The 115343-nt window shown below is 40.1% G+C and carries 118 protein-coding genes, 1 tRNA gene and 1 other annotated feature (1 of these 120 running past the window's edge); of the genes, 72 read left to right on the top strand and 47 right to left on the bottom strand.

The annotated features are described in order from the left end of the window. Together PL8927_RS05650 and PL8927_RS05645 are read right to left on the bottom strand one after the other, a co-directional pair. On the bottom strand, positions 1-204 hold the start of the coding sequence (locus tag PL8927_RS05650) for a metal ABC transporter permease (RefSeq protein WP_083618475.1). The gene continues 636 nt to the left of window position 1, outside the view; the window shows 204 of its 840 coding nt (coding positions 1-204); the start codon lies at positions 202-204; the stop codon falls past the left edge of the window. A gap of 108 nt (positions 205-312) precedes the next feature. After that, positions 313-1077 carry a metal ABC transporter ATP-binding protein gene (locus PL8927_RS05645; RefSeq protein ID WP_083618821.1) on the bottom strand — a complete coding sequence of 255 codons (765 nt, stop codon included), beginning with the start codon at positions 1075-1077 and terminating at the stop codon, positions 313-315. Positions 1078-1228: 151 nt separating this feature from the next. Here PL8927_RS05645 and PL8927_RS05640 point away from each other — a divergent pair, with 151 nt between their 5' ends. Next, positions 1229-2218, top strand: a complete 990-nt coding sequence (locus tag PL8927_RS05640) for a metal ABC transporter substrate-binding protein (RefSeq protein WP_083618473.1) — start codon at positions 1229-1231, stop codon at positions 2216-2218. Positions 2219-2382: 164 nt separating this feature from the next. Here PL8927_RS05640 and PL8927_RS05635 read toward each other — a convergent pair whose 3' ends face one another. The 3 genes from PL8927_RS05635 to PL8927_RS05625 form a co-directional block, all read right to left on the bottom strand. Continuing rightward, positions 2383-4326: a CHASE2 domain-containing protein gene (locus PL8927_RS05635; protein ID WP_231505921.1), complete on the bottom strand. Its 1944-nt coding sequence runs from the start codon at positions 4324-4326 to the stop codon at positions 2383-2385. Between the two features lie 31 nt (positions 4327-4357). Beyond that, complete coding sequence (locus PL8927_RS05630) at positions 4358-5143, bottom strand: DUF928 domain-containing protein (RefSeq protein WP_083618468.1); 786 nt, start codon at positions 5141-5143, stop codon at positions 4358-4360. 130 nt (positions 5144-5273) lie between these two features. Next, complete coding sequence (locus tag PL8927_RS05625; protein ID WP_083618466.1) at positions 5274-7826, bottom strand: CHAT domain-containing protein; 2553 nt, start codon at positions 7824-7826, stop codon at positions 5274-5276. Positions 7827-8385: 559 nt separating this feature from the next. Here PL8927_RS05625 and PL8927_RS05620 point away from each other — a divergent pair. Together PL8927_RS05620 and PL8927_RS05615 are read left to right on the top strand one after the other, a co-directional pair. After that, positions 8386-9372, top strand: a complete 987-nt coding sequence (locus tag PL8927_RS05620; RefSeq protein WP_083618462.1) for an NAD-dependent epimerase — start codon at positions 8386-8388, stop codon at positions 9370-9372. Positions 9373-9638: 266 nt separating this feature from the next. Further along, positions 9639-10760 (top strand): site-2 protease family protein, encoded by a 1122-nt coding sequence (locus tag PL8927_RS05615; protein ID WP_083618460.1) that lies wholly within the window; start codon positions 9639-9641, stop codon positions 10758-10760. Between the two features lie 57 nt (positions 10761-10817). On the opposite strand, the gene PL8927_RS05610 is transcribed toward PL8927_RS05615, so the two are convergent. From PL8927_RS05610 to PL8927_RS05595, 4 genes are all read right to left on the bottom strand, one after another. Next, positions 10818-11384, bottom strand: a complete 567-nt coding sequence (locus PL8927_RS05610) for a hypothetical protein (RefSeq protein WP_083618457.1) — start codon at positions 11382-11384, stop codon at positions 10818-10820. Between the two features lie 134 nt (positions 11385-11518). Continuing rightward, complete coding sequence (locus tag PL8927_RS05605; protein WP_083618455.1) at positions 11519-12136, bottom strand: L,D-transpeptidase; 618 nt, start codon at positions 12134-12136, stop codon at positions 11519-11521. Between the two features lie 387 nt (positions 12137-12523). Then, a complete protein-coding gene (locus PL8927_RS05600; RefSeq protein WP_083618453.1) occupies positions 12524-12904 on the bottom strand; it encodes a DUF5615 family PIN-like protein in 381 nt (126 codons plus the stop codon). Next, on the bottom strand, positions 12904-13233 hold the full coding sequence (locus PL8927_RS05595; RefSeq protein ID WP_083618452.1) for a DUF433 domain-containing protein: 330 nt from the start codon (positions 13231-13233) through the stop codon (positions 12904-12906). The genes PL8927_RS05600 and PL8927_RS05595 overlap by 1 nt, the downstream gene beginning before the upstream one ends. 234 nt (positions 13234-13467) lie before the next feature. Between PL8927_RS05595 and PL8927_RS05590 the strand changes: the two genes are divergently transcribed. Next, positions 13468-13821 carry a hypothetical protein gene (locus PL8927_RS05590; RefSeq protein ID WP_231505920.1) on the top strand — a complete coding sequence of 118 codons (354 nt, stop codon included), beginning with the start codon at positions 13468-13470 and terminating at the stop codon, positions 13819-13821. 97 nt (positions 13822-13918) lie between these two features. On the opposite strand, the gene PL8927_RS05585 is transcribed toward PL8927_RS05590, so the two are convergent. Then, complete coding sequence (locus PL8927_RS05585) at positions 13919-15028, bottom strand: tetratricopeptide repeat protein (RefSeq protein ID WP_156093104.1); 1110 nt, start codon at positions 15026-15028, stop codon at positions 13919-13921. Between the two features lie 299 nt (positions 15029-15327). Between PL8927_RS05585 and PL8927_RS05580 the strand changes: the two genes are divergently transcribed. From PL8927_RS05580 to PL8927_RS05565, 4 genes are read left to right on the top strand one after another with little or no spacing between them, the layout of a single operon-like run. Beyond that, positions 15328-15711, top strand: coding sequence for a nuclear transport factor 2 family protein (locus PL8927_RS05580; RefSeq protein WP_083618450.1), 384 nt, complete (start codon positions 15328-15330; stop codon positions 15709-15711). Between the two features lie 7 nt (positions 15712-15718). After that, positions 15719-16555 (top strand): 16S rRNA (adenine(1518)-N(6)/adenine(1519)-N(6))-dimethyltransferase RsmA, encoded by an 837-nt coding sequence (rsmA, locus tag PL8927_RS05575; protein ID WP_083618448.1) that lies wholly within the window; start codon positions 15719-15721, stop codon positions 16553-16555. Between the two features lie 55 nt (positions 16556-16610). Next, the gene (gene ispE, locus PL8927_RS05570; RefSeq protein ID WP_083618446.1) at positions 16611-17558 is read left to right on the top strand and encodes a 4-(cytidine 5'-diphospho)-2-C-methyl-D-erythritol kinase; all 948 of its coding nucleotides are present in this window, start codon (positions 16611-16613) and stop codon (positions 17556-17558) included. A gap of 3 nt (positions 17559-17561) precedes the next feature. Continuing rightward, positions 17562-17897, top strand: a complete 336-nt coding sequence (locus PL8927_RS05565; RefSeq protein ID WP_083618443.1) for a DUF3082 domain-containing protein — start codon at positions 17562-17564, stop codon at positions 17895-17897. A 53-nt stretch (positions 17898-17950) separates the two neighbouring features. Here PL8927_RS05565 and PL8927_RS05560 read toward each other — a convergent pair whose 3' ends face one another. From PL8927_RS05560 to PL8927_RS05545, 4 genes are all read right to left on the bottom strand, one after another. Then, entirely contained in the window at positions 17951-18424 is a 474-nt protein-coding gene (locus tag PL8927_RS05560) for a hypothetical protein (RefSeq protein ID WP_083618440.1), read from the bottom strand. Between the two features lie 234 nt (positions 18425-18658). Continuing rightward, on the bottom strand, positions 18659-20398 hold the full coding sequence (locus tag PL8927_RS05555) for a SulP family inorganic anion transporter (protein ID WP_083618438.1): 1740 nt from the start codon (positions 20396-20398) through the stop codon (positions 18659-18661). A gap of 10 nt (positions 20399-20408) precedes the next feature. Continuing rightward, complete coding sequence (locus tag PL8927_RS05550) at positions 20409-20948, bottom strand: rhodanese-like domain-containing protein (protein ID WP_083618818.1); 540 nt, start codon at positions 20946-20948, stop codon at positions 20409-20411. 209 nt (positions 20949-21157) lie between these two features. After that, complete coding sequence (locus PL8927_RS05545; RefSeq protein ID WP_083618436.1) at positions 21158-21847, bottom strand: MBL fold metallo-hydrolase; 690 nt, start codon at positions 21845-21847, stop codon at positions 21158-21160. Between the two features lie 247 nt (positions 21848-22094). On the opposite strand from PL8927_RS05545, the gene PL8927_RS05540 reads away from it, so the two are divergent. The 14 genes from PL8927_RS05540 (at position 22095) to PL8927_RS05475 (ending at position 35281) form a co-directional block, all read left to right on the top strand. Next, positions 22095-22400, top strand: a complete 306-nt coding sequence (locus PL8927_RS05540) for a hypothetical protein (RefSeq protein WP_083618434.1) — start codon at positions 22095-22097, stop codon at positions 22398-22400. Between the two features lie 230 nt (positions 22401-22630). Continuing rightward, on the top strand, positions 22631-23164 hold the full coding sequence (petC, locus tag PL8927_RS05535) for a cytochrome b6-f complex iron-sulfur subunit (protein WP_083618432.1): 534 nt from the start codon (positions 22631-22633) through the stop codon (positions 23162-23164). 24 nt (positions 23165-23188) lie between these two features. Next, a complete protein-coding gene (locus PL8927_RS05530) occupies positions 23189-23611 on the top strand; it encodes a beta-lactamase hydrolase domain-containing protein (protein WP_083618429.1) in 423 nt (140 codons plus the stop codon). Positions 23612-23802: 191 nt separating this feature from the next. Continuing rightward, positions 23803-24255: a rhodanese-like domain-containing protein gene (locus PL8927_RS05525; RefSeq protein WP_083618817.1), complete on the top strand. Its 453-nt coding sequence runs from the start codon at positions 23803-23805 to the stop codon at positions 24253-24255. A 62-nt stretch (positions 24256-24317) separates the two neighbouring features. Further along, positions 24318-25634: an NAD(P)/FAD-dependent oxidoreductase gene (locus PL8927_RS05520; RefSeq protein ID WP_156093103.1), complete on the top strand. Its 1317-nt coding sequence runs from the start codon at positions 24318-24320 to the stop codon at positions 25632-25634. A gap of 468 nt (positions 25635-26102) precedes the next feature. Next, positions 26103-26810: a 4Fe-4S dicluster domain-containing protein gene (locus tag PL8927_RS05515; RefSeq protein WP_083618427.1), complete on the top strand. Its 708-nt coding sequence runs from the start codon at positions 26103-26105 to the stop codon at positions 26808-26810. Between the two features lie 11 nt (positions 26811-26821). Beyond that, entirely contained in the window at positions 26822-27634 is an 813-nt protein-coding gene (locus PL8927_RS05510; protein ID WP_083618425.1) for a DUF2202 domain-containing protein, read from the top strand. An 83-nt stretch (positions 27635-27717) separates the two neighbouring features. Next, complete coding sequence (locus PL8927_RS05505) at positions 27718-28764, top strand: CoB--CoM heterodisulfide reductase iron-sulfur subunit B family protein (protein ID WP_083618423.1); 1047 nt, start codon at positions 27718-27720, stop codon at positions 28762-28764. Positions 28765-28926: 162 nt separating this feature from the next. Next, a complete protein-coding gene (locus tag PL8927_RS05500; RefSeq protein ID WP_083618421.1) occupies positions 28927-29997 on the top strand; it encodes an FAD-dependent oxidoreductase in 1071 nt (356 codons plus the stop codon). 14 nt (positions 29998-30011) lie between these two features. Further along, positions 30012-30617 carry a 4Fe-4S dicluster domain-containing protein gene (locus PL8927_RS05495; RefSeq protein WP_083618419.1) on the top strand — a complete coding sequence of 202 codons (606 nt, stop codon included), beginning with the start codon at positions 30012-30014 and terminating at the stop codon, positions 30615-30617. Continuing rightward, the gene (locus tag PL8927_RS05490; RefSeq protein WP_083618417.1) at positions 30614-31483 is read left to right on the top strand and encodes a CoB--CoM heterodisulfide reductase iron-sulfur subunit B family protein; all 870 of its coding nucleotides are present in this window, start codon (positions 30614-30616) and stop codon (positions 31481-31483) included. The genes PL8927_RS05495 and PL8927_RS05490 overlap by 4 nt, the downstream gene beginning before the upstream one ends. 58 nt (positions 31484-31541) lie before the next feature. After that, positions 31542-31832, top strand: coding sequence for a DUF4405 domain-containing protein (locus PL8927_RS05485; RefSeq protein WP_083618415.1), 291 nt, complete (start codon positions 31542-31544; stop codon positions 31830-31832). A gap of 7 nt (positions 31833-31839) precedes the next feature. Beyond that, a complete protein-coding gene (locus PL8927_RS05480) occupies positions 31840-32394 on the top strand; it encodes a ferritin-like domain-containing protein (RefSeq protein WP_156093102.1) in 555 nt (184 codons plus the stop codon). A 187-nt stretch (positions 32395-32581) separates the two neighbouring features. Beyond that, on the top strand, positions 32582-35281 hold the full coding sequence (locus PL8927_RS05475; protein WP_083618413.1) for a cyclic nucleotide-binding domain-containing protein: 2700 nt from the start codon (positions 32582-32584) through the stop codon (positions 35279-35281). 91 nt (positions 35282-35372) lie between these two features. Here the strand turns inward: PL8927_RS05475 and PL8927_RS05470 are convergent, their stop codons facing one another. Both PL8927_RS05470 and PL8927_RS05465 read right to left on the bottom strand, forming a co-directional pair. Then, entirely contained in the window at positions 35373-36221 is an 849-nt protein-coding gene (locus PL8927_RS05470; RefSeq protein ID WP_083618410.1) for a DUF4114 domain-containing protein, read from the bottom strand. Between the two features lie 383 nt (positions 36222-36604). Continuing rightward, a complete protein-coding gene (locus PL8927_RS05465) occupies positions 36605-37699 on the bottom strand; it encodes an NAD(P)H-dependent flavin oxidoreductase (RefSeq protein ID WP_083618409.1) in 1095 nt (364 codons plus the stop codon). A gap of 280 nt (positions 37700-37979) precedes the next feature. Here PL8927_RS05465 and PL8927_RS05460 point away from each other — a divergent pair, with 280 nt between their 5' ends. From PL8927_RS05460 to PL8927_RS05425, 8 genes are all read left to right on the top strand, one after another. Then, a complete protein-coding gene (locus PL8927_RS05460) occupies positions 37980-39023 on the top strand; it encodes a heterodisulfide reductase-related iron-sulfur binding cluster (protein ID WP_083618407.1) in 1044 nt (347 codons plus the stop codon). A gap of 131 nt (positions 39024-39154) precedes the next feature. Next, complete coding sequence (locus tag PL8927_RS05455) at positions 39155-39361, top strand: YgaP family membrane protein (RefSeq protein WP_083618406.1); 207 nt, start codon at positions 39155-39157, stop codon at positions 39359-39361. A gap of 94 nt (positions 39362-39455) precedes the next feature. Further along, positions 39456-39878: a NifB/NifX family molybdenum-iron cluster-binding protein gene (locus PL8927_RS05450; RefSeq protein ID WP_083618404.1), complete on the top strand. Its 423-nt coding sequence runs from the start codon at positions 39456-39458 to the stop codon at positions 39876-39878. A 58-nt stretch (positions 39879-39936) separates the two neighbouring features. Beyond that, complete coding sequence (locus PL8927_RS05445) at positions 39937-40317, top strand: rhodanese-like domain-containing protein (protein WP_083618403.1); 381 nt, start codon at positions 39937-39939, stop codon at positions 40315-40317. 57 nt (positions 40318-40374) lie between these two features. Beyond that, a complete protein-coding gene (locus tag PL8927_RS05440) occupies positions 40375-40830 on the top strand; it encodes a DUF2214 family protein (protein WP_083618401.1) in 456 nt (151 codons plus the stop codon). Positions 40831-40839: 9 nt separating this feature from the next. Continuing rightward, a complete protein-coding gene (locus PL8927_RS05435) occupies positions 40840-41520 on the top strand; it encodes a class I SAM-dependent methyltransferase (RefSeq protein WP_083618399.1) in 681 nt (226 codons plus the stop codon). A gap of 26 nt (positions 41521-41546) precedes the next feature. Beyond that, a complete protein-coding gene (locus PL8927_RS05430) occupies positions 41547-42554 on the top strand; it encodes an NAD(P)/FAD-dependent oxidoreductase (protein ID WP_083618397.1) in 1008 nt (335 codons plus the stop codon). A 41-nt stretch (positions 42555-42595) separates the two neighbouring features. After that, the gene (locus tag PL8927_RS05425) at positions 42596-43294 is read left to right on the top strand and encodes an aldehyde oxygenase (deformylating) (RefSeq protein WP_083618395.1); all 699 of its coding nucleotides are present in this window, start codon (positions 42596-42598) and stop codon (positions 43292-43294) included. 154 nt (positions 43295-43448) lie between these two features. On the opposite strand, the gene PL8927_RS05420 is transcribed toward PL8927_RS05425, so the two are convergent. Then, complete coding sequence (locus PL8927_RS05420) at positions 43449-44882, bottom strand: polysaccharide deacetylase family protein (RefSeq protein ID WP_231505919.1); 1434 nt, start codon at positions 44880-44882, stop codon at positions 43449-43451. A gap of 231 nt (positions 44883-45113) precedes the next feature. Between PL8927_RS05420 and PL8927_RS05415 the strand changes: the two genes are divergently transcribed. The 11 genes from PL8927_RS05415 (at position 45114) to ffh (ending at position 56219) form a co-directional block, all read left to right on the top strand. Continuing rightward, positions 45114-45695, top strand: a complete 582-nt coding sequence (locus PL8927_RS05415; protein ID WP_083618391.1) for a Uma2 family endonuclease — start codon at positions 45114-45116, stop codon at positions 45693-45695. A gap of 60 nt (positions 45696-45755) precedes the next feature. Beyond that, positions 45756-46220, top strand: a complete 465-nt coding sequence (locus tag PL8927_RS05410; protein ID WP_083618389.1) for a DUF29 domain-containing protein — start codon at positions 45756-45758, stop codon at positions 46218-46220. A gap of 289 nt (positions 46221-46509) precedes the next feature. Beyond that, positions 46510-47856 (top strand): DUF3482 domain-containing protein, encoded by a 1347-nt coding sequence (locus tag PL8927_RS05405; protein ID WP_083618387.1) that lies wholly within the window; start codon positions 46510-46512, stop codon positions 47854-47856. A 123-nt stretch (positions 47857-47979) separates the two neighbouring features. Beyond that, positions 47980-48216, top strand: a complete 237-nt coding sequence (locus tag PL8927_RS05400) for a type II toxin-antitoxin system Phd/YefM family antitoxin (protein WP_156093101.1) — start codon at positions 47980-47982, stop codon at positions 48214-48216. Further along, positions 48176-48373: a PIN domain-containing protein gene (locus PL8927_RS28960; protein ID WP_331281797.1), complete on the top strand. Its 198-nt coding sequence runs from the start codon at positions 48176-48178 to the stop codon at positions 48371-48373. Before PL8927_RS05400 ends, PL8927_RS28960 begins: the two co-directional genes overlap by 41 nt. 38 nt (positions 48374-48411) lie before the next feature. After that, on the top strand, positions 48412-49026 hold the full coding sequence (locus PL8927_RS05390; protein ID WP_083618384.1) for a Uma2 family endonuclease: 615 nt from the start codon (positions 48412-48414) through the stop codon (positions 49024-49026). Between the two features lie 154 nt (positions 49027-49180). Next, positions 49181-51217, top strand: a complete 2037-nt coding sequence (bchE, locus tag PL8927_RS05385) for a magnesium-protoporphyrin IX monomethyl ester anaerobic oxidative cyclase (RefSeq protein ID WP_083618382.1) — start codon at positions 49181-49183, stop codon at positions 51215-51217. 192 nt (positions 51218-51409) lie between these two features. Beyond that, positions 51410-52258 carry an acyl-CoA desaturase gene (locus PL8927_RS05380; protein ID WP_083618380.1) on the top strand — a complete coding sequence of 283 codons (849 nt, stop codon included), beginning with the start codon at positions 51410-51412 and terminating at the stop codon, positions 52256-52258. Positions 52259-52577: 319 nt separating this feature from the next. After that, the gene (locus PL8927_RS05375; protein ID WP_083618378.1) at positions 52578-53753 is read left to right on the top strand and encodes a pentapeptide repeat-containing protein; all 1176 of its coding nucleotides are present in this window, start codon (positions 52578-52580) and stop codon (positions 53751-53753) included. A gap of 93 nt (positions 53754-53846) precedes the next feature. Further along, the gene (locus PL8927_RS05370; protein WP_083618376.1) at positions 53847-54638 is read left to right on the top strand and encodes a pentapeptide repeat-containing protein; all 792 of its coding nucleotides are present in this window, start codon (positions 53847-53849) and stop codon (positions 54636-54638) included. Between the two features lie 129 nt (positions 54639-54767). Continuing rightward, on the top strand, positions 54768-56219 hold the full coding sequence (gene ffh, locus PL8927_RS05365) for a signal recognition particle protein (RefSeq protein WP_083618374.1): 1452 nt from the start codon (positions 54768-54770) through the stop codon (positions 56217-56219). A gap of 148 nt (positions 56220-56367) precedes the next feature. Here ffh and PL8927_RS05360 read toward each other — a convergent pair whose 3' ends face one another. The 6 genes from PL8927_RS05360 to PL8927_RS05335 form a co-directional block, all read right to left on the bottom strand. Continuing rightward, on the bottom strand, positions 56368-56673 hold the full coding sequence (locus tag PL8927_RS05360) for a type II toxin-antitoxin system RelE/ParE family toxin (protein WP_083618373.1): 306 nt from the start codon (positions 56671-56673) through the stop codon (positions 56368-56370). Beyond that, on the bottom strand, positions 56657-56944 hold the full coding sequence (locus PL8927_RS05355) for a type II toxin-antitoxin system Phd/YefM family antitoxin (protein ID WP_083618370.1): 288 nt from the start codon (positions 56942-56944) through the stop codon (positions 56657-56659). The genes PL8927_RS05360 and PL8927_RS05355 overlap by 17 nt, the downstream gene beginning before the upstream one ends. A gap of 198 nt (positions 56945-57142) precedes the next feature. After that, positions 57143-58198 carry a hypothetical protein gene (locus tag PL8927_RS05350; RefSeq protein ID WP_083618368.1) on the bottom strand — a complete coding sequence of 352 codons (1056 nt, stop codon included), beginning with the start codon at positions 58196-58198 and terminating at the stop codon, positions 57143-57145. Between the two features lie 129 nt (positions 58199-58327). Then, complete coding sequence (locus tag PL8927_RS05345) at positions 58328-59026, bottom strand: haloacid dehalogenase type II (protein ID WP_083618367.1); 699 nt, start codon at positions 59024-59026, stop codon at positions 58328-58330. Between the two features lie 187 nt (positions 59027-59213). Next, a complete protein-coding gene (locus PL8927_RS05340) occupies positions 59214-60512 on the bottom strand; it encodes a TldD/PmbA family protein (protein WP_083618364.1) in 1299 nt (432 codons plus the stop codon). A 66-nt stretch (positions 60513-60578) separates the two neighbouring features. Next, complete coding sequence (locus tag PL8927_RS05335) at positions 60579-61304, bottom strand: lysophospholipid acyltransferase family protein (protein WP_083618362.1); 726 nt, start codon at positions 61302-61304, stop codon at positions 60579-60581. A 117-nt stretch (positions 61305-61421) separates the two neighbouring features. Between PL8927_RS05335 and metG the strand changes: the two genes are divergently transcribed. The 3 genes from metG (at position 61422) to lptC (ending at position 65098) form a co-directional block, all read left to right on the top strand. Then, positions 61422-63023, top strand: coding sequence for a methionine--tRNA ligase (gene metG / locus PL8927_RS05330; RefSeq protein ID WP_083618361.1), 1602 nt, complete (start codon positions 61422-61424; stop codon positions 63021-63023). A gap of 122 nt (positions 63024-63145) precedes the next feature. Further along, on the top strand, positions 63146-63760 hold the full coding sequence (locus tag PL8927_RS05325; protein ID WP_083618359.1) for a LabA-like NYN domain-containing protein: 615 nt from the start codon (positions 63146-63148) through the stop codon (positions 63758-63760). A gap of 210 nt (positions 63761-63970) precedes the next feature. After that, on the top strand, positions 63971-65098 hold the full coding sequence (gene lptC, locus PL8927_RS05320) for an LPS export ABC transporter periplasmic protein LptC (protein ID WP_083618357.1): 1128 nt from the start codon (positions 63971-63973) through the stop codon (positions 65096-65098). A gap of 8 nt (positions 65099-65106) precedes the next feature. Here lptC and PL8927_RS05315 read toward each other — a convergent pair whose 3' ends face one another. Then, positions 65107-66306 carry an aminotransferase class V-fold PLP-dependent enzyme gene (locus PL8927_RS05315; protein ID WP_083618355.1) on the bottom strand — a complete coding sequence of 400 codons (1200 nt, stop codon included), beginning with the start codon at positions 66304-66306 and terminating at the stop codon, positions 65107-65109. Between the two features lie 97 nt (positions 66307-66403). Here PL8927_RS05315 and PL8927_RS05310 point away from each other — a divergent pair, with 97 nt between their 5' ends. The 12 genes from PL8927_RS05310 to PL8927_RS05255 all read left to right on the top strand — a co-directional run bounded on the left by PL8927_RS05310 (position 66404) and on the right by PL8927_RS05255 (position 83660). Further along, entirely contained in the window at positions 66404-67948 is a 1545-nt protein-coding gene (locus PL8927_RS05310) for a TM0106 family RecB-like putative nuclease (RefSeq protein WP_083618812.1), read from the top strand. 47 nt (positions 67949-67995) lie between these two features. After that, positions 67996-68469, top strand: coding sequence for a YidH family protein (locus PL8927_RS05305; RefSeq protein ID WP_083618354.1), 474 nt, complete (start codon positions 67996-67998; stop codon positions 68467-68469). A gap of 47 nt (positions 68470-68516) precedes the next feature. Continuing rightward, the gene (locus tag PL8927_RS05300; protein ID WP_083618352.1) at positions 68517-69647 is read left to right on the top strand and encodes an esterase-like activity of phytase family protein; all 1131 of its coding nucleotides are present in this window, start codon (positions 68517-68519) and stop codon (positions 69645-69647) included. Between the two features lie 803 nt (positions 69648-70450). Further along, positions 70451-71434 carry a GNAT family N-acetyltransferase gene (locus PL8927_RS05295; protein WP_083618351.1) on the top strand — a complete coding sequence of 328 codons (984 nt, stop codon included), beginning with the start codon at positions 70451-70453 and terminating at the stop codon, positions 71432-71434. Positions 71435-71513: 79 nt separating this feature from the next. After that, positions 71514-72767: an FtsX-like permease family protein gene (locus tag PL8927_RS05290; RefSeq protein WP_083618349.1), complete on the top strand. Its 1254-nt coding sequence runs from the start codon at positions 71514-71516 to the stop codon at positions 72765-72767. A gap of 218 nt (positions 72768-72985) precedes the next feature. After that, positions 72986-73741, top strand: coding sequence for an ABC transporter ATP-binding protein (locus PL8927_RS05285; RefSeq protein WP_083618347.1), 756 nt, complete (start codon positions 72986-72988; stop codon positions 73739-73741). A gap of 214 nt (positions 73742-73955) precedes the next feature. After that, positions 73956-74375, top strand: coding sequence for a hypothetical protein (locus PL8927_RS05280; protein ID WP_083618345.1), 420 nt, complete (start codon positions 73956-73958; stop codon positions 74373-74375). A 78-nt stretch (positions 74376-74453) separates the two neighbouring features. Beyond that, positions 74454-76478: a molecular chaperone DnaK gene (dnaK, locus tag PL8927_RS05275; RefSeq protein ID WP_083618344.1), complete on the top strand. Its 2025-nt coding sequence runs from the start codon at positions 74454-74456 to the stop codon at positions 76476-76478. Positions 76479-76659: 181 nt separating this feature from the next. Next, positions 76660-77652 carry a DnaJ C-terminal domain-containing protein gene (locus tag PL8927_RS05270; RefSeq protein ID WP_083618342.1) on the top strand — a complete coding sequence of 331 codons (993 nt, stop codon included), beginning with the start codon at positions 76660-76662 and terminating at the stop codon, positions 77650-77652. 501 nt (positions 77653-78153) lie between these two features. Then, positions 78154-81693 (top strand): tetratricopeptide repeat protein, encoded by a 3540-nt coding sequence (locus tag PL8927_RS05265; protein WP_083618340.1) that lies wholly within the window; start codon positions 78154-78156, stop codon positions 81691-81693. 52 nt (positions 81694-81745) lie between these two features. Further along, positions 81746-82189 (top strand): hypothetical protein, encoded by a 444-nt coding sequence (locus PL8927_RS05260; RefSeq protein WP_083618338.1) that lies wholly within the window; start codon positions 81746-81748, stop codon positions 82187-82189. A 1-nt stretch (position 82190) separates the two neighbouring features. After that, positions 82191-83660, top strand: a complete 1470-nt coding sequence (locus PL8927_RS05255; RefSeq protein WP_083618336.1) for a hypothetical protein — start codon at positions 82191-82193, stop codon at positions 83658-83660. An 88-nt stretch (positions 83661-83748) separates the two neighbouring features. On the opposite strand, the gene PL8927_RS05250 is transcribed toward PL8927_RS05255, so the two are convergent. The 4 genes from PL8927_RS05250 to PL8927_RS05235 form a co-directional block, all read right to left on the bottom strand. Then, positions 83749-85128 carry a four-carbon acid sugar kinase family protein gene (locus PL8927_RS05250; RefSeq protein WP_083618334.1) on the bottom strand — a complete coding sequence of 460 codons (1380 nt, stop codon included), beginning with the start codon at positions 85126-85128 and terminating at the stop codon, positions 83749-83751. Positions 85129-85196: 68 nt separating this feature from the next. Continuing rightward, positions 85197-85856 carry a hypothetical protein gene (locus PL8927_RS05245; RefSeq protein ID WP_083618332.1) on the bottom strand — a complete coding sequence of 220 codons (660 nt, stop codon included), beginning with the start codon at positions 85854-85856 and terminating at the stop codon, positions 85197-85199. Positions 85857-85976: 120 nt separating this feature from the next. After that, positions 85977-86657: an SLATT domain-containing protein gene (locus PL8927_RS05240; protein ID WP_231505918.1), complete on the bottom strand. Its 681-nt coding sequence runs from the start codon at positions 86655-86657 to the stop codon at positions 85977-85979. Between the two features lie 89 nt (positions 86658-86746). Then, complete coding sequence (locus PL8927_RS05235) at positions 86747-88162, bottom strand: GAF domain-containing sensor histidine kinase (RefSeq protein WP_083618330.1); 1416 nt, start codon at positions 88160-88162, stop codon at positions 86747-86749. A gap of 190 nt (positions 88163-88352) precedes the next feature. Here PL8927_RS05235 and PL8927_RS05230 point away from each other — a divergent pair, with 190 nt between their 5' ends. Further along, positions 88353-88679, top strand: a complete 327-nt coding sequence (locus PL8927_RS05230; protein WP_083618329.1) for a DUF3155 domain-containing protein — start codon at positions 88353-88355, stop codon at positions 88677-88679. Between the two features lie 332 nt (positions 88680-89011). Here the strand turns inward: PL8927_RS05230 and PL8927_RS05225 are convergent, their stop codons facing one another. From PL8927_RS05225 to PL8927_RS05205, 5 genes are all read right to left on the bottom strand, one after another. Further along, on the bottom strand, positions 89012-89545 hold the full coding sequence (locus tag PL8927_RS05225) for a cofactor assembly of complex C subunit B (RefSeq protein WP_083618327.1): 534 nt from the start codon (positions 89543-89545) through the stop codon (positions 89012-89014). A 47-nt stretch (positions 89546-89592) separates the two neighbouring features. Then, on the bottom strand, positions 89593-89946 hold the full coding sequence (locus tag PL8927_RS05220; RefSeq protein WP_083618325.1) for a PadR family transcriptional regulator: 354 nt from the start codon (positions 89944-89946) through the stop codon (positions 89593-89595). Positions 89947-90132: 186 nt separating this feature from the next. After that, positions 90133-91239 (bottom strand): leucine-rich repeat domain-containing protein, encoded by a 1107-nt coding sequence (locus PL8927_RS05215; RefSeq protein WP_083618323.1) that lies wholly within the window; start codon positions 91237-91239, stop codon positions 90133-90135. An 89-nt stretch (positions 91240-91328) separates the two neighbouring features. After that, a complete protein-coding gene (locus PL8927_RS05210; RefSeq protein WP_083618320.1) occupies positions 91329-92006 on the bottom strand; it encodes an ATP-dependent Zn protease in 678 nt (225 codons plus the stop codon). Continuing rightward, the gene (locus PL8927_RS05205; RefSeq protein WP_083618318.1) at positions 92006-92869 is read right to left on the bottom strand and encodes a M15 family metallopeptidase; all 864 of its coding nucleotides are present in this window, start codon (positions 92867-92869) and stop codon (positions 92006-92008) included. Before PL8927_RS05205 ends, PL8927_RS05210 begins: the two co-directional genes overlap by 1 nt. A 103-nt stretch (positions 92870-92972) precedes the next feature. Between PL8927_RS05205 and PL8927_RS05200 the strand changes: the two genes are divergently transcribed. Continuing rightward, a complete protein-coding gene (locus PL8927_RS05200; protein ID WP_083618316.1) occupies positions 92973-93917 on the top strand; it encodes an AEC family transporter in 945 nt (314 codons plus the stop codon). A 140-nt stretch (positions 93918-94057) separates the two neighbouring features. After that, the gene (locus tag PL8927_RS05195; RefSeq protein ID WP_083618315.1) at positions 94058-94654 is read left to right on the top strand and encodes a hypothetical protein; all 597 of its coding nucleotides are present in this window, start codon (positions 94058-94060) and stop codon (positions 94652-94654) included. An 87-nt stretch (positions 94655-94741) separates the two neighbouring features. Here the strand turns inward: PL8927_RS05195 and PL8927_RS05190 are convergent, their stop codons facing one another. Then, complete coding sequence (locus PL8927_RS05190) at positions 94742-95407, bottom strand: class I SAM-dependent methyltransferase (RefSeq protein WP_083618808.1); 666 nt, start codon at positions 95405-95407, stop codon at positions 94742-94744. Positions 95408-95877: 470 nt separating this feature from the next. On the opposite strand from PL8927_RS05190, the gene PL8927_RS05185 reads away from it, so the two are divergent. From PL8927_RS05185 to trxB, 3 genes are all read left to right on the top strand, one after another. Beyond that, positions 95878-96123: a type II toxin-antitoxin system RelN family antitoxin gene (locus PL8927_RS05185; RefSeq protein ID WP_083618806.1), complete on the top strand. Its 246-nt coding sequence runs from the start codon at positions 95878-95880 to the stop codon at positions 96121-96123. Then, positions 96113-96472, top strand: a complete 360-nt coding sequence (locus PL8927_RS05180) for a type II toxin-antitoxin system RelE/ParE family toxin (RefSeq protein ID WP_083618313.1) — start codon at positions 96113-96115, stop codon at positions 96470-96472. The genes PL8927_RS05185 and PL8927_RS05180 overlap by 11 nt, the downstream gene beginning before the upstream one ends. A 92-nt stretch (positions 96473-96564) precedes the next feature. After that, a complete protein-coding gene (gene trxB, locus PL8927_RS05175) occupies positions 96565-97932 on the top strand; it encodes a thioredoxin-disulfide reductase (RefSeq protein WP_083618311.1) in 1368 nt (455 codons plus the stop codon). Positions 97933-98193: 261 nt separating this feature from the next. Here the strand turns inward: trxB and PL8927_RS05170 are convergent, their stop codons facing one another. The 3 genes from PL8927_RS05170 to PL8927_RS05160 all read right to left on the bottom strand — a co-directional run bounded on the left by PL8927_RS05170 (position 98194) and on the right by PL8927_RS05160 (position 100932). Further along, positions 98194-98778: a PepSY domain-containing protein gene (locus PL8927_RS05170; RefSeq protein WP_083618309.1), complete on the bottom strand. Its 585-nt coding sequence runs from the start codon at positions 98776-98778 to the stop codon at positions 98194-98196. 176 nt (positions 98779-98954) lie between these two features. Continuing rightward, entirely contained in the window at positions 98955-100289 is a 1335-nt protein-coding gene (locus tag PL8927_RS05165) for a sensor histidine kinase (protein ID WP_083618307.1), read from the bottom strand. Then, the gene (locus tag PL8927_RS05160) at positions 100252-100932 is read right to left on the bottom strand and encodes a response regulator transcription factor (protein WP_083618305.1); all 681 of its coding nucleotides are present in this window, start codon (positions 100930-100932) and stop codon (positions 100252-100254) included. The genes PL8927_RS05165 and PL8927_RS05160 overlap by 38 nt, the downstream gene beginning before the upstream one ends. Before the next feature lie 341 nt (positions 100933-101273). On the opposite strand from PL8927_RS05160, the gene PL8927_RS05155 reads away from it, so the two are divergent. After that, a complete protein-coding gene (locus PL8927_RS05155; protein ID WP_083618303.1) occupies positions 101274-101897 on the top strand; it encodes a 4Fe-4S single cluster domain-containing protein in 624 nt (207 codons plus the stop codon). 141 nt (positions 101898-102038) lie between these two features. On the opposite strand, the gene PL8927_RS05150 is transcribed toward PL8927_RS05155, so the two are convergent. The 7 genes from PL8927_RS05150 to PL8927_RS05125 form a co-directional block, all read right to left on the bottom strand. After that, the gene (locus PL8927_RS05150) at positions 102039-102674 is read right to left on the bottom strand and encodes a hypothetical protein (protein ID WP_083618301.1); all 636 of its coding nucleotides are present in this window, start codon (positions 102672-102674) and stop codon (positions 102039-102041) included. Positions 102675-102892: 218 nt separating this feature from the next. Next, the gene (locus PL8927_RS28805; RefSeq protein WP_269322005.1) at positions 102893-103024 is read right to left on the bottom strand and encodes a hypothetical protein; all 132 of its coding nucleotides are present in this window, start codon (positions 103022-103024) and stop codon (positions 102893-102895) included. 180 nt (positions 103025-103204) lie between these two features. Next, on the bottom strand, positions 103205-103654 hold the full coding sequence (locus PL8927_RS05145) for a PIN domain-containing protein (protein WP_083618299.1): 450 nt from the start codon (positions 103652-103654) through the stop codon (positions 103205-103207). Beyond that, positions 103654-103953 carry a hypothetical protein gene (locus PL8927_RS05140; RefSeq protein WP_083618296.1) on the bottom strand — a complete coding sequence of 100 codons (300 nt, stop codon included), beginning with the start codon at positions 103951-103953 and terminating at the stop codon, positions 103654-103656. Before PL8927_RS05140 ends, PL8927_RS05145 begins: the two co-directional genes overlap by 1 nt. A gap of 172 nt (positions 103954-104125) precedes the next feature. Continuing rightward, the gene (cobA, locus tag PL8927_RS05135) at positions 104126-104881 is read right to left on the bottom strand and encodes a uroporphyrinogen-III C-methyltransferase (protein ID WP_083618293.1); all 756 of its coding nucleotides are present in this window, start codon (positions 104879-104881) and stop codon (positions 104126-104128) included. Between the two features lie 97 nt (positions 104882-104978). Next, positions 104979-105440 (bottom strand): type IV pilin-like G/H family protein, encoded by a 462-nt coding sequence (locus PL8927_RS05130; RefSeq protein WP_197047324.1) that lies wholly within the window; start codon positions 105438-105440, stop codon positions 104979-104981. Between the two features lie 93 nt (positions 105441-105533). Further along, positions 105534-106040 carry a type IV pilin-like G/H family protein gene (locus tag PL8927_RS05125; RefSeq protein WP_083618288.1) on the bottom strand — a complete coding sequence of 169 codons (507 nt, stop codon included), beginning with the start codon at positions 106038-106040 and terminating at the stop codon, positions 105534-105536. Between the two features lie 182 nt (positions 106041-106222). Between PL8927_RS05125 and PL8927_RS05120 the strand changes: the two genes are divergently transcribed. Further along, a complete protein-coding gene (locus tag PL8927_RS05120) occupies positions 106223-107110 on the top strand; it encodes a LysR family transcriptional regulator (protein WP_083618286.1) in 888 nt (295 codons plus the stop codon). 45 nt (positions 107111-107155) lie between these two features. Here the strand turns inward: PL8927_RS05120 and PL8927_RS05115 are convergent, their stop codons facing one another. The 3 genes from PL8927_RS05115 to PL8927_RS05105 all read right to left on the bottom strand — a co-directional run bounded on the left by PL8927_RS05115 (position 107156) and on the right by PL8927_RS05105 (position 110704). Then, complete coding sequence (locus PL8927_RS05115) at positions 107156-108871, bottom strand: EamA family transporter (RefSeq protein ID WP_083618284.1); 1716 nt, start codon at positions 108869-108871, stop codon at positions 107156-107158. Positions 108872-109256: 385 nt separating this feature from the next. After that, positions 109257-109436 carry a transposase gene (locus tag PL8927_RS29085; protein ID WP_407947374.1) on the bottom strand — a complete coding sequence of 60 codons (180 nt, stop codon included), beginning with the start codon at positions 109434-109436 and terminating at the stop codon, positions 109257-109259. Continuing rightward, positions 109433-110704, bottom strand: a complete 1272-nt coding sequence (locus tag PL8927_RS05105; protein WP_231505917.1) for an inorganic phosphate transporter — start codon at positions 110702-110704, stop codon at positions 109433-109435. The genes PL8927_RS29085 and PL8927_RS05105 overlap by 4 nt, the downstream gene beginning before the upstream one ends. Positions 110705-110837: 133 nt before the next feature. Between PL8927_RS05105 and rplS the strand changes: the two genes are divergently transcribed. The 8 genes from rplS (at position 110838) to rplL (ending at position 115181) form a co-directional block, all read left to right on the top strand. Then, complete coding sequence (gene rplS, locus PL8927_RS05100) at positions 110838-111224, top strand: 50S ribosomal protein L19 (protein ID WP_083618283.1); 387 nt, start codon at positions 110838-110840, stop codon at positions 111222-111224. 114 nt (positions 111225-111338) lie between these two features. Further along, positions 111339-111411 (top strand) — tRNA-Trp (locus PL8927_RS05095). Between the two features lie 180 nt (positions 111412-111591). Further along, the gene (gene secE / locus PL8927_RS05090; protein ID WP_083618282.1) at positions 111592-111822 is read left to right on the top strand and encodes a preprotein translocase subunit SecE; all 231 of its coding nucleotides are present in this window, start codon (positions 111592-111594) and stop codon (positions 111820-111822) included. Continuing rightward, entirely contained in the window at positions 111819-112493 is a 675-nt protein-coding gene (gene nusG / locus PL8927_RS05085) for a transcription termination/antitermination protein NusG (RefSeq protein ID WP_083618281.1), read from the top strand. The genes secE and nusG overlap by 4 nt, the downstream gene beginning before the upstream one ends. A 3-nt stretch (positions 112494-112496) precedes the next feature. Continuing rightward, the gene (rplK, locus tag PL8927_RS05080; protein ID WP_083618280.1) at positions 112497-112922 is read left to right on the top strand and encodes a 50S ribosomal protein L11; all 426 of its coding nucleotides are present in this window, start codon (positions 112497-112499) and stop codon (positions 112920-112922) included. Positions 112923-113111: 189 nt separating this feature from the next. After that, positions 113112-113828, top strand: coding sequence for a 50S ribosomal protein L1 (gene rplA, locus PL8927_RS05075; protein ID WP_083618279.1), 717 nt, complete (start codon positions 113112-113114; stop codon positions 113826-113828). A 56-nt stretch (positions 113829-113884) separates the two neighbouring features. Beyond that, positions 113885-114073: a sequence feature (ribosomal protein L10 leader region), on the top strand. Positions 114074-114177: 104 nt separating this feature from the next. Continuing rightward, on the top strand, positions 114178-114726 hold the full coding sequence (gene rplJ, locus PL8927_RS05070; protein WP_083618278.1) for a 50S ribosomal protein L10: 549 nt from the start codon (positions 114178-114180) through the stop codon (positions 114724-114726). Positions 114727-114791: 65 nt separating this feature from the next. After that, a complete protein-coding gene (gene rplL, locus PL8927_RS05065; RefSeq protein ID WP_083618277.1) occupies positions 114792-115181 on the top strand; it encodes a 50S ribosomal protein L7/L12 in 390 nt (129 codons plus the stop codon). Positions 115182-115343: the final 162 nt, after the last annotated feature.

Below are 115343 nucleotides of genomic sequence, written 5' to 3'. Positions count from 1 at the left end.
CCCGACAAAAATATTAGCGTTAAGGATGAAAGCGATCGCTAATCCCGGTAAAACCGAATGACTAATAGCATCTCCTAATAATGCTAATCGCTGCACCATTAAATAACTACCGACAACCGCACAAATAATTCCGACTAAAATAGCAATCATCAGCGATCGCTGCATGAAACTATATTGTAAAGGTTCAATTAACAGATTGATCATGTGATTTTAATTCAAAAAATTGTAGGGTGCGTAAGCACAGCGCACGCACCAAATTTAGAAGTGTCAAACACTCTCTATGCGTAGCACTATAAAACCGGGAAAAATAATTTAAGCCACTTTTTCCGCAAAGAAAAATACCCTACCCCCATAGGCTTGTTGTAAATAATCTTCTTTTAAAACCTGTTGACGATTTCCCGTCGCAATCACTTCTTGATTCAGTAAAATTAAATCATCAAAATTAACAATAGATTCCCCTAAATCATGATTAATCACAATCACAATTTTTCCTGATGTGGCTAACTCTCGAAATAAACTAAAAATCACCGCTTCTGTTTTTTGATCAATGCCAACAAAAGGTTCATCAAAGCAAAAAATCTCTGCTTCCTGTGCCAAAGATCTCGCTAAAAAAACACGCTGTTGCTGACCCCCCGACAGTTGACCAATGGGGCGATTTTTATACTCAACCATTCCCACCCGTTCTAACGCCTGAGTTGCAATGCGACGACTGACCCCGGAAAAGGGACGCAACCACCCGGTTTTCCGCACTCTCCCCATGATCACGACGTCCCAAACCGTTGCCGGATAGTCCCAGTCAATTTGCGATCGCTGCGGAACATAGGCCACCCGTTGCCGTTGCTGACTCAGGGGTTTGTTGTTATATACCACCGAACCTGTTTCTAGGTTAACTAACCCCAACATCGCCTTCATCAGGGTACTTTTTCCGGCTCCATTCGGGCCAATAATGCCCGTTAGCCGTCCCGGTTGGATGTCCAAACAAATATCTCGCAACGCTTCCACCCCTCGATAATTGACGCTAAGGTGATGGATAGTGAGATCCGCGTTGACAGGATGGGGGAATTTCAGGGTGTTCATAGCGGTTTGCTCCATTTTATCCGTAGTTTATGGCGTTTGTTCCCCGATTGACTTCCTGAGTTAGGAGGAATTTTAGGGGTAACTTTAGGAGGATTATTTTTATAGTGTACTGCAAAAATGAGATAATTATGAAATAATTAATGAAAAAATTATGAAAAATCCTAGCCTAATGATAACAAAAATTGCTCGAAACCCTCTTTCTATAAGATTTTTAGGTATTCTTCTGGGGGTAATCTTAAGCGGATTAAGTAGTTGTACTCAATTAACAACGGAGAATTCTGTTAACGGGGATCAACCGAAAGTAGTATCAACCAGTACGATTATTGCCGATTTAACAGAACAAATTGCCGGGGATGAAATTGACCATCAAGGGATCTTACAACCGGGTGCAGATCCTCATGTTTATGAACCTGTTCCTCAAGATAGTATTGCCTTGGAAAAAGCGGATTTAATTCTTTATAATGGTTATAATTTAGAACCGGGATTAATTAAGTTAATTAAAGCCGCAGGAACTCAAGGAAAAAAAGTGGCGGTGGGGGAAGTGGTTAAACCCTTAGATTTTCAATATCAAGGACAAAAGCAACCTGATCCTCATGTTTGGGGAACGGCTAAAAATGCAATTTTAATGACAAATAAAATTAGAGATGAGTTAATTGCTTTATCTCCTGAAGATCAGGCTATTTTTACAAAAAATGCGGCTAAATTGACTGAGGATTTAACTCAATTAGATGCTTGGATTCAACAACAAATTGCAACTATTCCTCCAAATCATCGCAAATTAGTCACAACCCATGATGCGTTTCAATATTATGCTCAAGACTATGGATTAGAGGTAATTGGAACCTTAATTGGGATGAGTACGGAGGAACAACCAAGTGCAAAAACCGTTAAAACCTTAGCAAATTCAATTCAAAAAGCGGGAGTTCCTGCTATTTTTGCTGAAACAACGATTAACCCTCAATTAATTACAACGGTTGCGGAAGAATCGGGGGTAAAATTAGCCCCGGAGCAATTATATTCTGATTCGATTGGTTCTCCAGGGAGTGCGGGAGAAACCTATATTAAAATGTTGGTTAAAAATACAAAAACTATTGTGGAAGCGTTAGGAGGAAAATACACGCCTTTTCAGCTAAATCAATAGGAAATAGGGAACAGGGAACAGGGAACAGTGAAATAGTTTCAGGATTTAGAAGTGTCCTAACTGTAATGCGTAGCGCTATATACTGAAATTCTTGCTACTATTGCCTATTGCCTATTGCCTATTGCCTATTCCCTGTTCCCTGTTCCCTGTTCCCTGTTCCCTATTTAATCATTAATAGCTTGATAAATATTAATTAATTGTTGACGACCATATAATTGAACACGACCGACATAACGAGTGGGAAATTTATCGTTAATTTGTTTATGGGTTTCTTCATTAATTAAGATGCGGCAAAGTCCTTCACTATAAAATGATTTATCATAACTTTCTAAACGAGCAGCAATATTAACACTATCACCTAATGTTGTATATTCCATGCGTTGAGAACTGCCTAAACTTCCGGTGACGACAATTCCAGTCGCAATCCCAATTCGCATTGAAATCATCGGTTGATTTTGTTGTTGCCATTGTTGATTTAGCGATCGCAATTTTTCCCCCATTGCTAAAGCACAGGAAACCGCCGCCGTTGCATCTTTAGCAATTTCTTGAGGAGAATTTCTAGGAATAGGAACCCCAAAAACTGCCATCACTGCATCCCCCATAAATTTATCTACAACACCATCATGTTCAAACACAATATTCGCCATTGCATTCATATATTCATTTAACCAAGTCATTAACGTAGAGGGTTCCATCCGTTCAGCAATACTACTAAATCCTTTAATATCAGTAAATAAGACAGTGGCGATCATTTTCTGCCCCATGATTTGACCTTTTTGTAACAAATCCTCTCGATTTTGCCAAATCGTTTCCGCGATTTTGGGGTTAACATAGCGTTGAAATAAAGTCATCACCATTTTCCGATCTTGACGTTCAACATTGGCAATATAAGCTGTTACAACCATCCCGGAACTCACTAATGCTAATAAGGGTGAAACTAAGGGCAACCACCATCCACTTAAAAAAGCACCATAGGAAATTATAATTAAACTACCACTGGCTAAGATTAACAAATAAACTGTCCAACGGGTTCCCCCATAAACCCATCCTAAACTACTGCCTACGGTTGACCAGACAAAAACCCAAAACCATTCCATCCGATCTGACCAAACATAAATTAATGTGCGTTCATCCAAGGCACTACTAATAATTTGACTAGCAATATTTGCATGAATAATCACCCCTGGAGTCCGATCATTAATACTAAATAAATTACTGGTATAGGGGGTAAAAAATAAATCATTTAAACTTTGAGCAAAAGGGCCAATTAATACAATTTTATCTTTAAAAAAATCGGGGGGAGTTTCATTGCTTAAAACTTGTGTCATCGAAATTTTTAGAAAATCATTCTGGGAACCTCGGTAATTTAATAAAATTTGATAGCCATTATCATCAGCACGAACATAACCTCCATCATTTTCAGTAAAGCGAGTGAATTCAGCTTTTCCTAATTTTACTTGCTGATTCGCTGTCATTTCAGGGGTAATTCCTTGAGCTTCTAAATAAATTAAAGCAACTTTCACCCCTAAATTCAGAACAGTAGGATGGTCTGGGGGTTTAATTGATAATAATGCCCGGCGAATTTTACCATCCGCGTCTAAAACTAAATCCGCCGCCCCCACTTGATCTTGATCTTTTAAGATCGGAGGCGGTTCAATAGAAGCCCGATTTTGATCTTCAACAACTTTTTCTACACCGATTAAATTGGGAGTGGTTTTAAACACCTTGAGTAAGTCTTGATGTCCTGGTTGTACAGGTAAATTTCGATAAATATCTAACCCGATCGCCATCGGTTTTTGGGCTTTGATTTTTTCAATTAATTTTGCTAAAATAGCATCAGGAATCGGCCATTGTCCGAGCTTTTTTAAATCCGGTTCGTCAATGGTAACAATTACAATTCGGGGATCGGGAGATTCAAGGGGTCGCCACCGAATAAATTGATCTAAAGTTGCCCAATCTAAAAGTTGTAAAAAACCTGTACTTTGCAGAGCAATGACTGAAACCGTTAGCACAGGACTTAACCATAAATAACGCAATGCCTTCAGCCATTGCTCAGAAAAGCGCCCGATAGAAGTATGAAGTCTGAAGACCGTTTGTTTTTGTTTCATAACTCCATACTTCATTCAATTTCAACCTTAATTAATTCTCAAGGGCATTCACAAACGGTTGATTGGCAATAGCATCTAAACCAACGGATTCCAAAAGTTGTTTCCATTGTTCAGTTAAAGTACCATCCATCGGTTGAGTTTGGCGCAATTGAGCTAAGGTTGTTAAACTTTCAAACCAAATCCCATTTTCAGCATAAATTTTAGCTTGTTCTAAGGGTTCAGCTTGTTGCAGTTGGGCTTTTAAGGTGGCATCAGGTTCTGTTCGTTTGACTTCCCCGGTCACAAACACAACTTTAGGCTCCTCGGTGTTTTCAGCGTTACAAATCACCCCAAATGACCAACGATAGGTTTGACCAATTTTTAACGGAGGGGTATCTTTGGGCAGTTTAATACTGACGATACCCGCTTGATTAGGAATTGCTAAACGAGTTTGGTAGATGTCGTTGTTGTTTTCATCTTTGAGGCTAAAAGCTGCCTCAGTTGCGGGAATTTGGGGAACGTAGAAAAAGAATGTGGGGGTAGCCGCCACCGTCAATCCTTTGATGGCCATTTCTTTTTGAGTGGCAAAAGCGGGGACTAAGGCCATTAAGGGGGGAGTTGTACCCTGAGTAACGCTAGGACATTGACCGCGAGACCCTCCTCCGGCGGTGCGAGCGGGCATTCCTTCCCCTGGAGGGGGTTCAAAAGCCATACTGATTTGAATTCCCTCGGAACTGGCAGGTTGAGCCAGAACAGACAGTTGAGGTACAAAGGCCCCTCCCACAACGGTCAGGAGAGACAGGCTAATCCAGTGCTGGTGCAAACGTTTACGAATCATAAAAGTATGAGTCTCCAAAGAATACCAAAAAATTATGGAATCAGAATCAACACGACTCGCGTGTGACCAATCTGTCAGATTTGATGCACTAATACTTTAATTTTATTAACCCTAGCTGAGAGTTACAAATTTATTGCCAATTTCCCACCAAAACAAAGGGGGCCCAGTAATAGGGATCTTGATATTCAGGCTGTTGTAATAGCTTCAACTGGGCTTGACGTAAGGCTTCGGCTTTACTGACTTGTTTCTGGGTTAATTCTTGATAAAATTCTGCCATTAGGGAAGCGGTGGAGGTATCGTTAACCTGCCATAAGGTGGCCAAGGTACTCCGCGCACCTGAACGCACGGCGACACCCGCTAACCCCAAGGCGGCTCGTTGATCTCCGGTTGCGGTTTCACAAGCACTTAAGACTAATAATTCAACGGGGTTTTGTTCACCGCGTTGGCGACTGCGGAGAAAATAATCTAAATCTTTAACATTAATGCGGCTATCCCACGTTAATAAAAATGTATCTTCCGCTTTTGAACTAAATTGTCCGTGAGTGGCTAAATGCACAATCGGAAAGGCGGTTTCTTGAATTTGTTGTTGAACAGCCTCACGGGTAAATTGTTGATTGAATAAAACTTTTGTCGGAATTTTTGCCTGGATTTGTTGAATTTCTGAAGCCACCCCAGGTAAGGCAGAAAATCCTTGGCGGGCTTCACTTAATCCGACGGTTAATGTTTGCAATTGATTCCGGTTTAAAGAACGAGAAGCCAGCAGTTGTAAACCGGGAGTTAGGGCTAGATTATAGTCTTTGATCAGATAGTTCGTGCCATCATAGAGAGCCGCCATCGGCACATTTCGCAGGGAACCATCTAATACAAAAACCAAGGTTTTAATCGAATTATTTTTGAGTTCCTGTTCGGCCGGACGGATTAGCCAGTCGTAAACCTGTTGAGATAATTGTAACCGATCTTTGGTCGAAAAAATCGGTTGAAAGGATTGTCTTAATTGACGAATTGTGGTTTCAACTTGTTCTTGGGAGATTGTGGTAAAATAGTGTTGTAAGGGTTGCCCTGGAAGGGAGAGAATAACTTCTAAGCGATTGGCTAGAATAATCGGATAAATTACGGCAGCTTGGGAATCAATTTGATCAATTTGTTGGCGTTTAATTTCTTGATCTAAACAGGCTTCTTGGAAAAAGTTATCCAGTTCAGCGACTTGCAAGGATTCGATTAGTTCACGGGCTTTTGTGAGGTTTTCTGGACTGGGAGATTGTAAAATTAAATCGACTAATTCTCGATAGACAGGTTCAACACTTTCTCGGAAGGAAAACTGCACATCTTGGTTAATAGCAACTAAGTCTTTTCTTAAGGATTTGAGGGTATTAACAGCTTCTGTATAGGCTGCGATCGCTTCGTCTTTTCGATTTTGTTGTTTCAGGAGTCTTCCCAGTTGCCATTGCCATTGATAGGCAATATCAGAGGCATTAATTGATTGAGCAATCAATAACGCTTTTTCGGTTAAATTTATAGCTTCTAAGGGTTGTTGATTTTGTTCGTAAAATTTGCCTAAACTTCCTAAAACATAAGATTCTGAACGCAGATCTTTCAGGTTTTGAGCATTTTTAATTGCTGTATTAAAAAGAGTAATAATTTCAGGATTATTAGTAGTTAAACCTGAAATCTCTTGAGCTTTAATTAAATAATTTGTAAAATTAACAATTCCATAAACTAAACTACGACTGACAGGAACTTCCGAGAGATAAGACTCAATTTCTGTGGCTATAGCTTCAGCTTCCTGACTTCGTTTTGAGTTAATGAGTAAACTATATTGATTAATTAAAGCTTGCAGTTTTTCTAAAGAATTAGTAGCTGTTTTCGCTGAATTTTGATAATAGCCTAAAGCAATATCTAAATTATTTTGAGTGCGATTTGTATTAGCCAAACTTAAATAGATTTGACTTAGAATTTGAGAATAATTTGAGGTTGTTGCTAATTCTAAACTTTGCTGTAAAACCGTTTGAGAGGTGGTTAAATCTCCCACTTGTCTTAAGGCATTTCCTAAACTTAATAAAGCTGTTGCTTTGGTTAAAGAATCCGGTTGAGATTTTAAAACTTCATTGACTTCTGTTAAAGTATTTAAAGATTGTCGATAGAGTCCTAACGTTTGTAACGCCGTTGCTTGGTTAATTTGATTCGTAATTTTTCCTAACAAATTTCCCGCTTCCGAATAGAGTTTATACGCTTCTCTCCAAGTTTTAATGGCTTGTTCAGGTTGTCCTTTCGTGAGTTCTAACTGACCTTGAATCTCTAAAATTTGAGCCAGAATCAAGGGTTTTTTAGAAAAGGATAACTCGTTAATTAATCCTAAACTTTCCTGTAAGATTTTTTCCGCTTGTTCCCATTGTCCTAATTGTTGTAAAACTAAAGAGAGGTTACTCAATGCGATCGCTTGATTAACACTATCTCCCTGTTGAGAAAACCCTAAAATAGCCTGTTGTAAAACTTCCGTCGCTTGAGCATATTGTCCTTGAGTATAATATTGTTTTCCTTGTTGAAAAAAGATGGCGGGATCAGTTATATTATTCTGAACAATAATTTCCTCGGTCAGAGGTTGAAAGTTGAGAGAAATTAAAGTAAAATTATTGAATAATAAAAGGGGTAAAATCCCTAAATTTATCAAAGCTTTATTTAACATTTTTGACCTTCCTAAATTGGAAAAGAGTTAGCTAGTGCGTGGGCTAAAAACCGCTATAAATATTGAATACCCCCCTTCTTTCTTCGTGTCTTAGCGTCTTTGTGGTTTTACCTTACCCGATAAAAACTGCGATAATAAAATGTCAGGTGGTGCGTGCGCTGCGCTTACGCACCCTACTTTATTTAATTAGACAATCTGCTTTTACCAACCGATAAAGTTGATTTTGATATATAGTACAACAATTCATGGATTGTAACAGGATCGGTTTCTGTTTTCCTTGTAATTCAGTTAAAACTTATTTTAGGGTTGCTGGCAAAATTCTATCTAAGATAATAATTAAAATAATAAAAGAATATGCTATGACATTAGTACAGTGGTCAGACTTGTCGAACCTAGATGCAATGATTCTAGCAATTCCCCATCAAACTTACCAAGACCTTTGCTTAAAACAACTTTTGGGGTATTTAGGAAACAAAGGTATCATAAGGGATGTCAAGTCTGTCCTTAACCCAAATTTAATTCCGTCTCATATTCAATACTAAAGTTTATAGGGGAAAAAATGGCTAATTTATTAGTAACAGGTGCGGCTGGGTTTATTGGATTTCATCTGTGTCAACGATTATTAGACCGAGGAGATACGATTATCGGAATTGATAATCTCAATGATTATTATGATGTCTCCCTCAAACAAGCGCGTTTAGACGAGTTAAATAACCGAGAAGGATTTATATTTAAACGCCTTGATTTTGCCGACCGAGAGGGAATGAATCAGTTATTTACAGAGGGAAATTTTGAACGAGTGGCTCATCTTGGCGCTCAAGCTGGGGTGCGCTATTCTTTAAAAAATCCCTATGCTTATCTTGATAGTAACCTAGTCGGTTTTCTGAATATTTTAGAAGGGTGTCGTCATGCCCAAATTCAACATTTAGTTTATGCTTCTTCCAGTTCGGTTTATGGTGCTAATAAGAAAATACCGTTTTCCGTGGAAGATAATGTAGACTATCCTGTCAGCTTATATGCAGCGACAAAAAAAGCTAATGAATTAATCGCCCATAGCTATAGCCATTTATACAATATTCCCTCAACGGGATTGCGATTTTTTACGGTTTATGGCCCTTGGGGTCGTCCAGATATGGCGCTGTTTATTTTTACCAAAGCCATTCTCGAAGACCAACCCATTGATGTGTTTAATTATGGCAAAATGCAACGAGATTTTACCTATATTGATGATATTGTTGAAGGCGTAATTCGTACCTTAGATAGAATTCCTCAATCGGGTGAAAATCCTCATACAACAGCCCCCTATAAAGTGTATAATATTGGCAATAATCAACCCCTTGAATTGTTGCATTTAATTGAAGTCTTAGAAGCCACATTAGGCAAAAAAGCGATTAAAAATTTTATGCCCATTCAACCGGGAGATGTCCCAATAACTTATGCGGATGTAGATGCTTTAATTCAAGATGTAGACTTTCAACCCAATACTTCAATTGAAGTCGGAGTTAAACGGTTTGTAGAGTGGTATCGTTCTTATTATCAAGTTTAGAAGCAATTAGCCCCAGAAACCGGGTTTCTCCACCTCTAATCTTGATTTCATCCCCTAAATCAGGGTCAGAAACCCGGTTTCTTAAACAATACCTTAGTGACAAGCGTGTCTTTGTGGTTGTTGATTTCCAAAGCGGAAAACCGTACCAAATAGTCTAGTATTTACAACCTGGGGCGGATTGCTCAGTTTATTTACAATTCGTTACGATAGGGTTATGCAAGACCAGAAGTTGTATTGGCTTCTGGATAAATTGAGAGGTCGCCAACATGAATGGCTCTATTCGCGTCGGTAATTTATTTGGAATCCCATTTTATATTAACGTTTCCTGGTTTATTGTTCTGGCATTAATGACGTTAAGTTATGGGGGAAGTTTGGCGGCCCAATTTCCACAATTGGGTTTAGGACTACCCTTTTTATTGGGTTTAATTGCCGCGTTATTCTTATTTGCTTCTGTTTTAGCCCATGAATTAGGCCATAGTTTTGTCGCCATCAAACAAGGAATTAACGTTAAATCCATTACCTTATTTTTGTTTGGTGGATTAGCCAGTTTAGACCAAGAAGCAAAAACACCTGCTGGAGCTTTTTGGATTGCCATTGCTGGGCCGTTAGTCAGTTTATTACTGTTTTTAGGGTTCAGTTTAATGGGCTCTTATTTAACCTTAGCAGCCCCATTAACCGCTTTAATTAATCTCTTAGCTTATGTCAATTTAGCCTTAGCAGTATTTAATTTGATTCCCGGTTTACCCCTCGATGGCGGGAATGTTCTTAAGGCTCTAATTTGGAAAATTACGGGTAATCAATATAAAGGCATTGTATTTGCTAGTCGGGTTGGTCAAGGATTAGGCTGGATTGGTATTTTATTAGGATTTCTACCTGTGTTTATATCCGGTGGCTATCCCAATTTCTGGACAATTTTAATCGGCTGGTTTCTGTTAAGTAATGCCGGAGTTTTAGCTAAGGATGCTACAATCCGTAATCAATTATCCGAATTCACCGCAGAGGATGCTCTAGTCGATGAGAATTCGATTGTTTCTCAAGATATTTCCTTACGAACCTTTGTCAACGATTATATTATTGGAAAAACGGCAAACCGTCAATTTTTAGTCACCAATGAAGTTGGCGAATTAGTCGGTCAAATTAGCGGAGATAACCTCAAACCGATTCCCACCTCTCAATGGCCGTTAATTTCAGTACAAACGGTGATGCAACCTGTGGAATTTTCAACAACTATTGATGCTCAACAACCCCTATTAGAGGTGGTGAATTTATTAGAACAACAACAATTAACTGAAGTCCCCGTTGTTCGCAATGGCGTGTTAGTTGGATTCATTGAAAAAGCATCGATTCGTCGCTTGTTAGAAAAACGTTTGCAAGCTAATCCAGCTTAAACATTCACCCATTTTTCCGTTGTAGGGGCGAGGTTTCCTCGCCCTTTAAATGGGTTTCTAAAGTAACCAAGTGCTATTGGAAAAATCCTCACCTGAAACGGGTTGAGATGGGGAAGAATAGGGACGACGGATTAATTGAGATTTGGCTTTTTCAAGGGGTTTAGATTGGGGAGGTTGGGCTAGGGGTTGGGCTGGCGGTTGTAATGCCGCTTTTAACGATTCATTTTCTTGTTTGAGGGTTTTTAATTCTTCAATTAACTTAGAATTAGCCTCAGATAACTGTAATGCAGCTTCTTGAGCTTGTTTAAATTTCCCTTTTAAATCCGCTTCTTGAATTTCTGTTTTCATCCGATCAATAAATTGATTTTTATCCTCTAATTCAGCTTGTAATTGTAAAAGTTTTTCTTGAAGGGATCGTTCTTGATTTTGAGCCGTTTCTAAAGCCATTTTTAACTCAATAATTTTATCCTCTAAGTCCAGTTTTGCACTATCAACAGATTCATGAGCAGACGAAGCAGAAGATTGAACCCCAATCACACTTTCATCCGGTACAATTTCCACTTCAGCCGTTGAACTTTTTTCAGCTTCCTGCCGTACCATATCGGAAAGACGTTTCCGCGCCATCATTCCTCCCCTTGAGTGAGCATTGATTCCCAAATCATAACGCTAATCGGCCCTGGAGATACAATCAAAAAAAAGGAATCAGAAGAGTTTTGACTCTCCTTGATTCCTGAAAATCTCGATCATCCTAAAGTAGATTAAGGTTCAACAATAACGGGAGTTCCCACTTCCACCTGTTCAAATAAAGCCACAACATCCTCATTCCGCATCCGTACACAGCCATGAGAGGCAGCTTGTCCAATAGAATTGATCGTCGGGGTGCCATGAAACCCAATCACATCTTTTCCATCTGTCCAAAAGCCAATCCAACGCAATCCTAACGCACTATTCGGCCCTGGAGAACGGACTTCTCCCGTCCAGGGATCTTGCCAAACGGGATTTTCAATCTTTTGCATGATTTTAAAACTCCCCGTTGGGGTTTCCCATCCTTCTTTACCAACCGCAACGGGATAACTGGCCACGACTTGTTCTCCTTGATACAGATAAACCCGACGTTGATTTAACCGTAGAATTAGACGTCTTGGTTGTTCTAAGGAGGGCAAAAACAAGCCAGGATCATCCAAGGGGGGAACAACCGGGTTAAGGTTTTGAGTGGGAAGGATAGGAACAACCGTAGAAGACGCAGAACTGACTGTTTCCGATGAAATAGGCGTTTGTGCCTTCAAGGGTTGTCCTAATAAGAATAAAGTGGCTAGGCTAATACCAGCAGCGATAAAAGATTGAGATAAAAATTGAGTGCTGACTCTGGCGGTCATATTGAACTCCTCACTTAGAAATATTTAAAGATAGTCGGGAACAGGAGCAAAAGAAAGGTGTGGAGAACAGACAGTCAACAGTTGTAGGGGCAAGATTTCCCCACCCGTAACAATTAACCATCTATATCCTAAGTTTAGGCAATTTTTATAATGTACCCTAAAAAATAGGACTAGGCAAACCTGAAACAGTTCCAAAAGTTTCGCAACAATCAAGAAACCGGGTTTCTCAACCTCCCCTTTTAATTTTATTTCTTATACTGGGATCAAAAATCCGGTATCTGAATGATTCAATGATCAGAAACCGGGTTTCTGCTTAGAGATTGTTGGTGAAAACCAGATATCTTGAAGAAACCCGGTTTCTCAAGTCTTATGTTTTAGGGAAATCTACTATTCCACTCCTAAAACATAACTATGGGGCAAATGAATAATTTGGTCTTGATATTCACCTTCAAAAGATACCTCTGCTAAGAAAATCAACTCATCAACATTCTGGCCTATAGTTAACTTAACATTGAGAAGAAAAATGCCTGGTATATGACGACCTTCGTTGATGTGATCTATCAAGTGGACAGGCATAGATTTACGGTTATTCGTCACTAATATAAAATTATACTCCTCGCACCAAAGTAAAATTTCTGGATCTAAAGTACCTCTAGGGGGACAGTGGGGTTCACCCACCGCCCAAACGATTAAATCAGACTCAATTTTACTTAATCCCACTTTGTAGCTCAGATCTACATTTTCATCCAGCAAATATTTTAAAGGCATTATGCTTTCTCAACAAGATCTCTTTCGGCTCTTAGTTTTCTCAAGCGAATAGCAGAAGGGGATGGGTTAAGTTCTTGTGCTTTAAGTTGCTGATGACTCCACTCCAACCAATCAGCAATGTAGTTACTAACGGCCTCTTTATTGTGTAGATAATAAAGGATAGTTGCATAAACTTGTTCCAAGTTAAGAGATGGATAAGTTTGAGCAATTTGTTCGGGAGTACGAGCGCGATGAATAAAATCATAGAGGATGGTTTCAATGCCGATTCGCGTCCCTTTGACCCGAATATCATCGGGTCGCTGAAAGTCAAAATAGTCTTCCAGTTGCATCGGTGAATACTCCTATTTTAAAGGGGTCGAAATTGACTGACTAATATTATATCATGTCAAAAGCAGAACAGCTATCAATGATTTGCAAATAGTAACGAAGGAGGAAAAATTACCGCTCGTCAAATCGAACAAATTAGAGCGATCGCCGAACAATACGACATAGGAACCTGCTTGCAATGTGCGGCTGCAATTAAATCATATTTAGTAATAACATCACAGAAAAAAAAAGGTAGTATGATTAGTTTTTCTGACCTTTTACCCGAAATCAAAAAAAGACCGACACTCTATTTAAGTCGGTACTCAATCTTTGATTTTCAATCCTTCTATTACGGCTACGATTTTGCCAGCAATCAACTCGGATTACCAAAATCGGAAAAAGACCAAGAATTTGAACAGTTTTTATCAGGGTTAAGAGAGAGATATAAAATAGAAACTACCCAATCCTGGGCAAATCTCATCCTCTTTCATTCTGTAGATGAAAGAGATGCACTGGATCGGCTGTTTGACTTGTGGGAAAAATTCCAGAAGTGCGATCACGCCAGTGTAGCGGAGCAAGATCACAACCCAATTACATCAGTAGTTAGTTGAAAAATTTGATATGACCTTGTGCGATCGCACTCTCCTAAAAACAGCTTGATTCAAAAACTCGGTTTTTAATGGAAATGCGATCGCCAATACCATCAATTTACTTTTTCTTGGGTTGCAATTGCTGTAAAGCAGCTTGGGTTTTCTTGACGCCTTCAGTATTGCCTTGTTGCTGATAAAGTTCTAAGGCTTTTTGGAAAGAAGCGATCGCTTGTTGCTCCCGATTTCCTCGCCCTTTAAGAGCCAGTCCCATATTAAAATGGGCAGAGGCATTATCGGGGTTATTTTCAATCACCCGACGATAACTAATAATCGCCCCAACATAATCTTCTTGGGTCAGTTGCAGTTCACCTAGGGCTGCATTCGCCTCCATTAGAGTTGGTTTTAAAGCTAAAGCCCGTTGATAGGCTTGACTAGCAGCATCAAAGTTCTCTTCCGCCTTAAAAATTTCAGCGATTTGGAATTGAACATCTCCATCACGGGGTGCGAGTTGGGCGGCACGTTCAAAGGCGGTTATACTCCCATTGCGATCGCCATATTTCATTAAAGCCGCCCCTAATTTAATCTGAATACTTGCCTCATTGGGAGCGATCATCGCTGCTTGTTGTAGCACTTCTAAAGCTTTCATCACATTTTCCTGCTTTAGAAATGCCATTCCCATAGAAGAATAAGCTTGCCAATTGCGCGGATCAAGGGTGAGAATCGTTTGATAAGCTCGAATTGCCCCGGCATAGTCTCCTTTGCGGAATAGGGTTGCTGCTAATCCTTGATGGGCTTGAATATTATCTCGTTTGAGCATAGTAGCCCGACGATAGGCATCCGCAGCCCCATCATACTGTTGTAAATTGGCTAAACTAAACCCTAAACCATACTGAAAATCAGCATTATTGGGGTCAAGGATTAAGGCATTTTGATAATATTGAGCCGCAACTTGGAAATTACCGCGTAAGGCTTCTAAATAGGCAATTCCAGAATAAATCTTAGCGTTTCTCGGATCTAAAGAAACCGCTTGGGTATAGGTTTTAATCGCATTTTCCAGATCTCCAGCATCCACCAACTTTCGACCCTGTTCTAACAAATCATTAAGCTGTTTGTTAGCTTGGGGGTTGGCTTGAGCTACAATTTCCGTAGCTTGAGCAATTTGTGGTGTGGTCATGGCAATTACGGCCATTAATACACGACTAACTAATAATTGAGTTCGATTTGACACGGCCTATATTGTGTGAGAAGTTGAGCGAGTCTGTCACATTTTGGTGTTGACGGTTGGCGGTTGACGATTTACTGTTGATGGCCAACTGTTAACCGTTAACCAACACCGGGTGCTGGAAATGATCCTGACATAATTCGGGCCATTTGTGAAGAGATCCGCTTATTCCTGTGTTTTTGACCCTACCTCAGCGTTATAGCAGGGAACAGGGAACAGGGAACAGGGAACACCGGAGGAAAAGACAGGTGTACGGTCTAGCTTTCAGCATCACTCTTTGTCCTAATAGGTCTGGCGACTGCTATATGACAGATGAAGAAATCGTATTAACTATCAATAAAGCGTTTTATCGAGCCTTTGAAAAACAGGATATAGAGGCTATGAGTGCAGTTTGGTCAAAGGGAACCGCTTCTATTTGCATTCACCCTGGACGGAAAGCTGTTAAGGGATGGGTGGCGATTCAAGCGTCCTGGGAGCTAATTTTTAAAGCGACTCAATATTTGGAAATTGAAACCGAGATTATATCAACTGAAATTAATGGAGATATCGCTTATGTTGTTTTAATAGAAAATGTCATGCAAATTGTCGGTCGCCGTCGCTTACAAGCAACCTCAATGGCAACGAATATTTATACTCGGATGGCGAATCAATGGTATTTAATTCATCATCACGGTAGTCCCATTATTTAATTCATCTATGCGATCGCCCCAACCTCGAAAACAATTCGCCCAACATTGGTTACGCAGCGAAAAAGCTTTAAGTAAAATTGTTAAATCTGCATTGTTAACTCCGTCGGATTGTTTGTTAGAAATTGGCCCCGGAACCGGAATTTTAACCACGCAATTGCTATCGGTGGCTAAATCTGTTGTTGCGGTTGAAATTGATACGGATTTATGCAAAAACCTGGTTAAAAGATTTGGTGATCGGGATAATTTCCTATTATTACAAGGCGATATTCTCACCTTAGATATTGACGGTCAATTAGAGGATTTTCCCAATTTCCAAAATCCGAATAAAGTCGTTGCCAATATTCCCTATAATATTACTGGGCCGATTGTTGAACAATTATTAGGAACTATTGCTGAACCTAACCCTAACCCCTTTGAATTAATTGTCCTGTTAGTCCAAAAAGAAGTCGCCCAACGCATCACCGCCCATGCGGGGTCTAAAACCTTTGGGGCGTTATCAGTTCGCGTCCAATATCTCGCCGACTGCGACTATATCTGTGATGTTGCAGCTAAAGCCTTTTATCCCCCGCCTAAAGTCGATTCTGCGGTGATTCGTTTGCGTCCCCGTGCCATTGCCCATCCTGCCTCAAACCCCCCCTATTTGGAAACGTTACTCAAATTAGGATTCTCCAGTAAACGCAAAATGTTAAGAAATAACTTACAAAGTGTGGTTAGTCGAGATCAATTAACCCAATTACTGGAACAATTAGAGATTAATCCCCAAGTTCGCGCCGAAGACCTCAGCGTTGAACAATGGGTCAATTTAACGAATCTTCTGGAAGCAACGGATTTAGTCACAGATTAAAAGAGTCTGTGTATTTCTTGTTTCCTGTCTTTTGTCTCCTGACTTCTGAATAAAAATGCGTTCCTATTCTTTAATTGCTCCGGCAAAAATTAACCTCTACTTAGAAATTATAGGCGATCGCCCCGATGGATATCACGAATTGGCGATGGTACTGCAAAGTATTAGTTTAGCCGATCAAATTGAGATTCAATCGATTGGAATTGATACCATTAGTGTCCGGTGTGCTCATGCAGAAGTTCCCAATGATCAAACCAATTTAGCTTATCGCGCAGCCGCGTTATTAGCCCAACAATTCCCCGATGCTATGGCACAATTTGGGGGTGTGGAAATTAATATCAAAAAAAATATTCCCATCGCCGCCGGGTTAGCCGGAGGTTCAACGGATGCAGCGGCGGTTTTAGTCGGTTTAGATTTAATCTGGCAATTAGGCTTAACTCAAAGTGAATTAGAAGAATTAGCTGCCCAAATTGGTTCCGATGTTCCCTTTTGTCTACAAGGAGGAACTGCCTTAGCAACGGGACGGGGTGAACAACTTTCTCCCCTAACAAATTTAGATCATTTGTATGTAGTTTTAGCCAAATATCGGAACTTGGGAATTTCGACGATTTGGGCTTATAAAAGCTATCGTCAACAGTTTAGCGATACCTACATTTCAGAAGCCAAAGATTTACAAACTCGTCAACACCGAGTCCATTCTGGGCCGATGGTTTCTGCGATTATGCACCGAGATAGTACAGAAATTGGTAAATTATTGCATAATGATTTGGAGAAAGTAGCCTTACCCGAATATCCCCAAGTCTTACAACTGCGAGAGGCTTTTGAGTCTCAAAATGTTCTGGGAACGATGATGTCCGGTTCGGGGCCAACGGTGTTCGCCTTAACCGCATCTGAAGCCGAAGCCTTACGGGTTTTAGAAGCTGTAAAAACCCAAATGGCAAGCCCGGAATTAGAGTTTTGGACAGCAAAATTTGTCTCTACTGGTATTCGTTTAATACAATCATAAACTATGACTGAACCGACTCCTAAAACGCCTCAAACTTCCTCTCAAACGGATTCCATTAAGTTATTCCGTTGTATTACCAATGGGTTAATGTATGGGGGAATTGCCTTTATTTTTTATAAAATGACCCAGAGCATGGCTGAAAAATTTGCCAACAAACCCATACAATCGGAGAATTTTACCGTTATCCAAATGTCAACAACAGTCCGTACCCTTGTTGTGGGTGTATTTACCATGGGAACGGTTTTGTTTAGTTTTCTCTCGGTGGGATTAATAATATTAGCAATATACGTTAGTATTCAACGGTTAATGAAACTCAACGCTCCCTCATCCGATGGATAGAAAATACACAATATTAACCTCGTTTCTAGGTTCTAATTAGAAATATTGATATCTTAAAAATAGTAAATCATTAAAGGCTTTTCAGGAATAAATCGGGATTGAAAGGGTTCTTTTTTCCCGAATCCTTTAAAGTTAGAAATATTTAGAGGAATTTCTAAGGGCTTGAGATCGGTTACTTCCCAAAAAATAGCCGAATCTAGGACATCATTGGCAGCCGTTGCTGGACGATATTTCATACCTTGAGGATGGCGACCTCGGCGCGAGTCTACATGACCAATATATAATGCTTGCCATGTTACTTTAGGAATAAAGGAACGATTTTCTTGCAGTGACGCATAAATAAAAACCTTCACAACTCGATCATTGCGATCTTGGTCAAGTTTACGAAAAATCTCAAATTCTTGAGTACCAAACGCTACTTTTCCTTCCTGTTCACACACATCTTGAGCCGAAAGCAAATGAATTTCTGGTACAGGAGCAAGAATTGAAAAATTACGGGTCGCCAATTTTACGGTAGAATCGTTCATCAGAATCCTGAGCAATATAGGATAATTAAATTATCTCATCTTTAGGCAGGAAAAAACAGGGAACCGGAAGTAGAAATAGTAACTTCTGGGTTTTTAGAGGTTTTAAAAAATAGAATAAAAAACAAAAAATAGCAATTTGTGAAATTTTTTGGGGGTTGAGGAGTGGATGAATCCGTCAGTTATTGTTGAAAAATGCGATCGCAAACGCCTTGCAGTTTCTTCACCTTGGAAGCCTCAAATGTTCATGGAGTGTTTAAGTGAAACCCGTTGAGATAATTCTTTCATGGCTTGGTCTGTACTTAAGAAAATGTGATCGCGTCCTAATTTATCCACAAACCCGACTTTTTCTAATTGATCAAAAACAGGGCCTTTGACTTCACAGAGATAAAATTCAATCCCCATGCCGTTTAAATCCTCAATTAGACGTTGTAGCGTTTCTAAAGCACTACCATCAATTAAGTTAATTCCACTACAAACTAATAATAAATGTTCAACTTCTTTCTGTTTAGTAACTACTTTTAATAAACAGTTTTCTAAATATCGGGTATTGACAAAGTATAAGCTTTCATCGACTCTCACTGCCACAATATGAGAGCAAGTTGTCACCGGATAGCGTAAAATATTGCGGAAGTGTTCTGTATTTCCCACTCGTCCCACAATGGCAATATGGGGTTTACTGGTACGAGCTAAATGTAATAGCAGAGAAATCAACACCCCAATAATAATTCCTTGTTGTGCACTGCTGAACAGAACAGCAACAAACGTACCGCACCAAGTAATTGCATCCAGCTTATTATATTGCCATAACCGTTTTAGGGTGGAAAAGTCGAGGAGATTGCCAACGGCTACTAAAATAATCGCGGCTAAACTGGTTTGAGGTAAATAATAGAATAACGGAGTGAAAAGCACAACTGTTAACATCAGAAATAACGCTGTAATTACTGATGCTAATCCTGTGTTTGCACCTGCTGAAAAGTTAACAACAGAACGACTTAATCCCCCAGTTATGGGATAGCCTCCGGTGAATGCGGCGGTTATATTCGAGGCTCCCAGGGCAATTAATTCTTGATTAGCTTCAACTTTTTTTCGTTTTTTACTCGCTAAAAATTGACCCACAGAAAAGGCTTCCATGAAGCCGACTAAACTAATGGCTAAGGCAGAAGTTCCTAATAATTGAATACTGTTTAAATCAAAATTAGGTAGGGTAAAAGGGGGAAATCCTTTCGGGATGTCTCCGACCACTTTCACCCCAAATAATTGATCTAAATGAAATAATCCCACGACTAGGGAACTACCAATTACCAATATTAATGGCCCACTTTTGGTAAGGGTAATAATCAAAGATTCCTGAATCTTTTTAGATTGGAGATATTCTCCTAAACCCAGATTAAAATATAATAATATTCCTAAACTGATAATTCCTAATGCCAAGGTTATCCCGTTGAGATGAGGACTTTCTTTAAAAATAGCGATAACGGTACTTACAAAAGATTCGGTTTGAGGAATTTTAATTCCTAAAAGATGCTTAACTTGGCTAAATCCAATCAGAATCGCCGCCGCACTAATAAACCCAGAAATCACCGCTTGACTGAGGAAATTTGCTACAAATCCTAACCGGAAAATCCCGATCAACAGTTCAATAATTCCTACCATTAAGGCTAAGGTTAACGCATATCCCCAATATTCCGGTGTGTTTTCTGAAGCCATCGCACTAACAGCCGTTGCCACCATCAAAGAATCGACCGCTACCGGAGCTACAGACAGCATGGAAGCGGTTCCTAAACAGGCATAAACAATCTGAGGAAAAATACTGGCATAGAGTCCCACTTCAGGGGGTAAACCTGCCAGCATTGCATAGGCCATTCCTTGGGGAATTAACAAACTAGCGACAATAATTCCGGCGGTTAAATCTCCAGCTAAATCTTCTCGTTTGTAATTGAATCCCCAGTTTAAAATTGGAAAATATTGCCTCATTGTTCCCCAGTTAAACACGCTGATTATAGGGTAATTTTGCTAATAATTGTGCCATAGCGCAAGTATTAGTAATCCCTGCAAACAGTAATCCTGCTCCCACAAATCCACTTAAAAATAGGAAATTGGGAGAAATAAATGCTCCGAGTAAGGTTCCAATTAAGACTAATGAGCCAGCAACCATTTGTACCTGGCGCATAATACTAATAGGAGCATTTTTATTAACAATTGTGGGATATCCCGCTTGTTTCCAAGCATTTAATCCGCCTTGTAGGTGCATAACTTCTTCAAACCCAGCCGCTAATAATTTTTGAGCCGCTTGACCACTGCGGTTGCTGCTTTGACAATAAAGAACAAAGGGTTTTGAGCCGTTAATGGGTAAATTAACAGGGTCAAAGGTAGATAAGGGACTTAAAATTGACCCTGGAATATTTTCTCCGGCGTGTTCAGAAGGTTCTCGAACATCAATCAATGTAATTTGGTCTTGCTCCAGCCATTGTTTTAAAGTTTGGGCATCAATAGCTTTCAATCGATCTGTGAGAGAGTTAATCATCTTTTCATAGATTGTAATGGAATCGGAAATAATCAATATTAATGTTTTTGATCATCACCTCCTGACCGGGGAGATCTAAGCCAGTTTGAAACCGAGTTTTAAACAGGAGAACAGCAGCGATCAAACTAATATTGACTGCTGCTATTTTGGGGAATCCTTTCTGACTTAAGATGGTTCATTTAAAATTTTGCTTCACCCCGACCGTAGCTTTAGGCTTTATTTCCACAAAGTTGATTAGCGGGAACCGCTTCGGCAATTTTTTTAGGATTGGGTAAATTGAGATTACTCATCATTTCAATAAAGCTATCTCGATTATACCCGACAAAACGGGGATTAAATTGTTTTTCTTCTACAATTGTCGAAACCGTTCGTCCTTTATAGTCATGACCGGGATAGACTGCGGTTTGATCGGCAAGGGTAAATAATTTTTGAGTAATATGATCGTAGAGTAATCCAGCATTTCCACTTTGGAAATCCGTGCGTCCACAACCTCGAATTAATAAAGAATCCCCAGTTAATACCCGATCGCCATTGACTAAATAAGCGACATGACTATCCGTATGTCCCAAGGTTGTGATGGCTTGAATTTTAACCGTCCCGATCTCTAAGATTTCTCCATCTTTAATAAACCGATCCGCACAATTGGCGGTGGCGTTTTCAGGAACGACCCCCAGACATCCGGTTAGTTGTCGTAGTTTCCCGGTTCCAGTGACGTGATCCGCGTGAATATGGGTTTCCAAACAATAACGCAAGGTCAGTCCTAATTCTTGCAACAAGGTGGAGTCTCGTTCCACTTGCTCTAACACAGGATCGACTAAAACCGCCTCTTGGGTGGCTTCATCGGCAATCAGATAGGTATAGGTACTGGTTTCCGGGTCGAAAAGTTGGCGAAAGAGCATGATTTTTCAATCCTTTAGCGATAGGGATCAACGATAAAACTATACTACCATATAGTTTTATAAAAATAAATAATTATAAAAAAATCGTAAAATACCTTGACAATCATATAACTAAATGGCAATATATAAATACCTGCTTATTTATTTTTCAACTTCTAGGACTTACATACGGCTTCAGCCGAGAAAGTACGTCCAGAAATTCATCTTTCGCAGGTTTCAGCACTTATAAATATGGAGAATTCATCCCATGACAACAACTGTCACCCTACCTCCAGAGGGTGTGTGGTCACGCTTTTGTAATTGGATTACCACTACAGAGAATCATCTGTATCTGGGGGGAGTTGGGATCTTAATGATGCTGCTCTTCCAGTATGCTTTCTTGAACAATGCTCATTCCTGGAATTTTGTTTTAGCCACAGATCTTGTGGTGGGAATTGGGTTTGCGGTTTTAGGTCTGAACACAATCGGATTCAACCTGAATGGGTTTCACTTCAATGGTTCTGGGGATAACAGAGGTCGCGTGATCGATACCTGGGATGATGAACCGTACTAACCTTGGCCTTGAAGTGATCTATAGAACCGAATACCCATAAGTTTCCTTCGGATTTAGCCGTCGGGTCTATGGAGTCCATTGCTTTCGTCGCAGCCGCGATTGATGGCTAAATTTTAATTGCTTCTAACGGCGTTTTATTCTCTTTTGAATTCTGGCTTTTTCCTATTTTAGAAAGTCTGTTTTTCTCTTGTAAATAAACTATAATGGGAGTAGTCTCTAACTTAAATACGATGGAAAATACCCTTCCTCTCGATAATCCGTCTTTGTCTCGTCGTCAACTGCTGAATTTTCTGACAGGTGCTGCTGTAGCTGCAACGGCTGGAAGTGCCCTTTATCCCGTTTCTAAATATTTTATCGGCCCCGATGAAAGCGGAGAAGGTGGAGCAATTTTAGCGAAGGATATCTTGGGAAATCCGATTCCTGCCAGCCAAATTTTAGCAGAAGTCCCTGGAAGCCGTGCTTTAGTTGCTGGGTTAGCAGGAGAACCAACTTATTTAACTGTGCTAGAAAATAGCAGCTTAAATCCGATCGGAATCGTCGATAATTGCACCCATTTAGGTTGTACCTTTCCTTGGAATCCGGTTGATCAAGAATTTCAATGTCCTTGCCATGGTTCTCGCTATAGTGCCGATGGTTCGGTATTGCGAGGGCCAGCACCTTTGCCTTTGAAATTAGTTCATGTTGCTATTAAAGAGAATCGGATTTGGCTTTCTCCTTGGACAGAATTAGATCCCCGTACAGAAGCAAAACCTTGGTGGGTTTAACAACAATAACAACGGTCTAAAATTATGTTTCAAAGTGTGACGGAATCCCTAGCAATTGGGAATTTGTCTTCTCCAGAAGAACTGCAAGAAATTGCTCAAAAAGGGTACAGTACCGTGATTGATTTATGTACTCCAACCGAGGACAAACAATTGAATGCGGAGGAGGTTCAAAAATTGGGATTCAATTATATTAGTATTCCGGTTTCTCCCCAAAACCTCAACCCAGAAGTGTTGAAAACCTTTAGTGAAAAGGTAAATACAGCATCTCAACCTATTTATATCCGTTGTGCATCAGGTTTACGCGCCGGAGTGTTCACCTTGCTAATCTTAGCTGATCAGCTAAATTGGACTGAAGAGGAATATTTACAACGTCACCAAGAGTTGGGATTAGAACACAAACCGAACTGTCCAATTAAAGCCTTTTCGGAAGAAAATTTCGCGGGTTGAAAATCTTAATCAACCTAGAAATAGAGGCAATTTATAAGCAACATTTTGTGGCAGCTTATCACAAATTGCCTCTAAAATGCTTAATTTTTGAGGATTTAAGCGATCTGCTGAACCGATTATTTTGATCAAAATCCGGTGATATGCAGTTGAGTCCAAATTGATATTTTACGTTGGATACTTTAGGCAAAACGATGCGAAAATTTTTATTATTATTTTTGCTAATTTGGCTGTTAATTTCTCCAGTATTACTTTTCAACCCTCTGCCAGCATTAGCAGCAAATTCTAATCCGGTGATTACTGAATTTCTGCAAGGGATTCCGCCCGGATATTACGCCCTGATGAAAATTGAGGATCTCCAAAGTCTAATGCAAGAGGATAATCCGGTCTTAATTGATGTTCGAGAACCATCGGAATATGCTTTGGGTCATATTCCCAGTGCCATCAATATTCCCTTAAGATCATTAACCCAAAATCTCGATCAGATTCCTCAAGATCGTCCTGTGATTCTTTATTGTACAACGGGTTATCGGACGGCAATGGGAGTCATGGCTTTAGAACTATTAGGATATGAGAATGTCCGGGGATTTCCGCCTAGTATTAAAGGATGGAAAGCCGCAGGACAACCCTTAGAAATAGGGCTTTAATTCAGGTCGGATAGACAATCCTTTAATCCAAAAACAATCCTTCTTACACAACAACACTAGACATGATCACTTCAACTGTAGAATCGGCTCAAACCTCGAATCCAATCACAACTCCAACTGTTACTCAAACAGTACATCATCAAATTGTGATTATCGGAGGAGGTGCAGCCGGAATTACTACGGCTTCTCTGTTATTTCATAATAATCATTCTCTCGATATTGCCATTGTTGAACCTTCCGATCAACACTATTATCAACCAGGTTGGACATTAACCGGGGGCGGTGTATTTAAAATTCAAGATACCCTGAGAAATCAACGGGATGTTATTCCTTACGGTGCTACTTGGATCAAAGATAAAGTGATTCACTTAGACCCGGATCACAATCGAGTTCTGACTCAAACAGGTATCCAAATTGAATATGATTATTTAATTGTTTGTCCGGGAATTCAGATTGATTGGCATCTGATCGAAGGACTCAAAGAATCTTTAGGAAAAGATGGCGTTACCACGAATTATTCTCCCCGTTATGCACCCTATACTTGGGAACTAATTCGCAATTTTCAAGGGGGAAATGCTTTATTTACCTTTCCGAATACCCCGATTAAATGTGGCGGTGCGCCTCAAAAAGTGATGTATATGGCGGATGATATTTTCCGCAGTAAATGGGGAGTCCGTCAACGGACAAACGTTATGTTTCTTTCCTCTTTAAATAAGCTGTTTACTGTGCCTGAATATTCTAATCTTTTAGATAATATTGTTCAGGAAAGAAATATTAAAGTTCAGTTTCGGCATAATTTAAAAGCAATTAAAGCGGAAACAAAGACAGCAATTTTTGAGATTTTAGATGACAAGTCCAACGTCATTGATCAAGTCAGCTATCCCTATGACATGATCCATGTTGCACCGCCTCAAAGTGCTCCAGACTTTATTAAACGCAGTCCTTTAGCTGTCCCTAATAATCCCTATGGTTGGGTGGATGTTGATAGTTATACCCTCCAACATAAGCGATATCCTAATATTTTTAGTTTAGGAGATGCCTCATCTCTACCCACCTCTAAAACCTCCGCCGCCATTCGCAAACAAGCCCCCATTGCCGCTAAAAATCTACTTTGTTTAATCGCATCAAAACCTTTATTGAGTCAATATGACGGTTATACTTGTTGCCCGTTAATTACAGGTTATAACCGAACGATTATGGCAGAATTTAATGGTTATAATGCTAAACCCTTATCCAGTTTCCCTCTAAATCCGCTCAAGGAACGATCAATTATGTGGACAATGAAAGTCACCGCTTTACCCTGGATTTATTGGAATCGAATGCTCAAAGGAGAACGATTTGAGGGGGAGTATATTAAATTTATGCAGTGGAAACCTTAACTTTTCCCGCAAGGGTATGTAAACCTAAGCATACACACCCTTGATTTTAATCCTCTAGATTGATCAACACGACAAATCATCCCTAAATCAGGGATAATTTGTCGTCGAAATTTTTTAAGAAAATTAGATCTAATAACGATTTTTTTTAGATAACAACCCTTGACAAAATAACGAAATTCTCATAAAATTTAATAGTCAGGTCTCAAAACCGAATTCAGTTGTCACTGATTGATCTGATTCGTCTTAAGAAGTGTTCTATTCCTAAAATTCTGGTGTAGGAGCAGGTTGATCTTAGTCCCTGGTTATGCCATATCTGATTGATATTGATAAATCTACTCCTACCTTCCTTCACTTCTGAATTAAGTACATTTACTGATTGACTTTTTGGCTTATTTATATAACCATATAATTATATAAATACAGAACCAAATTAAATAAACTCGGTACTAAAATTGGAGGGGTTGACCAATGGGCAAGTTAGTTGACGAGCTCAAACGAGATATTCAATATCAGCATGGGATGAATGCCTGCCTGAACTGTGGTATTTGTACTGCGGTTTGTCCAGCAGCAGAGTTTTATGATTACTCTCCCAGAGAGGTGATGAACATTTGCCAAACCGAAGATGAAGATTGGCTTGTGGAGTTACTTAAATCCGATAAAATCTGGTTTTGCGGACAATGTTTTTCCTGTAAACCCAGATGTCCCAGAGGTAACAGCACCGCCGACGTAATTCTCGCCTTGCGTCGTCTTTCCGTTCGTCATGGTTACTTTGCTGAGTCAGAAAAAGGCAGACAGCAATTGTTTGCCAAGCGAGTATTTGGGGAAAATATGCTCAAACGAGGTTATACCTTAGTAGCAGAAAATATTACCCCTGAACATTTCCCCGAACTCGGAGAAAACTGGGAATACTATTACGAACATAAAGAGGAAATGCGGGAATGGTGGGGTGTTCCAATGGACTTGGAAAATAGTGCAGGTTCCCATCGAGTCATTCCCGAAAAAGACATGGATGAATTGCGGGCAATTTATCAAGCAACAGGGGCAATTGAGTTAATGGATGCTGTAGAAAAAGGCATGGAAAAGAAACTCGGTAGCAAAAAAGAAGTTGAAAAGTATTGGGAAAATTGGGTAGAAACTGCTGATAGCAGAAACTACGAAATGGATGAAAATAAATAAGGATAAAGATCATGCAGATAGTTAATGATTTTAGTAGTGTAAATAGCAGTCTGGATGCCACCGAGACAGAAGGACTTATCTATATGCGCGAAGAAGAAAAACTAGCGCATGATGTCTATATTACCCTGTATGAACAGTGGGGATTGTCTATTTTTAATAACATCGCTAATAGCGAAGATCGTCATGAAAATAAGATAGAAACCCTGCTCAATAACTATCAGATTGAAGATCCAGTTGGTGATAACCCCATCGGTGTTTTTGTCAATCCAGATTTACAACAATTGTACAATAATCTGATAGCGCAAGGGAGTCAATCCCTAACGGAAGCCTTGAAGGTTGGAGTGTTGATTGAGGAGACTGATATTGCAGATTTACAAGAACGAATTGCCCAAACAGATAACGCCGACATTCAACAGGTGTACGAACAGCTTTTGAGTGGATCGAATAGTCATCTGAGTGCATTTACTTCAAACTTGACTGGCGAAACCGTTAATACTAACTCCTCTAATGATTTAACGAATCAGATTCAGGAAACAACAATAAATGACCCTCTAACTGGGGGAGGAAGTTATCAAAACTTAGCTAGTAATAGCGGGGGTACTAACTCAGGATATACCGCCAATTTTATCTTAGGTTCGTCGAGTCAAATTAACAGCACTGGGTTATCAGCAGTTGAGCAGAGTTATCTGAATATTGATAATAGTTTTACTGCTGATATAGGAGGTATCAGTAACTTATCTACAAACGACTTGCTGACGAACTTTTCTTCCACTCAAGATCCGATGGCTGCTCTTGCTCTAATGCGGACAATAGCCACAATATGAGAGGGGTAATTTTCGGGGTTAATTCCTGAATTAGCAGCAATCACAAATTCCAAATTGACATCAATAAATAAGGAAAAAACACAATGAAAGTAGCCAGAGAAAATATAGTTTGGGAAAAACACCAAAAGCACGTTCCCACCGTAGACGAACCCGGTGGTAAATTATGGGGATGCTTCCGCAGTTGTTTTCTGCAAAGTGCCGCTCCTTATACCGAAGGCATTGCTTATAAAATCTTAAAAAATGATTTAGGGATGGACTTGCGGGAATCACCTGGACATACTTCTTGTGGGGCAATTGGCTATCACGGAGATGTCACAAACATCGAAACCCAAATGGTAGTAGCCGCGCGAAATTTTTCCGTAGCTCATCATGAATTAGGGGTTGATAATCTGTTTTCATTTTGTGTGACTTCCTTTGCGAATTACACCGAAATGATTAAACTCTGGGAAGAAGAACCAGAATTGCGAGAATACACCGAAAAAACATTAAAAGAAACCACAGGTCGTGAGTTTTGGGTTCCCCATGTTTCCGGTGGCAGACCTTCTGTAGTTCATGCTTCCGATGTTTTCTATGCTAACCGATATAAATTAGCAGAAAAAGCTAAATATAGCCTCAAGGGAATTAAAGCCGTTGATCATATTGGATGCCACTATGGAAAAATCTTTCCAGGTGAGGCGATGGGTGGAACAGAATTTCCCCAAGTTTTAGTCGGGTTACTAGAAGCTTTTGGTGCGGAAATTGTTGATTATCCAGAACGTCGGCATTGCTGCGGTATGGGTTTCCGTCAATGTGCGTTTCCAGAAAACCGAGACTATACCGCCAGCAGCGTTTATAAGAAAATGAAAAGTCTTAAAGAAGCGCACCCTGATTGTAATTTAATTCTGACTAATTGTCCCGGTTGTACGGTGTTTTTAGATGCCGAACAAGGAACGATTAAAGAAGTTTTAGAAGAAGAGTTTAATGTCAGCGTTCTGGACTACGCACAATTGACCGGGTTAATGTTAGGCTATGACCCGTTTAAAGATTGCGGACTGAATGCTAAGGCGGTTGAAGTTGAGCCGTTGCTAGATAAAATCGGCATTCCCTACGATCAATCTAAAACGGCTGAACAACGCAGAAAACCGTTTTAGATTCCCCCTAACCCTGCTTAAAAAGGGGAAGAAGATCCCCCCTAACCCCCCTTAAAAAGGGGGGAAAAGACACTCAAAGTTCCCTTAAAAAGGGGGATTTAGGGGGATCTCTTAAGACTCAGGTATAACGTTTGAAAAGTAAAAATATTACAGGATAAAGAAATGAACAAAAAAGTAGTTGTAATTGGTGGTGGGCCTGCGGGACTGGCGGGAGCCGGAAAACTTCAAGACTTTGGTTATGATGTCGTTTTAATTGAGAAACAAGCGGAAATTGGCGGACATTTAAACAAGTGGTATAAAGTCTTTCCTGACTTTACCGATGCTTCAGAAATTACCGCCAATCTTAAAGCAGGTTTAGGGAATACCCGAATTTTAAATAATACTACAGTAACTGAAATTCAAGGTTCTGCCCCTAATTTTCAAGTGACGACATCGACCGGAGAAAAAATTGAGGCGGCGGCAATTTTAGTTTCCACTGGATATAAGCATTTTGATGCAACTTTGAAAGAAGAATACGGCTACGGAATTTATGATAATTGCATCAATTCAGTAGAACTCGATGCCATGCTGAAGGCAAAAACGGTGAAAACCAAAGATGGGAAACTGCCGAAAAAAGTGGCAATGATTCACTGTGTTGGTTCTCGTGATGAGAAGGTGAATAATAATTACTGTTCCCGCGTCTGCTGTACCAATGCTATTAAAGTCGCCATCGAGGTAAAAGAACAAAATCCCGATTGTGAAATTTACTGTCTTTATATGGATATTCGGGTATTTGGTCGCGGTTATGAGGAACTATACCGAACTTCTCAAGAACAGTTTGGAGTGCAGTTTCTTCGAGGACGACTTTCTGAAGCGAGCGAGAAAAAAGATGGCAGTTTATTATTGCGGTTAGAAGATACTTTAACCGCAAAACCGATGCGATTAACTGTTGATTTGTTAGTTTTAATGGTGGGAATGGAAGGGAATCCAGAATTAGCAGAAATTGCGGGTTTAAGCTTGGGTTGCGATCGCTTTTATGCCACTGCTCATCTGCAATATTCTAACAATCATTCTGCTCGATCCGGTATTTTTCTCGCCGGGGCAGCAACGGGGCCAAAAGCGATTATGGAATCGATTACCGATGGTCGATCTGCTGCGGCAGAAATTGCCAGTTTTGTAGCCAGTCATTCCGCTAATTTGGAATCAAATCTCAATGGACAATCTGTAACAGAAATGGCAGCATCCCTGAAGTAAATGAGGTAAAAACAATGGCAACAAAATCAACAAAATCAACAAAATCGAAAAAATTTGTATTTGGTCTGAAAGTTGATCGTCAACTCGATGGCGATAAAATGAACTCCGATTTTATTAAGAAAGTTCTGGCTGAAGGTGGAAATGGTGCGGCGATCGCAGCCTGTATGCAGTGTGGTACTTGTAGCGGTGGCTGTACCAATATTGACCTGATGGATATGTCCCCCCGAACTCTGATTTTAATGGTGCAAAGAGGGGAATGGGAAAAGGTACTTAAAAGCAATGCTTTATGGATGTGTAGTTCTTGCTATATCTGTACTTCTCGATGTCCCCGTGGGGTGCGTCCTTCTGATGTGATTGAAGCGGTAAAAGCACTCGCAATTCGTCAAGGAATTGAAAATGATGCGACTCGTTTTAATGAAATATTTGTCGAGTTAGTTCAGAAACGAGGCATTCTTTTTGAACCTGAATTAATGCAGAAATATGGCGGTTTACCAGCCATGATCGAACAAGCAGAATTGGGAATTAAATTAACCCTAAAAGGGAAAATGTCGCCATTTCCTGAAAAAGTAAAAGACCCTAAAAAATTTAGTGAAGCATTAGAAAAGGCAAAAAAACCATGAAGAAATATTCTTACTATCCCGGATGTAGTCTGCATACCACAGCCAAAGAGTTTGATATCTCAACGAGAGTGGTAATGCAGGAATTAGGAATTGAATTAGAAGACCTCAAAGACTGGTCTTGTTGTGGCGGTTCTATTGCGGCGAGTGTTTCTCACGATGTTGGGATGGCAATGGCGGCGAGAAATGTCGCTTTAGCTCAAAAACAAGATCTCGATTTATTAGCTTCTTGTTCGGGGTGTTACAACAAGTCAGCCAGAGCACTGAAGGCCTTAAAAGAACCCACCGAAAAAGATAAAATTATGGCGATCATGTCGGAAATGGGGATCGATGTTTCTAACTATAATATTCAGGTCAGAAATGTAGTGGATGTGTTAGTTAATGATATCGATCTTGCCCCCCGAATTAAAAAGCCATTAACGGGTTTAAAAGTTGCCTGTTATTATGGGTGTTTGTTAACTCGACCCGCAGATATAACAGGTTGGGATTCGCCAATGTTCCCGACATCAATGGATAGATTATCAGAGATTTGTGGGGCGGAAGTTGTTGATTTTCGGTCAAAAACTAAATGCTGTGGCGGCCCGATTTTAGTCTCTCAAAAAGATGTCGCTTTTGACCTCACCAAGAAACTCTTAGATGAAGCCCAATCTCTGGGTGCAGATTGCATTGTTTTAGCTTGTCCCTTATGTGATACTAACCTAGAATTGAGACAATCTGATATCGAGAAAAAATATAACGTTTCTTACAATTTGCCGATTCTCTATATCACGGAAATCATCGGACTGGCTTTGGGAATGAAACCCGGAAAATTGGGGATGAATAAGCATATTGTTTCACCTAAACCCGTTTTAGCTAAATTGGGATTGTGAAGTTGAGAGTTGACTGATTACTGATTCGCGGGTGGGGACACCCTGCCCCTACGGTTATATGAAATGCAAACGTAGAATTAACCTCAGAATTTATATGCGAGGGATTGTGGCTTTAGCACTCCTAATCAGTTGGAGTTTGGTCGCACTCACAGGTTTTATTATATGGTTTGCACCTCGTGGACAAGGGGCAGGTAGCATCGCCTTTTTGTTAGGATTGAGTCGCCACGAATGGGGTGATATCCATTTTTTTATCAGTTTATTGGCATTAGTTGTAACGGTGATTCACGTTATTCTCGACTGGCGCACTTTAAAGGGACTGATTCGGTATTTAATAGGAGTAAATCAATAATACTGTTATGAACACCTGCAAACTGCCGAAAAACAATCCTAGTACAGTTGTGAAGTGGGTTGTAGCAGCAATTCTAATCATTAGTAATGGCATTGTTTTTTCCGGCTTTTCCCCTGTAAAAGCAATGCCTCAAACGTCCTTAGATTCTAAGACCCAACAGGCAATGATTGACGCGATTAATGATGAATATAGAGCCAGAGCCTTTTATAACGCTGTCATGGAAAAATTTGGGTCAGTTCGTCCTTTTAGCAATATTGTTCAATCAGAAAATAATCATGTCAATCTTTGGGTGAATATATTTGCTAAATATGGAATGGCTGTCCCGACGGATTCTTTTGCGGGTAATGTCGAAGTTCCTGATACCTTAAAAGCAGCTTGTCAAATGGGAGTAGAAGCAGAAATTGATAACGTTGAAATGTATGATCGGTTTTTGGGTTTTGTTACCCAACCCGATTTAAAAGCTGCTTTTGCCCAACTGCGTCAAGTCTCTCAGGAAAGGCATTTACCCGCCTTTGAGCGCTGTCAAACTCAACCTAATAGAGGTCAAGGGGGCTTTTTTTAAGGTTAAACCTTGAGCAATTAGAAATAATATCTGTTGATTAAAACCCAGAGCCATTTTGAGTCTAAAGTTGACACTATCTTGAGAAATTGTGCGATCGGCTACTTAAAACCTGAAAAATATTTGGGTAAAATCAATATTAAAATACCAGACATTTCAACGCGCTGCTCGCTGAATTGAGGGAAATTTGATGAACTCTATAATCGAGTTAACAAGCATCTTCCCCTTGCCACAACCCATCGATTACGATCCAAAAGTTGCGCCGGATGAAGGGAAAATGGCAGAAGATATCCGTTGGCTAGGGAGTCAACCCATCTGGGAAAGCTTACCAGAAAGCGCGATGCTGGCAATTTCCCAATTGTTCTATCGCTTCCAAGTCGAAGCCGGAAGCCTGATTTACCTAGAAGGCCAAACTCCCATCGGCCTATATTTGCTCAAGCTGGGAAAGGTGGAAATCTTTCAACAGTCGTCCATTGGTAAATTGTCGATCCGAGATCGCCACCCTGGAGATTTATTTGGCTATACACTGGTGGCGAGTTCCGATGAAGGGACGTACCATAGCAGCGCCATCGCTCTGAAAGCCAGCGAAATCCTGTTTTTACCCCAAGACCAGTTTTTGGAACTGGTGATAGACTATCCGGCCATTCAACAAGCACTCCATTCCCTGTTGATGCGAGACTTAGATGATTTTGCTAGTCGCATTGCTTGGGAAGAAGAACGCATTCGAGGCTTGCAACCCTACATCCAAGATCTTCCCACCGGGGAAATAATTCTAGGTCATAGCAAAGCCACCCAAAAACTAGCCCAAAAAATCGATCAAGCGGCATCTGAGTTAACGCCTGTGGTGTTTCATGCTCAACCGGGTAGCGGAAAAACCTTTTTAGCGGGACTGATCCACCTGCGGTCTGAATTAGCCGACCGACCCTTTGCTGAATTAGATTGTACCGAACTCCCCCACACCGCCGATGGCCGACTTAATACCGATGTCTTGTTTGGGAGAATGGGTAAACAACCCGGTATTTTGGAATTATTAGAACAGGGAACCCTATTACTCGATAACGTTCAGGTCTTGAGCGAAGGCGATCGCACTCGGTTAATTCACTATCTGAAAACAGGGTTAATTATCCCTAATCATGGCATATTAGACCATCATCAATTATCTCACGAACCGCCTCAACCCGTTCAATCTTGGGTGCGTTTAATCTTTGCTTCTGCCAAAAAACTAATTTTTCCCGATATTGAAACGATTTCAATTAAACTATCTACCCTCCCCCAACGTAAAGCAGATATTCCCAACTTTGCCGAATATTTCCTCCATCAATTTTGTCGGGAACAAAATCGCCCCCTGCTACAACTTGATCAAGCCGATTTGCGCCGCTTGATTAGTTACGAATATCCCGGCAATTTAGCCGAATTAGCCGAAATATTGCACCGAGCGGTGATGATGACCCCCATCGGGCAATCGGTGATCCCAGAACAAGCTTTGTGGTCAGTAGAATCTAAGAAAAATGCCTTTCGGATTGATTTGCTCACCCATGTCCCTGGGTTGCGGAAATTTTTGCTGAGTCGCTGGTATCCAGAGGGGATCTGGATCGTGATGATGGCAATTTTCGTACCCGTTACAATTTTAGGCTTGATCGGTTCCCAATCACGAGATAGCAGTATTACCCTTAACCTATTTTGGGCTTGGTGGTGGCCCGGTTATTTATTTTTATTCGCCTTTGTGGGCCGATTTTGGTGTGCTGTCTGCCCGTTTATGATTGTGGGTGAATGGCTGCGCCAGATTTCTCTCTGGCTATTTCCCCGTCAACAACTCACCTGGAAAACTCAATGGTTAAATCGTTGGGGCGCGTGGATATTATTTGCCGGGTTTGTAATAATTTACCTGTGGGAAAAACTCTGGGATTTGCCCCACCATGCCTATCTTTCGGCTTGGTTATTGTTAGCAATTACGGCCGGGGCGGTGATTTTTAGTTTAATTTATGAACGTCGGCTGTGGTGTCGCTATCTCTGTCCCATTGGGGGGATGAATGGGATGTTTGCTAAATTATCAATCACGGAATTGCGATCAACTCAGCAAGTTTGTGGGAGTCAGTGTAGTACCTTTGGCTGTTATAAAGGCAGTACGGAAACTCCACTTAACTTTGTTGATGCCTTACCCAATGAAGGACAAGCCAGTAAAGGTTGTCCGCTTTACTCCCATCCCGCCCAATTGCAAGATAACCGTGATTGTATGCTTTGTATGGATTGTTTGAAAGCTTGTCCGAATCGCTCAGGACAGTTAAATTTACGCTTTCCTGCATCGGATTTATTAGATGATCATCAGGGTTTTTGGGCAGAAGTGGCGCTGTTGTTACTATTATTTGGCGGTGTCTTTATGCACCATTCCCAGACTATTTTAGGTTGGTTGGGATGGGAAAATATACCTGTAGATGCTGATCATTTTCTAACCAGTTTACCGATCACTTTAGCATTACTCAGTATTCCCGCTATTTTAACATTAGGAACTCATGCGATCGCTCGCTTTTTTGATTCCGAACAACCTGATTATTTAACGATTATTTACGCCTATCTCCCCTTCGTTTTAGCTGCCAATCTCGCCCACTACATTCCCTCTTTTATTACCGAAGCCGGACAAATTCTCCCGGTATTAGCTCGTTCTTTAGGATACAGTGGTGCAGGATTACCTACCCTAACTTGGAGTTTAGATGTCGCTCAATTTCTGCAAGGCGTAACCCTACTTTCAGCAATGGTTTTTAGCCCTTATCCTCTACTGAGAATTACTAAACAAAGTGAAGAAGCAACAGGGATACAAAGACTAATGAGTAACCTGCCTCATTTGTTATTTATGGCTGGATTAACTGTTTTATTATTTAAGTTAATGATATAAAAATAGTCTGGAATTTCTTCCAAACTGGAAAGCAAAGCAAGCAAAGAACCACAAAGAAGGGGTTCAATAATTAATTGATCCCCTTCTTTTTCTAATCAACATAGGATTTCCCTTGACGACGGCGACGGCTAAATCCAACTAAACCAGCAATACCCATCAGTGCTGCTGCGCTAGAGGGTTCTGGGACTGATACACCAGGAACATCCCGTGCATTACCTTTACCAAAGTCAATGGCAAACACCACATCGTTATAGTCTTTGTCGCCACCGCCCCATAAATCTTCATACCCAAAAATCAGCAAATCTTTGTAATAGTAAGCCATAACGTGTTGCAGTTTGTCCGGGTTTGTCGCTTCGTCAACACCGAAGACTCCTTTGACACCCTTATTATAAATACCACCGTTAATAGCGTTGGAAACTAACCGGAAGTCGAATACAGTACCCGCTTCAAAATTGCCGAGTTCAGCAAAGTCACCCACATTTAAAGGACTGTCTTGTCGGCTTTTATCCTTTAAAGGATCGTTGGGATTAGCACAGAAATCACTATAGTTGGCTAGGCTATTTTTTTCAGCCTTACTGCAAGAGGTGTCTCCAAAAATTTTAGTTTGATTTTGCAGAACATTCCCATCTTTCCAAGTAATGAAGTCTAATTGATTCCGATATCCCCCGGCTGTCTCCCCTATAAAATAAACGTTAACATTATGGTCATACTTCAGTTTGATTGAGTTTAAATCAATCGTCTGTGCTCCAATAGTTTCCGGTTTTAGCTTCCGAGCTTCTTTGCCCACAAAATCTTTCAATTCTGGCAAGATATCCTGAATGTTAGCAGGGGCTTCACTTCTGCCTTTAATGGTAAATGCAGAAGCAGATTCAGCACCTATAAATAAACCTGTAACGGCTGTTGTAGCGGTTAATAATGCCATCAAAATTCTAGTTTTCATCGCAATTCTCCTCTAATAATCTTAGAAATTACAGAATGAATAATACAAATGTAGACTGCCGGGCACCTGTAGGATTTTGATTAACGTATAAATAGGTCGATGAAATATTTATACCGTTTTTGGAGTGAGGGTTTTTTAATCTTGAGTTCATCTTTAATTTAAGATAACAGCTTAATTTGAATAAATCAATCAAGATATTGTAAAAAAAAATCCTAACTGTAAAGTAATTGTAAAAACCTTCGTATTGCTCTATTTATCGAGAATGGGAGCCAGAAGATTCGCACCTTTATGGAACGTTGGTGTTGGGAGGATTTCAACAACCAGAGGGCATTCATGCCCTCATTGCCGCACTGAATTAGATCAGGATATCAAACCCGACTCGCTTAACTCACTAACTCCGCCATCAACTCAGCCACAGGCATAATTCGTTGGCTGCGTCCGGCATTGCTCCCTGAAAACACTAAACCATTTTCCACATCCCCCCGCGCGGCTTTATCCAACGCCCGAACAATACAGTAAAGTTCTCCCGCCTCTCGGTGACGGCAAACGTGTAGACAATTCAACAGACAGCGTTTTTCAACGGTCGCAGTACCCGACATTACCTTTTCGATAAACGGGTTTCGCAGCGCTCGCCCCGGTAATCCCACTGGGCTAGAAACCACTACCACATCTTCGGGTTGGGCGTTTAGATGAAATTCTTTATAACGAATATCGGCATCACATTCATCTGTAGTAATAAACCGAGTCCCAATCTGTACCGCTTTTGCTCCTAACTCTAACATCCTGACAATATCTGAGTGATCCCAAACGCCCCCAGCCGCAATCACCGGAATCGGTTGTTTGAGTTCCGTTTCTAAATAATTCACCAATTCAGGAATCACCTGCTCTGGATTTAATACTGGGTCGTCGAGTTCTTCGTACTTAGCCCCCAGATGTCCTCCTGCGGTATTGGGATTTTCCACCACAAAGGCGTCCGGTAGGCGTTTATATTGGCGTTCCCATTTCCGGCAAATCACCTTAGCAGCACGAGCCGTGGAAATAATCGGCACCAGTGCCACTTCTGGATAGTCTGCGGTGTATTCCGGCAAATGCAGGGGCAAACCTGCACCGGAAATGATCAGGTTGACACCCTGCTCCGCCGCCGTGCGAACCAGAGTTTCATAATCTTGTGCCACCACCATCAGATTGACACCGATAATCCCATCGGGACTGAGTTGACGGGCTTTTTTAATTTCATCAATCAGTGCTAATCGATTCGCCTCGAAAAACTGTTCTCGTCGGAGTCCGGCCTTGGGTTCGGTGATGTCAAAATAGGGAGAGTTTAACCCTAAACCCACGCCGGAGATGATTCCAATTCCCCCAGCATTGGCAACGGCCGCCGCGAGATTCGCTCCAGAAATACGGATACCCATGCCTCCCTGGATAATGGGGTAACGGGCGATGTGTTGACCAATTTGTAGTGAAGGTAATGTTTCCATAGGTTCCTGCTGTTGAGAAGATTTTCCTAATTCAGGCAGCTTGAGTATAAATACTTTATATAATTTTACAACTAAATAGTCAAATAGTGATTGGTTCAGGATGAACTTGTCAGTGTTTTTGGGCTAGATCGGAAGCAAGATAAGTATAATTACTGATTGCAAAAGATTTTCAATAAGCTATACTACTAAATAGCAATATAATCATACAATCTAATTAGCCCAGAAATAGATACAGTTTCACAGAATCAATCCTGTGGAACGAGATTTAGGAGAAAACTTGATGAAACTAGCAAGAAAAAACATGGCTTGGGAAAAACACCGGAAAGCCATTCCCAGCATTGATGACCAAGGTGGAAAATTGTGGGGTTGCTTCCGTAGCTGTTTCCTCCAAAGTACCGCCCCTTACTCAGAAGGCGTGGCTTATAAAATTTTGAAAGATGATCTGGGTATAGAATTGCGGGAAGCACCCGGACATACATCCTGTGGAGCAATTGGCTATCACGGAGATGTCACAAATATCGAAACCCAAATGGTAGTAGCCGCCCGCAACTTTTCCCTGGCTCATTATGAACAAGGTGTTGATAATCTTTTCTCTTTCTGTGTTACCTCTTTTGCCAACTACACCGAAATGATCAAACTCTGGGAAGAACCAGAATTGCGAGAATACACGGAAAACACCTTAAAAGAAACCACTGGACGGGAGTTTTGGATTCCTCACGTTTCTGGTGGCCGACCTTCTATTGTCCATGCTTCTGATGTTTTCTTTGCTAATCGCCATAAATTAGCAGCTAAGGCGAAATATAGCCTCAAAGGAATCAAGGCAACCGATCACGTTGGATGTCATTATGGAAAGATTTTTCCAGGGGAAGCAATGGGGGGTACGGAATTCCCTCAAGTCTTAGTGGGGTTGCTGGAAGCCTTTGGTGCGGAAGTGGTAGACTACCCAGAGCGTAGACATTGCTGTGGTATGGGGTTTCGGCAGTGTGCTTTCCCAGAAAACCGAGATTATACGGCTAGTAGTGTCTACAAGAAATTAAAAAGTCTCAAAGAAATACACCCAGACTGCAAGCTCATGCTCACGAATTGTCCGGGATGTACGGTGTTCCTCGATGCGGAACAGGGAACCATCAAGGAGGTTATGGAAGAAGAGTTTAATGTCAGCATTCTTGACTACGCACAACTGGCCGGGTTGCTGTTAGGGTATGACCCTTTTAAAGATTGTGGCATGAATGTCAAAGCGGTTGCCATTGAGCCTTTGCTGGATCAAATTGGTATTCCTTATGACCAATCCAAAACACCGGAAGAACGCCGAAGACCCTTTTAATCTTCAGTCATCAGGAGGATTTAAACAAATCTTAAGGTCATTCATGACTAATTAGGTATATACTCATGGAGTCGGACAATTTCGACTTCCGCAACGAAATCTGTTCTTTTTCCTAGGATTAGGAGTGTTCAATGTTAAGTAATGTTGGAAATTTAGATCGAATTATTCGCTTCTTGTTAGCAGCAATTTTTCTGTATGGCGGTTTGAGTATCTACTCAGGTACAGCCTTGGGAATTGGATTAGATGTTGCTTCAGGGTTGCTAATTATCAGTGGTTTAATTGGTTTTTGCGGGATCTATCGTTTGCTAGGGATTAACACTCGCAACCCTCAAAATTAGTTGCTCTCAAACAAAAGTCAAAAATCAAGGCTACAAAAATATTTTCTCAACCGAGAAAATTCAATTAACTGTACTCTAAATCGGAAAATTTACCATGAAAATTGCTGTCACCAGTCAAAATAAAACATCCATTACTGAACATAGCGGACATTGCCGTAAGTTTTGGATTTACGATATTAACGAGGGTAAAATTCTGGGCAAGAACCTGTTAGAATTATCTGCTGAACAATCTTTTCATAATAGTTCTTGCAACGAACCCCATCCTTTAGATGATGTGCAAGTTTTGATTTCTGGAGGCATGGGACAAGGTTTAGTGCGACGGTTGGAAGGAAAAACAATTGAAGCGATTGTCACCAAAGAAACTGATTTAGACAAAGCGGTGAATGCTTATCTGGATGGTTCTTTGATCAGAGAAAAAGCCGAATGTCACGATCATGATCATGAGCATGAACATGAACATGAGCATCAACACAAACATCAACACAAACATCAAAACCAACATCAATGTGAAAATTAGAAAGTAGCAATTGAAAAGGTCAAAACCAGGGTTGTGAATTCAAACTCAAGCATTTTCTATGGCATCTATATCTTCAGTGAAACCCAGTCTAGTTAATCTATCTCCTCTGGAATTCACTCAGTTATCTCATCCGCCTTTACTGATTGATATTCGCAGTCAGTTAGAGTATGTCACAGGTCATGCTCCTAATGCCATCAATCTGAGTTTACCTCGACTATTGATGGCAAGAATTCCTGGACTTCGTAACTGGATTTTGCCTCAATGGTTTCGAGATTTATCCCCTGATCAACCGATTGCTGTTATTTGTTTAACATCTCACCGCAGTCCTATAGCGGGCGATTGTCTAATTCAGTTAGGATTTACAGACATATTCAATATTACAGGTGGGATAGTAGAATGGCAACAATGGAAACTAGAAATAGTCAAGGGTAAACCTTAAGTATTAAATTATGGGGGATATTTTATCTCCCCATAAACTCAAACTCTTTATAGAATTATGTGGACAAGTTCAATTACAGCTTATTTCCATTACTTAGGCTTTATGTTAGCGTTTGCGGCTCTCACCGTAGAGGTTTTCAACTTAAAAAAAGAAATGACCCTCGATGAAGCCCAAAAAGTTGCCTCTGCTGATGCTGTTTATGGAATAGCTGCTACGATAATTTTGATTACAGGAATATTAAGAGTAATCTACTTTGGAAAAGGCAGCGATTACTACTTAAACAATCCATTTTTTCAAGCTAAAATGGCAGTATTTATCCTTGTTAGCTTGTTTTCATTGTATCCAACATTTACGTTTATTTTGTGGTTTAAAGACTTACAAAAAGGTCTAATTCCTAGCCTAGAAATTGCCAAATTTAATCGACTTACTTGGCTGATCAAAGGGGAATTACTCTGTTTTACTGTCTTGCCACTATTAGCTGCCGTAATGGCGAGAATGAACGGATGGAGTTAAATAAAAAAAATGAAATTTTCCAACTTATCTCAAATTCAAAAACGTCTATTTGCCTGGGGAATGTCAAAAGCAAATGCCGCCGATGGTAGCGCGATAGAACTGATTAACTGCCCTGATTATTCCACCTTGGCAGAACTCAAACAAGGGCTGTTAGGATCTTTAGAAGGAAAAGTATTAGAAATTGGCCCTGGTGCTGGCTCGAACCTCTCCTATTACCCAAAAGATATTGATTGGATAGGGGTTGAACCCAATCTTTTTATGCACCAGTATCTCGAACAAGAAGCAGATAGTCAAGGATTAAAAAAGATCAGATTATCCCCAGGAAGTGCTGAAAAATTACCCGTTGAAAATAATAGTATTGATAGTGTAGTCAGTACCCATGTTCTCTGTTCCGTCAGCAATATTGATCACAGTTTACAAGAAATTAAACGCATTCTCAAACCAGGCGGAAGTTTCATTTTTTTAGAACACGTTGCCGCCAAGTGTTGCACTTGGACACGCCGAACTCAGGATAGCATTGAACCCTTATGGAAAGTTTTATTTGATAACTGCCATCCTAACCGAAACACTTGGAATGCCTTAGAAAATGCTGGATTTGAGTCAGTCAATTATCAGCAATTTAGCCTGTCAATTCCCATAGTCAGTCCTCACATTGCCGGAGTAGCTAAAAAGGCAAAAACCCTTGATTAATCAATAATTTAAACGGAGTAAAAATTATGCAGCTTTCTAAAAATAATCTCCAAGAAAAACTAGACCAAATCTACGATGTAATTTTGATTGGTGGCGGTGCCGGAGGACTTTCTGCTGGTATTTACTTACAACGCTATCGCCTTTCTAGCTTAATTATTGATAAAGGCAAAGCTCGATCTTTTTGGATGCAAGAATTACACAATTATTTGGGTTTACCACCCGATACTCCAGGGCGAGTTTTACTACAACGGGGAAAAGAACATTACGCCAGTTTAGATGGGGATTTTCTGAATGGTTTTGTTGAAGAAGTTGTAGATGAGGGAGAAACCTTTGCGGTTAAGGTTAAAGTGGGGCGACAGAATAGTATTGAGGCTGTTTTTAGAGCAAAATATTTAATGGCTGCTAGCGGAATTATCGATTATTTACCGCCTTTAGATGATATGGGGAATGTCTACGACTATGCGGGTTATAACTTGCACGTTTGTATGGTCTGTGACGGCTATGAAATGACGGATAAAAAATGCGGTTTCTTTGCAGGTAGCGAAGCCGCTATTGAAGAAATGGTGTTTAATTTAAGTTGGTTTACGCCCTATATTACGATTTTTACTCATGGCGTATTTACCGTCAGCGAATCCCTGAAAACTAAACTGCGAGAACACGGTTATCCTTTGATAGAAACACCCATTCAACAATTTCTTGGCAAAAATCACCAAATGACAGGAGTTGAATTAACAGATGGAACAATTATAGAGTTAGAAACGGGTTTAATTTCAATGGGTTCTCGTTATCATAACACCTATCTGAAAGGAATTAACCTAGAATTACAAGGTAACAATTTAGTCACGGATAAAATGTGCCGGACTTCTCATCCTAAAATTTTTGCCATTGGGGATTTAAAATTGGGGTTAAATCAAGTTATAATAGCAGCAGGAGATGGTGCTTTAGCTGCTACAGCTATTTGGCGAGAAATCCGTCGGGAAACCGGGGCAAGACCTTGGGTAGAAAATCTGCCTAATTCTGCTATTAAATGCTAATTTAGTTATTTGTTAAACTCAGAAAATTATTAGGATATTCAATGAATACATCTCAATCTTTAGCTACTCAAAACTTAGATTACAATAGCGACACTTACCGGGATAGTTTCAGCCGTATTAATGGAATTGTGATTGAAGGAGAACAGGAAGCTTATGATAATTTTATGAGTTTGGCTGAACTGTTACCCGAATTTGCTGAGGAATTAATTGAGTTAGGCAAAATGGAACGGGGTCATCGCAAAAGTTTTGAAGCTTGTGGAAAAAACCTCGATGTTATTCCTGATTTGGAGAGGGCGAGAGACTTTTTTGCTGATTTGCGTCAACTGTTTCAAACGGCTGCAACCCATCAGAAAGTTCCAACCTGTTTATTAATTCAATCCTTAGTCATTGAATGTTTTGCGATCGCAGCTTACCATAATTATATTCCTGTTGCTGATAATTTTGCTCGAAAAATTACTCAATCTGTCGTTAAAGATGAATACCATCATCTCAACTTTGGTAGTCTTTGGTTAAAACAACATTTTGCCGAAGTCAAAACCGAAATAGAAACGGCAAATCGTCAAATTCTCCCGATGATTTTACGAATGCTCAATCAAGTTGAATCTGATGTTAAAGTTCTGGGAATGAACAAACTTGAAATCGTCGAAGAATTCATGGTTCACTATGGAGAAGCCTTACATCAAATGGGCTTCAAAACAACCGAAATTCTCCGGTTATCCAGCCAAGCTTTAACCGCTTAAAACTCCATAATTTTTCTCCCTCTTCGTAGTAAGCCCTGAAGGACTCACTACAAAGTAGAAAAAATAACTATCCCCGTAGGGTGCGTAAGTTTGGAACGCACGCACCCCTTAAATAAATTATAAAACCAAACAAAGCCAATCATTTTCTTCTCATCTATTTTTGTTTATCCAATTTAGAAAAAGCACCCTTCTGATAAATCGCAATTTGTTCAGGAGTTTGCAAATCCATAAAATCCGCTAACACACTATAGGTGACACATCGGACTTCTGGTTTACCACAAACCGCCTCAGCAAAGCGAAATAGAGCATTCCAATAAGCACCTTGATTCCAAGCTGAAAAGTGATGACCGATATGCACAGGTGCACGGTTTCCCGAATAGTTACTCTGGAAATATTTTAGATAGGTTTGAAACATATCTTCCTCGTAACGCTGGGCATGACTAGAGTTAGGTTTCGCCTTAGAATGGGCATAGTAAAAGTTATAATCCATCGATAAAACATTTTTGCGAGTCATCGCCGTTGTGAGGGAAGCCAGGGGGAAATTCCAAACCCCATTTTCAAGTTTCGGCCAATAGTTTGCTGCTGCTACTTTGCTAGTATCATAACGAAACCCTTCTTTTTTCAAAGTTTTGTATAAACCTGGACTCTGACCTAACTCAGGCGCCCGAAATCCTTGAATAGCGCTGCGGTCAAACGCCAAAGATCCTTTTAAATTATTAATTTTATAGACATCAAAAATAAAGCGATCAAAATATTCAAACTCTCGCGTCCAGTCCGTCTCACTCCAGCGACTTCCATCAAAGTGACCCACCGCATGGGAGCCAATTTCATGACCTTCTTGGTAGGCTTTATTCAACTGTTCCAGGCGCGGATTAATCTCTTGCGGTGTGCCACCCCAACCAATCGCAGACCGTCCCTGACCTTTTCCGCCAGGGGGTTTATAGAGATTGCGTTTCTCATTATTTACAAAGTAAACCCCGCTTATAAAATAGGTAAAGTGAGCCAGAATATTTTTTTTCGCCAGACTTTGAGTAAAGTTACGAGATTTTTTCCACGCATCCAGGGAATAGGAGCCATCAAAGGCTAGTAGCACAAACTGAGGAGGACGACCTGTAAATAGGTTTTTAGTCTGAATCAGTTTATACAGAAAAGAGGAACCCCAGCGAGTAGACTGGCAAGCGTCCCCCCCATCAGCATCCTTACAGGTGGCGACAAGTTCTTTAGAGAAAGGCCCTAACGCCTGATTTCCCTCCACACAGTAGCCCAGAATTTGATTCAGACGGCTACCATCGGGACAACGCCCTTGTCCATAGGCTTTGAGGAACAAGGCTTCCGGCCATTGTTGGGTATTACAAACACTCCCCCCATTCAAGCCTTGACATTTTTGTACCATGCGCTGGGTAAACGGGCCGAAAGCATTTTCACCGTTAGAATAGAAATAACCTCCTAAACTATTAACAGGTTTTTCTTGGATAAGTTCGGGTGGTTTCGGTGTTGGGGAGACTTCTACATTAACGGAACTCGCGCAACCCCACAATATTAAGGATGAACTAATATAAAAAAAGCGTTGATAAAACCCTTTTGACATTTTTAACACCATGAGCCACTTCTGCAAGAAACTACCAAATTTTACCCCATTTGTAGTAAGCCCTTCAGGGCTTTGAGTCCAAGGTAGTAAGCCCTTCAGGGCTTTGAGTCCTGAAGGACTCACTATGAACTGCTTTGAGTCCTGAAGGACTCACTACGAACTGCTTTGAGTCCTGAAGGACTCACTACGAACTGTTAGAATTAATTTAAAAATAACTTTATTTTCAAAACGATGATTGCTAATCAACACGAAAATTATATTTATCCAGAAGATTATCTAGCAAGGGAAGAAATCAGCCCTATCAAACACGAATATATTGACGGACAAGTTTATGCAATGGCAGGGGCTACTGATGCTCATGTTACCATTTGCTTAAACTTAGCTTCAGCCTTAAGGAATCATGTTCGAGGGCGGGGTTGTCGTGTCTATATGTCCGATATGAAAGCCCAAATTGATACAGCTAATATTTATTATTATCCTGATATTCTAGTAACTTGCGATATCAGAGATAGAGAATTAACAAATTATAAAAAATATCCTTGTTTAATTGTTGAAGTTTTATCTCCAAAAACAGAAGCCTTTGATCGAGGTGACAAGTTTGCCGACTATCAACAATTAGAAACGTTACAAGAGTATGTTTTAATTAACCAAAAACGTCAGCGTGTGGACTGTTTTCGCCGGAATAGTGAGGGTTTTTGGGTTTTGCAATTCTACCATCCAGGGAGTGAAATTCATTTAACCAGTATTGATTTTCGTACTCCTATTGACGCTTTATATGAAGATGTCATTTTTGAAGATAATACTGAGAAATAACATTAAACTCAATGGAATCTGTTAGACTGATGTACAGCTATAGAAAGGGAGTCAAACTCAATGACAACGATTCAATCAATGGCGATCAAGTCCCTTTATGAACAGGATTTTTATGAATGGCTACAAACCAATATAAGCTTATTAAAAGAGAGAAATTTTGCTGATATAGATTTAGAAAATATCCTAGAGGAACTGGAAAGTATGGGGAGAAGTGAGAAAAATGCTTTAAAAAGTAATCTGAGAATACTTGTCATGCACTTACTCAAGTATAAATATCAGCCGCAGAAACGAACAAATAGTTGGGTGTACACTATTATAGAACATCGTCAACGCCTCCGAGATACCTTCAAAACCAGTCCAAGTTTATATCGCTTTTTTGAAGAGATTTTTAATGAATCTTATGAAGATGCAAGAAAATTAGCCGCAGGTGAAACAGGTTTATCGATTAATGAATTTCCCCCAGAGTCTCCCTTTACGGTAGAAGAAGTTCTTAATCCCGATTTTTTACCTTCTGAGAAGGATTGACCTAAAAATCATGATCAGTAGAAGTACCCTCTTATAGTAGTTCTTTGTTATATAAGATACAGATAACCCTAGAAAGCTTCTGTTAAACTGGAGTAGAACCACAAAAATCTGCCCTAAAAGAAGATACACGCTATACCCAGAACACCTGCTTTAAAACCTTTTAAAGAGCGACAAAAGAGAGATAAACACTTGTTGACAATTACACTAAAATATTTTAGTGTAGAAATTGTGTAATTATACTCAATTTAAAATAGCAAAATTATAGGTCAAATCCTTATAGGTACTTAATATGGATACAAAAGAGAGGGTCAGGATTGCCGTAACAGGACACACCAATACTGGAAAAACGACCTTAATCAGAACTTTGATGCGAACTGTTGTTGGAGAAGTTCGTGATTCATCAAATGTTACGCAGGAGGGTCAAGCTTATGATTATAGTGGTTTACAAGCAATTTTTGTAGATACCCCTGGCTTTCAGCATGGATTGAGGCTTACAGAATACCTTGATGAGAAAGAGGAAGATCCCAATTACAAATTGCCTAGAAAAACACGAGAAAAGCTTCGCTTTGACCTAAGTGCAATCGAGTCTTTGCAAACAAGCCAAGTTGCTCTTTATGTTGGAAGCCTGAGTATTGTACCAGATGACTCTTACAAAGAAGAGTTATCTGTTGTTAAAAGAGTGCAGCCTAAAGTAGTAGGAGTTCTAAACCAAACAAGAAAGCAACTAACTGCAAGCGATGAAGATACAGTTGCCCAACGTATAGCACAGTGGGAGAAAGTGTTCAAGGAGCATGATGTTGAGTATATTGTTTTTGATGCTTTCTGGGACAAGCCTGCAAAAGTAAATGAAATCTACCATGCTATCAGTTCAATTCTAGATAACGGATATCGAAGTTTGTTTATAGAGGGGCTTAATCAATTTAAAATCAGACAAGCTGAGATCCGTCAAGAAAGTTGCTCTATGTTAGCTACCTGTATTCGAGAATGCCAGGAACAGGCTATTTCAGTCAGGAAAGGAGAGTTTTTAGAAAAAGAGGCAAGAGAAAAAATTGCTAAAAAGATGTACGATGCAAACTTAGTCTTCTTAACAAAAGTTTTTGAATTATACAAGATAGCAGCCGAGTTTCCAACTGAGTCAAAAGATGAAATAAAACTCAGAATGACAGATTCAATTGATTTAGGAGCTAGGTTCAGAACAGGATCATTAGTAGCAACTGTTATTGGTACTGGTGCTGCGGCAATTGGCGCAACAATTGGTGCAGGAGTAGGAGCATTACTAGGAGGTGTATCAGTAATTGCAGGATTACAAGTCGGAGCGCAGATAGGAGGGATGCTCGGTTCTGCCCTTGGTAGTACAATAGTTTTTTCTGATAATGAAGACAATGTGCAAGTTAAGCTTGAATCAAAAGAGATTGAACAAATTGCAGTAGCTAACTTGGCAGCTATATGGGGCTTATCAAACTTAGGTTTTGGTCGAGGAACAAACCTTGCTCAAAATGAGATTTTACTCATTAAAAATAAAATTTTTGAGCTTAAAGCTTTCCCCTCTGATCTTGATTGGATAACTGTAAGTCAACAGGAAATCATAGGACATTGTGAAGCTATTCTTAAAGCATTAGAAGAGGAAGACTTATGATCAGAAAACCTTGTAAGCTATGATGACCCAGTTGAAGCCTTACCTGATGGCTAAAGCCTTTACTACAAACTTAGCGATCGCTTCTACAATGGAAATATAAAATGCTCATGGCAAGTTGACAGCATGAAATATCTGAACTTACAGGAAACGGATATCGAACTAACAGCAATTGTTGATGAAATTGCCACTACCCAGTCTGAAGTAGTCATTACCCGCAATGGTTTGCCCGTCGCTCGTATTGTTCCTTTTTCGATAGATTCTGTACCTACAAAACATTATCCACTGCGAGGAATGCCAATCACAATTGCCTCCGATTTTGATGAACCGATGTCTGAACTTTGGGACGCTTTGGGAGAATGATTTTACTCATGCGATCGCAAGTACATCTTTACCAGAAACTTTCCATAAAGATCCAGCCGATAGAATTTTAGTAGCGATCGCTAAACGATACGGTATTCCCTTAGTAACTTGTGATAGCAAAATTTTGAGCTATCCCCATGTACAGACTATCTGGTAGTTAAGATAAAAAAGGGAAATCTCATAGAGGAATATATTATGCAACTACTCGAAACTAACACAACCCAAAAACGTACTTACACCCCGGAAGAATACCTCACCCTAGAGGAAACCGCAGACTATAAAAACGAATATCACGATGGAGAAATTATACCGATGACGGGTGGCACCACCAACCATAACCAAATTGCCGGAAACTTTTACAAAAAATTCCCTTTGACCATCAAAGAACAAAAATATCGGCTATTTATCGGGGACGTTCGCCTCTGGATACCCGCCACCCGACGCTATGTTTATCCTGATGTGATGGTAATCCAGGGAAAGCCTATTTACCAAGGAAAAAATACCACCACTGTCACTAACCCTACAATTATCGTCGAGGTTTTATCAAAATCAACCGAAGGTTACGATAAAACTGATAAATTTCGCTTTTATCGCTCTATTCCCACATTTCAAGAATATCTTTTAATTGACCAAAATGCTTATTATTTGGAACACTATTCAAAAATCGGAGAAAAACAATGGAGATTTACCGAATATGACTCAGAGCAGGATGTGATCTCTCTAAGTTCCGTTGAATTCCAATTGACTTTAAGCGAACTTTATGAACAAGTAGATTTTTCGGAAATTGAAGAGACGGAACCTAAAGCATGACTTAGTAGTAAGCCCTTTAGGGCTTTGAGTCCTGAAGGACTCACTACGAAGTGTTAAATTATTATTAAATTTTCTTTTCAATCACTATATAGTTATACAATCTAAATTGCTTCGCAAGTCTGGAAAGAAACTGAGTATTTCAGGAGGAAAGCAAATGCGGATCATGTTGATTCAGCCCAATTATCATTCCGGGGGCGCTGAAATTGCCGGAAATTGGCCCCCTAGTTGGGTTCCTTATGTCGGGGGTGCGTTAAAAACCGCCGGGTTTACCGACATCGAATTTATCGATGCTATGACTAACTTTATTGAAGATGAAGAATTAGCGCAAATTCTTCAAGATCGTCAACCGGATGTGGTCTTAGCAACGGCTATTACTCCGATGATTTATAAGTCTCAAAATACCCTCAAAATCGTTAAACAAGTTTGCCCGAATGCTAAGGCAATTATGGGGGGGATTCACCCAACCTATATGTATCGGGAAGTGTTAAGTGAAGCCCCTTGGGTGGATTATATTATTCGAGGGGAAGGGGAAGAAATAACGGTTAATTTATTAACAGCGATCGCTAACGGTACGGATGAAATAGACCGTCAGACTATCTTAGGAATTGCCTTTTTAGAGGAAGGCAGAGTTGTTGCTACTCCTGCCCATCCTCCGATTAAAGATTTAAACACTCTTACTCCAGATTGGAGTTTATTAGATTGGGATACCTATATTTATACCCCTCTGAATACCAGAGTTGCGGTTCCTAATTATTCCAGAGGTTGTCCGTTTCGCTGTCGCTTTTGTTCTCAATGGAAATTCTGGCGCAAATATCGTTCCCGATCTCCCAAACATTTTGTTGATGAAATCGAAACCTTAGTTAAAGATCATAAAATCGGATTTTTCATTTTAGCCGATGAAGAACCCACGATTAATAAATCTCGATTTATCGCCTTATGTCATGAATTAGTAGATCGAAATTTAGGAGTCCATTGGGGAATTAATACTAGGGTTACGGATATTCTCAGAGATGAGCAAGAATTACCCTTATATCGCCAAGCCGGATTAGTTCATGTTTCCTTGGGGACGGAAGCTGCTGCTCAATTAAACTTGAATTTATTTCGCAAAGAAACCACCATTGCCGATAATAAAAAAGCGGTTCAATTATTGCGCGAAAATGGAATTTTGGCAGAAGTTCAGTTTATTATGGGATTACCCAATGAAACCCCAGAAACCATTTTAGAATCCTATCGCATGGCGCGGGATTGGAAAGCGGATATGACCAATTGGAATATGTACACTCCTTGGCCGTTTTCTGAACTATTCCAAGACTTAGAAGATCGAGTAGAAATCCGCGATTATTCTCATTATAATTTTGTTACCCCGATTATTAAACCCGATAATATGAGCCGGGAAGATGTTCTTAAAGGGGTGCTGCAAAATTATGCTCGGTTTTATTCTTGGAAATTTCTGGAATATTGGTTTGAAAAAGATCCGTTTAAACGCCGTTATTTACTCGGTTGTCTTTGGGCATTTGTGAAAACAACGTTTAATAAACGATTCTATAATTTGAAACGGGTGAAACAAAAAGGATTCCATACAGAGGTTGAATTTGGCTTTGATGAATCTAGGATTTTGACCCCGGAACAGATGGCAAAATCTCAACAGAAAAATTCGGCAGATATTGACTTTTTAGGAACAATTTCTGCCTGTGGCGCGGCTAATGATTTATCGGCTTGTGAAAGTTATACTAAAATTAATCCCAAACATGATATAATCCAGGTAGCTGTGATTGAAGATGATCAACAAACACGCCTAAACCTACGGACAAATTTGCGATCGCAACCCGGAATAGAAGTCGCCAGCGAAGCCACGAATGCCGAAACAGGCTTAGTGCTACTGGAATCGATTGATGTTGATGTTGCGGTTGTTGATAGCACTCTACCGGATATGGATTTGGTCAAGTTTATTCGCATGGCGCGGAAAGTTCAGCAAAATTCCTATGTGATTCCATCCAAAATTTTAATTTTGGTGACCCCTGACCAAGAATCAATATTATCAGAGGCTTTAAAAGTGGGAGCCGATGGCTTTTGTTTGAAAGATGCACCGATTCAAAAACTAGCAGATGCGGTGCAAATAATCCATAATCAAGGGAGTTATCACGATCCGGCAATAGACCCTTTAATTTTAACACCAATAACCCCAGGATAAATTTTGCTTTTAAGGTGAATTAAGGAAACAGAGTCGTTTATTATATTTCTTCAGTTGAGGAGAGGAAAATAGGTGGGTTTTTAATCTACAATTTTACGAGGGAGGGATGACAGAAATTTTTGTCATCCCACAATCAACCTTGATTCACCCGCACCGATTGATCGAAAATTATATTAGGTTGAGGAAATTTTCATGACCTTTCAAGTCGCAACTTCACCTGAAAATGAACCGAAGTTAAACGGTTTAACAGTTGCGTTTTTTAGTATTATCCATTTGCTGGCTTTATTGGCACCTTGGTTTTTTTCTTGGTCAGCAGTAGGAATCACCCTATTTCTACATTGGTTTTTTGGCAGTATTGGGATTTGTTTAGGCTACCATCGATTGTTAAGTCATCGTAGTTTTAAAGTTCCCCAATGGTTAGAATATGTGATTACTTTAATTGGGGTTTGTGCATTACAAGGAGGGCCGATTTTTTGGGTCGCCGGACACCGTTTGCACCATGCCTATACCGAAGATGAAGATAAAGATCCCTACTCCGCACGACGGGGATTTTGGTGGAGTCACATGATGTGGATTTTCTACCCTCGTCAATCCTATTTTGATGCTGAACATTACAAACGGTTTGCACCCGATTTAGCGCGAGATCCCTTTTATTGTTGGTTAGATCGTTATCATCTTTTGCTGCAAATTCCGGTTGCTCTAATACTTTATAGCATTGGGGGTTGGTCATGGGTGATTTATGGGGTATTTTTGCGGGCTGTGTTGTTATGGCATAGCACCTGGTTTATTAACTCCGTGACCCATATGTGGGGATACCGCACCTTTGAGACCAATGATAATTCGCGCAACCTCTGGTGGGCAGCGATTGTCACTTATGGCGAAGGTTGGCATAATAACCATCATGCCTATCCTAATGTTGCCAAAGCGGGCTGGAAATGGTGGGAAATTGATATGACTTGGTGGTCAATTTGGGTATTGAAAACCCTAGGTTTAGCTCAGAAAGTGATTTTACCACCGACTCAACAGGCGACAGAAACCTAAATTAACATTATCCCTAACTGTAGGGGGCGAGGTGACCCAAAGCGTGTCAACTTAACGCCAAAAACTGGTGATTACAGCCGAGATCAGATCCCCCTAAATCCCCCTTAAAAAGGGGGACTTTGATCTCCTATTCCCCCCTTGTTAAGGGGGGTTAGGGGGGATCTAGGACGCTTAACAAAAATCAAAGAACTTTCGGTAACAAGCCTACTTTTAGCGCGATTGTTGACACCGATGGAGGACACCTCGCCCCTACAATTGATCTCAAGGGGACAGATTTGGCTTAATCTGGATCAAAGAACTGATCAAGATAAATATTCAGATGTTAGAGCAAGCCAACGAGTTATTTAATCAGGGAATTTCATCCTATCAAAATGGGCAATATCAAGCCGCGTTAAAATCTTGGCAGGACGCGCTACAATCCTATATAAACCTAAAAGATCGTAAACGGGAAGGTTCAGCCTGGGGGAATTTAGGCGTTGTTCATGAAGCCCTCTTAAACCCCGAACTAGCAATTAATTGTTATCAGGAACATTTAGCCATCAGTCGTGAAATTCACGACCCCAAAGGAGAACTGAATGCCTTAGTTAATCTCAGCAATATTTACTATAATTTAAGAGATTATCCTCACGCCCTAGAATATCAACAGCAACGCTTAGAACTCACTCGTCAATTGCTTGATCCCCACACCGAAGAACAAGCCTTATCAATATTAGCAAGAATTTACCTTGCTCAAGAACAATTTGAACAAGCGGCTAACTCTTATCAACAACAATTAATCCTAGCCCAATCTAACCAAAACTATCAAAGTCAGGGTAATGCTCTCAACTCTTTAAAATCAATCTATGAACAGTTAGAACAATGGGATCAAGTTCAAGCCTATTCTCAACAACATCAGCTAATATTTCGTCAATTTTTAATCGATAACCCCGGAAATATTGTACAACAAGCCGAAAGTATGGGGCTAGATCCCTTAATCGATTTTGTCGGCATGGATTTAAGCCATCTTGATTTTAATTACACTGATTTACGAGGGATAAACTTAGAAAAAACCAACCTAAGTTATACTAATTTTACCTTAGCCGATTTGAGTGGGGCAATTTTAAAAGAAGCCGATTTGAGCCATGCTATTTTTACCAATGCCAATCTCCGCGATACCGATTTCACCCATGCTAATTTTATAGAAACCGATTTACGCACAAAAATGCCCAGGGCTAATTTGAGTTATGCCAATTTAACTCAAGCTGACTTAACGAGCGCCTATTTACCCCATGCCAATTTTACCCAAGCCAACCTCAGCAACGCCAATCTTCAATACGCCGACTTAACGGGGGTGAATTTCCAAGGCGCGAACCTAACAGGGGCGAATTTCAGTCGCGCCGAACTCAAAGATTCTCTTGTCGAAAACGTTGATTTTACCCAGGTCGTGGGAATTTCCAGTCGAATTAAATCCGAGTTAGTCAAACGTGGGGCAATTTTTGAGGAAAATGAAGATTAGGTTGGTGGCGATGAATGAATATCGGGGGCTTTATCCCTACAATTTTCAATCATAATCATTGACTAATATCAATACACACAACCATTAAAACCTATGACTGGTGTAGAAGGACTTTGGCCCCATAATCTCAGCCCAAATCGCTTGGCGGTATTGGAACGTAAACTTGTACTTTGGTTACAAGCACAACCTTTACCTGCTGATATTCACGAAATGGCACTTCATTATGATAGCCATGAAGACCTGCAATTGTTAACCCAAAAAGCAGCGACTCAAGGCTGTCATTTTTCAGTTTTACAACCAACAGTTCAAGCCGTTATCTCAGCAAAAACCGATAATTTTTTAGAATTAGCAGAAATTGCAGGTTTAAATCCTTTAGAAGATTTTGCAGATGCGAAATTATTAGGAGCTAATTTAAGCGGATTGGATTTAATCGGTGCAAAACTGCCCAATGCCTATTTACGAGGGGCAGATTTAAGCGATATTAATTTAACAAATGCTGATTTAAGAAATGTAAATTTAGGCGGGGCAGATTTAAGTGGTGCCTTATTAAGTGATACGGATTTAAGTGGTGCTGATTTGCATCGTGTGAGTCTAGTCTTAGCGAATTTAAGCGGAGCTAATTTAAGCCATGTTAATTTAGAAGAAGCCAATTTAAGTAACTGCAATTTAAGCGATGCTAATTTAAGCGGAACTTGTTTAAAAAATGCCGATTTATATCAAGCGGGATTAGCTTTAACCAATTTAGTCAACGTGGATTTTACGGGTGCTAATGTTAAAGAAGCTCGGCTATGGCATGATTCGGGAATTTCCGACGAAGTGAAAGCAGATTTAATCAAAAGGGGAGCAATTTTCGATGAAAAAATAGAAAATATAAAACGAGATTAACTAAATTCTTCTCCGCAACAATTGTAAGGGCGAGGTTACTTCGCCCCTACACAGGGATTATCGAACAATTGCGGCCCTTTCAATATTATTATAGAGAGTGATGCCCATCTGCTCCATAAAGAAATTGCTATGTTTGATGCCCTAAGCGAACGTTTTGAGTCGGCCTGGAAGAAACTCCGAGGTCAGGATAAAATTAGTGAGTCTAATATTCAAGATGCCCTAAAAGAAGTCCGTCGCGCCCTATTGGAAGCGGATGTTAACCTGCAAGTGGTTAAAGAATTTGTCGCAGAAGTGGGGGAAAAAGCCCAGGGCGCGCAGGTTGTGTCCGGTGTGCGACCGGGGGAACAGTTCGTTAAAATTGTCCATGATGAATTAGTCAATGTCATGGGGGAAAGTAATGTTCCCCTGGCTCAAGCGGACACTGCTCCAACAATTATTTTAATGGCGGGGTTACAAGGGACGGGAAAAACCACCGCCACGGCTAAATTAGCCCTGCATTTAAGAAAGGAAAATCGCACCGCTTTGTTAGTCGCAACGGATATTTATCGCCCGGCGGCTATTAATCAATTAATAACATTAGGGAAACAAATTAACGTTCCTGTGTTTGAAATGGGAACCGATTCTGACCCCGTAGAAATTGCTCGTCAAGGGGTAGAATATGCCCGAAATCAAGATATTGATACGGTGATTATTGACACCGCCGGACGTCTGCAAATAGACGAAAATATGATGGCGGAATTAGCCCAAATTAAAGAAACGATTGAACCCCATGAAACCCTGTTAGTGGTGGATGCCATGACGGGTCAAGAAGCCGCTAATTTAACTCGCACCTTTAACGACCAAATTGGGATTACCGGGGCTATTTTAACTAAGATGGATGGGGATAGTCGCGGAGGGGCGGCGTTGTCTATTCGTCGGGTATCGGGGGCTCCGATTAAATTTGTGGGGGTGGGGGAAAAAGTTGAAGCTTTACAACCCTTTTATCCTGAACGAGTTGCCTCTCGAATTTTAGGCATGGGTGATATTTTAACCTTAGTTGAAAAAGCCCAAGAGGAATTCGACTTGGCAGATGCCGAGAAAATGCAGGAAAAAATTGTGACGGCAAAATTCGATTTTACCGACTTCCTGCGTCAAACTCGGATGATGAAAAATATGGGGTCTTTGGGGGGATTAATTAAGTTAATTCCGGGGATGAATAAGATTTCCCAAGACCAATTAGACCAGGGAGAAGCGCAATTAAAACGGTCGGAAGCGATGATTAATTCTATGACCGTTGATGAACGCAAAAACCCCGATTTATTAGCGAGTTCTCCCTCCCGTCGCAAACGCATTGCGAAAGGTTCAGGAGTGCTAGAAAAAGATGTAATGAAGTTAGTTAGTGACTTCCAGAAAATGCGAGTGATGATGCAACAAATGAGTCAGGGAATGATGCCCGGAATGGGAGGTATGCCCGGAATGGGTATGCCAGGGATGGGGATGCCCGGAATGGGTGGTATGGGAGGGATGAGAGGCGGTTATCCAGGAGCACCTAAAGCCAAGAAAAAGAAAGAGAAAAAGAAAAAAGGTTTCGGTCAACTTTAACCCTTCTCCTCGTTCCAATGCTGTGTGTTGGAATGCTTAAATGATTAGGATAGTGAGTGAGTCGTATCAATCCTATCCTATTTCCTCTCCTTATATAAAATGGAATGATGAATACTAGAGATTTTGAATTTTTAATTAAATAAATAATTTACAAATTATCTGATGAAAGTCTATTTTGGGCAATATGACGAATCCCAAAAATTTGTACATCGCTATTACTAACACCAAATAGAATTCGATGTTTCTTATAAACTAACTGACGAATTTCTAATCCGATATCTTTACTTTCTGGTGCTTTTGGACAGCGATTAGGAAATTGTTCTAAGGTGAGAATTGCTTCTACTAAGCCATTATACCATTCATCTGCTTTTGAAGGAGATTCTCTTTGCATCCACAAAAAAACATCTTCTACATCGGCTAAAGCAGATGGGGAAATTTCAACGCGAAATGTCATAATTTTTCCGTAATTCCTCTAAAGCTGTTCGTGCTGGTTTTCCTTCTCCGCTTTCAAATTCTGTTATTCCCTGACGAATTGCTAAGACTGATTCTACATATTCCAAACGTTTTAAAATCTCTTGATAAGCGATCGCATCCTGAACAACAACTTCCGCTTTACCATTAACTGTTAATACTAAAGGTTGTTGAGTTTCTTTGATTTGTTTAACGTATTGTTTTGCATTTCTCTGAAACTCAGTTAGTGAATGAATATCTTTTAAGTTAATCATAGAGTTTCTTGTTCAACCTCAAACATTGAATTCCATGTTAATTCCATGATAAGCCATAATCAATTGTTTGTCAAATTCCTATAACCTTTGTAATTGAGCATAATTAGTATCTGAGTTTTGGATGTAAATTAAGGATGATATTTTATTCTATACAATCTCATCACCCTATTAGTATCTGTTGATATTGCAATGATGGACTTATTCTTCAGTTTGTTGTTGAGCATAATTCAGATTCTTTTGATATTCTATAACCTTTTTTTGAGCAATTTCATAATTAGGGTCAGATGAAGGAATTGATTTCATCATATTAATAGAACTTTCCCATTCCTTGACAACTAAATTCCACTCTTCTTTAGATTTTGCAGATTGAGCTAAAGTAGCTGCACGGGTAGCTTTATTAACAGCTTCTCGAAAATAATTAACTTGAATTGATGAATTTTCAGGTGAAGGAGAAGCTATAATAGGGCTAGACTCTTGTGGAGAATGTAAAAGTTTAACCAGACTAGCTACCAAAAAATAGAAAACCAGATATTTGAATAAATTGATAAAAATACCCCATTTTGATAAACTTGAAGTAGGATTTTTAATAACTTTATGTATACCTTTTTCGGTATTTTTTCCTAAATTTTGAATTGCCAGAAGCGTTTCAGTGGTATTGTTTTGTAATTTTTCAGTTGTTTCAATTACACTTTCAGAAATAACAGTTTGAAATTGTGAAATCTTTTGAACAGTTTTATCCAAATTTTTTGAGGTGGTTTCCTGAAGTTCATTAGAAGTATCAGTAATTTTTTCCGATAAATTTTGAGAAGCTTGAGAAACGGTAGTTGTTAGTTCATCAACTGTTTTAATTATAGATTGAGAAGCAGTTGTTTGAACTTCAGAAATCTTTTGAACAGTTTGATCCAGATTTTTTGAGGTGGTTTCCTGAATTTGATTAGAAGTATCAGTAATTTTTTCCGCTAGATTTTGGGAGGTTTGAGAAATAGTAGTTGTTAGTTCATCAACTGTTTTAATTATAGATTGAGAAGCAGTTGTTTGAACTTCAGAAATCTTTTGAACAGTTTGATCCAGATTTTTTGAGGTAGTTTCCTGAAGTTGATTAGAAGTATCAGTAATTTTTTCTGCTAAATTTTGAGAGGTTTGAGAAACAGTAGTTTTTAGTTCATCAACGCTTTGATTAATTTTTTGATTGGCTTTTTTAACTGCTTTTTTACCTATTTGTTTAAATTGTTTCAAAAGTTTTAGTTTATTCATAACAGTTAAGGGTGAGGAGATCAGAGGATATTTATATTAAAGAGATTGTAATTCTTTCTTGGCTGAATGTCAATCTGAGATTCTGTATCCCAACCCCGCCAAAACCTATCCAAAACTTGACTCGATTTTCTAATGCTCAAAAATCAAGTCAACTAAACTCTTTAAATCCGGTACTTCTAAATCCGGTTGAGCGATCGCAATTTTTGTTGCTCCTCCTCCGGGTTGTCCTTGACGACGATTCACCCAAACTGTTGTTAATCCTAAACTATTGGCTGTAACAATATCATGAAAAATACTTTGAGCAACGTGCAGGAGTTGATTAGTAGAAAACCCGGTTTTTTCTAAAGCAAATTCAAAATTATGGGCAGACGGTTTATAAGATTGAGCTTGTTGTGCGGTAATAATCTGATCAAATTCTATTTGTAGATGTTGGTTTGTTTGGGCAAATAAATCATCATCAATATTAGAAATAATCACTAATTTATATTTTTGTTTTAAGGCTTTAAGAGCTTCTACCGTATCAGGAAAAGGTTGCCAATGTTGTATCGAATTCCCTAAACTCTCTAATTCCGGGGGAGTCGGAGAAAACCCCAAACGTTCTCCGAACTTCTGTACCACTTCTCGAAGAATTGCCCGATAGGTTTTATAGTCTCCGCTTTGGGCTTCCGGTTCTAGGATAGCAAATAATTCAAGTAACTCTTGATTACTCATTTTAATATTATGAGCCTTGACTAATTGTTGTAAAACGGGAGTAATCCCGCTTTCCCAATCAATTAAAGTGCCGTAGCAGTCAAAGCTCAGGGCTGCAAATTGATTAAATTGAATCATGATATAAGGGAACAGGGAACAGGGAACAGGGAACAGAGAATACCGCAGGAAAAGATTTCTCTGCACGCGGTTTCAGCATCAGTCTATGTCCTAAATGCCAGGCGCGACTCCTATAATTTTAGGGGAATTTTCAGGGGGGAGTTAATATCGCTTTCTCAATTCTGGGGACTCATTAAAACCTAGCCGATTAACCTCTACCAATTACTGATAACCCTTCAACAATAATTGAAGGAGTATAACAAGAACCATTCCAAGCGGCATCACCTCCTAATTCTACAACTTGTTTAAGGGCAGTGTAAACATTCCCGGCTACCATTGTATTTTTCACCCGGCCTACAATTTCACCTTTTTCGATGCGATATCCTAAATCAACATTAATCGAAAAATCCCCACTAATTCCCGCACTTCCTCCTAACATTTGATCAACGATTAAAGCCCGATCTAAACCTTGGATTAACTGAGCTAAGGAACTTTTTCCGGGTTGAACTAAAAGATTAAATAAACCCGGAGTGGGATAACTGCCTAAATGAGTACGAAATCCGTTTCCGGTTGTACCACTGCCCAAAGTTCGGCCTGTGGTTAAGTCGGTATAAAACAGTTGTAAAACGCCCTTTTGAATAAAAGTAATCGGACGGGTGGGAATTCCTTCGTCATCAAAGGGACAACTGTATGGCCCGATATCAGGTTCCTGAGAAATGGTTAATACGGTTGACATCACGGGGGTACTTAAGCGATCGCTCCAAGGAGAAGCACCTTCTAAGACCTGTTTGCCGTTCAAAGCGGCGGAAAGGGTTCCCCAGAGCATATCGGCGGCTTTAGCGGTGAATAAGACCGGAATTCTGCCGCCTGGAAAAGGCACATTGTCCTTGGCCCAATTTAACCGCATTAAAATTCGTTCGGCGAGAAGGATGGGATCAAGAAAATCCCGTTGGGTTTGGCCATCGGAAACCGCTAAAAAATCATCCCCCCGAACCCATTCCGTTTCCACATAACCACTGAGGGTGGTGTCAGTATGGCTACATTCGAGTCCCCGTGAGTTGATCAAGCGAATGGATTCGACTTCACAGTCCCATTCCGCCATACATAAGACATCGGGATAGGGAGAGCGAATGAGTTCAATCGCCTGTTTTCCCCAATTAATCAATTGTTCAACGGGTACTGCTTCCCCAATATCGGGATAGTGAGATGGGGCTGTTGATTCGGTCAGTTCAATGGTTTCTGGCTGATTCAGGGTACTCAAGGCGATCGCCCGTTGGACTAATTTTTCCGGTTCCACTGGCCCATAGGCAACTGCTAAACCCGGACGTCCATCTCGCCAAAGTCGCAAGGTTGTCCCTTCCGATTGGCTACTTTCGAGTTGCTTGAGTCGATTGGCTTCAAAAAAAATCGGCTTGGATAGGGATTGAGATTGAAATACTTCCGCAGCCTCAGCGCCCGATGCGGCAGCTAACTCTAATAGCTGTTCGGCGGATTGGTCGTAGGTCATGGATGGTTGTCATGGCATAGCGTCATCGTTCATCCTACCGTGATCGGTGATTCCTATTCCCTATTTCTATTGATAGGACTGAGGTAATAAATTAGCTATTTCCCTGTGACAATAGTGGGTCAAATCCTCTACTACTTTTCGAGCTTGTTTGCCTTGATATTGACGTTGTAATCGTGGGGTAATCCAATAGGGACGGCCGATTAAGATCTGGATTCTTCGATACAGAATCACCGGATGCCAACCGGGTTGATTAAATAGGGGTTCGCTCGGATCGAATATACCTAGTAAACGCAGAGGAATTGCCGAGGGGAGGGTTTGTTCTTCTAATGTTGCGATCGCTACGGGTAAAACTGCTAAATCTGAAACCCTTGAACGTAAAGCTAAATGAGCAAATCCCCGTTGAAAAGTTCCCACAACATTAGGTTGGGTTTGTTGTAACATTGGGGTCGCGCCTTCGGGAAAAATCCCTACCATTTGTCGTTGTTTTAAAAGTTGAGTGGCTTGTTTGAAAAATTGTTGAGGTCGATGTTGAGGTTCATCAAAAGGAAAAGCACCGAACTGGGTAACAATTTCGCGCAAAAGTGGCACTTGACCCATATAATGATGGGAAGCAAAACGAAGGGTACGACCGACACCTGCGGTTAACACAATCGGATCGATGACGCTGCGATGGTTACTCACCACAATCGCAGGGCATCCTTCAGGAATTCGATCTTCATAGTCTATGAACATCTGTATTCCCAATACTGCCAATAGCCACCGACAACTCAATCCCGTTTGATCTAAGAACATGAATCACCAACACACTGCTTGAATCGGGTTAAATTTTTGACTAAAACTTAAGACATCTTTTAGAATTTTGAGAAACTTTAAACAAAGCATTATAATCCATCTAAGTTTACCTTTGTAATGAAATTGACACAGACCCATTTCAATACCTTTGCACTTACAACTCCTCTTTATTATGTCAATGATGTTCCTCATATAGGTAGTGCTTATACCACAATGGCGGCTGATGTTATCGCTCGGTTCCAACGACTTCAAGGAAAATCCGTCCTGTTGATTACAGGAACCGATGAACACGGTCAAAAAATTCAACGCACCGCCGAGGAATTAGGGCGTTCTCCCCAAATTCACTGCGATCAAATTGCTGCTAGTTTTGCCTCTCTTTGGCAACACTTGAATATTCAGTATGATCGCTTTAGTCGCACGAGCGCCCCTCGTCATGAAGCCATCGTCAAAGAGTTTTTTCAGAAGGTTTGGAATCAAGGAGATATCTATCTCAGCCAACAACAGGGTTGGTATTGTGTCGCCTGTGAAGAATACAAAGAAGAACGGGAATTAGAAGCGGGAAAATACTGCCCTATCCACGTCAATAAAGCCGTAGAATGGCGAGATGAGCAGAACTATTTTTTCCGACTCTCTAAATATCAAAACCAGCTAGAAACCTTATATCAAGAGCGTCCTGACTTTATTCAGCCCGAAAGTCGCCGTAACGAAGTCATCAATTTTGTTAAGCAAGGATTACAAGATTTTTCGATTTCTCGCGTTAATATTGACTGGGGATTTCCCGTTCCCTCTGATCCAAGTCATACGATTTATGTTTGGTTTGATGCCTTATTGGGCTATGTGACGGCTTTACTTGACCCAGAGGATGAACCAACCTTAGACAATGCTTTATCAAAATGGTGGCCGATTAATTTACACCTGATTGGTAAAGATATTTTACGATTTCACGCCATTTACTGGCCCGCCATGTTGATGTCCGCAGAGGTATCTCTTCCCGGTCGTATCTTTGGACACGGTTTTTTAACCAAAGATGGGAAGAAGATGGGCAAAAGCTTGGGAAATACCCTTGATCCCATCGCTTTAGTCAATCAATATGGTGCCGATGCTATTCGCTTTTATTTCTTGAAAGAGATAGAATTTGGACAGGATGGTGATTATAATCAAACTCGGTTTATTCACACCGTCAATGCCCACTTAGCCAATGACTTAGGAAACCTACTCAACCGCACGCTGAAAATGGCGTATAAATACTTTAACGGTTGTGTTCCTAATGTTAAAAGTGAAGAAATCCCCAAGGATGATTCCCTGAAAACCCTCGGCTTAACCCTGGCGGATACGGTCACTCAAGGTTACGAATCTCTTGCTTTTAGCGAAGTTTGTACTGCTATTTTCACCTTGGTTCAAGCTGGGAATAAATACATTGATGAAAAAGCTCCCTGGAGTCTTTATAAACAAGGAAAACAAGAAGCAGTTTCCCAAGTGCTGTACTCGGTTTTAGAGTCAGTTCGACTGGCTTCTTATCTGTTATCCCCGATTATTCCCAATATCAGCACCCGGATTTATCAACAATTGGGATATCCAATCGACTTCAATGATCAAACCCGACTAGCGACAGCACTGTCCTTTGACACCCATGCTGTTTGGGGTGCGTTACCTGCAAATCAATCCCTGGAGGAAGCGCAACCCGTCTTTAGACGTTTGGAAAATGCAGAGGAGGCATAATCCTAATTTACAAACTTAAACCCGTTTAAATGATAGCCTAGTTTAACATAAAACATCAATTTCAATCGGTTTATTTTACCCATAGTTCAGATCATTTTTTCCATAAAAAAAGAGGTATAAAAATGTTGAATAATATCAACCCTGGAGAACTGTTTACTCCTGAGCAAGTTCTGGAAAATAGAGGACGAGTTGCCATTTTTATCGATGGTTCTAATCTATTTTATGCAGCTTTACAACTCGGAATCGAAATCGATTACACTAAATTATTGTGTCGTTTAACGGCCGGATCTCGGTTGTTACGATCCTTTTTCTATACCGGAGTTGATCGCACCAACGAGAAGCAACAGGGCTTTTTATTGTGGATGCGACGCAATGGCTACCGCGTGATTGCTAAAGACTTAGTACAACTTCCCGATGGTTCCAAAAAAGCTAATTTAGATGTTGAAATCGCCGTTGATATGATGGCTTTAGTGGGCTCTTATGACACAGCAGTTTTAGTTAGTGGTGATGGGGATTTAGCCTATGCGGTGGACTCCGTAAGTTACCGAGGCGTGCGGGTGGAAGTCGTGAGTTTGCGATCAATGACCAGTGATAGTTTAATTAATGTCGCGGATCGCTATATTGATTTAGAAATGATCAAAGAAGACATCCAAAAAACTCCCCGGAGTCCCAGTTATACCTATCGTCCCTTATCAGGAATAAGTTTAATTGATGGGCAAATCATAGAAGATTCATAGGAGATTTACAGGAGTAGAGACTTGACACAAGGCAAGTTTTTACTCCCCAACTCCTGAATTTTTGAACTCCTAAACTGTTATATAGCACTACGCATTACAGTTGTAGAGGGAGGCAGCATGGCACATCTCTACTAAATCCAGCAAACTCATTCCCAATTCGTAATTCGTAATTCGTAATTCGTAATTCCCTATTCCCTGCTATAAAATTAGATGCGGTTGTTACTCCTTTGGGTAGTTATTCTCGTGGGAATTTCTGCCTGCACCCCAAAAAATATCCAACAGACCTCAACAGATTCTAAATCTAAGACTTCTGAAGAAATTGATCGGACATTAACCTTAGATGATGTCATCTTAGAACAAGCGGATGAACAGGGAAAATTATTATGGAAAATTAAAGCCAAACAAGTCAGTTATAGTAAAGATCAGAAAATGGCGACGGTTAAAGATCCCGTTGGGGAGTTATATGATCAGGGGAAACTCCTATATAAAATTAAAGCAGATCAAGGAGAATTTGAACAGAAAAGCAAACGCATTTTTTTACGCAATAATATTGTAGCAACTGATCCAAAAACAGGTTTAGTTTTGAAGGGAAAAGAATTAGAATGGATTGTTCAACAGAACATTATTGCGGTGCGAAATGGAGTGACCGGAGATCATGTTCAACTGCAAGCCGTTGCCAAAGAAGTTCAGGTTTTCTATCGTCAAAAACGAGTTGAATTTTGGGATAAAGCCACTGTGAGTTCAAAAAATCCCGTGATCAAGATCCAAAGTGATCATATTGTTTGGCTCTGGGAACAGCAACTTTTAAGCAGTAATTTAAAAACACAAATTGAACGGTATCAAAATCAAACCATTACTGACCGAGGAATTGCAGAAACCGGCGAACTCAATTTAAAAACCCAAACCGCTACTCTGAGAAAAAATGCCCAAATCGCATTATCTGAACCGCCATTGCAAATTTCTAGTCATGAACTCCAATGGAATTATGAAAAACGCACAATTAGTTCTCCGCAATTTATTACAATTATTGAACGGGAACAACAAATTACCCTAACTGCGAATCAAGGTTGGGGAGATTTAAAAGATAATATCTTTTATTTGACGGGAAATGTTGTTGGCATTGGCGCTAAACGTCAAGCACAACTTAACGCCAATTTAGTGAGTTGGTTCGTTCCTCAACAGTCTTTTTCCGCAGAAGGAAACGTGGTCTATCGTCAAATCGATCCCCCATTTAATTTAAGGGGAGAAAAAGCCGTTGGCAAGTTTGAAAATGACACCATTGTTGTTAGTGGAGGAAATACAGGAACTCCTGTGGTGACGGAAATTATTCCCGAATAAACTTAACGTTAAGAGAACTCTTTTCCTCCCTGTTCCCTGCTATATAAAAACTCATTTAGAGTTTCTATAAGTTGATCAATTTCTGAGGGCCGGGTAAAGTAATGAACGCAGGCTCTAACGCAATTGGGATCGAGGAGAGTTCTGAGGAAAATACCCCGGTTTTCTAAAGCATTGACTAAGGATTTATGGGATTTTCCATCGCTAAGTTGAAACGAAACTAAACCTGCTTCGGGAGGAGAAGTTCTTAAACATTGAATTTGCGGAATTTTAGAGAGTTTTTGCCAGAGATATTGACTATTTTGACAAATTTGTTGATAACGTTCTGTAGCAGTTCCCCATTGATGGTGAAGGGCGATCGCATCGCGTAAAGCCGCATATAAGGGAGAGGCAGAAGTGGCGACTTCATAACGTCTACCGTCGGGTGTCCAAGCGATCGGTTTTCCCAATTCATCGCTAATAATACTTCGCCATCCGATAAAGGTTGGGGATAATTCTGATAAGGATTCAGCGCTAACATATAACCCTCCTAATCCATCTGGCCCACATAACCATTTATGACCTGTAAAGGCATAAAAATCAACCCCAGTTTCTGTTAATTGAAGGGGTAAAACTCCAACGGATTGAGCCGCATCTACTAATACTTTTGTGTTATAATTCTGATGACAGAGGTTAACAATTTCGCTTAGGGGTAATAATTGACCTGTATTCCATAAAATATGACTGATAACTAATAGGCGAGTATGGGGTTTTAAATACTCAGAAATCATGACTACAGGATCACCTTGGTTTAAGGTTTCTCTGAGGGGAAAAAACGAAACTTCCAGATTAAAACGGCGTTGAAGTTCTTGAACAGTTGCTATAATCCCTGGATGTTCACAATCAGAAATTAACAGATGATCTCCCGATCGCCAATCAATTCCCCACAGAGCAATATTACAACCAACGGTAACATTTTCGGTGAACGTGAGGGTTTCAGGAGGAATTCCTAACTCAGTAGCGACCAGATGGCGAGTTAAGCTGATTTCTTGCTGTTGCCAGTGACCTATTTTCCCTGAAAAGGGGCCATGACACTGCACATAATTATACCCTTGAACAATCGCATCCATCGACACCTGGGGTAATGGCCCTTGTCCGCCATAATTAAAATAGGCTTTATTCGCTAAGGCAGGAAAATGTTGGCGATGGGTTTCTAGGGAAAGAGTTGTCATAATATTGAGAGTTCGTTATTTTTCGTCAAGGAACACTTTTAAGTTTAATGTGAAGAGGAGATCTAATTCCTAATTGACCATTGACACCCAAACAATCATGTTAATCACCGATAAACAACTTTTGCTTTATCAACGCTGTCAGAGACGTGCATTTTTAGAGCGTTATGGAGATAGTTCTCAACAAGATCCTCCCAGTGATTTTTTACTAAAACTGATGCAGGATAGTTCGGCTTATCAAAAAAGTATTTTATCACATTATCCTTATTTTAAACTCAACTCTTTTTTTGGAAATTGGGAGTTAGGTGCAAAACAAACCCTAGAGTTAATGCAGCAAGGAGTTGATCGAATTTATCAAGGGGTTTTGCTAAAATCAGAGGTGATTAATCACTCTGAAATGATCGGGAATGGATCGTCTATAGAACTTGATTTGATGATTCCGGTTACCTTAGTAAGTTCTCCTGAATTATTAGTCAAACAGCCCGGATTTTCTAAGTTTGGAGATTGGGTTTATGTTTCTCAGGATATTAAATTAGGGAAACGTCCTAAACTCGATTATCAAATTATTTCTGCTTTTCATGCCTATTTATTAGAAGATATCCAAGGAATACAGCCGGAAACAGGGTGGTTAATTTTACGAGATAAAGCCCCTTATGCGGTGAATTTAGAACAGCGTCTTCCCCAAATGCACGAGGTTTTAAAGAATTATTTAAACATGATTTTAGACCGGAAAGAACCGGAAGTTTTTATTGCTAGACAAAAATGCAATTTATGTCAATGGTATAGTTATTGTTTGGATGGGGCGCGATCGCAAAATCATCTTTCTTTAATTCCGGGTGTAACTCCGACTCGTTATTTACGGTTACAGGAACTTAATTTAACTACCGTTGAAACCTTAGCCAAGGCTACCCCTGAGCAATTGGAAGTATATCCCGAATTTGTGGAAGGAGTTGCTTTACAAATTATTAAACAAGCTGAATCCAATTTAGAGAGTAAAGCAATTAAACGTCAAGAGGAGTTTATTAGTTTTGAGGAAAACTTTAATTCTAGCCAATGGATTGATATTTTTCAGGATAATTATCAAACGAAGTTAAAACAATTTCCCGTTGAGATTTATTTTGATATTGAAGCACAACCCGAATTAAATTTTGATTATTTACATGGAATGTTAGTCGTAGATCGGCGTTCAAATCAACAAAAATTTTATCCGCTTTTAGCAGAAAATAAAGCTCAAGAGGAATTAATTTGGAAACAGTTTTTAGGGTTAGTTTGGATGTATCCGATCGCCCCTATTTTCCATTTTTGTGATTATGAACCTAAAACAATTAAACGATTAGCGACGGTTTATAATACCCCGGATTATTGGTGGAAACCCGTGTTAAAACGATTTATTGATCTTCATGCAAAAATGACAGAAACGGTGACACTTCCTGTTGAAAGTTACGCGCTGAAACCTGTGGCGAAATGGTTAGGGTTTGAATGGCGAGATCCCAAAGCAAATGGTGCTCAATCTGTTTGTTGGTATGAACAATGGTTAAAAACAGGCGATCGCTCTTTATTAGATGCTATTGTGCAGTATAATGAAGATGACTGTCTCGCTACATTTCATATTAAAGAATGGTTAACAGACTTTCTCAATGATTAACAAAAAACCCGGTTTTTCAATAATAGCTTTTAACGGATATAGACGATATGACTCAAGAACAAAAAATTGATCGTCAGCGAGAACATCAAGCCAATGAACGGACATTTTTAGCTTGGTTAAGAACGTCTATTTCATTAATTGCTTTGGGTTTTGCGATCGCTCGATTTAGTTTATTTTTACGTCAATTACAAACCTCATTCACCCAAAAAATTACCCCTAGTCATCCGATTTTCAACTCTGATAATATTGGAATTATTTTAGTAATTACGGGAATGATTATTACTATAATTGCAGCTTGGAATTATAATCAAGTTTTTTGGCAAATTGAACAAGCAAATTATAAACCCAACCGTTTATTAATTTGGATGATGACCGTGATTGTGATTATTCTAGGATTAATGAGTTTACCATTATTTTTCCGTCGAGATTTACCTCTAAAAACTGTTCCTAACTCTTTAAATCTGCAAAGCCAAAAGACTTTACCCTTTATTACTCAAGTTCTCATCAATCTTCGCTATTAGCATATAAAAAATTATCAATTTTATCCTCCTCAAAATAGGTAAATTTAATGCAAATTTTATTATCTTTTTCACTCTTAATCTTAACAGTAATTTTGTTTTTAATATTCAGCACCTCTAGTGTGGCGATTTCAACGGTGATTGATTTGATAGGACAAGGGACTTTACCGACCGAATTACTCTATAATAATACAGAAGTTGGGGGTTTATCAGGAATTACTTACAACCCGGAAAAACAGGTTTATTATGCCATATCCGATGACCCAAGCAATAAAAATAAGGCCCGATTTTATACCCTAAATATTGATTTAAGTTCCGGTTTTTTATCGGAAACCGGAGTAAGTGTGATCGGTGTTACTCCCTTATTAACAGAAACGGGAAAACCCTTTACTAAAAATAGCATTGATCCTGAAGGAATTGCCTTTTCAGGAAATAGCATTTTTATCGCTTCAGAAGGAAATTTTTATCAAAATATTCCCCCTTTTATTCAAGAGTTTTCCCTGAAGGGCGAAATATTGCAGACTTTACCCATTCCCGAAAAATTTTTTGATGGGAATGGGAATAAAAGCCGAGGAGTTCGTTCTAATTTAGCCTTTGAAAGCTTAACAATAACACCGGATAAAACCTATTTATTTACAGCGAATGAAAACGCACTCATTCAAGATGGAGAAATAGCGAATTTAGATCGGGGAACACCTGCTCGAATTTTGCGATATAATCTGCAAACCAATCAACCCGATCGAGAGTTTTTGTATATTACTGATCCTTTAGCCAATTCTTCTTTTATAGCAGAACAATATAACAGACAGGGTTTAGTCGATTTATTAGCGATTGATGAACAACATTTAATCAGTTTAGAACGATCTTTTTCCTTGGGTTTAGGATATACTATTAAATTATTTATAGTTTCTTTAGAAAAAGCGGATAATATTCAAGATTTGCCTAGTTTAAAAGCAGTAGATTTTGAGATTAGACCCGCAGAAAAAACTTTATTACTCAATTTAAGTCGTTTAAATATAGCAATTGATAATATTGAAGGATTAACGTGGGGCGCTCTCTTACCTGAAGCAGGGCGATCGCTAATTCTAATCAGTGATAACAATTTTACAACTCTACAAACAACCCAAATTATCGCATTCAGACTAAATCATCTAAAAGTAGTAAGCCCTTCAGGGCTTTGAGTCCTGAAGGACTCACTACTAAGAAAGTAGTAAGCCCTTCAGGGCTTTGAGTCCTGAAGGACTCACTACATGATAATCAAAGCTTAACCCTGAAAGACTTGACAACCGATTGGGGGGATCGGCTATCCTTAGATCAGGAACGTCCGCCATTAGCCGATCACACTCAAATGGAGTAATCCAGCCTGCGGTTGTCAGGTCTGAGGGTGAATTCACAATAAGACCTCATTGGAGGTGAAATTCTTCTTTACCTAGCGAGACAAAACCTTTTTAATCAAATGAACAGGACTTTTGTATCAGGTTTGGTGACTTTCCAAGGGCCAGTGGTCGAACTGGCAATATCCATTTAGCCTGTGCAGTAGTCCAGTAAAAGAACAAAATTTAATTAATTTATTAACCCTTTTTTATGAGTGTCTAATTGGATAAAACCTGAACATTTCTGTGTCACCCACAGGAAACAGAGTTTTATCGTCATTATTGATTTTTAACCCTATAACTATACCGATTTTAGTCGGAAAACCTGAATATTAAAGGTTTTCGGCTCAAATAGAGTTTGGTTTAGAATTCTCTGTCATCAACATTGAACAGAGAGCAAAACAAGGTTGTATTCAAGTAATATGAAATCTCGAAATGTTTGCTACAAATCCCCCCTGTAGAGACGTTGCATGCAACGTCTCTACAGGGGGTTAGAGAGGATCATCTGTAGCATCTATAATGGGATTTCATATAACAACCTCTAATTTCTCCTACAAATTTTTCAGTTCAATATTAAGTCAAAACAGTCCGAATTTTCGGAACAATTTGTTATGAATTCCTTAATGATTAAACCCTACGAAGGTCAAAAAGATTGGTCTGCAATTTTTAATTTATTTCAAGCCTGTCAAACCGTTGATCATCTCACTGAAGATGAAAGTTTAGCAGACTTAAAATTAGGATTATCTTCTCCCAATGTTAATCCCCAAAAAGATATCCGTCTTTGGACAGATGCAAAGGGTCAACTTTTAGGATTAGTTGGAATTGAACCTCAAGTATCTAAAAATGTGATAGATGGATATTTTGGGTTGTATATTCATCCCAGTGTCCGAGCCAGTAATTTAGGCAAAGAGATGATGCGGTGGTGTGAAGCTCGAATTCAAAAAATCGGACAGCAAAAACGGTGTCCCGTGCAATTAAGAACCTATACTTTAGAACAACAAACCGAACAAAATCACTTACTGGAACAACAAGGTTTTAAGGTAGATCGACAGTTTATAACAATGGCGAAATCCTTAGAATCTCCCCTATCTATTCCCGAACTTCCTTCCGGTTTTCAACTCTCTCATATCCAAAGAAAACAAGACGTTTCAGCCTGGGTTGATTTATTTAACGAATCCTTTATTGACCATTGGGATCATCACGAATTAACCCTTAAACAAGCTGAATATTGGCGAAGTCAACCCAACTATCAACCCGAATTAGATTTAGTTGCGATCGCACCCAATGGCACATTTGCGGCTTTTTGTAAATGTCAGTTAAATTCTGATCAAATCGGTTGGATTGAATGGTTGGGAACGCGGCGAACATTTCGGAAATTAGGATTAGGAAAAACCATCCTTTTGGCAGGTTTATCTCAACTGCAAAAAGCAGGTGTAACCACTGCGAAACTTAGCGTTGATGCCGATAGTTTAACAGGAGCAACAAAGCTCTATCAATCGGTTGATTTTAAACCCGTAGCCACCTGGTATTCCTGGGTAAAACCCCTATCCCGTCAAAATCTCAGCCAACTTTTTCCCCAACAAGCCACTGCTTAGAGAAGGTATACAATAGAATTGTTAACAGTTAACAGTTAACCGTCAACCGTCAACCGTCAACCGTCAACACCCCTAACCTATGGCTTCTCTGGCGCGAAAAAACCTATTTGAAGATATTCCCCGTTTTTTGGTGGCTCAAGCTGGGATCATGTTTGCTGTTAGTTTAGTCACCATTCAAAATGGGATTTTAACGGGGTTTATTCGGTCTTCCTCGATATTAATTGATCACTCGAAAGCGGATATTTGGATCGCCTCTAAAGACATGATTCACTTAGAGCTAACGATGCCGATATCTTTAGAACGGATGACCCAAGCTCAGACGGTTTCTGGCGTTGAACAAGCCGAAGCTTTTATTTTTAGAAATGCGCGTTGGCGTGATCCCCTAGAGAATAAAATTCATGCGGTTACGGTGGTTGGCTCCGATCCAGAGGGAGAATTATTTGCACCTTGGAATATTATTCAAGGAGAAGCCAATGCTTTAAAACAACCCTATACCATTATGATTGATGAGAGTAAATTAAACGCTCTCAAAATTAAAAATATCGGTGATATTGCAAAACTCGGAGGATTAGAAGCAAAATTAGGAGGAATCACTCAAGGAACTCAATCAATTGTTAGCAATAGTTTTGTGTTCACGTCTTTAAGAAATGCTAATGCGTATGTTAATAGTCCCGTAAAAACTCAAACTCTGTGCCAAGTTCAAAATGAGGATTTACAATGTACTCAAAGTTATGAGGATCAATCCTCTAATCAAAAACTTGCCAATCTTCCTCCCCCAAGAGCCTTAAATTTAGCTGATCCGATCACTTATGTTTTAATTAAGGCAAAACCAGGCGAAGATTTGACCCAACTGAAGCAAAAACTAGGTGATGCTTTACCCGATGATGTTCAGGTTTTTACCCGTGAAGAAATGTCTACGGTGATGCGAACCTTTTGGCAAAAACGCACAGGAGTTGGGTTTGTTCTCAGTTTAGGGGCGGCGGTGGGAATATTAGTTGGGATGGTGGTGGTCGGACAAATTCTTTATTCCTCCGTCACTGACCACTTAAAGGAATTTGGAACCCTGAAGGCGATGGGAGCGTCCGACTGGGTGATCTACAGTATCATTTTAGAACAGGCCCTCTGGATGGCTGTTTTAGGTTATATTCCAGGTATGGCCCTGTGTTTCGGCGTGGCATCCTGGGCGAGCGCGACCCAAGGAATTTTGATTTTAATTACCCCGTTATCTGCTTTAGGGGTATTTGGTTTAACGGTGGCGATGTGTACGGGGTCGGCATTTTTCGCCATTCAGAAAGTCACTAAGGTTGATCCGGCGATTGTGTTTAAAGCTTGATGTGATTGATGTTTTAGGGAAGGATTGAGTCTGATCACAAGCATTAGGGACTTTTGATCTTAGAATAGTAAGACTAAACTGTTCAGGATAGTTCATGTTCAGCACTCCTTCTCTGGAATTACTCGATTTTCTCAGTAAACTGACAATACTCCTGTGTAATTAGTCTATTAGACCCGTCAATTTTTGTTAGAAGCCCACATCATAATTAATTTTGAACGATGATACGCACTCAAATTAGCGAGGAAAAATCCACGATATCCCCCAATCAGGCTGCATACTATTCACCAAATGCCAAAGTTAAGCCGATTGGAATTCAAGCTTGTCGTGTGGAAATGGCTTATAAATCGGGACGACAAATGATTCAAGTCCTGCAAAATATTAATTTACAAGTCGAACAAGGTGATATTCAACTATTGATGGGGCCTAGTGGATCGGGTAAAACAACATTATTGTCTATTATTGCAGGACTTTTAACGCCAACTGCTGGACGAGTCTTTTTATTGGGTGAAGAAATTACAAAATTGTCTCGGACTCAATTAGCAGAGTTTCGTTTACATAATATTGGTTTTATTTTCCAAGGCTTTAATTTATTCCCTGCTTTAACCGCTTTAGAAAATGTAGAATTAGCTCTGCATCTCAAAGGAATGAGAAAAAGAAATGCCAGAGAAGAAGCGAAAACCCGTTTAGAACAAGTGGGTTTACAGGATAAAATTCATTTGTTACCCCAGGATTTATCAGGCGGTCAAAAACAACGGGTTGCTGTGGCGCGAGCCTTAGCGGGAGAACCTCCATTAATTATGGCGGATGAACCCACAGCGGCTTTAGATTCAAGTAGTGGTCGGGGTGTAATTGATCTGTTAAAAACCTTAGCCAAACAAGGAGAGACAACGGTATTAATGGTAACTCATGACCCCCGAATTATGGATGTTGCTGATAGCATTTTGACCTTAGAAGATGGCAGAATTAAAAATTAAAATGCAAAGTTAATATAGCAGTATTAACTTAAATTCCCCTTAGCAGATGAACTACTAAGGGGGTTTTTATAATTTGTAATAAAGGTTATAGAGGACGTTTTTGAGACTTGACACTTTTGAACAGAGGAAGGTATTATCAATAATACAGAATCCTATTCAGGTTTATTCTAAAATATAACAACTTAAAATTTAAACACAAAATCACCTGAAAATTATGAAAACTACACCTCTACCTCCAAAAGTACAAGAAGAAATTAGCAAACTTTCCCAAAAGTCTCAAAATCATCCTATCACTTCTACTGATCTTGAAAAATTGGTTTGGCTGGTGATTGAAGATTCTGACAGGATATTAAAAATAAAATCAGAAAATCTTTCAAAAAACAAACAACTTAAAATTACAGAAATTAAAGAAGCGATATATAAAAGATTTAATGTTAAAGATACTGATGAATTAAAAAAATCAGAACAATTTAAAATGGCAACTGATGGGATGGATAAATTAAATTTTAACCAAAAACAAACCTGGGAAATGTTATATCGTAAATGGATAGATATTTTACCCGATGAAACTATAGAAACCGGGTTTTTGTTATCCTCTACATCAGTCCTAGCTGAGGGGTCAGGGAACCAGTAGACGTTACACTGCGTTACAACACGATAGAATATAAGTTGATCTAGCCAGAAACCATATAGACAAGGAGATAACCAACGCATGGGCAAAGTAGTCGGCATTGACTTGGGGACAACGAACTCTGTGGTTGCGGTCATGGAGGGCGGTAAACCCGTTGTGATTGCTAACTCTGAAGGGATGCGAACCACCCCCTCCGTCGTTGGGTTTACCAAGGAAGGAGAACGCATCGTGGGACAGATGGCTAGACGACAGGCGGTTTTGAATCCCCAAAATACCTTTTATGGGGTCAAAAGACTGATGGGTTGTCGCTATTCTGACCTCACCCCCGCCTCGAAACGGGTTCCCTACACGATGCGACGGGATGAAACTGATAATATTAGAATCAAATGTCCCAGAGTTAATAAAGATTTTGCACCGGAAGAAATTTCGGCGATGATATTAAAAAAATTAGTTGAAGAAGCAACTCGTTATTTAGGGGAAGAAATTACCGGGGCTGTAATTACGGTTCCTGCCTATTTTAATGATTCTCAAAGACAAGCCACCAGAGATGCCGGACGCATTGCAGGATTAGAGGTTAAACGCATCTTAAATGAACCCACAGCCGCTTCTTTAGCTTATGGTTTGGAACGGCGAGATTATGGCACAATTTTAGTCTTTGATTTGGGTGGGGGTACCTTTGATGTCTCAATTTTAGAGGTGGGAGAAGGGGTATTTGAAGTTAAGTCTACCTGTGGAGATACCCAACTCGGAGGAACGGATTTTGATCAAAAAATTGTCGATTGGTTAGCGGAGAAATTTCTATCAGAAGAAGCGGTAGATTTAAGACGCGATCGCCAATCCTTACAACGGTTAACAGAAGCCGCTGAAAAAGCCAAAATTGAGCTTTCTGGGGTGGGGGTTACGGATATTAATTTACCCTTTATTGCCGCCACAGAAGACGGCCCTAAACACCTAGAAATTCGCCTAACGAGAGGAGAATTTGAGGGCTTATGTGGGGATTTAATTCAACGGTTACGTCGTCCGGTCAAACAAGCTTTAGCGGATGCGGGATTAACTCCTAATGATATTGATGATGTAATTTTAGTGGGCGGTTCAACTCGAATGCCAATGGTGCAACAATTAGTTAGAACTTTAATTGATTTAGAACCGAATCAAGGGGTAAATCCTGATGAAGTGGTGGCCGTTGGTGCGGCAATTCAAGCGGGAATTTTAGCCGGAGATGTGCGGGATGTGTTATTATTAGATGTGACTCCCTTATCGTTAGGATTAGAAACCATTGGGGGAGTGATGAAAAAATTAATTCCCCGCAATACAACAATTCCGGTACGTCGTTCTGACATTTTTTCAACGTCTGAAAATAACCAAACTTTGGTAGAAGTTCATATCTTACAAGGAGAACGAGAATTAGCCGTTGATAATAAATCTTTAGGACGGTTTAAATTAACGGGAATTCCCCCTGCGCCGAGGGGAGTTCCTCAAGTTCAAGTAGCGCTTGATATTGATGCGAATGGAATTCTACAAGTTACCGCTTTAGATAAAACCACTGGACGAGAACAAAGTGTTGTAATTCAAGGTGCTTCTACTTTATCTCAAGAAGAAGTTAATCACATGATTAGAGATGCGGAAAAATATGCAGAAGTTGACCGTTTACAACGAGAAAAAGTCGAAAAACGGAATCGCGCCCAAGCATTAACCTATCAAGCAGAACGACAATTAAGGGAAGTTGCTTTAGATTATGGAATGCAATTTGCTCAACGTCAACGGTCAAGAATTGAAACCTTAATTCGGTCTTTAAGAGATAGTTTAGAACGAGATGATGACCGAGGAATTGATCAAATTAGTGTAGATTTACAGGATGCTTTATATGAGTTAAGTCGGGAAGTTTCCGTATTTGCAACAGAGGACGATGAGGATGATTTATTTGGTTCAATTCGGCGAACTTTTTCCGGTGAAAAACGTCGAGTTGATCCCTACGAACCTCAAACTCGCAGTTATCCCCGGTATGACCAACGCAGTAACAATGGGAGTAGTTTAGGCGGGGGTACAACTCGTTCTCGTCGCTATTCTCAAACTGATAATTGGGATGATGATGATGATTGGTTGTAAAACTCTTAGGAACCCGGTTTCTAAAAGAAACCGGGTTTCTGCGATCGCAATCAGCAGATTAGTCCTGATAAATTCTTTGTGTCTTTGCGTCTTTGTGGTTAAATTTAGCTAGAGCCTTGTCAACCCAAGCAAGCTAACTCCTATATCTTAAAACATTAACCCGTTAACCTAATCTCAACCTATGCAAAATTTTCGTAATTATTATCAAATTTTAGGGGTTTCCCGTGAGGCGTCAGTTGATGAAATTAAGAAAGTCTATCGCAGACTCGCCAGACAATATCACCCCGACTTAAACCCAGGAGATAAGGAAGCAGAAGAAACCTTTAAAGATATTGGAGAAGCTTATAATATTTTATCTGACCCTGAAAAACGATTAGAATATGATAATTATAGTCAATTTTGGAAACAAAAAGGGTTTCAAGATTGGCAAAAAAATGCGTTTTCAGGAATCAAAAACTGGGGAAGTCGTCGGACGATTTCTCAAACTGAAGATGTAGATTATGGGGATTTTTCTGATTTTGATACCTTTGTTGATCAATTATTAGGACGGCGGCGAGAAGTGCGAACGGTTGACCCGAAAAACTCCCCTCAAATGACCTCCACTGATCCCTATGATTCTCCTCGGACAAAAGCAGTTTATAAACCCACTCCCCGTGAAACCAAACGGGATATTGAAGCACGATTAACGTTACCTTTAGAAAAAGCTTATACTGGAGGAACAGAAAGGATTCGTTTAGAAGATGGACGGTCTTTAGAAGTAGATTTACCCCCAGGAATGGTGAAGGGTCAACAAATCCGTTTGAGAAATCAAGGAATTAATGGGGGCGATTTATTCTTAAAAATTAATATTACTCCCCATCCCTTTTTTAGAGTGGAAAAATCAGAAATTTACTGTCAAATTCCAGTGACTCCCACAGAAGCAGTATTAGGGGGAGACGTTGATGTTCCTACTCTTGATGGTTTAGTTAAAATGCGTTTACCTGCGGGGGTTGTATCGGGTCAACGGTTACGATTAGCTAATAAAGGTTATCCCAATCCTCAAGGAGAAAGAGGAGATCAATTAATCGAAATTCAAGTGGTTATTCCTAAAAATATTACTCCCCAAGAACGAGAATTATATGAAAAATTACGTCAAATTGAAACCTTTAAACCCCGTCAAAACTTAAAAATATAACCCGTAGGGTGCGTAAGCAACGCGCACGCACCATAAAATTTTTAACAATAAAATAATAATGGTTTTTATATAATTAATCGCCATTGGTGTCAACTTCCGGCTAAAAATTGGGTAGTTTCTCTTAAGTCAATGATCCCCCCTAACCCCCCTTGAGAAGGGGGGAACCGGATTTCAAAGTATTTGTTTTGACAGAATCATTACAGTCTTCTCCTCCCCTCTAACCTTCCTTGAAAAGGGGGGAACCAGATTTCAAAGTCCCCCTTTTTAAGGGGGATTTAGGGGGATCTAATCTCGGCTGTAATCACCTGTTTTCCTCTGAAATTGACACCGAGGGTTAATTTCCAGCCAGCGAGGACGCTGACACTACAAAACACCCATTGCGGCACGAATTACGATTGCCTATTAATAACAAATATTCAGGGATTTCAAAACCCTCACACTTGATCGAATTCAAGTTAAAATCAATATCAGCAACCCCAGCCCAGACCCAGGAATAGTGCCATGACCCCAGAACAGAAAAAAGCTGAAGCGGAGCGCTTGTTAGATCAAGGACTTGAGGAATATTACCGTAGTCAATATCGTCAAGCGTTACAATCCTGGCAGCAAGCTTTAACCATTTATCAGGAAATCGGAGATCGTCAGGGAGAAGGCAATGCTCTCAACCGTTTGGGCCTTGCTTACGGTTCCTTGGGGCAGAATCAACAAGCCATCGACTATCATCAACAGGCTTTAACCATTTATCAGGAAATCGGAGATCGTAGCGGAGAAGCAAAAGTTCTCAATAATTTGGGCGTTGCTTACGTTTCCTTGGGGCAGAATCAACAAGCCATCGACTATCATCAGCAGGCTTTAACCATTTATCAGGAAATCGGAGATCGTAGCGGAGAAGGCCATGCTCTCAATAATTTGGGCTTTGCTTACCGTTTCTTGGGGCAATATCAACCAGCCATCGACTATTATCAGCAGGCTTTAACCATTGTACGGGAAATCGGAGATCGTAGCGGAGAAGAAGCAAAAGTTCTCAATAATTTGGGCGTTGCTTACCGTTCCTTGGTGCAGAATCAACAAGCCATCGACTATCATCAGCAGGCTTTAACGATTTCACAGGAAATCGGAAATCGTGAGGGAGAAGGCAATGCTCTCAAGTATTTGGGCGATTTTTACCTTTGCTTCAGGCAATATCAACAAGCCATCGACTATTATCAGCAGGCTTTAACCATTTATCAGGAAATCGGAGATCGTGAGGGAGAAGGCAATGCTCTGGTCAATTTGGGCAATGCTCACGATTCGGTGCAATATCAACAAGCCATCGACTATTATCAGCAGGCTTTAACCATTTATCAGGAAATCGGAAATCGTAGCGGAGAAGGCCATGCTCTGGACAAGTTGGGCAATGTTTACCTTTGCTTGCGACAATATCAACAAGCCATCAACTATCATCAGCAGGCTTTAACCATTGCACGGAAAATCGGAAATCGTAGGAGAGAAGGCATTGCTCTGGTCAATTTGGGCATTGTTTACCTTTGCTTAAGGCAGAATCAACAAGTTATCGACTATTATCACCAAGCTTTAACGATTTATCAGGAAATCAGAGATCGTGTGCAAGAAGGCAATGTTCTGGGCAATTTGGGCCTTGCTCACAATTACTTGTTGGGGCAACATCAACAAGCCATCAACTATCATCAGCAGGCTTTAACGATTTCACGGGAAATCGGAGATCGTTACGGAGAATTTTATAGTCTGAATAACTTGGCATCTACCTACAATGACCTGCTACAAATCCCCCGAGCCTTGGAAATCTGGCAATCTGCCCTAGCTTTATCTTCTCCCCTGGAGTTTCCGGTACAATATTTATTGCTCGGGCGTAATTTGGGTGATACGGCTTTTGAGGTGGAAAACTGGCAACTGGCTATTACGGGCTATGAAGCCGCCCTGGATGCTTTAGAAGAACTCTGTCACCGCGATCGCTCCGATGCCAATAAACAACAGCGACGGCGTGAGAATGTTGGGGTTTATGAGCGCCTTATCCAAGCTTATCTGCATCAGAACCAGATCGCTCAAGCCTTAGTCACCCTGGAGCGCGGCAAGTCTCGCAGTTTAATTGAACTCTTGGTTAACCGAGATTTATTGCCGAAAAATACCCCACCAGAGATTTGTCAACGGTTAGAACAGTTGCGTCGGGAACTTTCTGCTAATCAACGGTTTATCGAATCTTTAGGCGGCGATATTCCGGCTGATGGGACTGATCCAGATTCTCCTCAAAGTCGAAGTGCGGGTGCTGTTAATATTCCGATTGATTCTATTAATCAAATTCGGGAAACTTTGGTTCAGCAAAAGCAGGAATTAAATCAAGTTTTAGAACAGATTAAAACCTTTGATTCCACCTTTGAATATACCCAACGGGTGCAACGGATTAATCTATCAGAAATTCCGGCATTATTGCCAGAGAAAACGGCCTTAGTGGAATGGTTTATCGCGTCGGAAAGGATTTATGCGTTTATCGTTTGGGCAGATTCCCCTTGTCATGTTGAGCGGAACGCAGAGAAGCGAAACATCTCAGAGATTCTTCGCTGCGCTCAGAATGACAGTGAGAGTGTTGTTGAGGGTAATGCTGGGGAGCGAAACATCTTAGAGATTCTTCGCTGCGCTCAGAATGACAGGGAGAGTGGTGTTGAGGGTAATGCTGGGGAGCGAAACATCTCTGAGATTCTTCGCTTCGCTCAGAATGACAGTGAGAGTGTTGTTGAGGGTAATGCTGGGGAGCGAAACATCTCTGAGATTCTTCGCTGCGCTCAGAATGACAGTGAGAGTAATGACAGGGAGAGTGTTGTTGATGGTGAAAATTTAGTTAATGGTTTTTCGATGGATTATTGGCAATCAAAACCGGAAGCGGTGACGGCAGTGGTGGAATTGCGCGATCGCTATTTAAAAACCTATAATAGCAAAACCGACATCTGGGAAAATCAGTTAGAACCGTTTTTAGAAGAATTAGCCGAAATTCTGAATATTCAGTATATTTTGAGTAAAATTCCCGCCTTCTGTCAACGGTTAATCTTAGTTCCCTATCGAGAATTACATTTATTTCCCCTCCATGCCTTACCCGTTGCTAAAGATAACGGAAAAACCCTCTGTCTATTTGATAAATTCTCTCAGGGGGTGCAATATTTACCGAGTTTGCAAATGGGGTTAATGTCGTTAGAAAATATTGCCTTGCGGGAAGAAAATCCCGACCATGCTGTTAATAATATTCAATTATTTGCGATTCAAAATCCCACAAAAGACTTAGACTTTGCAGAATTAGAAGTGGATGCGATCGCCTCTCAATTTACCGCTAATATTTTATCGCGTGAAAAAGCGACTAAAATCGCCCTGACTCAACCTCCTAATAGTGACCTCTTTCGAGATGCTAATTATCTCCACTTTGCTTGTCACGGGTCGTTTAACTTTCAATTTCCGTTATTATCCCATTTAATTTTAGCAGGGGGAATTGTAGAAGTATTTGAATCGAGCGATCGCCAAACTCAGGAAGAATTAGATTCTCCAGAAACCAAGCGTTATCTTCCTTGGAGAAAAGGTAAACAAGTCGATACCGACCAATGTTATACCCTCCGCGAAATCTTTAGTTTAGATTTCCCAAAAGGGGAACTGGTGACATTATCCGCCTGTGAAACGGGGTTAACGCAATTTGATCAGACTTTAGAAGAATATATTAGTCTTTCCAGTGGGTTCCTGTTTGCAGGGGTTAAAAATGTGATTTGTAGTTTATGGCGAGTCAGTGATTTATCAACGGCGATTTTAATGATTAAGTTTTATGAACTGTTTCGATCTGAAAAGTCCGTGAGTTTAGCCTTAAATCAAGCCCAAAACTGGTTAAGAACCGTTGATAAAGAAAACCTGCTAAAATGGTGGAATGCGCTACAATTAAAGCCAGAATCGAAACCAAACCTCAGTCAAGAGTTAAACTTAGCGTGGCGTTTATCAACCTATCAACCTTTTAAAGAAGCCTATTATTGGGCGGGTTTTTGTGCAATTGGAAAATAGGTTAGAATTATCTTGATCTTCTATTATTGTCAATCCGTTGAGGGAATAAATGATGCAAGACTCTATTGAAACCCTAGTCTGCTTTTTAGAACTGTTAGAAATACAACCTCCCATTCTTGAAGCTCAGGATAAATCCAGTTTAACCCGATTATTAGAACAACTGGAAAATTTAAAACCTGATCAAATTCAACAAGCTGCGAATTCTATTATAGAATGGTGTGGAGATCATGAACAACGGTTAAATCTATATGATCAAGCTAAGAAGCGAAAATATCGAACAGAACTTGAAGAGATTATCGATTCTGATCCCCATAAATATCGCTTGATTATTCCGAATTGTCAACTCGCAACCTCAGAAGATTCTCCATCAGAAATTTCTAGTTCTGAAGTTAGAATTTTAATTACACCTCCCCCTCAAAGTAGCGAAGATTGTCCCGTTACAGTTCCTATTCTGGATTATGTCAAGCAAATTTTAAGCCAATGGATTAATCATTAAGATGATAGAAAAAGTTTATGCACCTAATTTACATTTATTTGCATTTCATCTGTGGAAAGCTTTAAGAGACGATGGAAACAATAGAGTTACTGACGCTAATAAACTTTGGCAAAAGTGTGATGAAATATTAGAAAATCTGCATTTTTCAAAACGGTTACATCTTGAGCAATATAACTTTGAACCTTCCGAAAACTCCAAAAGTTTACCCATTGCGGAAAAACTCCGCTATAGTGGAATTCCGATTACTGGAAAAGTTTATGCTAAATGTCTTCATGATAGTTATGCTCTAGCATTTAATTTGCGCCGTCCCGAAAAGGAGAATGGTAAAAAAACAGAAGAAGTATCTTTAAATTTTTTACGAGAAATTAATCGAAATCAGATATTTTTACCCAAATTTGTTAATAGTTCTCTCGGACAAACTTTATTAATTACTGCTTTTATTCCAGAGGAATTTAAACAAAGCTCAATTGAAGATTTAGAAATTTTAGCTCAAAAATGTTTAGAAAAATTTATCCCCAATGCTCAACAACTTCCTCCCCTAAAAAACCAAGGAGAATTATTTGGAAGCCCTATTTTTGAATATGATAATTTAAGTGAAATCAATAATTTAAGTGAAATCAATATTGATTCTTCAGATCTTCATCACTGTCATATTTTAATTTGGTTATTCAGAAAAAATCAAAGCAGTGAAGATTTTATTGATTGTTACCCTAAGTTTATTGATTTATTTTGTTATCGTAATAAAGTGATTACAGACTACCAGGGAAGCCTCAAACAATATGAAAAAGCTTTTAATTATTATAGTAAAATTCAAGGAGAAATCAAAAGTTTAAATGAATTTTTAAATCAGGAAATAACAGATGAATCTTTTTTAAATGAAGCAGACTTAAAGTTTCTTAAACAAAAACTTAAAGCTTTATCTCAGCTAGATTTTACCTATTCTCAAACCCTCCGCAATTTAAAACATTATAGAAATACAATTGTAATTAATAGTAAAAACTATCAACAAACCCTCAAAGAAATTCAACGGAAATTAAAAGAAAAATCATCGATTCATTCTGAGAAAAATTTAGATTTCTTTTCGGCTTTTATTAACGAAGATAGCCAATATTTCCAAGAGCGAATTAAATATCAACTCAACTATTTTGTTGAGGGTTCTACTTTAGTAGATCGAGCGATCGCATCTATTCGGGGAATTACAGAAATTGAACAAACCGAAAACCAATACCGTCATGAAAAACGGGAACAAGAGAATAATTATCAACTCCAAATCCAAATTTTAGCCGTCGGTACAGGAATGAGCGCGGGAGGGATTGCAGTCTCTAGTTCTGGTCTATTAGTAAAGAAATATTCGACTGATGATCCCAGCATGACCTTTATAATATCAGTAATAATCTGGTTTATAGTGGCGTTCTTCTTTTATGTAGGAATTCTGGGACTGGCTTGGATTTTTAAGAAGAAGAAACCATAGGCTTGTTAGTAGGGGTTTATGATTGTTGGTAGATTAATTAAGTTTAATTAGGGAGTGGTGCGTGCGCTGCGCTTACGCACCCTACGGGTTAGGTTGGGGGTTGGGTTAAACGTTGATAAACCGTTGCTAAACCATTGGAGTCTCCCACATTTCCAGGGAATAAAACTACTGGTAAATTGGGATAAAGAGGATGTTTAGAAGAGGTTTTGACCATTGAACATCCGGCTAATACTTGACCGAGTAACCGTGCTGTTTTTAACGCTAATCCTTTACTCAAGACATCATTAGAGGTAATTCCGCCTTTACTAATTAAAAATCCAATATCTGGGGGTAAACCTCGCACAATATCCATCAATAAATCTGAGACTTTCATCCCAAAGGCTAACCGAATATCTACCGTATCAAATTGTAATTCTTGACGACTGGTATAAATAACTGGCGTTTGACCTGCATTATGAATAGCATAAATTTGGTCTAAAATCTGTTGTAATAGTTCCTGTTTTTGAGTCTCACTTTCTTCTAATAAATGGGAAACATCGACTTCAATTCCGACTATTCCAGGTTCTTGTAATAACTGTTCTAATTGTTGAGTTGATTTTTTAACATGAGAACCCATAATCACCACACCCGGTTTTCCATTGCGGGTGTATTTTGCCATTTCTTCGGCGGGAATGGGTTGATTTCCCAGTGCTGCTAAAGAGGTTAAAATACTCGCCGCACTGCGGAATAAAAAGCGTTTTCCTTGACTAGCCGCACTAATAATATCCGAGGCGAATTGATCAAAATCGGCTTGAGTTTCACCATCAACAACTACACATTGATTATCTGTTAAACGCATTAACCGAGGTAAGGTTCCCACCCGAATATCCGATAACGAAAATCGTTCTACTTTTTCCGATGGAATCAAACCTTTGGTTTTTTCGGTGACATAATCGGGTAAATAACTATGTTGATAAGCAAAGACCGAATCCTTAGCAAATTCTGTTAAATGAACGGGGGTTTCTACACCCTCAACCATTAAATAATGAATACTATTGCGGGTAATTCTTCCGCCTTCAAAAAACGCGGGAACCAGAAAATGAGCATCAAAGGGGCCAAGTTCTTCGGCGATGACATCGGTTTCTACAGGATAGTGACCGCGTAAGGTAGAATCGGAACGACTCACCACCATAACATAGAAACCGGGTTTCTGGCCCAGATTTTGCTGATCAAATCCAGATTTTTCGTTGAGAAACCGGGTTTCTTCGGCGGCGAGGGCGAGTTTTAAATTTTGGGTGACTTCACGGGTAACGGATGCGGCTTGTTCGGGGGTTAAGGCTCTAGTATTGGTCAGAATAAAGAAAATCGGAGATTGGTCAGCGAGTCCAATTCGCAGAGTATCGACATCCCATTGAGTCAGCAATAAGCAACTATGAACGGTTTGGGAACCTGTGGGGTCATCATCGAGAACAATAATTTTAGGTCGCATTGGAGTTCCTCTCAAAATTGTGTTGAGGCCATCGGAGGATTTATAGGATATTAAGAACAGCCTACCACTTAACGGGAAGTTTGTTGAGCCTGAAGTTGTTTTAAGTGTAGATAAACTTCTGAAGCAATTTCAAAGGCTTGATAGAGGAGTCTTCCTTGTTCTGTTGTGGGTTCTTCTGTTTGTAAGACGGTTAAGGCGGTAAAATTGGGGTCAAATAGTTCTGAATGTTGCTGAATAAATTTTTGATGCTTTTTTAAGGTTCGTTCTATTTTTAATCCTCTAATTAATTCGGTTCTAATTAAGTTTAAGGCTTCAATAATTGCTGCTCTATTGTTTAATTTTCCTGGGGAATGTTCCGTTGCTTCGAGTTGATCATAAATGCTTAAGGCTTTAACCATTGCGTTATAACGATCAACTTGATTACAGAGTTTAACAAACTGGGGACGGGTTAAGGTGTTCCAAAATTTGATACTATCCTCAAGGATTAATAGAACTCCAATGATTAAATAAATCATGATAAAGATTAAGGAAATTTCAGGAAAAATCAAACTCCAAATCCAATAACTGATTAATAATAATACCGCAATGCTAAAAGTTTTTAAACCTTCTCCCATCAATTTTTTGAGTGTAGCAGGTCGATACAATAAATTCGGGCTGACACCGCTCCAATGTTTGATTTCCCCTGGAGTAATTTCTAATCCTTCTAAATCAGATGGTATTTTATTCATTTAAGCCTCCATCCCGTAGAAGTAGTTTTGGGTTGGTTTTAGGTAGATATTCAAAGGTGAACTCAAACCTGCTTCTACGGAAATCAAAAGGTGTTTAACTATGTTCAATTTGTCGATAATTCAAGAGGGAGAATTCGTCCTAAATCTATTATGACCTCCTGCCTTTTTTAGTTCATCAGGAATCAGTTTTTGGATGGCATTTTCCGTGTGAAGGGCTTGTTGATAGGCCCATTCTGGACAAGCTGGAAGGGATTTTTTACTTTCACTATATGCAGAATTAATTTGAACTAAATCATTAAGTTCTTCTTGAATGGATCGGGGTTCTAAACGACATTTGAGTAAAAAAGAATCATATTGATCTGCCATTTGTTCATAAACTCTGGAGGCGACTAAATGGGTATTTGCTTTACCATTGGGATCTAAAAAGGTTAACAAGGGTGCGAGAATAGCCACTAAAACTGGAATAATCATGGAAACTAATTGATAATTTCCTCCTAAACTGGAGATGGCTTGTACACCCGCAACGGCGGCTAAAACGGTACTCGGAATTCCAATATAAAGATGGGTTCTTGTCCAGCGAATGGAAACATAAATATGAGCTTGACTCAAAACCCGACAGACCGTTTTCCGATCAAAGGCGCGATAAATGATATCTTCTTGAGCAACATAAGGGATTGGTTTGGTAGAATTGTCTTCTAAAGGCAGGGAAGAATTCACAGGGTTATTGATAATATTATCAGAATTAGCAGATGAACTCATGGGTTTTAAATCGGGTAAATTTGCTAAGAGGAAAGGGATCAATTCTTGAACTCAGAAGCGTTTGTAATTACACCCAACACGAGTATTGGCTTGGGGATAAGTACAACATCCGTTAAGAAAGGATAATTTTATCAAATCTTGTTCAATTCTCTATTAGGGGTTACAACCTTTAACCAAACGATAAATGTTGTTCCTCTGGGAAGATTAGGGGAGGAAATGTTATCCTCCGATACCCAGGCGGGATGAACGGGAGAAAATACTTGAATCTCTCCGTGCATTTGTTCAACTAAGGCTTTTGCGATCGCTAATCCTAAACCTGTCCCTGGAATTTCCGAATTTCCTTGGACACCCCGATAGTGACGTTCAAATAAATGCTCTAAATCTGCTGGGGGAATTCCAGGGCCATTATCGCTAATCCCAATTCCGACTTGCGGGGGTTGAGGTTTCCGTTTTTGAGTGGGTTTGTTCCGTTGCACTCGAATCCAAAGTTTTCCGCCCGGTGGAGTATATTTTAAGGCGTTATCGAGGAGATTACTCAAAACTTCTCGTAAGGCTTTACGATTCCCCTGGATGGCGGGTAATTTGGGGGGGAGGTCAACTTGACACTGGAGTTGTCGTTCTTCGGCGATGGCTTGGGTGGATAAAATTAACGGTGATAACACCTCAGACAATTCTAGGGGTTCGAGTTGATCACAGGTGCTGATCAACGCTAACGCCGAAGACGGGGAAAAATTTTCTGCCGATGGGGGCGTCGAAATCGAGACAGAATCCACCGTTAGAGGTAGACTTAGGGGGGAGTCTTTGCGTTCTAAGGTTTGATCCGCTTGTTGCAACAATTCTTGGATGCGATCGCTCTCCCGCAAAATACTATTAGCAATGGGATAATTTTTATCTTCCAGCAGCAGTCGCTTTAATAATAATTTCCCAAAGGTACGAACAGCCGTGAGCGGACTTTTGAGTTGATGGAAGATATTATGAAGGGCATCAGCCTGTTGCGCTTGTAGGTGTTGCTGTTGTCCTAATTGTTGTTGCCACCATTGGCCGCGTTGATCTAAAATACAGGCAATAGCTAAAGTATGAGCGATCGCTTGCAGTTGGCGGTACTCCTCTGGATTCCAAGGTCGATCATGGCGTCCGGTGACTAAAAAGCCTAAAACCACTTCTTCTTGAATTAGAGGTAAAACCGTTTGACAGCGTTGTTGCCAGGAGGCTGTTTCCTCCATCGGTTTATCCGCGTCCGTTTCCGTCTGGGAAAAATCGTTAATCTCCTCCGTCGGTAAGAGGATGTTGGTTTTCGCCTCCAGTTCTGCGGTTAATAAGCGGGGTAAGGTCGGCATTAAGGTTTCTGGTAAAGGCATCACACCCGGAAGTTGCAAATCCTCCAGGGATGTCTCCGGGTAAGTAGCGATGGGAATCAGTTTCTTCTGTTCCTCATCCACCCAAGCCTCCGCTAAGTAGACCACACTCAACGACGCGCCTAAACTCGCCGTCAACGACAGTTGAGTGCGACATAGTTGAACAAACTCAGAACTTGCTGTGATCATCATAACGGTTGAGTGTTAATGATTGACAGAGGAGATGCTGAGGGTTAACTGATAACCAACAACCGCCAACTGTCAACCCTCTTTTGTATCAATCTATTAAAACAGCTTGAAATTTTGAACTAGAACAGATATACTTCTTTCGGATTTTGTAGCTATATTTACAACCCGCCTGCTTAAAAAGGAGGTCAACAAGTTGGCTAGAAGACGTAAGCGTAAAAGCCGTCGCAGACAAGAAGGACGTAGAATTTTAGAATGTGTGCCTCAATATAGCATTTCGAGTGGCGAAGATAAACCTGTAACGGCTGCTCGCAAGTTTATCCATGCTGAGGGGATTATTCCTCCTGCTTTGCTTCTTGTCAAGCGAAATGAGCATACCACAGACCGTTACTTCTGGGCTGAAAAGGGTCTGTTTGGGGCTCAGTATGTTGAAGAAAATCACTTTTTATTCCCCAGTCTCAAACAGCTAGTGGAAAAAGCAACACCGATGTCTTCCGCTTCCACTACTGTTAAGGGGGTTTAAAGTCCAGAAGTCCTGATGTTCTCGGCAACATTCTCCTGTTGAAATTGAAAGGGTTTTCTGAATGCGGAACTTTTCTTGAGCTATGATCCCTGATCCCTGATCCCTGATCCCTGATCCCTGATCCCTGATCCTTGATGATAGCCATCACCAACATGAGCTTCAGTCCTTAACTCCTATAAGGCAGGCGCAAGAGAAAGGAACCGGATGTGTCTGGTGGAAAGAGGTCAATCGGGGCAATTTTTCTCTTGGCGTTGAGTCGGTTAAAAGTTGATTGAATCTCTTTTTGCCAACTAACACAGGAGTCTGCGCTTCTAATCAGGGTTTGAGGGAAATTATTCGCAGGGTTTGAGGTGGAGTGCTTGTTTGAGCGTTGCTAGTTCGTCTCGGTGAGCGGTTACGGTAATTAAACTTTGAGTTTGGTTTCCCTGATCGAGAACAGCATCTAGCTTGAGAGAGACTTGTTCTGGACGCCCGGCCCCTTGCCAATAAAACCAACCCGCTAGGGGCGAAAGCAACACCAGCCCCCAAGAGAGTTTGCCCGTGTTGGGAATAGCCATCGATAGCACTAACCCTAGACATAACAGTCCCACGGCTGTTAACAGGGTTAAGAAGATGGCTAAAAACCAACTGGGGCGGACTAGCCCCTCAAAGGTAATTTGATTGTCTTCCCGATTTAACTCCGTAACACGATAGGCTCGTGACGCAAAATACTGCTGAATTTGCCTGAGCAGAGAGTCCGCCTCCTGTTCAGCAATGAGCTTCTCTTGCTCAATTCGATCTTTGATCGAAGCCCGAACAAAAAAGAATAACCCAATAGCTAGTAACAGCGTTAGCACGAAAGTCGAAGGGATTACGGGAATCATCATAGGTTAAACCAGTCTAGTCTTAGAAGTGTTACTCGTTGATTTGTAGTTTACATAAATTTACCTTGACGAGATGTATATTCAGACCAAAGCCGTGCCAACTCTTGAGCCTGATGTTTATATTCAGGGATGATTTGGTACATCCTCCGAGGACGACCTCTACCTTCAACTTTCTGCCAGTATCCCGTAATCGTTCCTTGTTTTTCGAGGAACTTCAGAGCACTATAGAGAACCGTATCGGACAATCGATAGGTGGAATATTCTTCTTCCAATCGTTCAATCAGTTCGGTTCCATAGGAGTCCCCTTGGAGAAAAACAGACAAAATGTAGCAAACCGCCAGTTCTTTATTGAGATAGATAGGCGGGGGTTCTTGGAAAAATTGATAGATCTCTTCAAAGGTCATAAGATTCTCCCGCTTGCTAGTCAAGCATGATTGACTCACCTAAATTTTAAAGAATGGTGAAAATTCTGACTTCTGACCTGACTCTATTTCTCTAATTTATCGCGCCGTGATTCAGTATTTAGTCAATGCGGTCACTATTTCTGTGGATTTTAGAGAAAATAAGTCATAGGGATTATCCTAGCTCAACTAAAAACGACAAGTTAAGTTGGTTTTAACTGGACAACTAGGTTCTGTCAAGGGATTCCCTCTTAAATCTAATCCGGTTAGGTTGGTCAAGCTTTGCAACGGGCGACTATCGGAAACTTTAGTATTATACAAATCTAATGTAATTAATTGCGTTAATTCTTGCAGAGCGGTGATATCCGACACGGGAGCATTAAACAAGCTGAGGATTTTTAGATTCCTCAAGGCTTGTAAAGGAGTTAAATCGGAAATGGGGTTATTTCCGAGGGAAAGTTCGGTTAAATTCGTTAAGGTCGCTAAAGGACGAATATCGGAAATTTGATTATCAAATAGAGTTAATTGCTTGAGATCGGTTAAAGAGGCGAGGGGGGTTAAATCAGCAATTTGATTGTTAAATAGTAGTAGTTGTTTCAGATGAGTTAAATTGCTGATCGAGGTTAAATTAGTAATTTGATTATCATATAAGGCTAAATAGCTGAGTTTTATTAAAGATTGTAGGGGCGTAATATTTTTGATTTGGTTTCCATATAAGGATAATTTTTTTAAAGCCACTAAAGATTTTAATGGGGTAATATCCTGAATTTGATTATCAAATAACACTAGATTTTTTAAGTTTTTTAAACCTCCAAGAGGTGTTAGGTCATTAATTTGATTAGTATCTAAAATCAAAGTTTCTAGTTGGGTTAGGGAAGAAATAGGCGTTAAATCTCTAATTTGATTAACATCGAGCACTAACCCTTTTAAATTTGTTAAATTAGCTAAGGGCGTTAAATCAGAGATTTGATTTCCACTTAAATACAAAATTTGCAGTTGAGAAAAATAACTTAAGGGACTTAAATCCTTAATTCCATACCCACTTAAATTTAATTGGGTTTGTAGAGATAGAATTTTATTAGCTGTTTTACAGTCTTTTGTTTGAGTTATTCCTAATAATAAATCAAAGGTTTTTTTCGTTTCTAAACTCAAATTTTCTTGATTTAAACACAAATTTTCAAAGCCATCTAAAGGCTGAGACAGACTTTCAGAGGCAAAAACAGGATTTATTTCTAATAAAAATATTGAGAAAGCGATCGCAATTTTATCTTTATTTCTTTTAATAAATTTGATCATAATATTTTTGTTAGAGTAGGGAATTGGGAATTACGAATTACGAATTACGAATTACGAATTACGAATTGTCAACAGCCAACGGTCAACAGTTAACCGTCAACATTTATAACTTGATAACACTCTTCAACAGAAGCCCGATTTTTCATGGCTTCTACTAAACGATAATAGGCAGATTTGTGAGATTCAATTAATGTTTTAGCTTGGAGAATAGCCCAGCGCTCTTTAAATTTGGCTTCACTTATCGGACGGTTTAACTGAGTCCAAATAGCGGTAATTTTTTCTCGGTCTTCCCGTCCCCCCTGCGGCTTTTTAAAGACTATCGTTTCTGCGGCTATTCCCGCCATCCACACTGTACAATAACGATCTAAAACCCGTGCTGAAAGTTGACCCTGTTGTAATTGTTCCCATAATAGTTGATCAGCAAACTGCACCCCCCCTTGAGCATTTAATCCTTGTTTAAACGCTTCCCAACCATTTAACGCATATCCCTGAATGGGAATTTCCATCAAATAGGCGACTAAAAAATGTCCGGCTTCATGGTGTAAAATTCGTTCACGAGTAGAAGCCGAAGTTCCCGCTAACCAATCTACTAATAAATTAGCACCCTGACCTTGAAATTGAAAAACATCTAACGTCGCCACACCTAATAAAAAACAGGTGATGCTCGCCGGAATAAACGGCGAAATATTCAAAACCGGACTCAATAAAGCCGATAAAGTGATGGAGAAAACAGTAATAGCAATTAAATTTAAACTGGTCGTTCTCATCAATTTTTTTTCTGATTTCTAGCTTTATAAAACATTTCCAAACTCTGGCGATCGCCAACAAACCGCCAATGCCAAGGTTCATAACTCACTCCTTGGGGATTATCTTTAGGAAAGGATAACTCAAAACTATAAAAAGCGGCATTATTTTTTAACCATTGAAAAGCCTGAGTTTGCTCAAAACTAACACTTAAATTTGTTGAGGGCATATTACCATCGCCAATATCAATGGCATAACCCGTATGATGTTCACTGTAACCCGGAGGCGCACTCACCTCAGCGCGTTTAGTGGCGACTTGTCCCCGTTGCGCTTTGACTTCAAAAAAGATCATTTCCTGATCTTTAACAGTACGAAAGCTGGAAATCGGAACTAAACTCACCCCACTGGCTAAAGCCGCTTGATCCATTTGCTGATAAGCTTGGGCGGCGGCTTTGCGTAAGCGATGACTCCCATCAGCATTAATACTTTCTAACTCGGCTGCGGGGGCTTCCGCGTAGGGGAGATGACCCAGTAAATTGTCCGGTAAGCTTGGAGAGGCTGTTGGGGAGGCGGAGGCGGTTGGTGTCGCTGAAGCGCTGGGAGTGGGAGTAGGGGAAGATGTAGCAGAACTCTTGGGTTCTACGACGGTTTCTACGATGGGGATATAAGATTTGGGAGAGAGAATTCCAAATTGATAATTAATCACCAAAGCAGTACAGAACGCGACGACTGCTAACCCCAACATTTTCCAGAAGAGTCCAGGTCTTTGGGAAGGTCGGGAGGAAGCCACGGTCACAACGGGAAGATCTCGAATCGCCTCTGGAATCTCCTCTGTTGATCCATCCGCGACAGTTTCGGCTTGTTTAGGCAGACTAGAATTCTTCAACGGCTTTACTCCTGCACATCCATCAAAGGCTGAATTTTATAATACTTCATGTTGACGGCTAACCGTCAACACCTCAACGCTCAACAGTTAATACCTAATCTTTATGTCTAATTCTGTAACTCAACTTTTTACTCTTTATCAATGGCTAATTGGTGGCGTTTTAATCGGATGGATTTTAGGTCGAAAATTACCTGCTATTGTTCCCTATTATTTAGGTCAAATTTTATATTGGGGTGTTGTTCCGATTGCGATTATTGCATTTTTAAGAAAAGCGGATTTATCCGGTTCAATTTGGATTGCTCCCTTAGTGGCTTGGGCTGCTATTTTCCTCGGTGCGGGGTTAGCTTGGATGGGGTTACACTGGCAAAGCCGTATTCCTAAATTCAATATTTTACCCCAATCTTTACCCTCTCAAGGCAGTTTTTTATTGGCTTCAATGGTTGGGAATACAGGATATATTGGTTTTCCCGTTATTTTAGCATTAGTCGGCCCTAAATATTTCGGTTGGGCAGTCTTTTATGATGGACTGGGAACGGTGATTGGTGCTTATGGATTAGGAGTGGCTTTAGCAGCAAGATTTGGCATGGGAAAACAAGACCCTTGGCAATTAGTTCGAGTATCATTAACGAATCCTGCTTTAATTAGTATGGTGATCGGTTTAATGGTAAGAAATATTCCTTTTCTCCCCCCCATTGAACAGGGGTTAAGGGGAATTGCTTGGAGTAGTGTTACTTTAACCTTAGTGTTAATGGGAATGCGTTTGAGTCAGCTTAATTCTTGGCATCATTTCCGACCTGCTTCTGTTAGTTTAGCTATTAAAATGTTAATTGTGCCTTTGGTGTTGGGTTATGGATTAACGTTATTGGGATTAACAGGATCTCCTTTATTAGTTTTAGTCTTACAAATGGCAACTCCTCCCGCTTTCGCCACATTGGTTTTAGCCGAAGCCTTTAATTTAGATCGGGAATTAGCCGTTACAAATTTAGCGATGGGTTCTACACTCTTATTATTAACCTTACCTCTGTGGTTGTTCTTATTTGGCTCATAACACTCCGTCATGATTGATTAAGAATTAACTCGGACAAGTAGGAAAGAACCCAGTTGACATCTTTTTTATTATATTATATGCTGGAATTGTATTTTTAGAAAACTAGACCCTTAAACCATAGGCATTTTAAAGATAAAACAATGACACCCATTGAATTTTTCTCACCCATCTTCTCTGCGGCTAATTTACCCCCGGTTTTAAGTCAATTAGATGCTTTTCCATCTATCTCGTCTAACTGGCTATTTCTCGTGGTTGTAGTCATTCTAGTTTTACTGGTTTATTTTTTAAATAAAAATCAAGTAAAAGCCGTCCAAAATATCTCTGAACAAGCTTTACAAATTCAAAGTAAAGTTATAGATCAGGTTCAAGACCAGACGACAGAAATGGCTGCTATCGCTCAAGAAAAAATTAATCTAATTCTTGAGGAATATCAAAAATTTCTCCCCTATGCAGAACAATTGGGATTGAAAGTAGATAGTTTTAGTATTGAAGCCGGAGTCTTACCACAAATCAAAACTTCTTTGCGAGGCTCAATTGACAACATCAAAAACGAGATGATTGAGAAGATTAAGTCAGAAAACAATAATAATAAACTGCTGATAGCTGTTCTCAATGCTATCTTATTAGCGAAAAAATGTAATGATAAACTTGAAAGCGTTTATATTTCGCTGTTTAAAGATATCATTATTGATATCAAATTAGGAATTCCTCCTGCTATTTCTGTTCGGTTTCAATAAAGGGTATATGTCTTAACTCCTCCCTATCCCCTAATTTTTTGTACTTCATCTTAGTTGATTCAAGCCCTCCTGATTATGCTATTACTACTATTTCGGAGGGCGATAGGAACGTTCTGCTGTCCAATGGCGATCAGAAGATTGATAAACTCTGATCTTCTCTAAACCCACAGACTCGATAAAATTAATGATTTCATCTAATGTATAGGCAGCTTGTAAGGACTCTCGAAATAGTTTTTTTTGATGGTCGTTACAGTCTCCAGCATACTGTTCAACTAATGTATTGAGTTCTGTTTCACTACAAGGACGAGTTAAATCTCTGAGAAATATTGCTCCCTGGGGTTTTAACACGCGCTGAAGTTCTTGAAAAAATAGCAGAGGATCTTGTAAATGGTGAACAATACTATTGGAAATTACCAGATCAAATTGATCATCGGGGTAGGGTAACTGTTTTGCATCCACTTGTTCTAATTTAATTTGTTCCTGTAACCCCGCTTGTTCAATATTTTGATTCCCGATAAATAGCATATTTGCTGATAAATCAATTCCGGTAATTTGCCATTGTGAGCGCAATTGAGCGATTAAAATTGGTATTCGGGCTGTCCCAGTTCCCGCATCTAAGATTAATCCGGTTTCTGGCCCTAATTCTATCGCCAATTCTGCAAATTCTTGATTGACTTGAGTAAAATCCATTGCATCATATTCGCTGGCTGCTTCCCAAGTGTCCATGACTTCGGCTTCTGGAATACGTTCTATCATTATTATTCAGATTAACGTGATCTCAAAATATAGTAGGGTTAATTGGGGGAAGTGGGAAGTCCTGGGAGCTAATGCACAAAATTGCTTTTTTGTCAACTCCCCTCAAAATTACCCCCTCAGTTTTTAGAAAAACTCGTGCATCGCCACGCCTAAATTACGTCAGGGTTTTGTAACTTTTCACGAATTTACTGGGTTTGAGAATAGGGTTTTGAGGTCAAGTTATACTTCCCCAGATGTTCATTTTTCCTATAATACCCCAAACCCCATGATTCCGTCAAGTAATTGCAAGTAATTAGCAATAATTTCTCGGCAAAAATCTGGATTTTGGGCTAAATCTTTTAAAATTAAAAACAAAATCCCATAATCTATAGCTTTTTCTTATTAAAACTTCCTCTTGACACCAAACCTGGAGTAATACTTTAAAAAAGATTATGATGAAAAAATGTTTGAGTAAACTATCAAAAATTATGAAAGCAATTGAAACGACAGCAACTATTAATGAGAGTGGGCAATTGACACTTGATCAATCATTAGGAATTACTAAACTACAGCGTGTTCGGGTTATTGTCTTAATTCCTGAAGACGACGAAGTTGACCCCAATGAAACGCCGACTGAAATTGTTATCGAAGGGATTCGTCAAGGTTTATACGAAGCATTAACCGGACAGACTATTCCGCTCTCAGAAATGTGGGAAGGTATTGATGCTGAGTGAACCACCACCCATCCAAATCGCGCTTACTCCCCGCTTTAAAAAGGATCTTCGAGAACTGGCTAAACGCTATCGTTCAATTCGTACCGATCTTCAACCCTTAATCGAAAAACTTCAAGCAGGTGAAATTCCTGGTGATAGAATTGTTGGTGTGAAATATACCGTTTTTAAAGTTCGTCTTAAAAATAGTAATATCCAAAAAGGAAAAAGTGGAGGCTATCGAGTTATTTATTATCTGAAAACGGCTCAAGCCATCATTCTCGCTACCATTTATTCCAAATCTGACTACTCAGATGTTAGTCATGAAACCATTGAAGAGGTGATTACTCAATATGAGAACGAAATGGGTTAATTCAATCGGAATCAGCGGCTCCCTCGCCATCTGAGGACAGAAACTGCTATAATTGATTTAAACGAAGTCGTTATGAGTTTGAAATAAGAAAAATGGGACATACAACTGTTGAAAACCTTGTAATTATTGGCTCTGGGCCTGCGGGCTATACGGCGGCGATTTATGCAGGACGGGCGAACTTGAAACCCGTTGTTTTTGAAGGCTATCAAATTGGGGGGATACCGGGGGGTCAGTTAATGACCACGACAGAAGTTGAGAATTTCCCTGGTTTTCCCGAAGGCATTACCGGGCCGGAACTGATGGATAGGATGAAAGCCCAAGCTCAACGCTGGGGGGCGGAATTGTTTACCGAGGATGTGATTTCTGTTGATTTGAGTCAACGTCCCTTTACCGTTAAATCTGAAGACCGGGAAATCAAGGCGCATACCATTGTAATTGCAACGGGGGCGACGGCGAAACGGCTGCATTTACCCCAGGAAGAAACCTTTTGGAATGCGGGAATTTCCGCCTGTGCGATTTGTGATGGGGCGAGTCCGATTTTCAAAGGCGTAGAATTAGCCGTAATTGGGGGAGGAGATACCGCCGCCGAGGAAGCCGTTTATTTAACCAAATATGCCACCCACGTTCATCTATTAGTCAGACGTAATGAACTGCGGGCGAGTAAAGCCATGCAGCAACGGGTGCTTACCCATCCTAAAATTACGATACATTGGCATACGGAAGCTATTGATGTCTATGGAAATGGGAAATTAGGGGGAATTAAAATTAAGAATAACCAGACAGGAGAACAACAGGATTTACCTGTCCAAGGGTTATTTTATGCCATTGGTCATACTCCTAATACGCAAATTTTCCAAGGACAATTAGACCTGGATGAGGTGGGATATATTATTACGAAACATGGGACTCCAGAAACTAGCGTTGAGGGAGTTTATGCGGTTGGAGATGTTCAAGATCATGAGTTTCGTCAAGCCATTACAGCCGCCGGAAGTGGTTGTATGGGGGCGATGTTAGCCGAACGTTGGTTATCAATTAATGGGTTAGCGCAGGAAGTTCAACAAACGGAAACTTCAGAACCGGAAGCGGAAACCCCAACTTCAACACCACCTCAAATTACGACTTCCGAAAATTTTGATATCCAAAATACCCGCCATACGGGGGGCTATGCCTTGCGGAAACTTTACCATGATAGCGATCGCTTAATTGTGGTAAAATATTCCTCACCCACTTGTGGGCCCTGTCATAGGCTTAAACCGATTTTAGATCAAGTCGTAAGTGAATTTGAGGGTAAGATTCACTATGTTGAAATTGACATTGAAGAAGATCCTGAAATTGCTCAAAATGCGGGGGTAGTTGGGACTCCAACCCTACAAATGTTCAAAAATAAGGATTTAATTCAAGACCTCAAAGGAGTTCAACCTAAGAGTTTGTATCGAGAGTTAATTCAGAATAATTTATAGAACTCAAAACCCGGTTTCTAAAGTCACTCCGTAGTAAGTCCTTCAGGACTTTTAACTCAATTCGGGAAAAGAAAGCCCTGAAGGGCTTACTACGTTAGGAAACCGGACTTTTAACTCAATTCGGGAAAAGAAAGCCCTGAAGGGCTTACTACGTTAGGAAACCGATTATTTCGAGTTTGGTTTTGATCTTAATATTAGAAGGAATTGCAACTAAAAAAAGCCAGATTGGGTTAAAAATTAAATTTTTAATTGCGTTGAAACTTAAATTTCTTCTGAAACTTTAGCCCGTTTTTTTCGGAAAATTCCGGTTAGATTAATTCCTGTGATTAACAGGGCAATTAAGCCTAAACCAATTAAGGCAATATAAATTGTTCTTCCGAAGGGGCCTAAATAAGTACCTTGATGAATTCCTAGTAAGAATTTAGAAACTTCACTCGGTATCCCAAACCAAGTTTTCCCAAGTCTATATAAAATTCCTGTTAACGCACTTATAAATAAGGGTAAAAATGTAATCGGTGCTAGAATTTGATGCACTTTTCTAGCATTCAAGGGAGAATTTTTAGAGGGATTTTTACGTTTTTGTTGTGCTAACTGAACCATTGCCAATCCGGTGACAATCATGGCAATTAGTCCTAAACCTACTGATAATACATAAATCGGAACTAATGGTTTTCCTAAAAATTCTCCTTGATGAATATACATCATAATTTCTCCTTTTTCTTCTGACATTCCCATCCAAGTCCTTCCCAGGCGATAGACTATTCCGGTTAAGGCAGTTAAGAATAAAGGAATAAATACAATGGGTGCTATTTTGCGATGAAATTTCCGAAATTGGATATTTTGCATATCATTAACCTCAATAATTATAGATTTGTAGAAATGTAAAAAGTTTACCTCTCTAAAGGTAGGTACATGACCCAGAAAATAGTTATTAATATAACAACAGAAAGATAATGCTCCTAACCCTTAGTTTGAGGATAAACCTAAAAAGTGACAAACTGGTGACGAATTATAATGGGGTTTTAAAGATGGGGTAAATTCGGAAAACGGACAACAAAACAGCTACCCTTTCCTAATTCACTGGTAACGGTAATTTCCCCTTGATGATGTTGAACTAAAGTTTGAGCGATCGCTAACCCTAATCCCGATCCCCCTTCTTGTCGAGTTCGAGCTTGATCCGCACGCCATAACCGATCAAAAATTAAGGGTAACTGTTCAGCAGAAATTCCCATTCCCGTGTCTTCAATTCGTACCCAAACCCATTTTTCTCGATCTTCTAGGGATACCCTAACTTTTCCGCCCGTGTCAGTATAATAAATGGCATTTTCAATTAAGTTCAAAAATAATCGCCAAAGTTGATTTCCATCTCCTTTCATTTTAATATTTGTCTTGATATCTAAGATTAATTCAATTTGCTTTTGTTCGGCTTGAAAAGAAAGAAATTCTACTAAATCTTCTAACAGTTCATGGAGAGGAATAATCAGCCAATTCGTTGTTATAGAAAGAGAATGTTGATCTGTGCGCGCCAGGAGCAATAAATCTTCTACTAAGCTCGTCATTTGATTAACACCACTAGCGATCGCTTTTAATTTATCAATATCCGCAGTATGAATTCGTTCAGGATGACTCTGCATCACTTCCACACAAGCTCTAATTCCGGCTAGAGGATTTCTCAATTCGTGAGAAGCATCGGCGGTAAATTGTTTGAGTTTTTCAAAACTTTGTTCAATGGGTTTTAAAGATTGTTTTGTTAACCACATTCCCCCAAAAGCCGTTAATGCTGACACCAAGATTCCCCCTAACATCATCCCTAACCTTAATTTTTTTAACACCATTTCAATCGGTTCTGTAGACTCACTGATCCGTACATAGCCCATAATCTGTTGGGTTGCTTCAGGTTCTTTGTTAATCTCTAAAGTTAGAGTCCGAATTTTTTTCTCATTAACTGTATAAGTCCGATGATAATGGGATAAATCCAGAGGAGGAAAAACTTTTCCAGCTTTAGTAATCAGTTGGCGATTGGCATCAAACCATTCAATTCCTTGATTCGGTTGCTGAATATTTTGCCAAGGAATATCCAGATCTTCATCATCATCTAATTTCAGAGAATCAGAGACTTTAGAAGCTTCTTTATGTTCTTTAATTTCTTCAAAATTATGAGTAGCTGCATCTGCTAATGTTAGGAGTTGACGATCTAATTGTTGATATAAACTAAAGGCAAAAAATTCATAAACTGCAATCATTGATGTCCCCGAAATTGCCATCATCACCCCTAAATAAGAAAGCAATAAGCGCCAACTTAAAGCTCGAAATTGAGGGTTAATTGCATTGCGTGTTGAGCCGATATCCCAAGCCATAAATAGTTTCAATTAATGTAGAGGATGCACCCACTGTTTTAAGTTTTTGTCTCAATCTTTTAATATGGGTTTTGACCGTATCATCACCCGGAATATCTTCAAAAGACCAGAGGTGTTCTAAAATCATTTCGCGTGAAAGCACCCGTCCGGGGTTCCGTAAAAACAACTCTAATAACTCATACTCTTTAGGCGTTACAGACAGAAGTTTTCCGGCATAAGTAACTTCACACTTGTTCGGATCAAGCTGAAGACTTCCCCATTCTAACACCGGAGGTAAAGCTAAGTTTCCTCGTCTCAATAAAGCCCGAACTCTGGCTAATAATTCCTGTAAATCAAAAGGTTTAATTACATAATCATCAGCCCCCACATCTAACCCTAAAACTTTATCTGCACTGGTATCTTTTGCCGTTAACATCAATACAGGTGTAGTATTACCCCGTTGTCTTAATCGTTGACAAAACTGAATGCCATTGAGTCGAGGTAACATCACATCTAATATAATCACATCGTAGGCGGCCGCTTCCACAAACTCCCACCCCATCTGACCATCATGAACAACATCTACTACATAATGATGATCCATGAGTGCTTCTGCTAAGGCTTTGGTAATCCGTTCATCATCTTCTACTAATAAAATCCTCATTCTCTCCTCGTTTGCCAGCGATTTAATCCAGCTTAATGTATAGCAGGGAACAGGGAACAGGGAACAGGGAACAGGAAAGAGGAAGGAAGAAAAGACAGACACAAATCTAGTTTTCAGCATCACTCTTTGTCCTAACGGGTCTGGCGACTGCTATAGTTAAATTAGGTTAACTTAAATTTTGGAAAAAATCAAATCAGGGGATGGTTTAATAATTATTTTAATAGAGGTTGGAAAAGAGCTTGTAAAAATAGTTAATATTTGCATAAATTCTCAAAATTTAAGCTAAAGTAGAGATCAATATTTTCACCCGTTAACTGTGAAATAAATCAAAGGAGAACGCGATGAAAACAGCCAACAATTTACCCCCTTCCGACCTATCCATTCCACCAGGATACCTTAATATTATGGGTTATGTCGATGAATCCGAGGTCAATGGCCCAGGATATCGCGCCGTGGTCTGGGTTCAGGGGTGTTTGCGAGAATGTCCAGGGTGTTTTAACCGTGAATCTTGGTCATTTGAACCCAACCAATTAATTGCTGTTACAGATTTAGCTGAACAAATTTTACAAAATCCTCGCAATCAAGGGGTAACATTTTCTGGCGGTGAACCCTTTTGGCAAGCTGAAGCTTTAACCCAATTAGCTAAAATTGTTAAAGCCAAAGGATTCAATGTTATGTCGTTTACTGGGTTTACATTAGCAGAATTAGAATCTCCAAAAGCCCCCCCTCATGCTCAAGATTTATTAAGGGAATTGGATATTTTAATTGATGGGCCTTATACAGAATCCTTAGCGATTAATTCTCCTGATTCTTTGGTGTCTTCTCGCAATCAACGGGTTCATGTTTTTAATCCGGCTTTACAAGATCAACTCACTTGGGCCTCAGATCAAATTGAAATTCATATTCTCAAAGATGGACGACGAATTATTACCGGATTTCAAGGTCAGATGAATTTAGGAGATTAATTGTTTACACCTATATCGATACATCTGTCTTTAAAAACTCTATTTTATATAGCATAATATCAATTTTATATTGAATTGATTTGTCCATTAAGTAATCCCCTATTGAGCATATTTTATTATCAAAATTTTTTTTGTTTTTATCTACCGACCCCCATTGCCAAATATACCAAACTGAAATTTATGTATACCTAGAGCCATTACCAGTTCCATTGGTGTTTTATATACTCCTACTACTTTTCCTTTTGTCTTGACTGTATACCCCTGAGAACTAAGTGTTACAACATACTCTTCATCTCGAAAATCAATAAATGCCTGATCAGCCCGATCAGCGGGCCTTGCATATCCCTCTCCTTTTACTAAAATAAAATTAAGCTCTTTAATAATTTTTGGTAAGGATATCCATTCATACCGATTTAATGAGTTTTGCTTTTGTTGTACCTCTCCTCCTAAATGAAAAGCTAGTTGAATAATGCTGCTATGCTCCTCAATCTCATCCTTGATAGGTTCTCCAAAATCGCACCCTTCAGCGAGAACAAAAGATTTGCCACTAAAAATAGCTAAATCAGATTCTCGAAGAACTATCTTTTCAAAAATTTTATCTTTTTCTATAAAAAATTCATGATAATCCTCTATTACTACATTACAGTCTTGATTAGACTGCTTTTTATAGTAAATTTTTTTTATAATTCGATCATCTTTTACTTTAAAATTAGATGTAGTAGATGTACAATATCTTCCCATGAGCTTCTTGAGTTTTTCAAATTGTTCATTAAGCATAAATTTATAGATATACTAAAATAGTTTGAATTAAGGCTTTTAGACAAATAGGAACTAGGTTACTAGCAAACATCTTTAAAAACAAAGTAATGTTTTTGAGAGAGCCTCAAAAATTATACTACTGTATAATCTCAAAAGCAATGCCTAAAGTATATTCATTTGTCGGCATTTTCTTTGTTTTCAGGATTTTACCTAAGAATAGTCTTTTAAAACTGGTTTTATTCATTGAGATAGTTATGGGGTGTGTTGACATCTGTATAATCATCCTGTCCAGAATCCTGTGAAGTATTCCAATCTTGAGAATCATCGGGATTGAGGAAGACCGGAGTTAGGGGAATTGGGGAAAACATAGTTAAAATTCCTTCCCTTCTAAACATTAGCTTGTTGGTCAATTGTTCATGGTTTAGTTATGTTATTTATGGAGGGACAAATTTTAATTACAGAAGAACAGTTGATAACTTTATTATCATTTATTATCAGCATTAATTGTAAATTTTTTAATCGAAGGATTGTGCAAATAGCATTTTTAATTAAATTTCTTGCCATTCCCTAGCGTCAACAAATAAAGATAAATGCTTTTTATTAGTTGTTGCAACAATCACCTCATGCCCTAAATTAGCGACTAAAATAGCTTGTGATGCTAAAATAACATCACCATCTAAGGCTTTATTATCAGAGGTTGGTTTACCTTTTTTTCTCGCTTCAGCCCATAATTCTGAGGCTTTTAACATGACTTCTGTGGTAATAGGAAGATAAATAATTTCTAATTTTAATTGATCTAATTTTCTGATCCCTGAAAGTTTATTCGCTCTTAATAATTCTCGTCTAATTTCATAATCTATAATTTCGGGTAAAATGACTTGATAACCTCTTTGAATAAGACTTAAAAACCATTGTTGACATTGTACCGCTAAAGGTGTTGCTTTGGGATTAGTAATTAATCCCACTGGTGCAGAATCTAATAAAATAACTTTACTCATTAAATTGAAACATCCTCTAAAGATTCAATAATTTTTAAAGTTTCTTTTTGTTCATTTTCATCATCTAATTCAGCCCAAGACTCAAATAATTGTTTAATTTTTTCTTGATCTTGGCTACTATTATTAATTTGATTAATAGCATTATTCCAAGCATTAATAGAGATTTGTTTTGTCAGCAAACTTTGACGAAATAAACGTACAAAATTTAATAGCTCAGGTATATATTCTTCAGGTGTTTGTTCAATTTCTGTTAATAAATCAAGCCGTTGTTTTGTTGCTGTAATCTTGTAATTATCCATCATTATTTACCTCGATTTTTCAAATTTAGTCTAAGGTAACTTCATAAAAAGCGATCTTTTTAGACTTATTCCTAAAATTATACTACTTTATTGCCATAGGAGTAATAGCTCAAGTATAGCAGGGAGTAGGAAAATAATCACAACAGATGTTACTCATTAACATAATTTCCTTCTACAAATTTAAACGAGATTTAAAATTGACAACCGAACCAATAACAGCGATCGCAGGGGCTTCAAAACCCGTTTCTGCTACTTTTTGAACAATCGTTTCTAAAGTGGCAATTAACTCTTCTTGATCCGGTCGTGTTCCCCAGCGAATTAACGCTATCGGAGTCTGGGGGGATTGTCCAGCCTGGGTTAACTGTTGAATAATATAGGGTAAATTGTGAACTCCCATATAAATTACAATGGTTTCTGAACCTTGCGCGATCGCTTCCCAATTCACTACAGGTCGATATTTTCCTGCGGTTTCATGACCCGTTACAAAGGTAACAGAAGAACTATGATCTCGATGGGTTAAAGGAATTCCCGCATAAGCTGGCGCCGCAATTCCTGAAGTAATTCCCGGTACAACTTCCACAGAAATACCCGCTTGAATTAAATCTTGCATTTCTTCCCCACCGCGACCAAAAATAAACGGATCTCCTCCTTTTAGTCGGACTACAATGGCATTAGTTTTAACTTTTTCAATTAATAATTGAGTCGTTTCTTCTTGTAATAAGGAGTGTCGTCCTCGCCGTTTTCCCGCATGAATTTTTTCAGCGTTAGGGTTAATTAAATCTAAAATTTGAGGACTAACTAACGCATCATAAATCACGACATCTGCTAATTCTAATAAAGTTTTTCCTTTAACCGTTAATAAGCCTGGATCTCCTGGCCCAGCACCGACCAGATAGACTTTACCTAAATATTGTTGAGGTTGATTCATAGTTACTTGACTCAAATCTTAGTTCGTTGGAACAGGGATCAAAACAAATTAACAGTATGTTACGAAACTGTACCAATATTGTCATGTTTCACTCATTTTAATCGATAAACTGCATGGCTTCGATCAATTGAGAACCCGCAGGACAACGAATTTCTTTAGAACCTGGGGAGGGAGGTAGAATCGGAGTGGGAGGAATAGAGGTTAGATCATTGCTTTGGCAAATTCCGCCGACCCGCACCATAGAGCCTTGTATTTTAACGATAAATAATGCACCGGAATAACTTTTAATCCGAGGAAGGTTTGCGGAAACTTCAAATAATACTTGCTCCGATCGCACGTTCATTTTATATTGATAGTTACGGGTTCCCTGAGCAATTCCTCGATATAAATTATCTAATTTAGGGGTAAACTTATTATAATGCTTTAACTGATAATTTTGGTTTTTAATGAGAGCCAATAAAATTTCTTTTGCTTCAAGTTGTTTTATGTTGCGAACTCTAGCATCAAAGGAAGGAAAAGTAATTAAGGCAAATAGTACAAAACAGATTAAGATTGGCAAACAAGTTTGACCTATCTTTTTTAAATTTTTAATTGAAAACAAGTTAGATGTAAACATTAATATTGAGTTAAGTTTCTAGCTATTTTCTAAATTTTATTTGAGAAACTTCATCGATTCAATTAATTCAGAATCAAGGGGACAGCGAACTTGATAAAAGTTTGGGAAAGGCGGTTCAATGGGAGTTGGAGCCGTAAAGGAGGAGCGAGGACTTTTACAAATTCCTCCCACCAGGATAACCGATGGATTGTGATTAATTTTAAAGATCGCTCCAGAGTAACTCACCCGTCGCCAAATCATAGGAATCGCTTCAAAAAATACTCGATCCGATTCTACCGTCATTTTAAATTGATAGGTTCCGATCCCGGTTGAAGTCCCTCGATATAAGTTTTCTAAGTTAGGGGTGAATTTACCATATTTTCTAAATTGTTGATTTTGATTTTTAATTAAACTCTTTAAAATTGATCTCCCTTGTGCTTGTTGACCTCTACGAATTTTATTGTCAAAATGAAAATAACCCAGGGTAACTAGGAGCAATAATAGACTTAAAAAAGATAAATATATCCATTTTGCTTGAGAATTTAAAAAAGTAAATTTTGACATATTTGTGAGTATAGGTTGAATAAAAAATAGCAATTTTTAATCAATGATGCTGAATTTAATATAACGGTTATAAGTTAAAAATGGATAAAAATTTACTATAATATAACTTAGTTTATTAAAGTTAACTCAACGTTTGTAGAACAACTGAAGTCTGGGGGTGAATAGCTAATAGCTTAACGAAAATGAATATTGACCAACTGGAAATTTTATTAGCAGTAGCAGAACAAGGAAGCTTTTCAGAAGCCGCATTGAGTTTAAATATATCTCAATCCGCCGTCAGTCGAGCGATCGCAGCTTTAGAAGATGAACTCGGAGTCCCCTTACTATTGCGAGGACGGTTTGGCGCACGTTCCACCCTAATTGGAGAACGGGTAATGCTACACGCGCTTAAAATCTTAGAACTGCGTGAAAAAATCGATTATGAAGTCAATTTAGAAAAAGGTTTACATCGAGGAAAAATTCGAGTTGCGTCCTTCCGCAGTGCAGCCACCCACATCCTCCCCTCAAAAGTTGCCCAGTTTCGCAACCGTTTTCCCGATGTGGAAATCACCATTACCGAAACTGACCCGTTAGGGGTTGAACAAACCTTACGCACAGGTCAAGTCGATATTGGGTTAATTCCCTTACCCCGTTCTGAAGAATTTGAAACCTGGGAAATTGCTAGAGATGAATATGTGGTTTTGGTTCCTAACTCCCTCGGTCAAATTCCCAAAACCTTAACCTGGGAAGAACTCTCGACCTACTCTTTCATTTTATTCAATTATGCCGAATGTACCTCAGCAGTGCGCGAACATTGGGCAAAATGGGGACAATCGTTAAAAGTCGCCTATCAAATTAAAGAAGATTCAACGATTGTTAGTATGGTTGCTCAGGGATTAGGGGCCGCAATTTTACCCCGTTTAGCTGCCTTACCCATTCCTCCCCAAGTCCAAGTTAGAGCCTTACCTGTTCCCCTAGAACGAGTCATCGGTGCTGCCATCTGGTCAAATGGCTTTCATGTCCCCGCCGTCTTCGCCTTTCTCGATGTCTTAAGAGGAACAGGAGTATTTTCACGCCAAGAGGACGGTTGACGGTTGACGGTTGACGGTTGACGGTTGACCGTTAACCGTCAACATCTAGCTGGCTTTACGTTTCGGGGCCATCATGCGTTCAACACTCATGGCTCCCACCCCCAAAATCACTAAAGCCATCCCATAAATTTGTTGCTGTTTAATCGATTCACCAATAATCCAAAAGGCAAACAACGCCGTTAACGCTGGCCCCGTCGTCCCGATAATCGAGGCTAAGGAAGCTCCCGCCGAGCGAATGGCAAAATTGTTTAACAAATAACTGGATAAGGTGAGAACCCCTAAAACAACACCCCCGATGATTAAACCATTCCAAACTCCGGGTTCAATACTAATCCCTAAGCTATCGGGTATTACCATTAAACTCACGGCAGAAAAGACAAAGATGGCCGCAAAATTCACCAAGCTAAACGGAATCGGATGCAGTTTTCCAGCCGCTACCTGTGTCAACAGTACATAACCTGCAAACGCAACACCTGCACAAATAGCAGCGATCACCCCCACCTGTACATTTCCCATCGCAATATTAGGATTTCGGGCAGGTAAACAGAGAATACCTCCAGCCAAAATCGTAATCATGGCAATCACTCGGATGAACGTCGGTTTATCTCCAAATAAACCCCAAGAGGCCAGCACCGTGACAATGGGATAAATAAAGAAAATCGTAATCGCAATTCCCGTTGGGATTTCACCAATCGCCACATAGATAGCGACTTGAGATACAAATAAGAAAAATCCACTGCCAATTACCGTCAGCATTAAGCGACGATCACCGGACTGGAGAAAACGTCTAAGATCCGTCCACACCGGAGGATACAGGAACGACGCCACAATCGGCATCAGTCCCATGACCACAATCATGCGGAGTAACAAAATTAATAAGGAATTTCCAATCCCCGGAGAAATAATTCCTTCTAGTGAAAATAGACCAAAGATTTCACGGGGTTGTGGCCCTTTGAGGATAATTTTCAGACAAACGTTAAACAACGATAGGGATACCGCCGAGAGTAACGCCAAAAATAGACCAAGTTGTACCGGAGAAGATGGCTTTGGCCCAGAAGGAACAGATTCCGGCTGCTTAGTTAATGCAGCCTTAGCCGGGGGCAGTGCTTCAGGACGTCCACTCGGTAGTTCCGGTCGGTCGTGATCTCCTCGAATAAAGGGCGCGACCGTCTGTTCTTGCAAACGAGCAACAATGGTTTCCAGCAAAGCTTCTACTTGCTGTTCCAGAGTTTGCATATTATTCAAGCGTCGAGACAGGTCACTTTGGTAGTGATTTAATTCCTGCTGTAACGATTGGAATGTATGGTTAAGGCTTGTTTCCAAAACCGCTTCCAACTCTCGACTATTCAAGTTTTCATTGCCGACATCGGACAGGGGAACCAGTCCACTGGGATCAGTCGCCAACAAAGGTGGATCGCTGGCTGCTTTAATTTGATTGATCCGTAGGATTAAAGCTTGTTCGACATTACGAGCAACAATTTGGGTCAGTTGTTTCAGCCAAGCTGGATTAGGAGGAATCCGATCGGACAGCGTTTGGAACTGCTGAGATTGCAGTCGCCGATATTCCGTTTGCAGACTTTCAATATCCTCAATTAGGCGAACCTTATCCTGTTGCAGTCGTTGAATGTCCTGAGACATTTGTTCCTTCATTTGGTGATGGAATGTTTCTAACTCCTGGATCACCGAACTGAGGATTTCTTCTGCTGGTGTTCTGGTTTCTCCCGATCCAAAGGGTGGCGGTTGATTGTCCTGTGTCCCCATTCGTGATTAACCTCTTATTGATCTGCTGATTCAGCTATACCGCCACTCATACCAACGCTGCCTGTGTCCGGGTTTCACAATCTGACTCCGATAAAGGCACAACGGGAAAAATGGCGGACTGGGGGAGGGTTATCCCCAAAAACCTCAAGTGAACTACCGACACCGCCCTAATCGGGTTGGTGTAGGCTTCCGAATTCACAGACCGATGCCCTGACTTGAAAAGTAAGTGGTCTTACACAGCCTCCATCGGCAAAAACGGGGTTCCCTCCGCCTTGATTTAATATTCTGATTGTAATCAATAAAGTTAACAAATTTTCCCCATCCCACATCAGATATTGATTGGGACAGCTTTCGATTCTTAACCATTCCCTTAAAGTTGAGGTTTTCAACGAAAGCTTACAGACGCGCCATGGCAGGTCTCTACGCTTTCGTTGACCAATTTTCTTGATAATTTATGTAAGAAATCTTGGCGGGAGTTGGCTATTTTCTCATGAACCTTAGCGACAATTCTTTTAGATTTCTCTGTCGATTTACTATCACGAGGATTAAAATCACGGTCGTTCAAATCCAGTTCAAAATCTTGAACAGAATAGCACTGAGAAGGGCAGCACTGGGAACTGTGATCACCCAAGCTAAGGCAATTGAACGCACGGTATCCAAACGCACAGACTTTCCGCCCTGCACCAGTCCAATTCCGACTACACCCCCAACTAAAGCATGGGAGGTGGAAACAGGTAATCCTAAACGGGAGGCTAATAATACTGTTGTTGCGGTTGCTAATTCTGCACAGAATCCTTCACTGGGAACCAGAGAAATAATATTTTCTCCTACTGTCATAATCACGTTTTTGCCCCAGATGGCTAATCCGGTTACAATCCCACTCCCCCCTAAGAGTAAAAGCCAAGTGGGGATTTCAATATCGGCTAAAGGAACTGAACCTGTTTTGATCACCGTTAAAATTGCAGCTAAGGGCGCGATCGTATTCCCCACATCATTTGACCCGTGAGCAAAAGCAACAAAACAGGCGCTAATTACCTGAAATTGTGCCATTTGTTTTTCTATCCCTGGGAATTTTTCGGGTGTGGAATTAGAAATAGAAGAATTCTGTTGTTGCTCTAATTGTCGCCAACTGATCCAAGTTAAACTCACCGCAGCTATTCCCCCAATCCCTAAAGGAATATCATGAACGGGTAGCGTCCAACCCCATTGGGTTAAGGTTTTCTGTAACGGAACACTCAAAATCGGGAAGACAATTACCCCAAAAATTCCGATTAAGAAACTACTCAACCAAGGAATCCATTCTCGAATTTGGCGATGGGGATCGGGTTGGTCTAAAATCCAACGTTTGATCAGCGTGTAGAATAAAGCCGCAATTAGGCCACTGATCAAGGGCGTGATTAACCAAGTTAGGGAAATCACACCAATGGTGCGCCAGTCTACGGCGTTGAGTCCGGCGGCGATAGAACTAAATCCAGCGATCGCACCGACCACCGCATGGGACGAAGACACGGGTAATCCGTAACGGGTAGCAATTTGTAACCACAGTCCGGCGGAAATCAATACCGATACCATCCCAATCACAAATACCCTGGGTATGGAGAGAAAGACTTCGGGATTGACAACCCCCGTTGCTAAGGTTTTAGAGACTCGTTCTCCAAATAATACCGCCCCGGTAAATTCTAAAATCCCGGCTACGATAATCGCTTGTTTGAGCGTCAGTGCTTTGGAACCCACCGATGTCCCCATTGAGTTCGCCACATCATTAGCCCCTAAATTACAGGCGACATAGAAGGCTAACCCGCATAACAGGACAATCGGCACAATTGAATCCATTGAAAGGTTTAACATTCTAAAATGGTTGACGGTTGACGATTGACGGTTGACGGTTAGCTGTTGACTGATTACTGATAGATTTTGCAATCCGTTTCGATCTATAATAGGGGCTTGTGAGTTTTGGGAAATCATCATGAAGGCGGGAGAAATTATCCGTTTTATTGAAACGGCAGAAATTGAAAACCTCCGACAACAACTGAATAGATCCGATCTCCCTGAGATTTATGTCGGGGATACGGTGAAAGTTGGAGTCAAAATTCAAGAAGGCGGTAAAGAACGGATTCAGCCCTACGAAGGAGTTGTAATTGCCAAACGTCATGGCAGTATTAATGCCACGATCACCGTGCGGAAGATTTTTCAAGGCGTGGGTGTTGAGAGAGTCTTCTTAATTCATTCTCCTAGAATTGCCAGTATTAAAGTTCTGCGTCGCGGTAAAGTCCGTCGGGCAAAACTCTACTATCTGCGCGATCGCATCGGTAAAGCCACTCGCGTTAAACAACGCTTTGATCGGAGCCTATAAATTGGCCCCCACCCGAAAATCCATGATTCCCCGGGTGACTTTCGGAAAAAATTTTAACTAAAGTCTGCAAGTTGTGTTAAGCTAGATACGGTAAAAGATCAGCCACTCCGCTATGCGCTCTTAGTTCAGTTGGTAGAACGCAGGTCTCCAAAACCTGATGTCGGGGGTTCAAGTCCTCCAGGGCGCGCTGGATACCTCCAATGCCCAGACGAAAGGAAATCTTACGTCTGGGCATTGTTCCGAAAAGCAACATTAAGGAACATTGTTTTGGGGCATTCAGTGTGATAGTTTAAGAAGTTTGGGCGGATGTATTACCCTCTTTCAGCTAAGATCAGGATCAGATACCGTAAGATCGCAAGGGGAGTTCATGGTGGTCAACAAGAAAGAAGAAGTTGGAGTTAAAGAAACAACTTCTGGCTTTAACGCTTCTACCTTCCTCAAAGAAACAAAAGAGGAATTGGACAAAGTGGTCTGGCCAAGCCGACAGCAACTATTGAGTGAGTCGGCGGGCGTATTGTTGATGGTCACGCTCTCGGCTACCTTGATCTATTTAGCAGACAACTTCCTTCGTTGGGCGTCGGGGCAAATCTTCGGATGACTTTTACATCGGACGAATCACAACATTCAGACCTCATGGCAGATGCAAGCGAACTTTCCCAGGACTTTTCACCGGGAGAGCGTCGTTGGTATGCTGTTCAGGTGGCTTCTGGCTGTGAGAAACGAGTCAAAGCGAACCTGGAGCAACGGGTACAAACCCTGGATGTTGCGGATCGAATTTTGAAGGTGGAAATTCCCCACACCCCAATGATTAAACTGCGAAAAGATGGCAGTCGTCAACATGGTGAGGAGAAAGTGTTTCCAGGTTATGTCCTCATTCAGATGAGGCTGAAATGGAATAACGAACTCAATCGCTGGGAAATTGACGATGAAGCTTGGCAGGTGGTCAAGAACACGCCACACGTAATTAACTTCGTTGGGGCGGAACAAAAACGGCATTCGGGTCGGGGTCGAGGTCACGTTAAACCTCTACCATTGAGCCATGCCGAAGTGGAGCGAATCTTCAGACAAGCGCAACAACAGGAACCCATTGTCAAGGCAGCAATGGCCGTTGGGGATCATATCATTGTGCTTTCAGGGCCGTTTAAAGACTTTGAAGGGGATGTGATTGAAGTCAGTCCAGAACGAAGTAAGCTCAAAGCTTTACTTTCAATTTTTGGACGAGATACCCCAGTAGAATTAGAGTTTAATCAGGTTGAAAAACAAGGCTAAGGAATGGCAAAGAAAGTTGTAGCAGTTATTAAGTTGGCAATTACTGCGGGCAAAGCCAACCCTGCGCCCCCAATTGGCCCAGCTTTGGGTCAACACGGGGTGAATATTATGGCGTTTTGTAAAGAATATAACGCCAAAACCGCAGATAAAGCAGGTCTTGTGGTTCCGGTGGAAATTTCGGTTTTTGAAGACCGCAGTTTCACCTTTATCCTCAAAACGCCTCCGGCTTCAGTGTTAATTCGCAAAGCCGCCGGAATTGAAAGAGGTTCAGGGGAACCCAACCGCAAGAAAGTGGGCAAAATTACGCAAGCTCAGTTACGCGAAATTGCAGAAACTAAAATGCCCGACCTGAACGCAAATGATGTCGAAGCCGCGATGAAAATTGTGGCGGGAACTGCCCGGAATATGGGAGTCACCGTTGTTGATTGAGGCTGATTTAGTTTGAGATCCAGGCCAAGGATAAACCGATCCGGTTAGACTAAGGGCTGATTGTCAACAAACTGTATTTGAGCCTCAATGACTGATCCTTGAATTCCTGCTGATGCCAGGAGATTTAAGTTAACCCTTTAGTGGGGGAGAAGTAGATCTTCGTTAACCACCCCAGGAGATATAGATAGAATGGCAAGAAAAGAATCCCGTCGATTACAAGAACTCAGAAAAAAGGTTGAAGAACGACCTTACGAACCTTTAGAGGCGATTAATCTGTTGAAGGAAACCGCTACAGCTAAGTTTCCTGAATCAGCCGAAGCCCATATTCGTTTAGGGATTGACCCTAAATATACGGATCAACAACTGCGGACAACGGTGAGCTTACCCAAAGGCACCGGTCAAGTGGTGCGAGTTGCGGTATTGGCTAAAGGGGAAAAAGTCACCGAAGCTCAAGCTGCTGGGGCTGATATCGTTGGCTCTGAAGATTTAATTAATGATATCCAGAAAGGAATGCTGGATTTTGATTGCTTAATTGCTACCCCGGATATGATGCCTCAAGTGGCAAAATTGGGGCGGTTGCTGGGGCCTAAAGGCTTAATGCCTTCACCCAAAGGCGGAACGGTGACGACGGATGTGACACAAGCGATCGCAGAATTTAAAGCCGGGAAGTTAGAATTCCGGGCAGATCGTACCGGGATCGTTCACGTTATGTTTGGCAAAACAGCTTTCGCCGCCGAGGATTTGTTGGTGAACTTATCGGCTCTGCAAGAATGTATTGACCGCAACCGTCCCTCTGGGGCTAAAGGTCGGTATTGGCGCAGTGTATTTATCACCGCCACAATGGGGCCAGCGATTGAAGTGGATATAACAGCACTGCGAGAACTGAAAATTGCAGATGTAGTTTAATTGGGGGTTGACAAATCCAACAAAATATGCAATGATTAAAAATTGCGTATTTAAACCAATAAACGACTAACTTACCGCAGACAGCAGGGGCAAAACGCTTAATGTCCTGCCGAGGCTAAACAAGTTTAAAACTAAACAATCAGGATAAGGTTACAGACCTAATTTATTCAGTCTGTCTTTAGAGTTAATGTTTGAGTTTTAAGTCTTAACCTCGGTGAAAAAACCGGGGTTTTTTATGGCGAAATCGCTGCTGTTTAATTAATCGGGTCAGGAGTCAACCATTGCAAGTTATCTTATCTCTTTCGAGGGGTAAAGATGAACGGCAATGTCACACGGAGTTTCAACAAGAATGGGAAGAACCCTAGAAAATAAACAAGAAATTGTTGCCGAACTCAAAGAAACACTCAAAGACTCACAACTGGCGATTGTGATTGACTACAACGGCTTGTCCGTTGCGGAAATCACCAATTTACGGCAACAGCTTCGGCCTTCAGGTAGTGTTTGCAAGGTGACAAAAAACACCTTAATGCGAATTGCGATTGAAGGTCAAAGCAATTGGGAGCCTCTGAATGAATTACTGAAGGGTTCTAATGCTTTTTTATTAGTCAAAGAAGATTTTGGCAGCGCTATTAAAGCCTACCAAGCCTTCCAAAAAGCTTCCAAGAAAACGGAAGTTCGCGGTGGGGTCATGGAAGGGCGTCTGCTGAGTGACAGTGACATTAAAGCATTAGGAGATTTACCCTCCAAAGAGCAACTTATGGCTCAAATTGCGGGTGCTATCAATGGTGTGGCGACCAAACTGGCCGTGGGCATCAACGAAGTTCCTGGGTCTTTGGCGCGGGCACTCAATGCCTATGTGGAAAAAGATCAAGATGGCTCAAACGACGAAGCTGCATAGTTTCTCGGATTGCTTTGGCAACGAGTCTCAAACACAAACCGTTACATTGTCTAGGAGTTTAACAAATGTCTGCAACTACTGATCAAATTCTGGAACAACTGAAGTCTTTAACTCTGTTAGAAGCCTCTGAATTAGTCAAACAAATCGAAGAAGCCTTCGGTGTGAGTGCGGCGGCTCCTGTGGGTGGTTTCATGATGGCGGCTCCGGGTGGAGCCGCGCCTGCGGAAGAAGTTGAAGAAAAAACTGAATTTGATGTCATCCTGGAAGAATATCCGGCTGACAAAAAAATCACTATTCTGAAAGTGGTGCGTGAACTGACAGGTTTAGGTCTGAAAGAAGCTAAAGATTTAGTGGAAGCAGTTCCTAAAGCTGTCAAAGAAGGGACTAACAAAGATGACGCTGAAGCTACTAAGAAAAAACTGGAAGAAGCTGGCGCTAAAGTTTCCATTAAATAATTTTAACGGGGCTTAATTTTAGTTTTTTTAGTTCATTCCTCACCTGGTTTCTGATTCAGAAATCAGGTTTTTTATATTGAATTATAGTAGGGAACAGGGAACAGGGAACAGGGAACAGGGAACAGGGAACAGGGAACAGGGAACAGGGAACAGGGAACAGGG

Source organism: Planktothrix serta PCC 8927 (genome assembly GCF_900010725.2).
Taxonomy (GTDB): Bacteria; Cyanobacteriota; Cyanobacteriia; order Cyanobacteriales; family Microcoleaceae; genus Planktothrix; species Planktothrix serta.
This window is presented reverse-complemented; position numbering and strand designations above follow the sequence as displayed.

Excerpts from the sequence above, each read along its gene's own strand:
- PL8927_RS05245 (WP_083618332.1), bottom strand. The coding sequence starts at position 85,856 with ATGAATAAAATACCATCTGATTTAGAAGGATTAGAAATTACTCCAGGG.
- PL8927_RS05555 (WP_083618438.1), bottom strand. The coding sequence starts at position 20,398 with ATGAGGCAATATTTTCCAATTTTAAACTGGGGATTCAATTACAAACGA.
- PL8927_RS05615 (WP_083618460.1), top strand. The coding sequence starts at position 9,639 with ATGAATGGCTCTATTCGCGTCGGTAATTTATTTGGAATCCCATTTTAT.
- PL8927_RS05590 (WP_231505920.1), top strand. The coding sequence starts at position 13,468 with ATGATTAGTTTTTCTGACCTTTTACCCGAAATCAAAAAAAGACCGACA.
- rplL (WP_083618277.1), top strand. The coding sequence starts at position 114,792 with ATGTCTGCAACTACTGATCAAATTCTGGAACAACTGAAGTCTTTAACT.
- rplS (WP_083618283.1), top strand. The coding sequence starts at position 110,838 with ATGAAGGCGGGAGAAATTATCCGTTTTATTGAAACGGCAGAAATTGAA.
- PL8927_RS05430 (WP_083618397.1), top strand. The coding sequence starts at position 41,547 with ATGCAGCTTTCTAAAAATAATCTCCAAGAAAAACTAGACCAAATCTAC.
- ispE (WP_083618446.1), top strand. The coding sequence starts at position 16,611 with ATGCGTTCCTATTCTTTAATTGCTCCGGCAAAAATTAACCTCTACTTA.
- PL8927_RS05435 (WP_083618399.1), top strand. The coding sequence starts at position 40,840 with ATGAAATTTTCCAACTTATCTCAAATTCAAAAACGTCTATTTGCCTGG.
- PL8927_RS05225 (WP_083618327.1), bottom strand. The coding sequence starts at position 89,545 with ATGATGATTCCCGTAATCCCTTCGACTTTCGTGCTAACGCTGTTACTA.
- trxB (WP_083618311.1), top strand. The coding sequence starts at position 96,565 with ATGGGACATACAACTGTTGAAAACCTTGTAATTATTGGCTCTGGGCCT.
- PL8927_RS05415 (WP_083618391.1), top strand. The coding sequence starts at position 45,114 with ATGATTGCTAATCAACACGAAAATTATATTTATCCAGAAGATTATCTA.
- PL8927_RS05165 (WP_083618307.1), bottom strand. The coding sequence starts at position 100,289 with ATGGCTTGGGATATCGGCTCAACACGCAATGCAATTAACCCTCAATTT.
- PL8927_RS05255 (WP_083618336.1), top strand. The coding sequence starts at position 82,191 with ATGATAGAAAAAGTTTATGCACCTAATTTACATTTATTTGCATTTCAT.
- PL8927_RS05305 (WP_083618354.1), top strand. The coding sequence starts at position 67,996 with ATGACTCAAGAACAAAAAATTGATCGTCAGCGAGAACATCAAGCCAAT.
- PL8927_RS05505 (WP_083618423.1), top strand. The coding sequence starts at position 27,718 with ATGAAAGTAGCCAGAGAAAATATAGTTTGGGAAAAACACCAAAAGCAC.
- PL8927_RS05185 (WP_083618806.1), top strand. The coding sequence starts at position 95,878 with ATGAAAGCAATTGAAACGACAGCAACTATTAATGAGAGTGGGCAATTG.
- nusG (WP_083618281.1), top strand. The coding sequence starts at position 111,819 with ATGACTTTTACATCGGACGAATCACAACATTCAGACCTCATGGCAGAT.
- PL8927_RS05260 (WP_083618338.1), top strand. The coding sequence starts at position 81,746 with ATGCAAGACTCTATTGAAACCCTAGTCTGCTTTTTAGAACTGTTAGAA.
- PL8927_RS05495 (WP_083618419.1), top strand. The coding sequence starts at position 30,012 with ATGGCAACAAAATCAACAAAATCAACAAAATCGAAAAAATTTGTATTT.
- PL8927_RS05390 (WP_083618384.1), top strand. The coding sequence starts at position 48,412 with ATGCAACTACTCGAAACTAACACAACCCAAAAACGTACTTACACCCCG.
- PL8927_RS05335 (WP_083618362.1), bottom strand. The coding sequence starts at position 61,304 with ATGTTCTTAGATCAAACGGGATTGAGTTGTCGGTGGCTATTGGCAGTA.
- PL8927_RS05360 (WP_083618373.1), bottom strand. The coding sequence starts at position 56,673 with ATGACATTTCGCGTTGAAATTTCCCCATCTGCTTTAGCCGATGTAGAA.
- PL8927_RS05180 (WP_083618313.1), top strand. The coding sequence starts at position 96,113 with ATGCTGAGTGAACCACCACCCATCCAAATCGCGCTTACTCCCCGCTTT.
- PL8927_RS05105 (WP_231505917.1), bottom strand. The coding sequence starts at position 110,704 with ATGGATTCAATTGTGCCGATTGTCCTGTTATGCGGGTTAGCCTTCTAT.
- PL8927_RS05355 (WP_083618370.1), bottom strand. The coding sequence starts at position 56,944 with ATGATTAACTTAAAAGATATTCATTCACTAACTGAGTTTCAGAGAAAT.
- PL8927_RS05250 (WP_083618334.1), bottom strand. The coding sequence starts at position 85,128 with ATGCGACCTAAAATTATTGTTCTCGATGATGACCCCACAGGTTCCCAA.
- PL8927_RS05235 (WP_083618330.1), bottom strand. The coding sequence starts at position 88,162 with ATGATGATCACAGCAAGTTCTGAGTTTGTTCAACTATGTCGCACTCAA.
- PL8927_RS05310 (WP_083618812.1), top strand. The coding sequence starts at position 66,404 with ATGTTAATCACCGATAAACAACTTTTGCTTTATCAACGCTGTCAGAGA.
- PL8927_RS05160 (WP_083618305.1), bottom strand. The coding sequence starts at position 100,932 with ATGAGGATTTTATTAGTAGAAGATGATGAACGGATTACCAAAGCCTTA.
- PL8927_RS05125 (WP_083618288.1), bottom strand. The coding sequence starts at position 106,040 with ATGTCAAAATTTACTTTTTTAAATTCTCAAGCAAAATGGATATATTTA.
- PL8927_RS05565 (WP_083618443.1), top strand. The coding sequence starts at position 17,562 with ATGACTGAACCGACTCCTAAAACGCCTCAAACTTCCTCTCAAACGGAT.
- PL8927_RS05195 (WP_083618315.1), top strand. The coding sequence starts at position 94,058 with ATGACACCCATTGAATTTTTCTCACCCATCTTCTCTGCGGCTAATTTA.
- PL8927_RS05285 (WP_083618347.1), top strand. The coding sequence starts at position 72,986 with ATGATACGCACTCAAATTAGCGAGGAAAAATCCACGATATCCCCCAAT.
- PL8927_RS05450 (WP_083618404.1), top strand. The coding sequence starts at position 39,456 with ATGAAAATTGCTGTCACCAGTCAAAATAAAACATCCATTACTGAACAT.
- PL8927_RS05265 (WP_083618340.1), top strand. The coding sequence starts at position 78,154 with ATGACCCCAGAACAGAAAAAAGCTGAAGCGGAGCGCTTGTTAGATCAA.
- PL8927_RS05350 (WP_083618368.1), bottom strand. The coding sequence starts at position 58,198 with ATGAATAAACTAAAACTTTTGAAACAATTTAAACAAATAGGTAAAAAA.
- PL8927_RS05210 (WP_083618320.1), bottom strand. The coding sequence starts at position 92,006 with ATGAGAACGACCAGTTTAAATTTAATTGCTATTACTGTTTTCTCCATC.
- PL8927_RS05200 (WP_083618316.1), top strand. The coding sequence starts at position 92,973 with ATGTCTAATTCTGTAACTCAACTTTTTACTCTTTATCAATGGCTAATT.
- PL8927_RS05645 (WP_083618821.1), bottom strand. The coding sequence starts at position 1,077 with ATGAACACCCTGAAATTCCCCCATCCTGTCAACGCGGATCTCACTATC.
- PL8927_RS05375 (WP_083618378.1), top strand. The coding sequence starts at position 52,578 with ATGTTAGAGCAAGCCAACGAGTTATTTAATCAGGGAATTTCATCCTAT.
- PL8927_RS05115 (WP_083618284.1), bottom strand. The coding sequence starts at position 108,871 with ATGGGGACACAGGACAATCAACCGCCACCCTTTGGATCGGGAGAAACC.
- PL8927_RS05635 (WP_231505921.1), bottom strand. The coding sequence starts at position 4,326 with ATGAAACAAAAACAAACGGTCTTCAGACTTCATACTTCTATCGGGCGC.
- PL8927_RS05540 (WP_083618434.1), top strand. The coding sequence starts at position 22,095 with ATGACAACAACTGTCACCCTACCTCCAGAGGGTGTGTGGTCACGCTTT.
- rsmA (WP_083618448.1), top strand. The coding sequence starts at position 15,719 with ATGCGATCGCCCCAACCTCGAAAACAATTCGCCCAACATTGGTTACGC.
- rplJ (WP_083618278.1), top strand. The coding sequence starts at position 114,178 with ATGGGAAGAACCCTAGAAAATAAACAAGAAATTGTTGCCGAACTCAAA.
- PL8927_RS05490 (WP_083618417.1), top strand. The coding sequence starts at position 30,614 with ATGAAGAAATATTCTTACTATCCCGGATGTAGTCTGCATACCACAGCC.
- PL8927_RS05315 (WP_083618355.1), bottom strand. The coding sequence starts at position 66,306 with ATGACAACTCTTTCCCTAGAAACCCATCGCCAACATTTTCCTGCCTTA.
- PL8927_RS05460 (WP_083618407.1), top strand. The coding sequence starts at position 37,980 with ATGAAACTAGCAAGAAAAAACATGGCTTGGGAAAAACACCGGAAAGCC.
- PL8927_RS05530 (WP_083618429.1), top strand. The coding sequence starts at position 23,189 with ATGTTTCAAAGTGTGACGGAATCCCTAGCAATTGGGAATTTGTCTTCT.
- PL8927_RS05440 (WP_083618401.1), top strand. The coding sequence starts at position 40,375 with ATGTGGACAAGTTCAATTACAGCTTATTTCCATTACTTAGGCTTTATG.
- PL8927_RS05500 (WP_083618421.1), top strand. The coding sequence starts at position 28,927 with ATGAACAAAAAAGTAGTTGTAATTGGTGGTGGGCCTGCGGGACTGGCG.
- PL8927_RS05550 (WP_083618818.1), bottom strand. The coding sequence starts at position 20,948 with ATGATTAACTCTCTCACAGATCGATTGAAAGCTATTGATGCCCAAACT.
- PL8927_RS05300 (WP_083618352.1), top strand. The coding sequence starts at position 68,517 with ATGCAAATTTTATTATCTTTTTCACTCTTAATCTTAACAGTAATTTTG.
- PL8927_RS05485 (WP_083618415.1), top strand. The coding sequence starts at position 31,542 with ATGAAATGCAAACGTAGAATTAACCTCAGAATTTATATGCGAGGGATT.
- bchE (WP_083618382.1), top strand. The coding sequence starts at position 49,181 with ATGCGGATCATGTTGATTCAGCCCAATTATCATTCCGGGGGCGCTGAA.
- PL8927_RS05345 (WP_083618367.1), bottom strand. The coding sequence starts at position 59,026 with ATGATTCAATTTAATCAATTTGCAGCCCTGAGCTTTGACTGCTACGGC.
- PL8927_RS05410 (WP_083618389.1), top strand. The coding sequence starts at position 45,756 with ATGACAACGATTCAATCAATGGCGATCAAGTCCCTTTATGAACAGGAT.
- PL8927_RS05580 (WP_083618450.1), top strand. The coding sequence starts at position 15,328 with ATGACAGATGAAGAAATCGTATTAACTATCAATAAAGCGTTTTATCGA.
- PL8927_RS05630 (WP_083618468.1), bottom strand. The coding sequence starts at position 5,143 with ATGATTCGTAAACGTTTGCACCAGCACTGGATTAGCCTGTCTCTCCTG.
- metG (WP_083618361.1), top strand. The coding sequence starts at position 61,422 with ATGAAATTGACACAGACCCATTTCAATACCTTTGCACTTACAACTCCT.
- PL8927_RS05515 (WP_083618427.1), top strand. The coding sequence starts at position 26,103 with ATGGGCAAGTTAGTTGACGAGCTCAAACGAGATATTCAATATCAGCAT.
- PL8927_RS05510 (WP_083618425.1), top strand. The coding sequence starts at position 26,822 with ATGCAGATAGTTAATGATTTTAGTAGTGTAAATAGCAGTCTGGATGCC.
- PL8927_RS05605 (WP_083618455.1), bottom strand. The coding sequence starts at position 12,136 with ATGACCGCCAGAGTCAGCACTCAATTTTTATCTCAATCTTTTATCGCT.
- PL8927_RS05280 (WP_083618345.1), top strand. The coding sequence starts at position 73,956 with ATGAAAACTACACCTCTACCTCCAAAAGTACAAGAAGAAATTAGCAAA.
- rplA (WP_083618279.1), top strand. The coding sequence starts at position 113,112 with ATGGCAAGAAAAGAATCCCGTCGATTACAAGAACTCAGAAAAAAGGTT.
- PL8927_RS05520 (WP_156093103.1), top strand. The coding sequence starts at position 24,318 with ATGATCACTTCAACTGTAGAATCGGCTCAAACCTCGAATCCAATCACA.
- PL8927_RS05120 (WP_083618286.1), top strand. The coding sequence starts at position 106,223 with ATGAATATTGACCAACTGGAAATTTTATTAGCAGTAGCAGAACAAGGA.
- PL8927_RS05420 (WP_231505919.1), bottom strand. The coding sequence starts at position 44,882 with ATGTCAAAAGGGTTTTATCAACGCTTTTTTTATATTAGTTCATCCTTA.
- PL8927_RS05215 (WP_083618323.1), bottom strand. The coding sequence starts at position 91,239 with ATGATCAAATTTATTAAAAGAAATAAAGATAAAATTGCGATCGCTTTC.
- rplK (WP_083618280.1), top strand. The coding sequence starts at position 112,497 with ATGGCAAAGAAAGTTGTAGCAGTTATTAAGTTGGCAATTACTGCGGGC.
- PL8927_RS28805 (WP_269322005.1), bottom strand. The coding sequence starts at position 103,024 with ATGTTTTCCCCAATTCCCCTAACTCCGGTCTTCCTCAATCCCGATGAT.
- PL8927_RS05455 (WP_083618406.1), top strand. The coding sequence starts at position 39,155 with ATGTTAAGTAATGTTGGAAATTTAGATCGAATTATTCGCTTCTTGTTA.
- PL8927_RS05290 (WP_083618349.1), top strand. The coding sequence starts at position 71,514 with ATGGCTTCTCTGGCGCGAAAAAACCTATTTGAAGATATTCCCCGTTTT.
- secE (WP_083618282.1), top strand. The coding sequence starts at position 111,592 with ATGGTGGTCAACAAGAAAGAAGAAGTTGGAGTTAAAGAAACAACTTCT.
- PL8927_RS05295 (WP_083618351.1), top strand. The coding sequence starts at position 70,451 with ATGAATTCCTTAATGATTAAACCCTACGAAGGTCAAAAAGATTGGTCT.
- PL8927_RS05400 (WP_156093101.1), top strand. The coding sequence starts at position 47,980 with ATGAAATATCTGAACTTACAGGAAACGGATATCGAACTAACAGCAATT.
- PL8927_RS05610 (WP_083618457.1), bottom strand. The coding sequence starts at position 11,384 with ATGGCGCGGAAACGTCTTTCCGATATGGTACGGCAGGAAGCTGAAAAA.
- PL8927_RS05150 (WP_083618301.1), bottom strand. The coding sequence starts at position 102,674 with ATGCTTAATGAACAATTTGAAAAACTCAAGAAGCTCATGGGAAGATAT.
- PL8927_RS05600 (WP_083618453.1), bottom strand. The coding sequence starts at position 12,904 with ATGCCTTTAAAATATTTGCTGGATGAAAATGTAGATCTGAGCTACAAA.
- dnaK (WP_083618344.1), top strand. The coding sequence starts at position 74,454 with ATGGGCAAAGTAGTCGGCATTGACTTGGGGACAACGAACTCTGTGGTT.
- PL8927_RS05270 (WP_083618342.1), top strand. The coding sequence starts at position 76,660 with ATGCAAAATTTTCGTAATTATTATCAAATTTTAGGGGTTTCCCGTGAG.
- lptC (WP_083618357.1), top strand. The coding sequence starts at position 63,971 with ATGCGGTTGTTACTCCTTTGGGTAGTTATTCTCGTGGGAATTTCTGCC.
- PL8927_RS05465 (WP_083618409.1), bottom strand. The coding sequence starts at position 37,699 with ATGGAAACATTACCTTCACTACAAATTGGTCAACACATCGCCCGTTAC.
- PL8927_RS05560 (WP_083618440.1), bottom strand. The coding sequence starts at position 18,424 with ATGAACGATTCTACCGTAAAATTGGCGACCCGTAATTTTTCAATTCTT.
- PL8927_RS05380 (WP_083618380.1), top strand. The coding sequence starts at position 51,410 with ATGACCTTTCAAGTCGCAACTTCACCTGAAAATGAACCGAAGTTAAAC.
- PL8927_RS05140 (WP_083618296.1), bottom strand. The coding sequence starts at position 103,953 with ATGGATAATTACAAGATTACAGCAACAAAACAACGGCTTGATTTATTA.
- PL8927_RS05340 (WP_083618364.1), bottom strand. The coding sequence starts at position 60,512 with ATGACCTACGACCAATCCGCCGAACAGCTATTAGAGTTAGCTGCCGCA.
- PL8927_RS05545 (WP_083618436.1), bottom strand. The coding sequence starts at position 21,847 with ATGCTCTTTCGCCAACTTTTCGACCCGGAAACCAGTACCTATACCTAT.
- PL8927_RS05480 (WP_156093102.1), top strand. The coding sequence starts at position 31,840 with ATGAACACCTGCAAACTGCCGAAAAACAATCCTAGTACAGTTGTGAAG.
- PL8927_RS05425 (WP_083618395.1), top strand. The coding sequence starts at position 42,596 with ATGAATACATCTCAATCTTTAGCTACTCAAAACTTAGATTACAATAGC.
- PL8927_RS05145 (WP_083618299.1), bottom strand. The coding sequence starts at position 103,654 with ATGAGTAAAGTTATTTTATTAGATTCTGCACCAGTGGGATTAATTACT.
- PL8927_RS05620 (WP_083618462.1), top strand. The coding sequence starts at position 8,386 with ATGGCTAATTTATTAGTAACAGGTGCGGCTGGGTTTATTGGATTTCAT.
- PL8927_RS05170 (WP_083618309.1), bottom strand. The coding sequence starts at position 98,778 with ATGCAAAATATCCAATTTCGGAAATTTCATCGCAAAATAGCACCCATT.
- cobA (WP_083618293.1), bottom strand. The coding sequence starts at position 104,881 with ATGAATCAACCTCAACAATATTTAGGTAAAGTCTATCTGGTCGGTGCT.
- PL8927_RS05370 (WP_083618376.1), top strand. The coding sequence starts at position 53,847 with ATGACTGGTGTAGAAGGACTTTGGCCCCATAATCTCAGCCCAAATCGC.
- PL8927_RS05475 (WP_083618413.1), top strand. The coding sequence starts at position 32,582 with ATGAACTCTATAATCGAGTTAACAAGCATCTTCCCCTTGCCACAACCC.
- PL8927_RS28960 (WP_331281797.1), top strand. The coding sequence starts at position 48,176 with ATGAACCGATGTCTGAACTTTGGGACGCTTTGGGAGAATGATTTTACT.
- ffh (WP_083618374.1), top strand. The coding sequence starts at position 54,768 with ATGTTTGATGCCCTAAGCGAACGTTTTGAGTCGGCCTGGAAGAAACTC.
- PL8927_RS05405 (WP_083618387.1), top strand. The coding sequence starts at position 46,510 with ATGGATACAAAAGAGAGGGTCAGGATTGCCGTAACAGGACACACCAAT.
- petC (WP_083618432.1), top strand. The coding sequence starts at position 22,631 with ATGGAAAATACCCTTCCTCTCGATAATCCGTCTTTGTCTCGTCGTCAA.
- PL8927_RS05470 (WP_083618410.1), bottom strand. The coding sequence starts at position 36,221 with ATGAAAACTAGAATTTTGATGGCATTATTAACCGCTACAACAGCCGTT.
- PL8927_RS05625 (WP_083618466.1), bottom strand. The coding sequence starts at position 7,826 with ATGTTAAATAAAGCTTTGATAAATTTAGGGATTTTACCCCTTTTATTA.
- PL8927_RS05595 (WP_083618452.1), bottom strand. The coding sequence starts at position 13,233 with ATGCAACTGGAAGACTATTTTGACTTTCAGCGACCCGATGATATTCGG.
- PL8927_RS05220 (WP_083618325.1), bottom strand. The coding sequence starts at position 89,946 with ATGACCTTTGAAGAGATCTATCAATTTTTCCAAGAACCCCCGCCTATC.
- PL8927_RS05325 (WP_083618359.1), top strand. The coding sequence starts at position 63,146 with ATGTTGAATAATATCAACCCTGGAGAACTGTTTACTCCTGAGCAAGTT.
- PL8927_RS05640 (WP_083618473.1), top strand. The coding sequence starts at position 1,229 with ATGAAAAATCCTAGCCTAATGATAACAAAAATTGCTCGAAACCCTCTT.
- PL8927_RS05525 (WP_083618817.1), top strand. The coding sequence starts at position 23,803 with ATGCGAAAATTTTTATTATTATTTTTGCTAATTTGGCTGTTAATTTCT.
- PL8927_RS05445 (WP_083618403.1), top strand. The coding sequence starts at position 39,937 with ATGGCATCTATATCTTCAGTGAAACCCAGTCTAGTTAATCTATCTCCT.
- PL8927_RS05155 (WP_083618303.1), top strand. The coding sequence starts at position 101,274 with ATGAAAACAGCCAACAATTTACCCCCTTCCGACCTATCCATTCCACCA.